The sequence below is a fragment of the Janthinobacterium foliorum genome, from assembly GCF_978021625.1.
Genome location: NZ_CDXDQE010000004.1, coordinates 224,968 through 339,602, shown reverse-complemented (window position 1 = coordinate 339,602; position 114,635 = coordinate 224,968). Strand labels below are relative to the sequence as shown.

The following is a 114,635-nucleotide window of genomic DNA, read 5'->3' as shown; positions in this document are numbered from 1 at the left end:
GGCCGTGCGCGCGATCATCGGCCACAGCAGTTGTCGCAGGTTGCGCACGCAGGCGCGCCACTTGCCCTGATACGTGATCATCAGCACGGCCATCAGGCCGCCAAGCACAAAGGTGGCAAAACAGATCTGCAGCACCGGCCATGGGCCGGCGAAGGCGCCCACCATGGCGATCAATTTGACGTCGCCGGCGGCCATGCCGCGCAGCACGTACAACGGCAGAAACAGGAAAAAACCCGTGGCCATGCCGCCCAGCCACAGCGGCGCCACCTGGTGCGGCCACAGCCAGACATGCAGGGCCAGCGCGGCGAGGATGCCGGACAGCACCAGCGCATTCGGGATCTTGCGGCGGATCAAATCACTGACGGCGGCGGCTGTCACAAAGCACAGCAGCAGCAAATCACACAAGGCATAGGCAGGCATGCGTCACCTCCTGAAAAAAACCCGCCACCGGACTCGGTCCTCCTCGATCAATTATTGTGATTGCTGACTTGCATGACCGGCGCCCTGCAAGGTGGCCGGCAAGGCCTGCCCGCTGCTGGCAGTGCCCGCACTGCGTCGCGGCAGGCGCCTTGCACAGCATCCGGTTCTGTTCGTCATAAATTCACAAAAATATCCCGAGGATGACTTCGCCCGGGGCGGGCACCCGCTTAGGGCGTCAACACCAGGTTCGCAGAAATGTCGGTGAGGACGGTCAGCAAGTTGGTCTTGATCAGCAAGAAACCGGCGGTGATGGCGGTGGCCATCAATGCCGCGATCAGGCCGTATTCGATTGCCGTAATGCCATCCTCATCCTTGACAAACTGCTGTACTGCCGACAGGAAGGTATGCATGACAAGCTCCCAAAAGTGAATCACAAGTCCCTGGCGCAATCGGGTGTGAAACATTGCCCATTCCTGCTAATATGTTTCCTGCCGTAAATTTCTGCGCCATTGCATTGACTATAAAGCGCCCACGTTTCGGCAAATTGACGCGTCACAAGTTTCCATATGGAAATTATCAAGCCTGGTTGAAATGACGGATAGCGCCAGCAAATGTTGCGATAAAGATTGAAAGCCTTCGTCAGGGCAAGGTTTTTGCAACGCCATGCAGGAATCTCATGTATTTACATGAAATATTGCATACGTTAATTGCCTATTAGGCAAAAAGACATTATCCTGCTTAGCTCTTCTTTGGAAAGGCCTCTCGCCCGGCGGTACAGAGCGTCATGCCACCAAATAAATCTTGGCTTCTTGTAGACGGACGCGAACATGCTCTTGCTTGATGCAATGCTGGTATGACGACACTTGTGTGACTACTTTCCAGAGAACGACAATGGATTCCCTACTGAAACACATGGTGGACATGACGGGGCACCGCGATCACACGATGCTCGACATTTCCGTGATCTCGGCGGTTCAGGAACTCGCTTCCGCGTCGCAGACCCGTGTGCTGGCACTGACCACCGTGCGTGGCCAGGTGTTCGTGCGTTCGCGGGCCATCATCGTGGCGGGCAGCGCGGCCCGCATGGAAGACAATGCCGACCCTGCGCTGCCGGGTGAACCGCTGTCGGACTACCCGGCGCTGGCCGCCTGCATCGCGCGCCATGAAGCGAGCGCCGACACGCTGTGCGCCGACGGCCGCCACCTGCTGTGGCTGCCCATCTGGATCGGCGACCAGGTCACCACCTGCCTGGAAATCACCAATCCCACGCCCTACACGGGTGCCACCATCCAGGTGATCGGCGGCATCGTCAGCGTGTACCGCAACTTCCAGAACCTGCTCGACTACAGCGAACGCGATTCGCTCACCGGTTTGCTGAACCGCAAGACCTTCGACGACCAGCTGGCAAAAATCCTGCAAAGCCGCGGCGAGCCGGAAACGGACAAGCCGCGCCCCGTCGATGAAGAGCGGCGCCACCATACGGATACGGAACGGCAATGGCTGGCCGTGATCGACGTCGACCATTTCAAGCTGGTCAACGATAAATTCGGCCACCTGTACGGCGATGAAGTACTCATCCTGATCGCCAACCAGCTGCAATCGTCGTTCCGCTCGCAAGACCGCATCTTCCGCTTCGGCGGCGAGGAATTCGTCGTGCTGCTGCGTTCGATCACCCTGGAAAATGCGCAGAAAATCATCGACCGCTTCCGCACCAACGTGGAAGCGCACGACTTCCCGCAAGTGGGCAGAGTGACCGTCAGCGTGGGCTACGTCAGCATCAACGCCTACGAGGCGCCCGTCATCATTCTCGGCCGCGCCGACCAGGCCCTGTACTACGCCAAGAGCCATGGCCGCAACCTGGCTTGCCACTACGATGAATTGGTGGCGAAAGGCATGCTCACCACCATCGCATCGAATGACACGGCAGAGTTCTTTTGAGTCTTGAACACCGGAGAAAGTTCAACTGAGCGCCCATGGCGGCATGGCTGGCGCGCCGTCCTCCTCCGCGCCTTGCCCTGAACGTTTTGCAGGCACACCCGGTCAAGCATCCAAAAGCTGATCAGGCATCCGCGAGGGAGAGGAAACGCATGGGATCGACCTGCCACTTGGCGGCCGACTCATGGCCGACGATCTTGTCGGCGCCGCCAAAGCCGAAGCCGCGCGACAGGTCGACCGTCTCGGGCTTGATGTAGGTCTTGCTTTTCGTACTGAAAAACACATTCACTTTCGGCGCCAGCAGATTGCTTTCGTGCGCCTCGATGACGACGGCCAGGCGGCCCGATTCCAGCATCACCATGGTGCCGACCGGATAAATCCCCACGCAGCGCATGAAGTCCTGGGCAAACACGGGATTGAAGTGGAATTTGCTCCATTCATAGATCTTGCGCAAGGCCTCGGCGGCGGGAATGCCCTTGTGATAGCTGCGGTCCGACGTCAGCGCGTCATACACGTCGACGATGGCGGCCATTTGCGCCAGCTCGCTGATGGCCTCGCCTGCCAGCCGGTCCGGATAGCCGCTGCCGTCGCGCCGTTCGTGGTGGTGCAGGGTGATGTCGAGCGGAATCGGCCCCACCTCGGGCGACTGGCGCAGGATCTCGTAGCCATCGCGCGGATGGCGCTTGATCTGCTCGAATTCTTCCGGACTCAGGGGACCAGGTTTGTTCAGCACGCTGTCGGGCACCAGCGCCTTGCCCGTATCATGCAGCAAGCCACCCAGGCCCGCCTGGTGGGTAATGGCCGCGTCGATCCCGCGCGAGCGGCAAAATGCCACCAGCAGCGCGCACACGCTGACGGAATGCAAAAAGGTGTAATCGTCCTTGTTCTTGATGCGCAGCAAACCGACGAGGGCACCAGGGTTGCGCAGGATCGATTCGGTGATATCTTGCACCGTGTGCTGCACGCGGTCGAGCTCGACCGCCTTGCCCAGGCGCACGTCGGCCATCACCGTGCGCACCAGGCTGGACGCCTGCCGGCGCACCTGCGTGGCGCGCGCCAGTTCCATGCCCAGCGACACGCGCGTGACCACTTGCGGCGCGCTGACGATCTGCACCAATTCGCGTTCCGTCTCGGCCTGGGCTTGCGCCACGGTGGGCGCATCCTGCACGTCGAGCCCCTTGCCGCTGTCGATCACCACGTCGTGGATGCCGGCCTGGATAATTTTGCGGATCTCGTCTTCGCTGCGCAACAGGAAACGGTTGCGCATGAACGGATGCGTCATCCAGTCGCAACTGAGATCATGGACGTACATGCCCACTTTTAATTGAGACGAATCAACTTTCTTGAGCATGCTGTCATCCCACAAATACGCGGCTGGAGCACCGGAGGCGCTAGAATGAGTATAACAAAATTGTTATTTTGCCGGCCGCGTTTGGCGCTGCGGCGCAACACCCTGTTTTTTCCGCTCACCGCACTGCTGCCGGCGCACTCGCCGCAGTGGCGCACGCACTGCTTCCGGGATCCATGGAACTACGCCAATTACGCTACTTTGTTGCCATCGTCGACCACGGCTCGCTGTCGCGCGCGGCCTTGATCCTGCACGTGGCGCAGCCGGCACTGACGCAGCAGCTGCGCCAGCTGGAAGAGGAACTGGGGGTGCAGCTGCTGCACCGCTCGGCGCAAGGCGTGCTCAGCACCGATGCGGGCAAGATCTTTTACGAACACGCGCAGGCGATCCTGAAGCAGGTGGCCGATGCCCGCTCGGCCGTCACGCAAAGCGCCGCGCGGCCATCCGGCAATGTCACCCTGGGCTTGCCGCACAGTATCTCCGGCGCGCTGGCCCTGCCCCTGCTGCTGGCCGCGCGCACGCGCTACCCCGAAATCACCCTGCAACTGACGGAAGAGATCACGGGCAACCTCAATGAACAGCTGAAATCGGGCCGCATCAACCTGGCCGTGCTGTTCGACGATGGCCAGCTGACGCCGTTTGCCTGCAGCCCGCTGGTGGAAGAAGAAATGTGTTTCATTTGCCGCAGCGACTCCCCTTTCGCGCCCGAGGGCGCTGGCGTTTCCTTCCAGCAGGCACTGGCCGCCACCCTGATCCTGCCGGGCCTGCAGCATGGCGTACGCCCGCGCATCGACAGCCGCGCCCGCGAACTGGGCCTGGCGGCGGCCAACATCATCGAAATCAACTCCATCGCCATCCTGAAGTCGGCCATCCTGGCCGGCATGGGCGCCACCATCCTGCCCGCCGCACCGCTGCTGGCCGAGCTGAAAAGCGGCGCCATGCGCAGCTATGCCATCCACAGTCCCACCCTGTCACGCACGGTGGCCCTGTGCGCCTCCAGGAACATTCCCCTGACGAACGCGGGCAACGCCGTGAAAAATCTCGTGCTGCAAGTGGCTGCCGAGCTGTGCCACAGCGGCCAGTGGGTGGGCGCCCACGTGCTCGCGCCTACGGCATAAGTATTTCTTATACCCCCATCGGCAAAGCGTATTTGCCCCTTCCTCTTCCCCGTTCTACACTGACCACGTTAACTATTTTAAATTTAAACTAGTTATGTGCCGCCTACACGCGGCCAGCCCGTCTGCACCGTGCGCGCCTTACCGGGCGCGCCCCTGGTACAGCCGCTATCTGAAACACCCTTTTGGAGACAGCCATGTCCGTGACCACGGAAAACGGCTCCGCAGCGTTCGCTAGAAACGCCGGTGCCGCGCCATCTACGCCCCCCGACACATCCCGTTTGACCAGCGTCAGCCTCGACGACAAATACACGGCCACCACGGGCGCCATCTTCCTGTCCGGCATCCAGGCCCTCGTGCGCCTGCCCATGATGCAGCGCCTGCGCGACCAGGCCGCCGGACTGAACACGGCCGGCTTCATTTCCGGCTACCGGGGCTCGCCCCTGGGCGGCCTCGACGAAAACCTGTGGAAAGCGAAAAAGCAGTTGGAAGCGCACCACGTGCAGTTCGTGCCCGGCGTGAATGAAGACTTGGCCGCCACGGCCGTCTGGGGCTCGCAGCAGGTCGACCTGATCGGCCCGGCCAAATACGATGGCGTGTTCGCCATGTGGTACGGCAAGGGCCCGGGCGTGGACCGCTGCGGCGATGTCTTCAAGCACATGAACCATGCGGGCACGGCAAAGCTGGGCGGCGTGCTGCTGGTGGCCGGCGACGACCATGGCGCGTATTCCTCGACCCTGCCGCACCAGTCGGATCACCTGTTCTCCGCCTCGATGATTCCCGTGCTGTATCCCTGCAATGTGCAGGAATACCTGGACCTGGGCATCCACGGCTGGGCCATGTCGCGCTTTTCCGGCTGCACGGTGGCCTTCAAGGCGCTGGCCGACACGGTCGAATCGTCCGCCTCCATCGATGCCGACCCGTTCCGCGTGGAAGTGAAAATTCCGCAGGATTTTCACATGCCCGAAGACGGCCTGAACGCGCGCCTGTCGAGCATCCCGCTGGGCCAGCAGGCGCGCAACCAGGAAGCGCTGATGCAGGACTACAAGATCTATGCGGCCCTGGCCTACGCGCGCGAAAACAAGCTCAACCACACCACCATCGACAGCCCGAACGCCAAGCTGGGCATCATCGCCTCCGGCAAGTCTTACCTGGACGTGCTGGAAGCGCTGGAAGAGCTGGGCATCGACGAGCAGATGGCGGCCGACGTCGGCATGCGCCTGTTCAAGGTGGCCATGCCGTGGCCGCTGGAACCGGACAGCGTGCGCGAATTCGCCCAGGGCCTCGATGAAATCCTCGTCGTCGAAGAAAAGCGCCAGATCGTCGAATACCAGTTGAAAGAGCAGCTGTACAACTGGCGCGACGACGTGCGCCCCCGCGTCATCGGCAAGTTCGATGAAAAGGGCGAATGGGTGGCGCCGCGCGGCGAATGGCTGCTGACGTCCAAGGCAGATTTTTCCGTCTCGCAAGTGGCCAGGGTCATCGCCAGCCGCATCGCGCGCCTGATTTCCGACCCCGTCACCTGCGACCTGATCAAGGCGCGCCTGAGCTTCCTCGACGCCAAGGATGCGGTCCTGAAAAAGGCCGTGAACACGCCGTTCCGTCCCGCCTTCTACTGCTCCGGCTGCCCGCACAATACCTCGACCAAGGTGCCCGATGGCAGCCTGGCCCTGGCCGGCATCGGCTGCCACGTGATGGCCACGTCGATCTACCCGGAAATGAACAAGCTGACCACGCACATGGGCGGCGAAGGCGCGCCATGGATCGGGCAAGCCGCATTTTCCGAACTGCCGCACGTGTTCCAGAACCTGGGCGACGGCACGTATTTCCATTCGGGCTACCTGGCCATCCGCGCCGCGCAGGCGGCCAAGGTGAACATCACCTACAAGATTCTCTACAACGACGCCGTCGCCATGACGGGCGGCCAGCCCGTGGACGGCTTGATCACCGTGCCCATGATGGCGCAGCAGGTGGCCGCCGAAGGCATTGCCCGCATCGCCCTGGTCACGGAAGATTTATCGCGCTACAGCGACCGCTCGAACTTGCCCGCGCACTTGACCTTGCACGACCGCAAGGACATGGATGCCGTGCAGCGCGAATTGCGCGAGGTGCAAGGCGTGTCCGTGCTGATCTACGACCAGACCTGCGCGGCGGAAAAACGCCGGAGAAGGAAAAAAGGCGAGTATCCGGACATTGCCAAACGCATGGTCATCAACGACGCCGTCTGCGAAGGCTGCGGCGACTGCGGCGTGCAGTCGAACTGCGTGTCGATCCTGCCGAAGGAAACGGAATTTGGCCGCAAGCGCACCATCGACCAATCCTCGTGCAACAAGGATTATTCATGCGCCAAGGGCTTTTGCCCCAGCTTCGTCACGGTCGAGGGCGGCAACCTGAAAAAGACGAAAACGGGGGCCAGTAAAGCGGGCGAGACGGACAACTTCGGCCCCCTGCCGGAACCCGTGCTGCCCGCTTGCGAGGCGCCGTACAACATCCTCATCAACGGCATCGGCGGCACGGGCGTCATCACCGTGGGCGCCCTGATGGGCATGGCGGCGCACCTGGAAGGCAAGGGCGCGTCCGTGCTGGACATGACGGGCATGTCGCAAAAGAACGGTTCCGTCACCTCGCACGTGAAGATCGCCCGCTCCCCGGCGCACATCCGCGCCCAGCGCATCGCCACGGGCGAAGCGGACCTGATCCTCGGCTGCGACATGCTGACGGCCGGCGCGCAGGATGCCGTATCGAAAATGCGTCCCGGCCGCAGCCTGGCCGTCGTCAACCTGCACGAGCAGCCGCCGGGCACGTTCGCGCAAAATGCCGACTGGCAATATCCAACGGCGGAAGTGCGCCAGCTGATCGAGGAATCCGTGGGCGGCGCGGACGCGGCCGACTTCATCGACGCGACAAAACTGGCCACGGCGCTGATGGGCGACTCCATCGCCGCCAACCTGTTCATGCTCGGCTACGCGTGGCAAAAGGGCCGCATCCCGCTGACGGAAGCGGCCCTGCTGCGCGCCATTGAATTGAATGGCGTGGGCATCGAGGCCAACAAGAAAAGTTTCCTGTGGGGCCGCCGCGCCGCCGTCGACGTGCGCAAGGTGACGCAAATCGCCACACCGGCGCAAGCCATCGTCGTGCAGATGCCGCAAAGCCTCGACAACGTCATCAAGAAGCGCGTGGAGTTCCTCACCGCGTATCAAAATGCCGCGTATGCGGACGGCTACCTGACGCTGGTGAAACAGGTGCGCGACCGCGAAAACACCCTGGGCCTGGGCCAGAAACTGTCGACGGCCGTGGCGAAAAGCTACTTCAAATTGCTGGCCTACAAGGATGAATACGAAGTGGCGCGCCTGTACACGGATGGGCGTTTCGTGGAACAGTTGCAGCAGCAGTTCGAGGGCAATTTTTCCGTCAAGTTCAACCTGGCGCCGCCGCTGTTCGCCAAGAAGGATGCGAAAGGCCACCTCGTGAAGGCGGAATTCGGTTCCTGGATGTGGCGCGCCTTCAAGCTGCTGGCGAAAGCCAAGGGCTTAAGGGGCGGCACCTTCGACGTCTTCGGCTATACGGCCGAGCGCAAGATGGAGCGCGCCCTGATCGTCGACTACCGCGAACTGCTGGCGGGCATGCTGGTCAACCTGACGGCGGAGAACCTGGGCACCTGCGTGGAACTGGCATCGCTGCCGGAGAAAATCCGCGGCTTCGGCCACGTCAAGGAAGCGGCCGTGACCACGTATCGCCAGGACAAGGCGAGATTGCTGGCCGTGCTGGCACAGGGCAGCAAGAGCGCGGCCTAAGTTGACAAGCTGGACTTGAAATGAAAACGCAGAGCCTCGGCTCTGCGTTTTTTTTATCACTCCGGGCAGCGCCCCACCGTCGCCCCCGGCAACAGCACGGGCTGCCAGATTTCCTGCAACCGTTCCGGCGGCGTGCCGGCCAGCAGCGCTTGCAGCATTTCCACCATCTTGGCGCCCGCGCGGCGCAGGTCGGGCTGGTCGATGGTGGTGACGTTGATGCCGATCAAGGTGTCTTCCACGTTGCCCCAGACGATGACGGAGATTTCCTTGCCGATCTCGATGCCCGCGTCCATCAGGGCGCGCACCACGCCCACGCCAGACAAGTGGTTGTCGACGATGACGGCCGTGGGACGGGGCGAGCAGGCCAGCAATTGCTGCATGGCCTGGTAGCCGCTGCGGCGGTCCAGCGAGTTGTCGACGAGGTAGCGGGGGTCGGCTTGCAAACCCGCTTGCGCCATGCAGCGGATAAAGCTTTCCTTGCGCTCCAGCGCAAAATGCAGGTCCAGCGGCGCGCTGAGCAGCGCGATGCGCTGGTGGCCGTGCACCGCCAGGAAGGACACGGCCAGGTCGATGCCCGTGTCGTTGTCGTAGTCAAAATACGCATAGGGCGCATCGATGCGCGTGCGGCCATTGGCGACAAAGGGGAAATCCACCTTCGTCAAATACGCGATGCGCTCGTCGACCACCTTGGTGCGCCCTACCACCAGGCCATCGACCTGGCGCCCGCGCACCATGTTTTCATACGAGGGCTGTTCGTTCTGCGGCGAGACGGGAGCGATGATCAGGCTCATCTTCGACGCCTCGACGGCATCGGACATGCCATTCACCACGGAAAGAAAGACGCTGTCGCCCAGATCGCTGGGCAGCAAGGGATAAATCATGCCCAGCACATTGGTGCGGCCGACGGCCAGGCTGCGCGCGAGCGGGTTGGGCCGGTAGCCTACCTTTTTGGCGGCGGCCAGGACAATTTCACGGGTGCGGGAATTGACTTCCGGATAGCCGTTCAACGCCCTGCTGACTGTCGTTTTCGACATGCCGAGGGCAATTGCGAGGCTCTTGAGATTCATTATTAACTACCTGTCTGTATGGCAAAAGAAACCAACTCTGACCGTCAATTATAGCTCAGAGCGCCAAACAGACCGCGCGATACCGGGCGGTGGCATGGTAAAAAAACAACAACGCATTTGCTGCTTAAAAAATAATATTTTGATTCCGGCCACAATGCGGCAGCTCCGCAAGGTGTGCCACGCATGGCAGACTGGCAAGCAATGGCAACGAAAGCAAGTACTTACTTTATCGACGACGCAGGCCGACGGCCCTGTTCGCTCAACGCCGCCTGCCGCGCACGATTAGCTTGTCAAGAAAGCATAATTTACTGGAACTGTGCGAGAATTTGTCCTACTCTTGATTCAGGTAAAGATTACCTGCTGACATGTTGCGCCGGCATCCGCTTTTGGCGCCTGCGCAATGGCCCGGCTTCTCCTCTTCCGCGCGCGCTTGGGCATACTTTCAAAGGTGAACAATGTGGTATCGCTAACGTCCGTCAACACCGTCAACAATTTGCAGGCGTCGCTGGCCACGGCGCAACGCCGGGTCGAGCAGGGGCAAAACCAGGTGCAGCGCGACAGCGAACAGCTGGCGCAAAGCCGTCAATTGCTGGCCCGGGAACAGGAAACCTTGAGCCAGACGCAGCGCAGCAGCCAGCAAGCCCAGGCCGAGGCGCCCGCCGCCGTCAAGGCACCGCAGCTGGACCAGGCCATCAAGGTGCCAGTACCGCAGCAAGCCGCTCCTGCCGCGCCAAAAAGCGCGCCACAGCTGAACAGCTATGGCCAGACCCTGGGCCGCCTGATCGACGTGACAGCGTAAGGCAAGCCTACCGCGCCATCTCCGCTTCCAGCATCGGCAGCCACCATTTTTCACCTTTCGCCGGCTGTGCCAGGTCGACCGCCTCGCCCATCCGCGGCGTCGCCATGTTCACGCCCTGTTTCGCCGCCAGCCCCGCGATGCGGTCGAACGGTTCATGCCAGGCGTGCAGACCCAGGTCAAAGGTGCCGTTATGCACGGGCATCAGCCACTTGCCGCGCAAGTCCAGGTGGGCTTGCAGGGTCTGTTCCGGCTGCATGTGCACGTCCGGCCACAGCTTGTCGTAGGCGCCCGTCTCGATCATGGTCACGTCGAAGGGACCGTACTTGTCGCCGATCTGCTTGAAGCCGTCGAAATAGCCGGAGTCGCCGCTGAAAAACACGCGCACCGCGGGCGCGTCGATGACCCAGGACGCCCACAGGGTTTTGTTGCCGTCAAACAGGCCGCGGCCGGAAAAATGCTGCGATGGCGTGGCGACGAGTTTCACGCCCGCGATCGTCGTGCCCTGCCACCAGTCGAACTGCTGCACCTTAACTGCCGGCACGCCCCATGCGACCAGGGTATCGCCCACGCCCAGCGGCGTCACAAAATGCTCGGTCTTGGCAGCCAGCTGCAGCACGGCGGCATGGTCGAGGTGATCGTAATGGTCGTGCGAGAGGATGACGGCCTTGATCGGCGGCAAGTCTTCGATGCTGATGGGCGGCTGGTGGAAGCGCTTCGGCCCGGCCCACTGCACGGGCGAGGCGCGCTGGGAAAACACGGGGTCCGTGAGGAAGAATTCGTTGTTGAGCTTGAGCAGCAGGGTCGAATGACCGAGGCGAAACAGGGTGTTGTCGGGGGCGGCCAGCAGCTGCGCCCGGCTTAACGCTTGCACGGGCACGGCGGCGGCAGGTACGGTGCTGTCAGGCTTGTCAAAGAAAAAAGTCCACATCAGCTTGAGCGTTGCCGCCGTGCCCAGCTTGTGCATCTGCACGGGATTGCGGAACTTGCCGTCGTGGCGTTGTAAAGATTCAACAGGCGCCGCAGGCTCGGCGCGCAAGGTGCAAGAACTCATGATGATCAGGACTCCCAAGAATAAGATGCGGTGCAGGTGCATATGCGCCCCGGTAGATAAAATGCAAGGATTAAATTACACTACACAGTGTAGTTCCGATTTCAAGCAAAGTAAACCAAGAGGTGTAAAATATTGTTTTCAAAGGAGATTTTCAGTCATGGCCTCACCGCAACGCCTCACCGACCGCAAGCGCGTAGCCATCGTCGATGCCGCCATCGCCGAGTTCCGCGAGCACGGTTTTGACGCGACCAGCATGGACAAGATCGCCGCCACGGCCGCCGTTTCCAAGCGCACCGTGTACAACCACTTCCCCAGCAAGGATGAGCTGTTTGCGGAAATCCTGCAGCGCATGTGGGAAAGCAGCATGGCCCAGCCTGCCGTACCCTATGTTGCCGACCAGCCGCTGCGGCCGCAGGTGCTGGCATTGGTCGAGCAGAAAATGGACTTGCTGTGCGACCCGGCCTTCATCGACCTGGCGCGCGTGATCTTTGGCGAAACCATCCATTCGCCAGAACGCGCACAAGCCATGGTGACGCGCCTGAATGAAAAGGAAACGGGCTTGAACATCTGGATCCGCGCGGCGCAGCAAGACGGACGCATCAAGGCGGGCGAGACACTGGAAGTGGCGCACCTGCTGATGTCGCCCCTGAAGACCTTTGCCTTCTGGCCGCAGATCACCCTGGGCGAGCCCCTGCTGGGGCCGGCACGCCGGCGCGAAGTGGCGGAACTGGCCGTCGATATTTTCCTGTGCTACTACAGCGTGGCAAAACAGACGGCATAAACGGGCGGCAAGTGGGCGGACACCGTCTGCCAGTGCTCGCCGCCATCGCCGGAATACCAGGCGCCGCCCGTGGTGGATGCCATCAGCAGGCTGCGCCCATCATCGGCCAGCGCCAGCCCGTGGCGGTACACGAGGTCATAGCAATGCTGCTGCGGCAAGCCGTCGCGCAAGACCTCGAAAGTGTTTCCCCCATCGCGCGTGCGCGTCACGGCCAGCGCGCCATCGCGCGGAATGCGCAGCACGTCCGCCTGCGCCGGCACGAACCAGGCCGTATCGCCATCGCGCGGATGCACGGCCACGGCGAAGCCGAAATGCGACAGCGGCGCCGTCGTCACTTCCTGCCAGTGCCAGCCGCCGTCCCGCGAGCGCCAGATGCCATTATGGTGCTGGCACCACAGCGCGTCCGGCATGCCGGCGCTGCGCACGATGCGGTGCGGGTCTTGCACGGCCTCGTTTTCATCGAGTTCGGGCGGCATGTAGTCGGCGCGCATGCCCGTCGCGCTCAAGGCCCAGCTGGCGCCGCCATCGACCGTTTGCCACACGCCGCCGCAGGACACGCCCACCAGCACGTGCTTGCTGTCGCGCGGATCGACGCAGATGCTGTGGATGCCGGGCACGTCGTAGCCGCCGCCAAACCACTGCGCCCGCTGCGGCACGTTCCACAGCGCCTCCACCAGTTGCCAGCTGTCGCCCCGGTCGCTTGAACGGAACAGGCCGCCAGGCAGGGTGCCCGCCCACAGCACGCCGGGCTGGTCCGCGCCGCCGGCCGCCAGCGACCACACTTGCCGCACCGTCCAGTCGATCGTGTCGCCGCTGTCCGCCGGCTTCGCCGGATAGGCGGGCACGGTGATCTCTTGCCAGTCCTTGCTGCCCGCATCGAGCCGGTGCAGCTTGGCGCCGAAGTGGCCCAGGTTCAGGGCCGCGTACAAGGCGCCGTCGCGGCGGTCATGCAGGAGCATGGACACGGGATCGCCCGCGAAGTGCGCCAGCGCCAGCTGCCAGGCACCGCCGTCGTTCACGTCGAGCTGGAACAGGCCCTTGCGGGTGCCGAGATACGCGCGCTGCCCCATGTCAACCTCCGGAAAGTGCCTGCAAAATATACACCTGGCTGTCCGGCCGCAGGACGTCATCGAGCACGCGCCGTTCGCGGCAACGGACACCGTCGATGAAGACCACCACGTTGGGGCGCAAGACGCCCTGCTCGTCGAACACATAGCCGCGCAGGCGCGGTTGCCGGGCGCAGGCGGCATCGAGCGCGGCGCGCAAGCGTGGCGCGTCCACGTCGATGGTGGGGACGTCCATGAAGCGTGCCAGTTGCCGGGTAAAATGCAGTTGCGCCATGCTGCCCTTCGACGTCGTCGGCCTGGACTCATTCTAGCCCGCTTTGCGGACTATGCAATGGCGCATGCCCTACAATGGACCCAAGCACACAAGGAGGCCAGGCATGACGATTACCCCGGAAGAATTAGCGGTGCTGATGCAGGAAGTGGAAGTGGCCGATCCCATCGATTTTGCCGACCTTCCCTTCAACGAGCAGGAATTGCGCGGGCTGATCGCCAACCACCTGTGCGAGATGGCCGACGCCATGGAAAGTTTCAGCCCGGAAGACCGTAACCTGGCGCTGCTGGCCGTGGCGGCCAAGCTGGTGCTGGAAAACCTGGTGCTGCACGTGCAGCTGCTGCGCCGCCACGGCTTGCCCGTGGGCGACAGCGTGGAGGCGCTGCTGCAGCGGCTGCGGGGCGGTGGCCAGGCCTAGCGGGCCACCGCGCGCCATCCTATTGCACGTTGATCGCCGTCAAATAGCCCAGATTGCCGGCATACGCGCCTTGCGCCGAACGGATATACAGCACGCCGTTGCGCGACAGCGACAGCGTGCCGCTCAAGCGATAAGACCAGACAGCCTGGTGGCTGGCCAGATCGAGCGCATGGGTGCTTTTGCCGCCCGCCACGAACAGCAAATTGTTGGTCACGATCAGGTCGCCATTGAGCACCTCTTCGCCCACGCTGGCCAGCGGCCAGGTCCACAGCACGGCGCCATCGCTGACGCTGCGCGCCTCGATCACCTTGCCGCTGTCGTTGCCCACATACAGCACGCCGCGCGCCACCACGGGCTGGGTGGTGAAGCGTCCGTTGACCGTCCAGCGCACGCTGCGAGTACCCGCATCGACCAGGCTCAAGCTGTTGTCGACCGACGTGCCCGGAAACGGCCGCTGGTTGAGCAATAGCACGGTGTTGTCATCGACCAGTACCGGCGCCTGGCGCAAGGCACTCTTGTTGCTGCCACCGACCACCTGGCCCGGCACGGCCACGCTGAAGCGCTTGCTGCCATCGGCAATATTGTAGGCCGTCAACGTGCCTGCCGCATTGCTGTAGACGGTAGTTGCACTGACGGCCGGCGTCCATTCATCCACATTGCCCAGCTTGGGCAAGTCCAGGCTCGTCGACCAGCCCGTCTGGCCCGTCGTGGCATCCAGGCGCATCACGTCATTATTGCCACCGAGATAGACATTCCCGCCAAACAAGGTCGGCGCCGTCAGCGGCGACGTGGCGACCAGCAAGCCGTTGGTGTTGGGCGGCTTGACCACGGCCAGCCGGGCGCCGGACAGCGCATCGACAGTATGGACATCGTTGACCCCCGCCATGACCAGCCGGTTGCCGGCCACGCCAGGCGCGCCCAGCACGTAGCCCAGCTTCAACTCCGTCTGCCAGGCGGGGACGCCGTCCGTTTCCGACAGGGCCGACAAGCGGTAGGTGTAGAGGTATTTGAATCGCTCGGCGGCATCGTCTATCGCCATTTCTTCGTTGAAATACACGTAGCCATTCGCCGTGACCAGCGGGCTGATACTGGTGCGGCTGCCGGCGGTGCTGCCCGTGTTCTTCCGAGACCAGCGGCGCGTGAATGTGCCGGCGTCGAGCGTGACAGGGACGTAGCCCGTGTGCGCCGCGTTGCCGTTATAGCCCTCCCAGTCGGCGGCACCGGCCAACTGGCGCAGCGGCGACAAGGTGCCCTTCATGCCCGCCACCGTGATGCTGTAGCTGGCCGTGCGGGGCTGGTAATTGGGCGTGCCGGGATAGGGATTGACGAGGACGGAAAAGTCCACCGTGCCCGTATACGTGCCTTCGGCCAGATCAGGGCGGACGCTGAAATCCATCAGCCACGAACCATCGGCCTGCTTGATTCGGTTCACCGTATCGAACACCTTGGTGCCGGCGGCCGGCTTTTCCTCCCACAGCGGACGTTGGTCCGTCACCTTGGAGTACAGCATCACCGTCGCCTGGACCTTATTGCAGGTCTCGCCGGGCTGCTGCACGCAATTCAGATTGGCCTGCGACAAAGTCATCGCCTGTTCCGGCGCTTCGCCCCCGACCCCGCCACCGCAGCCGGCCAGGGACAGGACGCCAAGCACGGTCAACGGGTAAGCGGCGGCCCGCAGCCGCCCTTGCAAGAAAGTAGTCATGCCATGTCCATGTTGACGTTTCATTTCCTCCACGATAGAGGTGAGCTTGAAACTTTGGCCATCTTTATAACATGGAAATTATTTCGAAAAACTAACAAATTCTCACTAGCAAAGTCACTTGCGCACGGCCCGCGCTTGCAAGCTGAGATCGCTTTCCGCCACGGCCACGCAGGGCAGGATATAGCCGTCGAGGCGTTCATCGGGGCTGATGCCGGGCCAGTCCACCGTGTAGCGCACCTTGCCCTCAGGCATGTGACACAGGCAGGTGCGGCAGGTGCCGTTGCGGCAGGAACTGAGCAGGCGGATGCCGGCCAGCTCGGCGGCGGCCAGCACCGTGGTGCCGGCCTCGGCCGTGAATTGCCAGCCTTGCGGAACGAGGGTGACGGTAAACGTGGTGATGGGTAAGGGCGCGCGCATGCGCCCAGTTTAACAGTCCGCCAGCGTGGTCCAGCTGGCACCGTCCGCATGGCTGCGCAGCACGGCCTCGGCGAAGGCCAGGCCCGCCACGCCGTCCGCCACGGTGGGCAGCCAGCGCGCCGCCTCGGGCACGGGCTGGCCCGTTTGCAGCGCGCGGATATGCAAGGCCGCATCCAGGTACAGCTGGGCGAACGCTTCCAGATACCCCTCCGGATGGCCGGCCGGCACGCGCGTGGCGTGGCGCGCCGCGGCGCTGTCCACCCGGCCCGGGCGCAGCAGCTGGCGGTTGCCGCCCTGCGGCGTGCACCACAGCGCGTTCGGCTGTTCCTGGTCGAAGTCCAGCTGCGCCTTGCTGCCGAACAGGCGCAGGCGCACCGTGTTTTCGCAGCCCGTCGCCACCTGGCTGGCCCATAGCGTGCCCCTGGCGCCGCTGGCATAGCGCAGCATCACCTGCACGTGGTCGTCCAAGGTGCGGTGCGGAACAAAGGTGGACAGTTCCGCCAGCACCTGCTGCGGCGTCTGGCCGCTGACGAACTGCGCCAGGTGATACGCGTGCAAGCCCACGTCGAGCAGCACGCCGCCGGGCCCCGCCTTGCGCGGGTCGTTATGCCAGTTGCCCTCGTTCATGCCGCCGGCAGCAATCGAATCGGCCAGCCAGTCCTGAGAATATTCCACCTGCACCAGGCGCAATTCGCCAAGCTCGCCCGCCTCGACCATGGCCCGCGCATGGCGCAGGAGCGGATAGCCGCTGTAAGTGTGCGTGAGGGCGAACAATACATTTTTCTGCCGCGCCAGCGCCGCCAGCGCCTGGCCTTCCGCCAGCGAGATGCCCAGCGGCTTGTCGCAGATCACGTGGATGCCCGCTTGCATGAAAGCCGTGGCGACGGGCGCATGCAAATGGTTCGGCGTGACGATGGCCACGGCTTCGATGCCGTCCGCGCGCGCGGCCTCCGCCTGCGCCATGGCGCGGTAATCGCTGTAGCAGCGCTCCGGCGCCAGATGCAGCGCGGCGCCGCTGTCGCGCGCACGCTGCGGATCGGACGACAGGGCGCCCGCCACCAGTTCGTACTGGTCGTCGATGCGCGCCGCGATGCGGTGCACGGCGCCGATGAACGCGCCCTGCCCGCCCCCTACCATGCCCAGCCGTAAACGTCGCTGCATGTGTGCTCCCTATTTCAAGCCTAGCAAGTGATGGATTTGCCCCTGGTCCACCGCGCTGCCCGCAAAATCGTCGAACGCGCGCTCGGCCACGTGGATGATGTGCTCGCGGATGAAGCGCGCTCCTTCGGCCGCGCCATCTTGCGGGTGCTTCAGGCAGCATTCCCATTCCAGCACGGCCCAGCCGGGGAAATCGTATTGCGCCATCTTCGAGAAAATCGCCTTGAAGTCGATCTGCCCGTCGCCCAGCGAACGGAAGCGCCCGGCCCGGTCCTGCCAGTCGCCATAGCCGCCATACACGCCCTGGCGCCCGTTCGGCCGGAATTCCGCATCCTTGACGTGGAAAGCCTTGATGCGCGCGTGATAGATGTCGATGAAGGCCAGGTAATCGAGCTGCTGCAGCACGAAGTGGCTGGGGTCGTACAAGATGGATGCGCGCGGGTGGTGGTTGACGGCGGCCAGGAAGCGCTCGAACGTCACGCCATCGTGCAAGTCCTCGCCCGGATGCAGTTCATAGCACAGGTCCACGCCGGCCGCGTCAAACGCGTCGAGGATGGGCAGCCAGCGTTTCGCCAGTTCCGCGAATGCCGTTTCCACCAGACCGGCGGGACGCTGCGGCCACGGGTACAGATACGGCCAGGCCAGCGCGCCGGAAAACGTCACGTGCGCCGTCAATCCCAGGCGCTGCGAGGCGGTGGCCGCCCACAGCAGCTGCTGCGTGGCCCAGGCCGTGCGAGCCGCGCTGTCGCCGCGCACATGCTCGGGCGAAAAGCCGTCGAACAGGGCGTCGTAGGCGGGATGTACGGCGATCAGCTGTCCTTGCAAGTGCGTCGACAATTCCGTCACCTGCAAGCCGTGGCGCGCCAGCAGGGAGTTGACCTCGTCGCAATACTGCTGGCTATTGGCCGCCTGTTCCAGGTCGAACAGGCGCGGCGCCGTGGGCAGTTGCAAACCCTTGTAGCCCAGGCCGGCCGCCCATTGCGCCAGGTGCTCGAGCGAGTCGAACGGCGGGTCGTCGCCGAGAAACTGGGCCAGGAAAATGGCCGGGCCCTGGATGGTTTTCATATCGATGTCCTGTTAGATAAAGCCGGGGTCAGACCCTCAATGCCGCTAACGCAAAGGTCATTGCCAGCGGACGAGGGGGTCTGACCCCAGATTTTAAAAAGGCGAGTTCGGAAAGTAGAACTGCTTGGCGTTCTCGCGCGTGATCAGCACCGAGGGGATGATCGTATTGGCCGGCAATTTATCACCTTTCAGGCGCGCTTCCGTCGTCAGCTTGATGGCGTCGTACATGAACTTGGGCGAGTACGACACGTCGGCCACGATCAGCGGGTCGGAGCCATCCATGATCTTCTTGACGGCGCCCTTCGCGCCCGCGCCGCCGAACACTTGCTTGATGTCCGTGCGCTTGGCTTGCGCGATGGCTTTTTGCACGCCGATGGCCATGTCGTCATCGGCGGCCCAGACGGCGTCGATGTGCTTGAAGCGGGTCAGGTAATCCTGCATGACCTTGAAGGCGTCGTCGCGGTTCCAGTTGCCGTACTTGGCGTCGAGCACCTTGATCTCGGGATGGCCTTTCATGACGGCACTGAAGGCGTCAAAGCGCTCGTTGTCCAAGGTCGTCGGCATGCCGCGCAGCACGACGATATTGCCCTTGCCATTTAAACTTTTCGCCAGGTATTCGGCCGGCAGCTTGCCGAACGCCGTGTTGTCGCCGGCGATATACGCATCCTGCGACTGCGTGTTCGTCAAGCCGCGGTCCACCACCGTCACGTACACGCCCTTGTTTTTCACTTGCGCCACGGGCTGCGTGAGGGAGGCGGACTCGATGGGGAAGATCACCAGGGTGTTGATCTTGTTCACCGTCAACATGTCCTGCAACTGGTTCGCCTGCTCGGGCGCCGTGGCGGCCGTCTTGACGATGATCTTCAGGCCAGGATGGGCTTTTTCCAGCTCCGCCTTGGCCTGGTTCGCCCACCAGACGATGCCCGAGGTAAAGCTGTGCGTAGCCGTGGGGATGGCCACGCCCACCACCAGTTTCTCGGCCGCTTGCGCCGGCCCCATCGGCAGCGCCCACGCCTGCATCACCAGCACTGCCATCCCTGCTACCCGTATAAAGCTCTTCATGCTGCTCTCCTCCAAGGTTGTGGGCGCCCGTTGGCTGCCCTTTCAGAACGCCGCTATGCTTTTATTTGCGGCCCCGCTGCAGGAAGGCGACGGCGATGATCACCACGCCTTGGACTGCGGCATTCAGGTAGACACTGATGATGCTGGTCAAATTCAGGATATTGCTGATCACGGACAGCAGGATGGCGCCGATGACGGTGCCGACGATGCGCCCCTCGCCGCCCTTCAGGGCCGTGCCGCCGACGACGACGGCGGCGATGGCTTCCAGTTCCCACAGCAGGCCTGTCGTCGGTGTGGCCGAGCCCAGGCGCGGCACGTACAGCACCGTGGCGATGCCCACGCACACGCCCAGGAGCATGTAGGTGGCGATCTTTACCCGGTCGACGTTGATGGCCGCATAGCGCGCCACTTGCTCGTTGGAACCAATCGCCTGCACGTGGCGGCCAAACGTCGTGCGGTTCAGGATGACGGCGCCGGCCGCCGCAACAAACAGGAAAATCCAGATGGGGATGGGCGCACCCAGCACGCTCGTGTAATACACGGGGCTGTACAGCTCGGACAGGGTGGCGTCCAGGGTCAGCGCGCCGCCGTCGGCCAGGTAAGTGAGCACCGCGCGGAAGATGCCGAGCGTGCCCAGCGTAACAATGAACGGTTCGATATTGCCCTTGCTGATGAGCAAGCCATGCATCAGGCCGAAGCCCGCGCCCAGGATCAATGCCATGGCGATGCCCAGCACCAGCATGGTGATGGGGGCAAGATTTCCCCCGGCCCCTTGCGCCAGCGCATTCATGAAATAGATCATGCAGCCGGCGATCAGGGCCGCCATCGAGCCGACGGACAGATCGATGCCGCCCGAGATGATGACGAAGGTCATGCCGACGGCGATGATGCCGATAAAAGCCGTGCGCGTGAGCACGTTCATCAGGTTGTCCACGGTGGCGAAGTCGCCGTTGAGCAAGGTGCCCGCGATGCACAGAGATAACAGGCCCAGCACGGGGCCGTAGCCCTTGATGCGCGCGCCTAGCTTGGCGATGCTGGCGCCGGTGGCGCCGGTGGTGTCAGTGCGTGCCGGTTGCATGGGCAATCAACTCCTCTTCGGTCAGGTGGTCAGCAGACAGGGTGGCTTGCAAAGTGCCGGCGCGCATCACCGCGACTCTGTGGCACAGGCCGATCAATTCGATCAATTCGGAGGAAATCACGATCACGGCGCGCCCTTCGGCGGCCAGGCGGTGGATCAAAAAATAAATGTCGCGCTTGGCGCCCACGTCCACGCCGCGGCTCGGTTCATCGAGCACGACGACGCGGGGGTCCGAATGCAGGTATTTCGCCAGCGCCAGCTTTTGCTGGTTGCCGCCCGACAGCATGCGCGCGCGGCTGTCGAGGTCGCCCGTGCGGATATTGAAATCAAGCACGGCCTTGGCCAGCGCCGCTTTCTCGCCGGCCACATCAAGCCACGGCCGCGCATAGCGCTCCATCGTCATCAGGGTGAGGTTTTCGCGCAAGCCCAGGTTCACGTGCAAGCCCTTGCCCTTGCGGTCTTCGCTCAGGTACGTCATGCCGTGCTGCATGGCTTGCCTGGGCGTGCGGATATCCACGGCTTGGCCATTAAGATGGATCAACCCCGCGCTGCGCGGGCGCAGCCCCAGCAGCGCCTCGAACGATTCCGTGCGCCCCGCGCCCACCAGGCCCGCAAAGCCCAGCACCTCGCCGGCGCGCACCTCGAAGGACAAGTCCCTGGACCAACCTGGCACCGCCAGCCCCTCGACTTTCAGCAACACAGGAGCTTCTTTCGCCAGCGCCACTTTCGCCGGGAACATGTCGGACAGTTCACGCCCCACCATCAGGTTCGCCATCTGCTGGCGCGTGAGGCTGGCCGTCGGCTCGCGCGTGACAAAGCGGCCGTCGCGCATGACGATGACCTCGTCCGTGTTGCGCTCCACTTCGTCGAGTTTATGCGAGATATACAGGATGGTGACGCCGTCCGCTTTCAGCTGCGCCATCACGGCAAACAAACGCCGGGTTTCCGACGACGTCAGGGTGGCCGTCGGTTCGTCCATGATGAGGAAGCGGGCGCGGCGCGACAGGGCCTTGGCGATTTCCACCAGCTGTTTTTCGGCGACGATGAGGTCGCGGATTTTCGTCTCGGGCGCCACCTCCAGCCCCACCTGTTTCAGGTAGCGCGACGCTTCCTCGCGCATGGCGGCCTCGTCGAGCAGCCAGCCCCGCGTCTTTTCGTGGCCGAGGAACATGTTTTGCGCCACCGTCAGGTGCTCGGCCAGGTTGAATTCCTGGTGGATCAGCACGATGCCGGCGCTTTCGGCCGCGCGCGAGCTGGCGAAACGCCGGGGCTGGCCATCGATCAGCAGCTGGCCCTCGCTCACGCCTTCATAGCCGGCGAGGATTTTCATCAGGGTGGACTTGCCGGCGCCGTTTTCCCCCAGCAAGCCATACACGCGCCCCGGCGCGAGGCTGAAACTGACGCCATGCAGGACGCGCACGGGGCCGAAATCCTTGCACACTCCCTCGAAACCGACGGCTACGCTCACTATGCACTCCCTCGCAAGACCAAGTCATGGTTCAGCAACACGCCCGGCACCTGCGCCGCCGGGTCCGCCAAGCGCTGCAGCAGCAAACGGGCCGCCGTCTCGCCCAGTTCGCGCATGGGCTGGGCGATGGTGGTCAGACCGGGATCGATCTGCGCGGCGATGGCGATATCGTCGAAGCCGATCACGGCCACGTCTTGCGGCACGCGTTTGCCGAGCTGGCGCAGCCCGCTCAAGACGCCGATGGCCAGCGTGTCGGAAACGGCAAAGATGGCCGTTGGCGCATCGGGCTGCGCCATCATGTCCAGCGCCGCCTGCGTACCGGCCGCATAGTCGAGGCTTTGCACCGTGTGCACCCACTGGGGCCGCACGGGCAGGCCGGCGGCGGCCAGGGTATCCAGATAGCCTTGCTGGCGTTGCCGCGCATACAGGTAGCGCTCGTCCGAATTGATCAGGCCGATGCGCGTGTGGCCGCGCGACAATAAATGCGCGACGGCGTCGGACGCGGCCCGGTGGTTGTCGATGCCGACATAGGGCACGGCCACGCCGGGGTCGAATTCGCAGCAGGCCACCCACGGCAAGCTGGCGGACTCATGCGACAAGGCATGCTGCACCGTGTCCGGGTCCAGGCAGATGGCGCCGTCGGCGCGGTGCATGCGCAGCAAGTCGAAATACGAACGCTCGCGGCCCGCGTCGGCGCCCGTGTCGCACAGCAGGACGAAATAGCCGTGCTCGCGCGCCACCGTATCGATGCCGCGCACGATCTGCGCGTAAAACGGGTTGCCCACGTCGGGCACCATGGTGAGCAGCATGCGGCTTTCGGCCGTGCGCAGGCTGCGCGCCAGGTGATTCATGCGGTAGCCCAGCGCGGCCACGGACGCCAGCACCTTGTCGCGCGTGGGCGCCCGCACCCCGCTCTGCTCGTTCATCACGCGCGAGACGGTGGCCACCGACACCCCCGCATGCGCGGCGACGGCGCTGATGGAGACGGTTTCTGTCGGTAAAGAAGATGGAACGGCTGCTGGCATGGCGCTTCTGCATAAAATGTAATCGATTACATTTATAAGCCAGGCGGGCATCCGATGCAAACATTATCGATGCTGCGATGCGCAAAAAAAAACGGCACGCCGCGTGCCGTCGGACCCGCTGATGCATGGGAGAACAAGACTTCTGCTGCACGGCAAAAACGCGTTTCATGCCGCCCGGCGCCGGAAGCGCATGCGCCAATTCACTTCCCAGTGAAGGCCGGCATCAGCCGACATGGATTGCTCCCAGCTTGGCGTGGCCGTGTCGACGTCGCGCCAGGTGTAGCGCACGCGGATGGGCCGCTCATCGAGCATGTCGCCGCCCTCGAAGATGCCAACGCCATCGGCGAACTGGCCCACCACGGGTGGCTGCAACAGGCCATCGGCCTGCAATCCACCGCTGCGATTATCGAGCCAGTAGATGCTCCAGAACTGTGTTTGCGGGTTGAACAGGCGCAGCGACAAGCCAACGAAGCCGGGGCGCCAGTCGGCGGCGATGAAGTCATCGTAATTGCCTATGCCTGCCGGCAGGGCCTGGTTGCTCTGGATGGCATTGAAGGTTTCCCAATCATCGCTGCCCTGCAGGCGCCGCGTCAAACGCTGGTTTTCCACATCCCACTGTCCCAGCAAAAAATCAAAATCGTGCATTTTTCCTCCTCCGTTGCAGTAATGGCTATGATAGGCAGCACGACCCGTTGGCACTAGGCAAGGTCGAAGGAAATTCCCCACGAACGGGAACAGGTTTGCAGTTTTTATGGAGTCTTTGCCTTGAATGTTGAACTCGATGCCCACGACCGGAAAATTCTCGCCTTGCTGCAAGAAAATGCCCGCTTCAGCTACTCGGAGATTGGCCGCCGCATCCACCTGACGTCGCCCGCCGTGACGGAGCGCGTCAAGCGCCTGGAAGAAGCGGGCATCATCCAGGCCTACTCTGTCCAGCTCAACCTGCGCGCCCTCGGCTACAGCTTTGAAGCCTTCGTGCAGATCACCGTGGAATCGCACGATGCGCTCGATACCTGGGCCGCCGCGCGGCCCGAAGTACTGGCACTGCATGCCACCACGGGCAACCATTGCGCCCTGCTGCGCCTCGCGCTGAGCAGCCCCGAACACTTGCAAGCCTGCCTGAAATCGCTGGGCAACATCGGCAAAACCAGCACGGCGATGGTGCTGTCGTCGCAATGCGAGCAGCGCAGCCGGCTGCCGGCCGACCAGCTCGGCTAAACAGCTGCCTGGCTTACTTCATCATCGAACAAAACGACTCCGGATTGCCGTCGAGAATCACGCCGCTGGGCCAGCGGTGGCTGCGTTGCTGGGCGCGCAGCAGCGAGGCGGCCAGGGCCGAGTCGCCATCGACCGCATACACGAAGACGGGCATGCTCAGGCTGGCCGCATCGGCCAGCAGGTTCGGGTTGGCATCCAGGCTGCGCGCATCCACGTGCACGCCGACGGGCATGCCGATCTGCTGCTGCACGCGCTGCAGCCAGGGCTTGTCGAGCTTGGGCGCGCGGGCATTTTTCGCGATGTAGCGGCTGACGCGGTTGGTGCCGGCCGCCTGTGCGTTGCGCGCGTCAAACACGAGCAAGCCCAGGTAGCCTTGCGGATCGGCGCGGCGCGCGCAGGCCAGGTTGTTCGGCACGCCCGACGTCAAGAACCAGTTGCCGTGCTTGATGCCGCCGCGCAGTTGCGCCACCAGAGCGCCGATGGGCGCGCACGAGGGTAGCACGTCCTTGATCTCCGCATTCAGGGTCTTGCCGGGAAAGGCCGTCGCCAGGTCGGCGATGTCGGTCACAAAAGGCGGCGTTTCCGGCGTGGCCACGCCGCGGTTTTTCATGCTGGCGGCGCGCCAGTCGTCGGCCGTCAGCTGCTTCACGGTGCGGGGCGAGCCCGTGTCGACCACCCTGCCCGTCAACAGGTCGTGGTGCACGACCCAGCTGCCGTCGCCCAGCAATTGCAAATCCGTCTCGACGCCATCCCAGGTGCCGAAATACGTGTTGCGCAAGGCGCTCAGCGAATTTTCCGGCGCATTGCCGGCGCCACGGTGGGCGTGCACCTTCATGCCCAGGCAATCGGCCTGGACGGCCGTGCTGGCCATGCACAGCAGCAAGGCCAGTGCGGCCGCCTTATTTTTGTTCCGGATGATAACCATAATGAATTCCCTGCAAAACATGGATGCGGATCGCTTCGTTGATGGGGTAGCTGTAGCCCTGGCCGACGGCCACCACGTGGGTGATATTGGCCAATAAACCCTTGCCGGCGATTTGCCAGCGCGTGCTGTCCTCGTCCGCCTGGCGATTCCAGTCCAGCATCTGACGGAACAGCTCGCTCTTCGTGACATTATTGTCCGACAGGGAAAAGATGCCCCAGGTACCCAGGAAGGCGCCGGCCAGCACGCCCGTGGCGATCCAGGCGGAACGACGGCTCAGCTGCCCATCGGCGCCGGCCTGTTCGCCACGGCGCGCGGCCAGCAACAATAATACGACGGTGGCGATCAGATACAGGAGTTTTGAAAAGTGGCCGATGGCGCCCAGGAGCGAGAAGAACAGGGCGACGGGCGGCACGATGGCGGCGCGCGCCGCTTCCTTGCCCTCTTCAAAATACTTGCCGCCCACTTCAAAATCGGCGCGGCTGGCGCGGTATTCCACCAGCCTTTCCGCCGTCTGGCGCGCGGCAAACTGGTCGAACAGACGGCTGAACTCGGCCGGACTCGCATATGTATCTTGTACCACGGCACCTTTAGGCAAGCGCAAACCCTTGCCCGCTTCGCTGCCATCGCCGCCATCCGGCCCATCGCGCAGCACAGCCTGGATGCCGGGACGCGCCACGAAGGCGGGGAAGGACAGACCGGGTGGAATGCGCTCGCCCTTGACGTTCAAGCCCTTGCCGGCCGCTTCCGACGCATAGCGGCGCTTGACGGCCAGACGGAACGATAACTGGTCGGCAGGATGCCAGTTGGCCGATACCGGCACTTTCTTGCGCACATTGTTGACCACGGCCGCCTTGCGCCGCGCCGGCACGGAATGCGGCTGCCAGCCGTGGCGCGACAGGCTTTGCCGGTAATCGCTCCAGGCGGATTCCTGCTGCTGGCGCAAGCCCGGATCATCGTCGGGAATTATGCCCGAATACAACTTCCACTTATCGTGCACTTCGCCGATCGCCTGCTGGTACTTTGCGTAGTACCCGCCCGGCCCGCCCGCGATCTTGCGCACATTAAAGTTGATCAGCTGTTCCTTGGCGGGCTCCATGCGCGCATCGAGATGACCGACCGAGACGGCCAGGAACGGAAACAGGGCCAGGAAGGCCTTGCCTTCCGGCTTGGCAAACAGGGTGGCATCATCGACCAGCCCCTGCAATTGCAGGCTGCCGCCGACCAGCGAGCGCTGCATCAGGGTGGTATTGAAGGCCAGGCGGCGAAATTGCGCATCGCGCGTTTCCACCAGCACCGTGACCGTGGTCTTCAAAATGCCGAACACGACCGCCGCCGTGGCGACGCAGCAAAAGATGATTTTTTTCCAGCTGGGGCCGCTGCCATTGTTCTTCAGCCGGCGGCGCCACATCAGCTGCAGCACCACCAGCGCGGCGGCGATGCCCGACAGGCTGCGGCCATAAAATTCCACGCCTTCCACGTCGTGCGGCTTGACGTCGCCGCCCACCACGTCGAGCAGGCGGGCATTGAAGCCCAGCTCGAAGCACAGGTACATGATCGTCAGGGCGATCAGGATCAAGGTCTGCCGGATCTGCAGACTGCGTAAGCTGGCGGCCATCTTATTTCCTCAAATCGATGACGACGGGCTTGATCTCTTCGGCCTGGAAGATCATCGGCGCCGCCGGGGCCGCCGCCGCGCTGCGCGGCGCGGGCAGGCTGATGGCGGCGGGCGCCGCCTTGGCCGGGCTGTCCTGGCGGCGCGGCTTGGCGCTGGCGCGGGTGCCCGCTTTCGGCGCGGCGGCAGGGGCAGGGGCGGATGCGGGCGGCGCCGGGATCACGCGGCCGCTGCCGTCGCCGGCCGGCAAGGTCGTCATGACGGGGCCGGTGGCGCGCAAGGCATCGTCGGCAAACGGCTGCGCGCGCGTGTCGACGCCGGGTGGCACGGCCACGCTGGCGTTGAGCAAACGGCTGTCCGTGTAGATCATGCGCGACAGGCGGTTGTAATTGGGGAAGTCGATATTGAGCGACTTGCCGTCGGCCGCCACCTCCACGCGGGGGCGGTCCTTGCAATTGCCCACCGTCCACTGCAGCACGTCCGTTCCCTTGAAGGCCAGCACTTCATAGCGGTAGGCGCAGCCGCGTTCCTGCGTTTCGACGATCACCACCGTGCGTTCGCCCACGTTTTCCACGCGCGCCACGCGGGCCGTGACGGCGTTGGCGAGCGGCACGACGCGGAACGCCTGCGACAGCTTGATGGAGTACTTGCCTTGCGGGTCCTTGCGCAAGGTACCTTCCGTGCCGTCGCGCAGCACGAAAGTCGAGATCGGCGTGCCGAACAGCTCTGCCGTATCCAGCCCGACCATCACGCCGCCACGGCCGTTCGGCGTCATGGCGCAGCCCGTCAACAGGACCCCGGCGGCCATGCCGGCGATCCACTGGCGCCAGTGCGCAGATACATAATTTTTATACGTTGCCATGCTTGATAACTCTCTCTTATTGAATTCAGGGATTGACGACGGCCAGCGGATTGCCCGGGCCTGGCGGCGGCAAGACTTTCCGGCGGTCGCGCGACAGCAGGGTGAAGGCGCCCAGGGTGTCCGGTCCGGCGACGATTTCCAGCTGCTCGCGCTGCAGCCAGGTGCGGATTTCCGCTTCCGTCGCGTCGGCACGGAACAGCACGCGCAGGCGCACGCCCGTCTCGACGCCGCTGCCGCCGCTGCGGAACTCGGCATTGCCCACCACGCCCTGCTCTTGCGGCAGGAACAGCCAGGCCGACTGCACCACCATCACGCTGGCGGCCACGGCCGTGATGACCTTCAGCCAGCGGTTGGCGTTGGCAGCTTGCCTGGACGGCTGCACTGGCTGTACTGGCTGGCTGGCCACGCCTGCAGGCGTGGCCAGGGGGATCTGCAGCTGTTGCAGCCCCTGGCGCAGCAATTGGCGGTACGCCACGCGGCCATCCTTGCCCAGCTCGCTAGACAGGGGCGTGCCCGTCAGCGCGTAGTCGTCGCCGGGCAAGGCCACGCGGGCGATCACGCCGGGCGCGGCAGCGGCGCCATTCGCCCGGCCGTGCCTCTCCAGCCAGCGCGCCGCCTGCAGGCGCTCCTGGCTGAACACGCCCAGGCAGGCGCCCAGGTCCATCACGGCCAGGGTCACGGGCATGTCGCACAACACCAGTCCCGCGCGCGGGTCGGCCGGCGCGTCGCGCTCCTCGACCACCAGGCCGCAGGCGTCCGCATACGCCGTGTCGGGCGTGACGAGCCAGCCGCGCCAGCGCTGCTGGGCGCCATCCCAGGCATCGAGCAGCACGGCGCCAAAGCCGGGGCGGCGCGCCAGCAGGTGGATCTGTCCGCCGGCAATCGGCCGCGCGGCCAGCGGCGCCGCATCGCTGCGGCGCGCAAAGCGTGCCATCACGTGGTCCGGCACGGCGATGCCGCGCCAGTCCGGGGTGTCGCCCGCCACCTCGCCGTCCAGCAAGTCGATGGCAGGCGGGGGAGACGGCAGGCGCGCGGCGACGATGGCCAGCGAGGGCGTCAATGCATTCATGCCGATGGCCTTTCATCCGGGTTCGAAGGGGTGGACGCGGGGTCCATGTGCAGGGATAACGCGGCCACGCACAAAATATCCAAAACTATTTGCGCCGCCTGCATGTCGCGCGCCGACAAGGCATCGCCCACGCGCAGCTTGAGCAGGGTCAAGACCCAGCTGCCCAGCAGGGTGGCGCGGTGGGCCGGCTCGACCACCTGGCGCCCCGCGCTGTTGGCGTCGCCCTTCTGCCGGTGCACCAGCCCCAGCTTGCCGCCGTGATAGTGCGCCGACGCGATCTGCTCGGCCAGTTCCTTGACGGGCATGCCGCCGCAGCCGCAATGGCGCAGCAGCAGGATCAAGTCACGCGGCAAGGTGGCGATGAATACGTCGGCCGCCGCGCGCACCGATGCCGGCGTCAGCTGGTAGTCGCGCAGCGGCGCGGCATAAGCGTCGGGCGCCTGCAAGTCGCAGCCCTCTTGCGCATCGGCATCGTCGTCATCGCGCTGCTTGCGCAGCTGGTCGATGATGAAGCGCTTGAAGTACAAAAACAGGGCACCCACGTGGTGGGGTGCCGCGTCGCTGTCGCCATGCAGGACTTTCTCGATGAAGAACTGGTGGCGCAGGTCGGCCAGGGAATCGCCCAGCGAGGCGGCCTCGCGCGGGCGGCACGGCGTCAGCGCGGCGATGACGCGCTGGTAAAACTCGCCCAGTTCGCCTTGCGTCAGCTGCTGGCGGCGCGTCCAGAAATCATGAATGCGTTCAAATTGTTCCGATTGCAAAGCCGGTCCGATCGTGTATTGGGGCGGCACGCGCCACTGGCCGGCGGCATGGCGCGCCGGCAAACAAGCAATGCGCTAGCCAGACAGGGGAAACTTGTCAGTAAGGTAAAATGCATTTAGGCAATTTTCTCATATCAAAGTGGAAATCGCTAACTTTTGTTACTTCCACGACAATTCCCGAGACCCCCATGCAGCGCCTGATTCCCCTGTTGTTCAGCCTACTCCTGGTCCTCTGCGCTCACGTCGCGCAAGCCGCCGTGCCCACGCCCATGCCAGCGGCGCCAGGCAAGCGCATGGCCCTGGTGATCGGCAATGCCGCGTATCCGCAGCCCCTGTTAAATCCCGTCAACGATGCGCGTGCCATGGCCGAGCGCTTGCGCCGCCTGGGCTTTGACGTGGTGTTGCGCACGGACATCACGGCGGCGCAATTGCAAAAAGCCTCGGCCGAGTTTTCCACGCAGGCGCGCGGCGCCGATATCGCCCTCGTGTTTTACGCGGGCCACGGCGCGCAGGCGGGCGAAGCGAACTATGTGCTGCCGCTAGGCGCGAACATGAACGCGCTGAGCGCTGCGGCGATTGCCGCGCAGGGCGTCGCCGTCTCCAGCCTGGCGGGCGACTTGCAGCGCACGGGCGCGCGCGGCGCCGTGCTGATCCTCGACGCTTGCCGCCAGGAATATACGCGCGGCGGCGCGGCCCTCCCCGTGACTGGCGGCAGCAACGCGGCCAGCCACGGCTTTGCCGACACGCAAGCGCCACGCGGCGTGGTGATCGCGTATTCGGCCGGCCCCGGCGCGCTGGCGCGCGATTTCTGGTCGCCCGAGTCGCGCAACAGTCCCTATACCAGCGCCCTGCTCGACGCGCTGGACGCCCCCGGCTTGCCGATGAGCGATGTGTTTTCGCAAGTGGCGGCGCGGGTGGCCAGCATGACGCACGACGTGCAAAAGCCCCGCGTCTCCTTCGGCGAAACCTCGGCCCGCCTGGTGCTGAACATGGGCAGCGGCAAGGGCGTCAGCCCGCCGGCACCGGGCGTGCTGGCCACCGGCAACGGCGGCATGCGCGCGCCAAGCCCGGCACCGGCGCCAGCGACGCCCGCCGCCCCGGGCGCGAAAGTGTGGCCGGGCAATGTCCTGCAAGACATCAACCATGAAATCCGCATGCAGATCGCGGCGCGGCCGTTTCCCCGCCAGCAGCTGGAAAAGCGCGCGCGCGGCGGAGATCTGGTGGCGCTGACGGCGCTCGGCTATGGCCTCGGCGGCGGTGATGCTGGAGTAAAACAGCCGAAGATCGGCATGCAGTGGCTGGAAAAGGCGGCCGCGAAAGACTTTCCCATCGCCCAGACCTACCTGGCGGAATTGCTGATGGTCAAGGGCGACCCCGCTTCCCTGAAACGGGCGGGCGTGCTGCTCGACGCCGCATCGCAAGCCGGCTACAGCCCCGCCCATGCCTACAAATTCGACCTGGCGCGGCGCACGGGCGCGCCGCCGCAGGAAGCGGCCCGGCATTTGCAGGACGCTTTCATGGGCTTGATGAAGGATTACCAGGGTGCCGCCAAAGACCTGATGCAGCCGCAAAAAAAATAATTCAAAATAATTTTAGATTTCCCTGAACTGCCCCCGTTATCCGTGGGTACATGCAATACAGCATGACAGTGACCAGGGAAATTCCATGCAAGCATCGAGCCAGGCAGCACCCACCACCACCGGCCAACGGGGCCGCATCCTCGCCTACCAACCCAGCGGACAAGGTTCCGTCAGCGTGGCCGGCATTCAACATGCCTTCGACGTGGCCACGCACTGGCGCTCGGACGTGGCGCCCGCCATCAACGCCGTCGTCGACGTGCGTTTCAACGAGGCAGGCGGCCTCGACACGCTCAGCGCCGTGGCAACACAGCAGCTGGCCCAGGAAGAAATGGCCGGCGCCGCGAAACTGGCGCGCGACAAGGGCCAGCAATTGTGGAGCCAGGCCGTGTCCGCCCTCGGCATCAAGGTGCTGGCCAGCCTTGGCGTGCTGATCGCTGGCGCCTTTGTCTTCAACACCATCGGCATCCGTTTGTTCGCCACCGTGTCGCGCACCTACTGGCAGTTGCTGGGCCTGTCCGCGGACAGCCTGGAAAGCTTTGCCCGCGACGGCGGCGGCGGTTTTACTTCCGCGCAATTTTTCTTCCTGCTGGCCATTGCCGCCTGCTGCGCCACCATGGCCAGCAGCCACCCGAAAGCGGCGCTGGGCAAGTGCGCGCCGCTGCTGTTTGTCGTCATCCACAGCAGCTTGCTGTTCATCAAGATCAAGGGCGCCGTCAGCGACGCCGGCAACGCCATGGGCGGCATCATGGGCAGCCGCGCGGCCCGCATGGCCGAGCAGATGGCCAGCGAAATGCTGGGGCAGGTGTGGCAGGGCCTGTCGTTCGGCATCGGCTTTTACCTGGTGCTGGCATCTTCCATCGTCCTGGCCGCGTACGGCGTCGGCGAATACAAACGCTTAGGAGGCAAGCACTGAAAACCTACTGCGCAGCCCAATGCCGGGTCGGCGTTGCTCACCGTACATAAAGTAAGGCTCCGCTACTCAACCCGGCATTGGGCTTGCTCGCTACGGTTTTCAGCGCTGCCGTGACTTTCGTCACTCTAAAAAAATTAAAACCGCCATTGCCGTTTAACTCATCTTTGAAGGAAATATCATGATCCGTACCCTGCCCGCCCTGTTCGCCATCGCCGTCCTGCTGTCCGCCTGCGGCAAGTCCGATACCGCCGCGCCTGCCGCTTCCGCCCCCGTCGCCGCGAATGTCGCCGACCTGGCCGCGAAAGCCCAGGTGAAAGCGGCCGCCGCCAGCCTGCCACAGGCGGACCCGGCCACCCCAAGCGCCAGCTATGTCGATATCACCAGCGGCAACCAGTTGATGTACAGCTACCTCGCCCTGTCCGGCGTGCCGCCCGACTACGCGGCCGTGGCGCAGCGCATCTCGCGCGAGTACGCCGGCAGCAACGACGCCTTCCGCAAGCAGGAAGTGCTGGACGCCTTGAAACCGCAGATCGACGCCAAGGTCAATGAAGCGAAGACGAAACGCTACCTGCGCTACCAGATCAATGGCCAGGGCGCGCTGTCGCCCTACTCCATGGACAAGGCCGCCTTCCCCGCCAAGTTCGCCGAAGCGGGCACGTATTACTACATGTATGACAACGGCGACTACAAGCTGGCATTTACCAACGGCGACGGTTATTCCTTGCTGAAGGTGGACCAGGAAGCGGCCCGCAAGATCGAGGCGGCGCGCAGCGGCTACAAGGACTTCGCCATCATCGTGTATGCCTACGCCCAGGAAGCGGACATGGCCAGCAACCAGGTCAAGGCGCAGATCGTCAAGGTGGCGGTGAAATTGAATGGGGAAGAAATTCCCGTCAGCCAGGCGCAGTAGAACGGCCTCGGTTACACTGTTCGCCACATTGCATCGGGATCGTGACATGGGCGAACAGACACTGGCGGAACAACAGCTGGCCAAGGGCCGGCAACTGCAGCAGCAAGGCAGGCTGATCGAGGCGATCAACGCCTACCAGGCTGCCTTTAAACAGGACCCGGCCCTGGCCGAAGCCCAGCATTTCCAGGGCCTGGCGATGCTGGAACTGGGCCAGGGCACCATCGGCCTGGGCCTGCTAAAGCTGTCGCTCAGGCAGCAGCCGGAGAACGCCCTGTTCCACTACAACCTGGGCAACGTGCTGCGCGGCACGGACAGCGAGGCGGCGCTGGCCAGCTACGCCACGGCGGCGCGGCTGGCGCCGCACGAGCACGACTTCGCCGTCAGCCATGCGGAATTGCTGCTGGGTAAACAGCGGCTGATGGAGACCATCGCCGAACTGGAACGTGCCCACGCCCTGCGGCCACAGCGCTGGCAAACCCTGCAAGGCCTGGCCGAGCTGTACTACCGCACGGGACAGCAGGAACGGGCTTTGGCCCGCTACGCGCAAGCGCTGGCGCTGCATCCGGCGCTGGCGCAGACGTGCCGCATCGGCTTTGCCAGCCCGCAAGCCGGGCACGCCGAAACGTTGACGCCGCTCAACGTCGAGCCAACGCTGCACGACTTTATCCGCGAAACGGATCTGCACATCCTCGACGACTTCCTGCCCGACCCGGCCGCCTGGAGGGCGCAGGCGCTGGCCTTGCCGTTCGAACAGCAGCGCTATGCGGGACAGAACTACCCGGGCAGCCAGACGGCGGGCCAGCCCTGCCAGGCCATCATGGAGCGCATCGCCACGGCGCTGGGCCGCCCCATCCGCTTCATCTCGCCCGACAACGGCTCCTGCCGCCTCAGCTATGCGGACGCCATGGCGCGCACGGATATCCACGTGGACAATGAGACGGGCAACAATTTCAATTTCTATGCGGGCGTGCTGTACTTGAACCCGCCCGAACAGTGCCAGGGCGGCACCACCTTCTGGCGCCACCTGCCCAGCGGCTGGTACCGGCGACTGCCGGAAGCGGACGTGAAGGCGGGCGGCTACGCCAGCTTCAAGGATTTCCAGAAACGCTGGCTGCCGAACAGCAAAGTGCAGAAATTCAACGACTTACAGGAACAGCGCGACAGTTGGCAAGCCCTGCTGGAAGTACCCATGCGCCACAACCGCCTGATCGTCTACAAGGGCCATTATTTCCACTCGATCAGCAATGTGTTTGGCGCAACGCCGGAGGATGGCCGGCTGGTGCAGCTGTTCTTTTTTGAAGTGCCCGATTAATTGGCAATAAAAATCGCCGAAGTTGGTGACGGCGCCGAAGAAAATGTTCAGGGCCAGGCGCCGTGCCGCAGGCAGTACGAATCTACGCCAAGCCGCGGCAACAATGCCCTGGACGGTTTATCGGGTGATCGTCAATACATGTCGGCGGCCGTGGCGCGGACTGCCTTGAGCAGCATGTCCGCCCCCGGCGACAGCAGATGATCCTGCTGGCGGATGATGCCGAACGCATCCATCTTGCACGGCAGTTCGATGGGCAAGATGCTCAGCACGTTCAGCGATTCGTAGTAATGGGCCACTTCCGTCGGCATCACGTGCAGGGAATCCGTTTGCTGCAGCAATGATGTGATCAACAGCAAGGCCGTCGTGTCGACCACGTCCACGGGCGGCTCCAGGCTGGCGCGGCGGAACATCATGTCGAAGCGGTGGCGCAGGATGCTGCCCTGCGGCGGCAGTATCCACGGCTGGCCCGCCAGGTCCTTCAATTGCAGATTCTTGCGCGACAGCAGCGGGTGGCCATTGCGCGCCACGGCGCTGGCTGGCTCTTCCGTCAATTCCTCGTAGATAAGGCCGGCGCTGCTTTCCTTTTCCAGGATGCGCCCGATCATGAAGTCCAGGGTGCCATGCTGCAGCATGTCCATCAGGGTATTACTGTGCTCCAGGTGCACGCCGATGCGCATCAAGGGCGCCTGCTGCTTGATGCGGGCGATGGCGCGCGGCAGCAGGGCCATGGCCGGCGTCATGATCACCCCCACTTCCACCTGGCCCGTCAAACCCGACTTCAGGGCCACGATGTCGTCATGCGCCAGCGACAGGCTCGTCAGCGCCATGCGGGCGTGGCGTATCATCGTCTCGCCGTAGATGGTCGGTTCCATGCCGCGTGGCAGCCTGTCGAACAGGCGCACGTCGAGCATCTCTTCCAGGTCCTTGATTTGCTTGGACGCGGCCGGCTGCGTCATGTGCAATTCTTCCGCCGCGCGGTGGATGTTGCGCTGCTCGTCAAGGGCGATCAGCAGCAGCAATTGCCGCGTCTTCAGGCGGGCTCGCAAGAACCAGTTGGGGTTGAGGGTATCCATGAATAAATCATATCATGATCGATATCAGTTTCTGGCTGATATCGATATTATAGATATCGCTGTGTCTCCTTTTTGTGTGTCGTCAAGCAGCGATCAGGATGCCTTGCAGTCGGCGCTCGGATTGGCGGCCGGGCCCTGCTGCGTCTGGTGGATGAACTCGATGGTGCCGTCCGGCTTGTACTTCAGCTCTTCCACGGCCACGGAACGGCGGTACTCGCCGCCGCCGGGCAATTTATCGTTGTGATAGAAGATGTAGGACTTGCCGTTGAACTCGATGATGGCCTGGTGGATGGTTTTCACGATGGCGTTCTTGTCCATGATGGTGCCGCGGAAATGCCACGGCCCCGTGGGCGTCGGTCCCGTCGAATACGCCGTTTCTTCCGGGAAGTTGCGCGAGTACGACAAGTAATACGTGCCGGCATGCTTGTGCATATAGGCCGCTTCCGTGAACGCATCCATGCCGAAGGTCAGGATCGGGCCGTCCAGCTCCGTCATGTTGGCTTTCAGCTTGGCGTACTTCAAGACCGTGTTGCCCCAGTAAATGTAGGCCTGGCCATCCGTGTCGATGAAGACGGCCGGGTCGATATCGTCCCACGGGATCGCCGTCTGCTTCGTCATGTCGTTCGTGATCAGGGCGCTGCCGCGCGCGTCGACGAAGGGCCCCGTCGGACTGTCGGACACGGCCACGCCGATAGCCTTGCCGGGGATGGTCTTGTGGTCGACGGTGGAGTAAAAATAATACTTGCTGCCGCGCTTGACGATGTCGCCGGCCCAGGCATCCTTGCCGGCCCACGCGAAGGTCGAGTAGCGCACGGGCGAGCCGTGATCCGTCCAGTTCGCCATGTCGCAGGAGGAATACACGCGCCACTCGTTCATGCGGTAATCCGTGTCCGTGGCGCTCGCTTCATCGTGGCCGACGTACAGGTAGACGCGGCCATTGTCGACCAGGGCGGCCGGATCGCCCGTGTAGATGTTTTTCACGATGGGGTTGGCTGCCTGCGCGCCAAATGGGGCACAGGCGAGCGCTGCCGCCATGCCGATGGCTGCGGCAAGTGTGTGTTGCTTCAACATAAGGTTAACTCCCGTTGGTATTTTTCTGGCCCATGGCCATCAGCCTTTGCACGACGCAAAAGACGAACAGCAGGCCGCCGATGACGATCTTGGTCCACCACGAACTGAGCGTGCCGTCGAAGGCGATCAGGGTCTGGATGGTGCCCAGCACCAGCACGCCGGACAAGGCGCCCGCCACGTAGCCGTAGCCGCCGCTGAGCAGGGTGCCGCCGATGACGACGGCGGCGATGGCGTCCAGTTCCGTGCCTTGCGCATGCAAGCCATAGCCGGACAGCATGTAGAACGAAAACAGCACGCCGCCCAGCGACGCGCAAAAGCCGCTGAAGGCGTAGATCAGCACCTTGGTGCGGCCCACTGGCAAACCCATCATCAAAGCCGACTGTTCATTGCCGCCGATCGCATACACGGCGCGGCCAAACGGCGTGACGTGCGCCAGCCAGATGGCCAGCAGCAAGGTTGCCACGGCGATGACAACGCCGGGCGAGACGAAGCCGCCCAGGAATTGCAATTGCGTCTGCGACATGGCGACGAACAGCGGATCGTCGATGGTGATGGAATTGATGCTGATCAAGTAGCACAGGCCCCGTGCCAGAAACATGCCGGCCAGGGTAACGATGAAGGGCTGCAACTTGAAATAATGGATCAGCGCGCCCATGCTGGCGCCAAACACGGCGCCCAGCGCCAGCACGGTGGCGATCACCAGGGTCGGCGGCCAGTGCGCCACGTTCAGCAGCCAGGCGGCGATCATGGTCGACAGCGCCAGCACGGAACCGACGGACAGGTCGATGCCGCCGGAAACGATGACGAAGGTCATGCCGACGGCGATCACCAGCAGGAAAGCGTTATCGATCAGCAGGTTGAAGATCACCTGCGTCGACAGCAGGCCCGGGTAGGCGGCGCCACCGAGCCCCAGCATCACCACCAGCAGCAGGACGGTGACGAGCGAGGTGAAATACGGGGTGTGCAGCAAGCCCTTCATGCTTTTCTCCGATGCAGCAATTGCTTGAATTCCGACGACTGCGACAGGCAGACGAGGAAGACGACGACCGACTTGACGACCATGTTCACTTCCGGCGGCACGCCCAGCGAATAGATGGTGTAGGTCAGGGTCTGGATGATGAGGGCGCCGATCATGCTGCCCACCAGGCTGAACTTGCCGCCGGCCAGCGAGGTGCCGCCCAGGGTCACGGCCAGGATGGCATCGAGTTCCAGCATCAGGCCCGCATTGTTCGCGTCCGCGCTCTTGATGTTCGAGCTGATCATCAACCCCGACAGGCCCGCGCAGGCGGCGCAAAAGACGTAGACGAAAAAGATCAGGGTCGCCGTCCTGATGCCCGCCAGGCGCGCGGCGACAGGGTTGATGCCGACGGCCTGGATGAACAGGCCCAGGGCCGTCTTGCGCATCAGCACGGCCGTGATGAGGAACACGGCCGCCACGAGGAACAGCGAGAACGGCAAGCCGAACAGATAGCCGCTGCCGATGAAGAAGAAAGGCTGGTAGTAGACGGTGACGATCTGGCCATCCGTCAGCAGCTGCGCCAGGCCGCGCCCGGCCACCATCAGGATCAGGGTGGCGACGATGGGCTGCAAACCCAGGCCCGCCACCAGCACGCCGTTCCAGGCGCCGCACAGCAGGGCCGCGCCCAGGGCCGCCGCCAGGGCCCAGCCCATGGGAATGTTGCTCACGTAGGTGGGCACGCCGTTGTCCATCACCATGGTGCCGCCGATCAGCATGGCGGCCACGGTGCCGGACAGGGCCACGACGGCGCCCACGGAAATATCGATGCCCCGCGTGGCGATGACGAGGGTCATGCCCAGGGCCGCCAGCATCAGCGGTGCGGCACGGTTGACGATGTCGATCACGCTGCCGTACAAATGGCCGTCACGCACTTCCAGATGGAAAAAGCCGGGGATGGCGAAGAAATCGACCAGCAGCAGCAAGAACAGCGCGGCCACGGGCCGGCTCAGGGGGTGATGCAAAACGGTATGCACTATGGAAGAATCCGTGGTGGAGGCCGCCCGCGGTGCCTTGATAGGCGCTGCGGGCGACGGTGTGGTCATGCTCATGCTGTCTCTCCGGCAATGACTTGCAGCACGGAGCTATCGTCCAGTTCGCCACGCGCATAGTCGCCGCACGCCTTGCGGTCGCGCATGACCAGAATGCGGTCGCTGCAGCGCAGCACTTCCGGCAGTTCGGACGAGATGAACAGGATGGCCATGCCCTTGCGGCACAGCTTGCTGACATAACTCATGATTTCCTGCTTGGCGCGCACGTCGATGCCGCGCGTGGGTTCGTCCAGGATCAGCATGGCGGGCGATGTCACCAGCCAGCGCGCCAGCAAGGCTTTCTGCTGGTTGCCGCCCGACAGGCTGCCGATGGGCGTCTCGATGCTGGCCGTCTTGATGCCCAGCGCTTTCACATACTCGTCGGCCAGCGCCTGCTGGCGTTTAAAGGGAATGGCGCGCAGCAAGCCCGTGCGGGCCTGCAAGGCCAAAATAATGTTTTCGCGCACGGACAGCGACAAAATCGCCCCTTCGTGCTTGCGGTCTTCCGAGCAAAAACCGATGTCGGCCGCGATGGCGTCGCGCGGCACGTGGAAGTGGCGCGGCTTGCCCTGCACGGTGATCGTGCCCGAGTCCGCCTTGTCGGCGCCGAACAGCAGGCGCGCCAGTTCCGTGCGACCCGAACCGAGCAAGCCTGCCAGGCCCAGCAATTCACCCTGGCGGATGTGGAAATCCATGGGCAGCAAGGCGCCCTTGCGACCCAGTCCCCGTGCTTCGAGCACGGTGGCACCGACGCTGGCGGCGCCCGCTTCCTGCGCCAGGTCCAGCGCTTGCTCCTGCGTATCGGCTGCCACGCCGATCATCTTGTTCACCAGCGCCAGGCGCGACAGTTCACTGCACGCGTATTCGCCTTCCCGCTCGCCATTGCGCATGACGGTGATGCGGTCGGAAATGGCGTAGGTCTGGTCGAGGAAGTGCGTCACGAAGAGGATCGCCATGCCCTGCTCGCGCAAACGGCGCAGCACGGAAAACAGCAGGTTGACTTCCGCCTCGTCCAGGCTGGACGTGGGTTCGTCGAGGATCAGCACGCGGGCCGAAATGTTCAGCGCGCGCGAGATGGCCACCATTTGCTGGATGGCCAGCGGAAAACTGGACAGCTGCGCCGTGACATCGATATCGATCTGCAATTGAAGCAGCAAGGCACGCGCCTGCTGCTGCATGGCGCGCCAGTCTATCGGGCCAAAGGGGGCGCCGAAACGGCGCGGATAGCGGCCGATAAAAATGTTTTCCGCCACCGACAGGTTCGGACACAGATTGACTTCCTGGTACACGGTGCTGATGCCGAGCGCCTGCGCATCCGACGTGGAGGCGGGTGCGATGGGCTGGCCGTCTAGCAGGATCTGGCCGCTGTCGGGCGTGTAGACGCCCGTCAGTACCTTGATCAAGGTCGATTTGCCGGCGCCATTTTGCCCCATCAGGGTATGCACTTCGCCCGGATACAGGCGCAGGGCGACATTGCTGAGGGCTTTGACGCCGGGAAAGGATTTACTGATGCCGCGCAACTCCAGCAAGGGAGCTGGCGCGGCGTCGTGATGCGCTTGCGTATTCATCATGCGGCAAGCTTAGTATTTACGGTTAGGAAATTCCTTGGCGGCCACCTCGGCAGGGAACACGCCTTCCACCGTCGTGATGCGCGCCGGCACGGGCTTGCCGGCCACCACATCGCGCGCCACCGACATCAGTTGCGGGCCCAGCAATGGACTGCATTCCACGGTGACATTCAGCTTGCCGGCGATCATCGCTTCGAACGCGCCTTTGACGCCATCGATGGAAATGATGATGATGTCCTTGCCCGGCTTCATGCCCGCTTCCTCGATGGCCTGGATGGCGCCGATGGCCATGTCGTCATTGTGGGCGTACAGCACGTTGATCTTCTTGCCTTCCGCCTTCAGGAACGCTTCCATCACTTCCTTGCCCTTGGCGCGCGTGAAGTCGCCCGTTTGCGAACGGATGATCTTCATCTTCGGGTTCTTGCCCACTACTTCCAGGAAGCCCGCCTTGCGGTCGATGGCGGGCGCGGAACCGACCGTGCCCTGCAGCTCGACGATGTTCAGGGTCGCATCCGGGGTTTTCTTGGCGTAATCGAGCAGCCACTGGCCGGCGCGGCGGCCCTCTTCCACGAAGTCGGAACCGATGAAGGTCACGTACAGCGATTTATCCGCCACGTTGACGGCGCGGTCCGTCAGGATGACGGGAATCTTGGCAGCCTTGGCTTCGCGCAGCACGGTATCCCAGCCCGACTCGACGACGGGCGAGAAGGCGATGACGTCGACTTTTTGCGCGATGAAGGAGCGCAGCGCCTTGACCTGGTTTTCCTGCTTTTGCTGCGCATCGGCAAATTTCAAGGTGACGCCATCTTTCTTGGCAGCATCTTTGATGGAGACGGTATTGGCAGTGCGCCACTCGCTCTCGGCGCCCACCTGCGAAAAGCCCATGACCAGGGGCTTGGCGGCAAACGCGGACGAGGTGGCGAAGGTGCTGGCGGAAGCGGCCAGCAGCATGGCGCTGGCGAGGAGGGTGCGGCGTGTCAATGTCATTCTTGTCTCCAGTTTTTATTGGAATACCATCACAGCCGGATGCCGGATGGGCGGTTTTTTATGAACCCATGGTAGGAGAAAGCCACATAGCCATCCAATCAATTCTTTTTCGCTTGCGATACCGATTTGCGTATCGCTTGACGGCTGCCGTGGCTTTCCCCCGGGCGTGCTTTCCTGTCAGCGCAGCAGGCGCAGCCCGTACAGGCCGCCGGCCACGCTATCCTTGCCGGCAACAAATTTCACGACGAGCTTGCCCTTGGCGGCCGCCACCAGGGCCGCGGGGATGGCAATGTCTACCGTATGCAGTTCCTGCGGTGCATCGGCCGCCACGGCCACCGTCTGCAGCGGCGTGCCATTCACCAGCACGTCGAAGACGCGCCCCGCGTCCAGCGTGGACAGGGTCAGGCGCAAGGTTGTCGCCTCGCCCTGCGGGTCGTTCAAGTCATAGCTGAACCAGCCTGTCGCATGGCGCCAGTGCATGCCCTTGTTGACGCCATTCTCTCCGCCCTCGGCCTTGAAGAAATGGTCCGATTCCGGCTGCTGCTGCCCGGGCGCCACCTGGTCGATGGTTTGCGCATCCAGAGCCAGGCGCTGCGCTTCCGCCTGGCGCGTGCTTTCCTGCAGCTGCGCCAGGTTGGCGGGCGTGGACACGGGCCAGTACAGCATGTAGCGCGCATCGTGCAGGCGGAAGAAGGGAATCAGCCGCAAGGTGGCCGCATCCTTGCCCTGGATCAAGCCGGGTGCCGTAAACGTCAGCGGCTGGCCCTTCACGGGCTTGATCTTGTGCATGAAATCCTTGGTGTCGCTGACGAACAGGGGCGACGATTCCAGCGGGCACACTTGGCCCTGGGCGATATGGCCCATGCGCGAGTCGTCGGCAAAATAATTCAGCGCTTCATTGGCGAACGGCTGCGTCTTGGCGGCCAGCACGATGGGGCCATGCAGCACGGCATAGTAATTCGACTGGTCCGGCATCTGCTCCAGGCGCGTGCTCATCGGCAAGATCACGTCGAGCGTATCGCCCTGCTTCCAGGCGCGCGTGATGGTCACGTACTCGCCCGGCACGCCCTGCACGCGCAGGGCCTTGCCATTGAGCTTCAGGCCCAGCTTGCCCTTCGCCACCCACTGCGGGTAGCGGATCTTCATGCTGAGCGTCTTCTTGCCCGCGAACTGGCTCAGCGTGATGCGCGTCGTGTCCCGGTCGGGGAACTGGGTCGACTGGACGATCCTGACGCCCTGCTCTTTCCACTCCAGGGTGGACGCCATGAACAGGTTCACGTACAGGGCCTCGCCCTCGTGCGCGTAGATGAACTCGCCATACTTGGCCTGGCTTTCGATGCCGGAACCCACGCAGCACCACATGCCCTTGTCCACTTCCGAATACACGCGGTAGTGATTCGGCCGCATGGGCGTGAAATACACGAAGCCGCCCGTGCCGGGGCGCTGCGACGACAGGATATGGTTGTACAGCGCGCGCTCGTAGTAATCCGCGTATTTCACCTGTTCGTCGCGCTGGAACAATTGCTCGGTGAGCTTGAGCATATTGTAGGTGTTGCACGTTTCCGGCCCTTCGACTTCCTCCACCATCGAGGAAAAGTCGTGTTCGTCGTGAAAATGTTCCTTGACACTGTTGCCGCCGATGGCCACCGTGCGCTTGTCGTGCACGGTTTGCCAAAAGAATTGCGCCGCCTGCTGCCAGTCGCGCCGGCCTGTCAGCGTACCGATGCGCTCGAAACCGATGACTTTCGGGATTTGCGTATTCGCATGCAGGCCCGTCAGCTTGTCCTGGCGGGCCGCCAGCGGCTGCAGAATCGCCTGGTGCGAGAAGCGCACGGCCAGGTCCATGTAGCGCTGCTCGCCCGTCATCGCGTAGACGTCCGCCAGCACTTCATTCATGCCGCCGTGCTCGGCGCGCAGCATGGCCTGCATCTGCGCGTCGGAAAGCGAGGCCGACAGTTTCACGGCCCAGTCCGACAAGGCGATCAGCATGCCCTTCGCCTCCTCGCTGCCCGCCTGCTGGTAGGCGTCGCGCAAGCCCGCGTACACCTTGTGCAGGTTGTACCACGGCACCCACTTGCCATTGACGGAAAAAGTGTCGGCCTGCATCTCGCCCCGGGCCACGGCTTGCCAGGCGGCGCTGCCGTCGGGAATGCCGCCCAGGTAGCCATTGCCGTTGGCGTCCTGGCATTTCTTCAGTTCCGCCAGCACGTAATCGAGGCGCGCGCGCACTTGCGCGTCGCCCGTGGACGCGACCATCAGGGCCAGCGCCGACAGGTAATGCCCGCCCATGTGGCCGTCGAGACCCGTCGCTTCCCAGTTGCCATAGCTGGGCTGCGGCTGCGGCAGTCCCGCCTCGCGGCGGAACGGCGCCAGCAATTTATCCGGGTCGAAGGCCATCAGGTAATGCAGGTCCGTCGTCTGTGCATCGAGAAACGGTCCCGCACCGAGGCGCACGGACGAAAGGGGAAACAGCTCGGCCGCCTGCAGCGGCGGCGTGGCCAGGCCGCCGGCGGCCAGCGCCAGCATCAACACGGTTTTTTTCACAATGCGTCCTTACGGTTTGGCGGCAGCGGCGGGCAACTGGCGGCTCTGGTAGCGGTTCAGGTCGCGCGGATCGACGTGCGGCCAGCCATCCTTGTCCCACGTCATGGGCATGATCTTGAGTTTCTGCAAGTAGTCATCCGCCGTTTCGTAGGCGTGCAGCACCAGGTAATCCTTGCCGTCGAAGGTATAGGCGCTGTTGTGGCCCAGGCCCTTCCAGTCCTTGTCGCCTTGCAGCACCACCGTGCCGCCGCCCTGCGCCATGTCGCGGCCATCCTTGTCCAGGTACGGCCCCGTCACGCTCTTGGCGCGCCCGACGGCCAGGTGATAGGTGCTGTCGGCTTTCTTGCAGCACAGGCCCCACGAAACGAAGAGGAAATAATCGTCGCCGCGCTGGAAGATGAACGGTGCTTCGATTTCCTCGGGCGCCGGCTTGAATTCGCCCGCGCGCGGCGGCAGCGGCATCCGGCGCGCCAGCGCATGCCATTCTTGCGGTTCGGCAATCGTTTTCCAGTCGGGATTCAGCTTCACCAGCTTGATGCCGTTCCAGAACGAACCGAACGACATCCACGGCGTGCCCTGCTTGTCCGTGACGATGTTCGAATCGATGGCGTTCCACTCGTCGCGCTCGGGCACCGATTGCAGCAGCATGCCCTGGTCGACCCAGCGGTAGTCGGGCGAGCGGGGATTCAGGGTGGCGTTGACGGTCACGCCAATACCGGAGGTGTTCTTGCCGAAGCCGGACACGGAGTAGTACAGGTAATATTTGCCGTTGTGGAACTGCACGTCGGGCGCCCAGATATGGTCGTCAAACGAGGGCGCGGCCGTCTTCGCCCACGTGGGCTGGCCGGCGAAGACGCGCCCTTCCGGCTGCCAGTCGACCATGTTCTTCGAGCTGTAGAAGGTGATGCCGGGCCCCGTGCTGTACAAATAATAGGTGTCGCCTTCCTTGGCCATCACGGGGTCGTGCACGCTCACTTGCGCGGCATGGCAGGACAGCGCCATCAGGGTGGCGGTAACGGCGGCCAGGCCGCGCTTGAGCGTTTGCATAATGATTCTCCTTGATTTTTACTTTATGTGCCCGTGCGGGCGCCCCACAGCGACACGCCGTCGGCCGACTGCGCCGTGAACGTGACGACGAAGGCTTGCGCATTGGCATTCCACTGGCGCGACAGCACGCCATTGAACAGGCCGCCGGACGCCAGGGTGATGGCGACCAGGTTGTTGCCCTGGTGCTGCCACGTGCCCGTCTGCGCCCCGCTGATCGTTCCATTGGCCTGCAGCGCGATACTTTGCGACAGCTTGAGCGCCGTGGAAATTTCCTTGCCATGGTTGATCAGTTGATAGCTGCCCGCCACCTCCGTGGCCGCCACCTGCGCCGCCAGCGGCGTGACGCTCTTGCTCAAGGGCACGTAACGGAACGGCGCCGCCACCAGCCAGCCATCGGCATTGATGAACAGCTCGTGCACGCGGATTTCGTGCAGCTCGCCCGTGTTCGGGAAGCGCGTATGAAAGATGAGGAAATACTGCTGCGTGGCGGCATCATAAAACGCTGAATTGTGTCCTGGCGACACATATCCCAGCGGCGTGCCCGTCTCACCTGTTGCCAGCGCGAATTGATGGTTGCCCATCAGCTTCTGGCCGTAAGGCGCGATGGACGCGTCGTCGAACAGGGGCAAGGCGGGATTCGACTTGACTTGCCGCATGTCCTTGCCCTTGGCGTCCACATACGGGCCGTCCGGATTGCGCGAGCGGGCCACGCGCATGTTGTAGGCGCCGTTCGCGTCCAGGCCGCCAAACGAGGTGAACAGGTAGTAATACTGCGTTTGCGGGCTGTACAGCACGTACGCGCCCTCGATGCGGCTATGGTTGCCGCCGATCACGTGCTTGCCATAGCCCTGCCCGGCGACGGGCAAGCCCGTGGCCGGGTCCATGGCCAGGATGAAGATGCCGCCCGAATACGAACCGTAGATCATCCACAGCTTGCCCGTGGCATCGCGGAAAGTGTTCGGGTCCACCACGTTCGGTTGCGTCAGGGCATCGTAGATGGTCACGCCATCTTCGCTGACCTGGCCCCACATGCCGGACTTCAGGAAAATCTTCTGGTTGACGTACGGGCCTGTGACCGCATCGGCCAGGGCCAGGCCCATGGCGGAACGGGGCGAATCGCCCTTGCAGCTGTTGTAATACATGGCGAACTTGCCATTGTCCAACTGGATCACGTCCGGCGCCCACAGTCCGGTCACTTGCGACCAGGCAAAGGTGTCGGCCAGGGCGCTGACGACATTGTTAAACAGGGGATTGCTGGCGTTGACGCCTTCGGCAATCTTGCTCCAGTTCATCAGGTCGGTGGACTTGGCGGCCGCCAGGTGCGAACCGAACACATAATAGGTATCGGCCACCTTGATGAGGGACGGGTCATGCACGGAGGCATTGATAAACGTGATGGCGCCTTGTACGGGGAGCACGACCTCGGGCGGCGTGACCACCGGCGGCACCACGGGCGGGACGACAGGGGGCACGACGGGCGGCGTGACGGACACGACGGGAACACTATCGGAACCGCCCCCGCCACAGGCGGCCAGGGCCATGGCGCTACCGAGCGCCAATACAGCTTCTCTTCTGTTCATGGAATACTTTCACTACAACGTGCAGCACGATGCGGCTGGCCGGCGCGGGAAGGCTCCCGCGCCGGCACAGAGTAGACAGCAGGAAGCCCGGCGCTTATTCGACGGCGACCACCACCACGGCCTTGGCCGGTACGGAGACGGTCAGCTTGCCGCCTTGCGCCTTGGCATTAAACGCCACCGGCTGCACGGCTTGCGGCTGCGCAAAGCTGTTGACGGAATCCATCTTGCCTGCGGTCAGCACCCGGCCATTCACGCTGGCCACTTTTTTGCCCGCCAGTGCCACGTTGACGTCGACGGCCTTGTGCGGGTTGGTGTTGACCAGGGACAGGTACACCTTGCCATCCTTGGCGCGCGCGGCCGAGGCGCTCACTTCAGGAATGCTGAACTTGCCCAGGCTGTACTTGCCATTGCCCTGGATAGCGACCGGTAACGAGGTGGCGTCCTGGAACGGCACGTACATCTGGAAGGCGTGATAGGTGGGCGTGAGGAAATACTTATCCTTGTCCGTGATGATCATGGCCTGCAGCACGTTGACCATTTGCGCAATATTCGTCATGCGCACCCTGTCCGCGTGCTCATGGAAAATATTGAAATTCAAGGCGGCGACGAGCGCATCGCGCAAGCTGTTTTGCTGGAACAAAAAGCCCGTGTTGGTGCCTGGCTCGACGTCGTACCAGGTGCCCCATTCATCGACGTACAAGCCGGTCTTTTTCGAGGGGTCGTTCTTGTCGATGGCGGCAAGATTGTTCTTGATCAAGCTATCGATGCGCAGGGCGCGGCTCAGGGTCGAGATCCATTCATCTTCGCCAAAGCCCGTGGCGGTGCCCTTCTTTTCCCACACGCCCGTCGGTACCGTGTAGTAGTGGAAACTGATGGCGTCCATCATGTTCGGCTTGATTTCGCGGCTCAGGGTGTCGGACCAGCTGATGTCGTCGTCATTGCCGCCGCTGGCGATGAATTTCGGCCGCGCGCTTTCCGGCGTCTTCATGAAGGTGTGGTAGTGCTTGTACAGGTCGGTGTAGTACTGCGGACGCATATTGCCGCCGCAACCCCAGGCTTCGTTGCCGATGCCAAAGTAATCGACTTTATACGGCTGCGCGCGGCCATTCTTGCGGCGCAGCTCGGCCAGGGTCGACTTGCTGTCCGAGGTCATGTATTCGAGCCATTCGGACATTTCCTGCGGCGTGCCGGAACCGAGGTTGCCATTGATGTAGGTCTGGGCGCCCAGCAGCTCGGCCAGGTCGAAGAATTCGTGCGTGCCGACGGCATTCGACTCTTCCACGCCGCCCCAGTTGGTGTTGACCTTGGTCGGGCGCTTGTCGCGCGCGCCAATGCCATCCTTCCAGTGGTATTCATCGGCAAAGCAGCCGCCCGGCCAGCGCACCAGCGGCACGTGCAGCTGCTTCAGCGCGCCCAGCACGTCGTTGCGCCAGCCCTTGGTGTTGGGAATCGGCGAATCCGGGCCCACCCACATGCCTTCGTAGATGCCCGTGCCCAGGTGCTCGGCGAACTGGCCGTACACGTTCTTGTTGATCACGGGACCCGGCTTGGCCACGTCGATGGTGACATTCACGGGGGCGGCGAAGGCGCTGCTGACGACCAGGCTCAAGGCCAGGATGCTGGTGTTGACGAGTTTCATGCTGTCTCCTGTTGTTTTAATTAAAGATTGCTACAAAGCCGCCATGCGGCTTGATCGTGATGACGGCCTTGCCAGCCGCAATTTCCTGCTGGCTGAATGCGCGCTCGCTGGCGCCGTCTGTGATGAGAGCGCCGCGCTTGCCTTCCAGGAAGGACAAGTCCACGGTGAAGGTCTGCGCGCTGGCCTGGGCATTGATGCCGGCCACGTACCAGCGCTCGCCTGCCTGGCGCGCCAGCATCAGGTACTGGCCGGGCATGCCATCGAGAAAGCGGCTGTCATCCCAGCTGCGCGGCAGTTCCTGCAGAAACGTTTTGACATAGGCAGGCACGCTGGCCATGCCGGCGGGCACTTCGGCAAAGTTCTGCACGCCCGACAGGAACAGCACGGACAGCGCCAGCTCAAAACCGTTGCGCGTGGCGCGGCGGATGTTGGGCACGTCGCCAAACACCATGGGCGTGAAATCCATGGGATCGAACAGGTTGCGCGCGAAGGGCAGCATGGCCGCATGGGCGGGCATGGCGTCCTGGTCGCGCTGTTCAAAAGTGGTAAATTCCAGTCCCTTGACGCCTTCGGCCGTCATCAGGTTCGGGTAAGTACGGGCCCAGCCGCGTGGCAAGGTGGCGCCATGGAAATTGACCAGCAAGCCATGTCGCGCCGCATCGTTCAAGATGCCCAAATAATAGGCAATCATCGACTGGCCATCGCCGGCAAAGAAATCCACCTTGATGCCCTTGATGCCCATGCCGGCCAGGCGCGCAAATTCCTGTTCACGCTGCGCATGGGTCAGCAGCTTGCCTTTCGGCGAATACGTCGTCTTGTTCCAGCTGCCCGAGGAGTTGTACCAGAGGAACAGCCCGACATTCTTGCTCGCCGCATACGCGGCCAGCTCGGCGATTTTGGCGTAGCCGATCTGGCGGTCCCAGTCCGCATCAACGAGCACGTAGTCCCAGTGCATGTCCGCCGCGTAATCGATGAACTGTTTCTGCACCGCATACACTGTGGCGTCATCCTTCAGCAAACCCCAGCTCCAGGCCGCATGGCCGGGCAGCACCTTGGCCGCATCGAAGGCGATGGCGGGCGCGGCCAGGTCGGTGCCCAGGGTGCTGTCCATGACGGTGGCCAGGCTGCCGATGGCCAGCACGCGCCACGGCGAGCGCAAGCCCGTGGCCGCCTGCGCCAGCAAGGCGCCGCCGGGCGCCACTTCGGCCGCCATCGGCGTGCCGATGCGGTAGACGCCGCCCCTCGATTGCGCCTGCAGGCGCGAGGCGTGGAAGCTGCCGTCCATGTCCGCTTCCGTCAGCGCCACCCAGGTGTCGCCCGACTTGAACAGGGCCGGGAAGACCCAGCCGGCCGCCAGCGGCGACGGCGTGCCCACGGGGATATCCATGCGGTAATGTTCTTCGTAGGCGGGATTGGTGTTCATCCAGCCCGTCTGCGCCACCTGCATCGGCTGCAGCCAGGCCCGCGTGGCGGGTGCAAAACTGAAGGCCGTGCTTTCCTGCAGCATGGCTCCGGCCGTGCCCGGCACCTGGCCCAGCACGTAGCGCAAGGCCACGCCATCGTTGGAGACGCGGAATACCACGTCCATGGCGTGCCCCTGCGCATTGTTCACCGTGAAGCGCTGCTCGTTGGCCGCGTAATCGATGACCCGGCGCTTGCCCGTGGCCATGGCATAGCGCTCGGCCACGGGCGTGACGGGCGAGGCGGCGCCCAGCGTCAGGCGGCGCGACAGGTCCAGGCCGGCAAACTGCAGGCCCAGGGTCGATGGCAGGATGACGGGCGTGCCCGCGCGCTGCACGGCATAGGTGACGGTGCCGGCAGGACCGGGCGCGACCTGGACGTGCAAGGTGCCGTCGGGACTTTTTAATGCCTGCGTGCCCTGCGCATTGGCGGCGCCGGTGCAAACGAGGGCGATGCTGCAAACGAGAAATTTCATGTTCAGCTTCCGGATGTGGCGATGCCTCTCCTGCCGCGGGGTTGGGGCGGCATGAGCGGTGCTGCAAAGGAGGTAGCGATTGGGCTGCGGAAAGGCCCGCAGCCGACAAAACGCCCAGGGCTAGGCGCAGAGGTCGAAGACAGTACGCAAGTACATCAGTACGATAACTTCTGACCCTGCAACAACGCCCTGGACGTTTTGTCAGACCCAGCCGGCGTCGACGATGAATTCCTGGGACGAGCACATGGCGCCGTCATCGGAAGCCAGGAACAGCACCATGGCGGCGATGTCCTGCGGCATCAATTTGCTCGGCAGGCACTGGCTTTTCTTGATTTCCACTTCCGCCGCGTCGTCGACCCACAGGTCGATCTGGCGCTGCGTCATGACCCAGCCCGGCGTGACGGTATTGACGCGGATGTTGTGCGCGCCGAAGTCGCGCGCCAGGCCCCGCGTCAGGCCGACGACGGCCGCCTTGGTGGTGGCGTACACGGGGTAGCCGCCCGACTTCATGTGCCAGGAAATCGAACTGACGTTGATGATGGAACCGCCGCCCCGGCGCTTCATGCCTTCAAAGACGGCCTGGCAAGTGAAGAACATCGGGCGCTGATTGATCGCAATGCGCTCGTTCCAGTATTCCAGGGTGACGTCCTGCGCCTGGTGGCGCTGGTCGTTGGCGGCATTGTTGACGAGGATATCAAAGTCGCCCAGCTTGCCTGCCAGGTCGGCCATGACGGCTTGCAGCGCCGGGATATCCGTGATGTCGCAATGGCGGAACAGGGGCGCAGCCAGGCCCGCTTCGGCCAGGCGGCGGCACAGGGCCTCGCTCGCTTCCACGGCGATATCGACAAACGCCACCAGCGCGCCCTGGGCGGCAAACTCCGCCACCAGGGATTCGCCGATGCCGCTGCCGCCGCCCGTGATGAACACGCGCTTGCCCTGCAAGCTGCCATATTTCGCCAATTGCTTCATTCTCGTCTCCACCTGTTTATTTTTTTATGCCTACCAATAAAAACCGTAGCGAGCGGCAGCGAGTTGTGGCCGAGACGCGGAACTGTGCGAATGCACAGTGAGCATCACAGGCCGCAAATCGCGACGCGCAGCAGGTTTTTACTCCTTGCCCAGCACGCCGTCCTTGCGGCGCCAGATACCCAGCGGATTATCGTCGCGCAAGGCTTCCGGCAGCAAGTCCTGCGGCAGGTTCTGGTACGACACGGGACGCAGGAAGCGGTTGATGGCCGCCGTGCCCACCGACGTGCTGCGGCCATCGGACGTGGCCGGGAACGGGCCGCCGTGCACCATGGCCGTCGACACTTCCACGCCCGTCGGGAAACCGTTGGCCAGGATGCGGCCCACGCGGCGTTCCAGCACGGGCAGCAAGCGGCGCGCGTCTGCCACGTCGCCCGCATCCATCTGCAGGGTGGCCGTCAGCTGGCCTTCCAGGCTTTCCGTGATCGCCAGCAACTGTTCCATGTCGCGGCACGCCACCAGCAGGGAGGCCGGACCGAAGACTTCGTCGCGCAGGTCGTGCTTGGCCAGGAAGGCCTCGCCCGAGGTGACAAACAAGGCCGCGGCGCCCTTGCCTTCTTCGCCCGTATTCTGCACCAGCGGCGTCACGTCCGCGTGCTGCGCCAGGGCGGCGACGCCCTTGGCATAGCTGCTGGCGATACCGGCCGTCAGCATGGTGGCGGCCGGCGCCGGCGCCAGCGCTTCGGCGGCGGCGGCGGCGAAAGCCGTGAAGTCGGCACCTTCCAGGCCCAGCACCAGGCCGGGATTGGTGCAGAACTGGCCCACGCCCATCGTCAGCGAGGCGGCAAAGCCGCTGGCGATGGCGGCGCCACGGGCGGCCAGCGCTTGCGGCAGCACGAAGACGGGATTGATGCTGCTCATTTCCGCATACACGGGGATAGGCTGCGGACGCTCGGACGCCACCTTCATCAGCGCGATGCCGCCCGAACGCGAGCCCGTAAAGCCCACGGCCTGGATGGCCGGATGGGCCACCAGGCCCTGGCCGATGCCGTTGCCCGTGCCGGTCAGCAAGGCGAACACGCCGGCCGGCAGCTTGCACAGGGCGATGGCCTTGACGATGGCGCGCGCCACCAGTTCCGACGTGCCCGGATGGGCCGAGTGGGCCTTCAGGACGACGGGGCAGCCGGCCGCCAGGGCCGAGGCCGTATCGCCACCGGCCACCGAGAAGGCCAGCGGGAAGTTACTTGCCGCGAAGACGGCGACGGGGCCCAGGCCAATCATGCGCAAGCGCAAGTCGGGGCGTGGCGGCGCGCGGTCCGGCAGCGGGCTGTCGATGCGCGCATCCGTCCACGAACCTTCGCGCAGCAAGCCGGCGAACAGTTTTAACTGACCCACCGTGCGGCCACGTTCGCCTTCCAGGCGCGCGCGCGGCAAGCCGCTTTCCGTCATGGCGCGCACGATCAGCTCGTCGCCCAGCTCGATGATTTGCGCGGCGATGGTGTCCAGGAAGTCGGCGCGCTCAAAGTCGCTGGTGGCGCGGAACGGGTCGAACGCGGCCTGCGCCAGGCGGCAGGCTTCGTCGATTTGGCTGGCGTCCACCATGTGGAAGGCTGGCGCGATGTGCGCGCGCGCGGCCGGGTCCCAGGCCTGGAAGGAACCGCCATTACCCTTGACGGCAACGCCGCCGATCAGTGCATCACCGGTGATAGGGAAACTCATAATGTGCTCACTTTCGCAAATTCGGTTGGGAAGATTTCGAGGCGGTTGCGCAAGGCAGGGCCAAAGGCCGGCGCTTCGATTTCAAAGGTTTCGCCCGGCGCCACGCTGACGCCATCGGCAAAGCTCAGGGTGGCCGTGCCAAAGAAATGCACGTGCACGTCGCCGGGGCGCTTGAACAGCGGATACTTGAAGTGATGGTGTTCCAGGTTGGCGATCGTGTGCGACATATTGTTTTCGCCGCTGACGAAAGCTTTTTCCCAGCGCACCTTGCCATCCAAATCGAGCACGCGCGAGGCGCCGTCTATATGCGCCGGCAAGTCGCCCACCAGCAGGGCCGGGCCCACGCTGCACACGCGCAGCTTCGAGTGGGCCAGGTACAGGTAATTCTGGCGTTCCGTCACGTGGTCCGAGAATTCATTGCCGATGGCGTAGCCGACGCGGTAGGGCTGGCCGTCGTCGCCGATCACGTACAGGCCGGCGATTTCCGGCTCTTCGCCGCCATCGAGGGCAAAGTCCGGCATGCGCAGCGGCTGGCCGCTGGCGCGCACGATGGAGCCGTCGCCCTTGTAGAACCATTCCGGCTGGGCGCCGGCCGTGCCGGCGGCAGGCTTGCCGCCTTCCACGCCCAGGCGGAACATCTTCATGGAGTCGCTCAGGGATTCGGCGTCGCCGCCGATCTTCTTGTGCATGGCGTCGCGCGCGCCGGCACTGCCCAGGTGGGTCAGGCCCGTGCCCGTCACGTAGCAGTGCGCCTCGTCCGCGTGGTCCAGCGGCGCCAGCAAACGGCCGCCGGCGGCCACGTCCGCATAGGAATGCGTCGTGTTGCCGACCGTGGCGTTGACCAGTTCGGCCAGGCTGACCTTCTTGCGGATGGCGTCTTGCGCCAGCGCATACGTCGTGTTGTAGCCGTCGATGACGCGGATCACGTCGTCTTGCAGCAGGCCAACGAGGCGGCCGCCGTGTTCATTCGTAAATTGCAGCAACAGCATGGAATTCTCCGCTTAGTGTGAGTGGCGCGGCACGGCGGAACCGCGATTGCCGACCAGGAAGTCGAAATCGCAGCCTTCGTCGGCCTGCAACACGTGTTCGATGTACAGCTGCTGGTAGCCGCTCTTCGGCCCCGGCGCGCTGCCCAGTTCACGGGCCGCCAGGCGCTCGGCGATTTCCGCGTCGCTGATGTCGATATTTAAACTGCCGTTGTGGCAATCGAGGGCGATCATGTCGCCGTCGCGGACGATGCCCAGCGGGCCGCCGGCCATGGCTTCCGGCGCCACGTGCAGCACGACGGTGCCGTAGGCGGTGCCGCTCATGCGCGCATCCGAGATGCGCACCATGTCGGTGATGCCCTGCGCCAGCAGCTTCGGCGGCAAGCCCATGTTGCCCACCTCGGCCATGCCCGGATAGCCTTTCGGGCCGCAGTTCTTCATCACCAGCACGGAGTTCGCGTCCACGTCCAGCTCCGGATCGACGATGCGCGCCTTGTAATGCTCGAAATCTTCGAAGACGACGGCCTTGCCGCGGTGCTGCATCAGGTGCGGCGAGGCGGCAGACGGCTTCAGCACGGCGCCGCGCGGCGCCAGGTTGCCGCGCAGGACGCAGATGCCGCCATCGGCCAGCAGCGGGTTGTCCAAGGTGCGCACCACTTCATCGTTGTAGATGGGGGCTTCGACGCAGTTGTCCCACAGCGACTTGCCGTTGACGGTCAAGGCATTCTTGTGCGGCAGCAAGTCGCCTTCGCCCAGGCGGCGGATCACGGCCGGCAAGCCGCCCGCATAGTAAAACTCTTCCATCAGGAAACGTCCCGACGGCAGCAGGTCGACGATGGTCGGCGTGCCGCGGCCTACCTTGGTCCAGTCTTCCAGTTCCAGCGGGACGCCGATGCGGCCGGCAATGGCCTTCAAATGGATCACGGCATTGGTCGAGCCGCCGATGGCGGCGTTGACCTTGATGGCGTTTTCAAATGCTTCGCGCGTCAGCACTTTCGACAGACGCAGGTCTTCGTGCACCATCTCGACGATGCGGATGCCCGACATGTGCGCCAGCACGTAGCGGCGCGAATCGACGGCAGGGATGGCCGCGTTGTGCGGCAAGGACGTGCCCAGCGCTTCGGCCATGCTTGCCATGGTCGAGGCCGTGCCCATGGTGTTGCAGGTACCGGCCGAGCGCGACATGCCCGATTCGGCCGACATGAACTGGTGCAGGGTGATGGAGCCGGCCTTCATCTGCTCGTGCAGCTGCCACACGGCGGTGCCGGAACCGATGTCTTTGCCGTTCAGCTTGCCGTTCAGCATGGGGCCGCCGCTGACGACGATGGTGGGAATATCGACGCTGGCCGCGCCCATCAGCAGCGCCGGCGTGGTCTTGTCGCAGCCGACCAGCAGCACGACGGCGTCCATCGGATTGCCGCGGATCGACTCTTCCACGTCCATCGAGGCCAGGTTGCGCGTCAGCATGGCTGTCGGGCGCAGGTTCGACTCGCCATTCGAGAAGACGGGGAATTCAACGGGGAAACCGCCAGCTTCCAGGATGCCGCGCTTGACGTGTTCGGCCAGCTGGCGGAAATGCGCGTTGCAGGGGGTCAGTTCGGACCAGGTATTGCAGATGCCGATGATGGGCTTGCCGTGAAACTCGTGGTCAGGTATGCCCTGGTTTTTCATCCAGCTGCGGTACATGAAGCCGTTCTTGTCCTGCGAGCCGAACCACTCGGCGGAGCGCAGGGCAACTTTCTTTTTTGTCTCAGACATGCAATTCTCCTGGTTGTGCCATGCCGGATCTAATGTCGTCAGCCCGGGCAGCGATGTTGGGATACTAAAGAATCCTGCCATGCCTTTCCAATCAATTTTTAATGCGTTCCGATATCGAAAACGATATCGGCATGCACCAATATAAACGCCCTGGGCGCGCGTGGCGGCAGGGCGTTAAAGGTATTCGGGGGCGGACCCTGAGGGCGAAGACGCCCGGTGGGCGGATGCCGATCCCGCGGGGACCGTCCCCGGCGTTCATTGGGTGTCAGGCAACTATTCTGCAGAAAAGCGGTACACCGTTTCTGTCCGGTATTCCTCGCCCGGCCGCAGGATGGTGCTGGGGAAATGCGCCTGGTTCGGCGCATCCGGGAAATGTTGGGTTTCCAGGCACAGCGCGCTGCGGTAGCTGATGGCGCGCAGCTTGCCGTACTGGCTGCTGTCGAGGAAATTGCCCGTGTACAGCTGCACGCCAGGTTCCTGCGTGTACACCTGCATGCTCCGGCCCGACGCGGGATCGCGCACGGTGGCAGCCAGGTTCAGCAATTGATCTGCCTTTTTATTCAGCACGAAGTTGTGGTCGTAGCCCCGGCCGATGCGGATCTGCTCATGCGGCAAGTCGATGCTGTCGCCGATGACGGTGGGGTGGCGCAAGTCGAACGGCGTGCCGGCCACGTCCGCCAGCTCCCCCGTCGGGATGGAACCGGCGTCGACGGGCAAGTAACGGTCCGCGTTGATCGACAGCTCGTGGCCCAGGATATGCCCCTGCCCCGCCAGGTTGAAATAGCTGTGGTTGGTCAGGTTGACGGGCGTGGCCTGGTCCGTCACGGCGTGGTAGCGCAGGCTCAGCGCGTTGTCGTCGTCCAGTTCGTAGACGACAGTCACGTCCAGCTGGCCAGGATAACCATCCTCGCCGTCCGGGCTGCTGCGCGTAAACGTCACGCCCACGGCGTCTTCCTTGGTGAACGGCTCGGCCTGCCACATGACCTGGTGAAAACCCTGGTTCCCGCCATGCAAATGATTCGGCGCGTTATTCACGGCCAGCTGATAGGCCTTGCCGTCGAGGCTGAAGCGTCCCTCGGCGATGCGGTTGCCGAAGCGCCCGATGACGGCCCCCAGGTAAGCGCCATTGTGCAGATACGGCTCGATGCGCTCGAAACCGAGCACGACATCGGCAAAGGTGCCATCGCGGTCCGGCACGTGGATTTCACTGATGATGGCGCCAAAGTCGAGCACCTTGACTTGCATGCCCTGGCGGTTCGTCAGGGTAAACACGGTGACGTGGGCGCCGTCGGGCAAGACGCCGAACGGTGCTTGCGTCACTGAAACAGTAGCGGAATCAACTGAGGTCATGGCGTGGGTCCAGGTTTACAGGGTCGATGAACGGCCAAACACGGGCATGCCTTGCGCATCCCAGCGCAGCGGCTTCACAAAGGTATGGCGGTCCGGATTCCACAAGGGGTCGCCGACGATTTCCGTGTAGGTGCGGGCATGGTACACCAGCAACACACCCTCGCCGTCGGCCGCCGTCGTGAAACTGTTGTGGCCGGGGCCGTAGACGCCGTGCTCGTAGCAGGTGGCAAACACGGGATCGGGCGACTTCGTCCAGGAGGAGGGATCGAGCAAGTCGGCGGAGGCATCCGCCCACAGCAAGCCCATGGCGTAGTTTTCATCCGTGGCACTGGCCGAATAGCTGATGAAAATCTTCCCGTTGCGCTTCAATACGGACGGTCCCTCGTTGACCCAGAAGCCACGGATTTCCCAGTCGAATTCCGGTTTGCTCAGCATCACTGGCGGGCCGCCCAGCTGCCATGGCGTGGCCATCGGCGCGATGTACAGATTGGAATTGCCTTCGATGGCGATATCTTTCTGCGCCCACAGGTAATACAGCACGCCATCGTGCTCGAACGTGGTGGCGTCCAGGCAGAAGGTGTCGATGCCCGTGTCGATCTGGCCCATGAACTCCCACTCGCCTTCGAGCGGATTGGCGTTCGTATTGCGGATCGCATACATGCGGTGCTGGAACAGTTTATGTTTGATTTCGCGGCTCGGCGCGGCGGCAAAATACACATACCAGGCGCCCTGGTTGAAGTGCAGCTCCGGCGCCCACACCAGTTCGCTGTGCGGGCCCGTCAGCGGCTTGTGCCAGACGTCGACGGTCGGCGCATCGGCCAGGCCGGCAATGCTGTCGGCGCGGCGCAGTTCGATGCGGTCGTACTGCGGCACGGACGCCGTAAAGTAGTAATAGCCGTCGCTGTGGCGGTAAATGTGCGGATCGGCACGTTGTTCGATCAGCGGTTTCAGGACGTCAGCCATATGCACTCCAAATCAGTTCATTAAATTAAATTATTTTGCTTTACAACACCTGAGAAAACCGTAGCGCGCGGAAGCGAGAGGTGGCCAAGAAGCGCAAGCGTACGCTTGTACGGGGGCGCCGAGCCGGTGAGCATCGCAGGCCGCCTATACCGACGCGCAGCAGCTTAGCTCAGGTGTCCTCATGCGGCGACGTAGCCACGCTTGTGCATTTCCACCTTGACGCCCGTGTAGTAGCTGTCGCTGATGCGGTACTTGAACATCAGCAGGCCCATCAGCAAATGGAAGAAGCCGGGGATGACCGACAGCATCAGCGCGATGCCATTCAGGGCGAATTGCGTTTGCTCATGGTTGGGCTGGTAGTCGAAATACGACAGCAGCATGCCGACCAAAAAACCCGCCACGGCCATGCCCGCCTTCTGGCAGACGGAGATGCCGCCGAAGGCAAAGCCGGAAACGCGCTTGCCCGTCTTGACTTGACCGTAATCAATGGTTTCGGCGATGGCCGACCAGAACACGGGCGCATGCAAGTCCACCACGAAGGAGAGCAGGAAATACAGGGCGAAGGCCAGCACGGTGTCGCTCGGCTGGACGAAGAAATAGATCGCCAGGCTGATCAGCGCCACGCCGATTTGCGAGTAGCGGAACAATTTCACCTTGCAATAGAACTTGGTGATCCACGTCGAGGCGACCATGGCCAGGATGGCGGCCACCACGCCCGTCGTCAGGAAGGCGGCCACGGTTTCCGTGTCGCCGCCCAGATAATATTTCGCGTAATAGATGGCGACGGAACCGCGCACCACATAACCCACCGTGCCCGTGACGCATACGCCGCACAGCACCAGCCACTGGTCATTCTTCAGCAGCACTTGCAGCTGCTCCATCAGCGATTGTTTTTCCACCACGTGGACGACCCGCTCGGTGGTGGTGAAATAGCAGAACAGGAACAGGGCCACGCCCATCACGGCCATGACGGCCATGGCCGCCTGGTAGCCGACGGCCGGGTTGCCGCCGCCCCAGCGCTGCGACAAGACAGGCACGACGATGGTCACCATAAAGGCGCCGATCTTGGCGAAGAACAAACGGTAGCCATTGGCCGACAGGCGCTCGTGCGGGTCGCTGGTGAGGCCGCTGATCAGCGAGATGTAGGGAATACCCACGCCGGCCGTCATGATGGTCATCAGGATATACGTGGAATATGCCCAGACGAGCTTGGCGTCATAGCCCCATTCCGGCGTCGTGAAGACGAAAAATACGCTGACGCCGAACGGCACTGCCAGCCACAGCAGGTATGGACGGTAGCGGCCCGAGGCAAAGCTGTAGCGGTCGGTGATCTGCCCCATGACCAGGTCGGCGATGGCGCCCACGACCTTGACGGCCACGAACAGCAGGGCCAGGTCGGTGGTTTTCAAGCCATAGATATCGGTATAGAAAAAGGTAATGATCAGCATCATCGACGAGATGACGACATTGAGCGCCATGTCGCCGGCGCCGAAGCCGACCTTTTCAACGGTAGATAATTTTTGCGTCTCCATGCTTTCCGTCCATTCTTTTTATGATGAATCGTGCCTGACTGCCCAATTGACAGGGGCGCTGCCGGCCGAAACCATGGCAACGCCCTTGGATACTGCTTTTTTCACTCATGTATAACGTTCAGGGCAAGGCGCGTTGCCGAAGACAGTACGAGGAGTACGGCGAGGCAATGCAACGCAGCCATGGACGTTTTACATTTTCCAGCGCAACGAGAGGCCAACGGTGCGGTCATAGCGGCGCGTATCGCGCGCATATACGCCCGGCTCGTTCCAGTAATCCTTGAACTTGGTATCGAGCAAGTTATTCCCATCCAGAGTTACCGTGAACTGGTCGTTGATCTTGTACGACAGCGAGCCGTCGAGCTGGGCCGTGGCCGCCACCTTCAAGTCCAGGCCGGGGCCGCCCTGGTTGTAGCTGTCGATGAATTTCGAGCGCCAGTTGTAGGCCAGGCGGCCCGACCACGCGTCTTTCTCGTACAGCACGACCAGGTTATAGGCGTAGCGCGACACGCCCGTGATGGCATGGCTGCCCGTTTCGTCGTTGGTCTTGCCGCTCATGTAGGTGCCGTTCGCCTGCAAGCCCAGGCCGTTCAAGATGCCGGGCAAGCCGTCATAAAACTGCTGGTAGCCAATTTCCAGGCCTTGCAGCTTGCCGGCGGCCGTGTTGTACGGGCGGTCCACGTCATACACCTTGCCGCCGATGGTTTCGCTGGAGATGCGCTGCTGGATGTAGCCGTCGAATTTGTGGTGGAACACGGTGGCGTTGACGGAGCCGGCTGGCGCAAAATACCATTCCAGCGCAGCGTCGAAATTGTCGCCCGTCACCGGTTTCAGATCCGGATTGCCGCCCGCGCCCGTGGCTTTCACCGTTTCCGTCGAATTGACCAGGGCCACGCCCGGGTTGAGCTGGGCAAAGCCGGGACGGCTGATGGTGCGGCCCGCCGCGAAACGGCCGATCAGGTCGGAGCGCAGCTTGATTTTTAAAGCCACGCTGGGCAGCACGTCGGTGCTGGCCGTGTCGCTGATGACGGGCGTGTACACGCCATCCTGCGAACTGTTGCCCTGCAGGCTTTGCTCGGTGCGCACCACGCGCACGCCCACGGTGCCGTCCACCGGGTAGGCGCCCAGCTTGAAGGCGATCTTCGCCTTGCCGTAGATGGAATAGGTTTTTTCCGTATCCTTGAAGAAGGAGCCAGGATCGAGGGCGCGCGCCGCGCTGCTGCCCGTGATGGCTTCGCGCAGGGCGCCCGTGTTATTGATCAGGAAGCTGGCGCACGGCGTGTACCACTGCGTCAAGCCATAGTTGGGGCCGCCGCTGGACATCGGTTCCGACAGGCAATTCAGGCCGGGAATCGACGTCACGCTCTGGCGGTTGAAAGGAAATGCGGCGCCGGACACGTCCGGTGCTTCCGCATTGCCTTCAAAGCTCTTGATCGATTGCGCTTCGCGTTTCACGCCGCGCACGCCGACGCTGATTTCCTTGAAGAAGCCGCCGGCGCCTGGCGTGTAGGCCAGGTCGGCGCCCAAGTCATTCGAGCTGCCTTCATCCCGGCCGTAGCGGTCGAAAAAGCCCTTCAGATAATAATTCGACGGGTCTTTCAGGTCGATGCCGCTGTAATCGACGTTCAGGGTGCCGTTCAGATTGGTATTGATGGTGGCGTTCGGCACCTGCGTGATGGCGTCGAGGATGGGGTTGCGCCAATTGAACGTGCTCTTGGTGCTGGCCAGTTCCGACGTGAAACGCCACTCCGGATTGATTTCCCACAAGCCGCCCACGGCGAACTGGTGCGTCTTCGACTCGCTCTTGTTCGCCTGCGTCGACATGATGGTGTTGACGTTGGTGGAGGTCAGGGTTTGCAGCTGGTCGGTGCCGGGAATCCTGGTGGCGGACACGGGCGTGCCCCACCATGGCAAGCCGACGAAATAATCGGATTCGGAGTCGAGCAGGAAGCGCGTGGCCATGCCTTCCGCGTACAGTTCCACGTCGGCGTTCGGACGCCATTGCAGCACGGCATTGGCGGTGGTGCGGCGGCGGTCGCCCTTGATCGGCAGCAAGCCCACCTGGTCGGGTGCCGTCAGGCCCGGCGAAAAGTAGCTCTTGTCCACGGGCGCCGTATTGAACGCGCGTTCCTCATGGTAGCGGTGCTGCTGCTGCGACAGGCCGAACAGCGCGCCCACGTCGCCGATGCCCGTCTTCCAGCGGTTCGACACCATGCCGCTGACGTTCGGGTCGGTGGCCTTCGATTTGTCGCTGTACATGGCCCGCGTGTTGACGCTGGCCGTGAAGTCCTTGAAGTCGAACGGACGGTTGGTGCGCACGTCGATGATGCCGGCCACGCCCCCTTCCACCTGGTCGGCGCCCTGCGATTTGTACACGTCCACGCGCTGCAGCATGGTGGCGGGAATGTCGGCCAGGTTGACGTAGCGCCCGGTGGTGGTAAACAGTTCGCGGCCGTTGAGCAGGGTCGTGACATCGCGCAAGCCGCGGATCATGACGGCGCTGGCCTCGCCCGAATCGCGGCGGATCTGGATGCCGGACACGCGCGCCAGGGTCTCGGCCACATTATTGTCGGGGAATTTGCCGATATCGTCGGCCACGATGGAATCGATGACCTGGTCCGAACGCATCTTGATCTGCTGCGAATTTTGCGCCGAGCGGCGCACGCCGCTGACCGTCACGACCGACACTTCCGCCGCCGCGCCGGCAGTGGCATCGGCCACCACCGCTTCCTGTGCCCGGACCGATGCAGTGCTCAGCAAGCCGATACCGGCCAGTGCCGCAACAGCTGCCTTCAAGGTGAATGGACGAGGGGACATGGCCGCGAGCGGGCCGGTGGCGTTCGACATCATGAATCTCCAGATATTGTATTGATATTTTTTCTGCTGCTTGCATGTCGGACGCATGCTCGGCGTTTATCTTAGGGGCTGGACGATAATCTCTCCAATCAATTTTTCCACTGTTTCGATATCAATTTCGATATCGGCGCAGGGAGGGCTGAGAAGGTTGTAAACCGACAACGGCAGGGGCGTGGCGGGCATTTCTTAGATGGCAATGCTTAAAAAAGTGGCAGCGCTGGCGTGCAGCATGAAAACGCGAACAGGACTAAGCTCGGGATTCGGCAAATGTCATCCCCCCACCACTTGCACAGGAGTTCGCATGAACGTATTGATGGTATTGACCTCGCACGACCAGCTGGGCGACACGGGCCAGAAGACCGGCTTCTGGCTGGAAGAATTCGCCGCGCCGTATTACGTGCTGAAGGATGCCGGCGCGCGCCTGACCCTGGCCTCGCCCAAGGGCGGCCAGCCGCCGCTGGACCCGAAGAGCGATGCGCCGGAATCGCAGACGGCCGCCACGGACCGCTTCAAGGCCGACCCGGCCGCACAAGCCGCGCTGGCCGCCACGGTCCCCCTCGCCACGGTGAAGGCGGCCGATTACGACGCCGTGTTCTACCCGGGCGGCCACGGTCCCCTGTGGGACCTGGCCGAAGACAAGGACTCGATCGCCCTCATCGAAGCACTGCACGCGGCCGGCAAGCCCGTCGTCGCCGTCTGCCATGCGCCCGGCGTGCTGCGCCACGTCAGGGGCAGCGACGGCCAGCCCTTGGTAAAAGGCAAGAAAGTGACGGGCTTCACGAATACGGAAGAAGAGGCCGTGGGCCTGACGAAAGTCGTGCCCTTCCTGGTGGAAGACATGCTCAAGGAAAACGGCGGGGTCTACTCGAAAGGCGCCGACTGGGCCTCATATGTGCTGACGGATGGCATCTTGATCACGGGCCAGAATCCGGCCTCGTCGGAGGCGGCGGCGCAGGCCTTGCTGAACTTGCTGAAATAAGCATCAAAACGGGACAGGTGGCTGCGCAGCGACAAGCGCAGCCAACGCCTCGCGCGTTGCAGGCGTACTGGCGCTGGAAGAAACGGCAAGTCGTGATTTATCTTGGTGCGGCTGGCGGGGATCGAACCCACGACCCTTGGCTTCGGAGGCCAATACTCTATCCACTGAGCTACAGCCGCGTAGGGGGAATTTCTGAAGTGATGCGAAGGATACCGTTTTTCTTTACCTACGTCTACGGAAACTGTCGTATCGCCGGCAATTGCATGTCACTGCTCAATTTTTGTGCCTATAATTGTGGGTTTCATAAAGGTTTACATCCAGGCATGTAAAAATGCTACCTTACACGGCCATCAGTTTCGAATCTGGACTAAGGACATCATGAGCGACGCACATAACGAACAACAATCAGCGATCAAAACGCCTAAACAATTGCTTGCCGCCGTAGCTGGCTTCTTCCTCATCACCGTCATCGGCATCATCTTGCTGGTGCAATTTGTCACCACCCAAAAACTGACGGGGGCCGGCTCGGACAGCCAGTCGCCGGAGGCCATTGCCGAACGCCTGAGTCCGGTGGCCAATGCTGGCTATACCTTCAAGGATGCCAGCGGTCCGAAAGTGCTGCAAAGCGGCGAAGCCGTCTACACGGCCACCTGCGTGGCCTGCCATGGCGCCGGCGTGGCCGGCGCGCCGAAGTTTGGCGATGCGGGCAGCTGGTCGGCCCGCCTGGCCCAGGGCTACGATACGGTCCTGAAACACGCCATCGAAGGCTTGCGCGCCATGCCGGCCAAGGGCGGCAATCCCGACCTCGACGATGTGGAAGTGGCGCGCGCCGTGGTCTACATCGCCAACGCATCGGGCGGCAAGTTCAAGGAACCGGAAGTGCCGGCCCCCGCCGCGGCCGCTGACGGCGCCTCCGCTCCTGCGGCAGAGCCGGCCAAATAATTCAGCCCATGCGCTGTACAAGGAACCGCCTCGATGGGCGGTTTTTTTTCGCCTGGCGCGGATGCTGACGCCGGGGCATGCCTTGCAGCACGACGCCGCCCGCCACGCCGGTGCGGGCGACTGCCGCTTGCGCCAGATCAAACGGCGTAAAAAAGCCGCCCGGCTTGCACGGGGCGGCTGCAACTTACACTATCAACCCACGTCTTACCACATGATGACGCGGTCTTTTGGCGGCAGGTACATCTTGTCGCCCGGCTTTACGTCGAAGGCCTGATAGAAGCCTGGCTGGTTGCGCATGGTGCCGTTGGCGCGGAACTGGCCTGGCGAGTGCGGGTCCGTTTTCAACAGCACGAGTTGCTGCGCTTCACGCATCTTCATGCGCCATACCTGGGCAAAGCCCGCGTAGAAGCGCTGTTCGCCCGTGAAGCCGTCGATGACGGGAGCTTTCTTGCCATTCAGCGACAATTTGTACGCCTTATAAGCGATGGCCACGCCGGAGTTGTCGGCGATATTTTCGCCCAGGGTCAGCTCGCCATTCACATAGTGGCCCGGCACGGGGCTGAAGCTGTTGTACTGCGCCACGAGCTGCTTGGTTTTCTTGGCGAAGTTCTTGTGGTCGGCCTTGGTCCACCAGTCGCGCAGATTGCCGTCGCCGTCGTACTGGGCGCCCTGGTCGTCGAAGCCGTGGCTGATTTCATGGCCGATCACGCCGCCGATGGCGCCGTAATTGACGGCGTCATCCGCCTTGGCATCGAAGAACGGCGCTTGCAGGATGGCGGCCGGGAAGACGATTTCGTTCAGCTCAGGGTTGTAATAAGCGTTCACGGTCTGCGGCGTCATGCCCCACTCGTCGCGGTCGATCGGCTGGCCCAGCTTGTTGAGTTCACGGTTGTAGTTGAGCAAATGCGAACGCTGGATGTTGCCCACCAGGTCGTCCGGCGTGACGTCCAGGGCCGAATAATCGCGCCATTTGTTCGGATAGCCGATCTTGGTGGTGAACTTGGCCAGCTTGATCTGCGCCTGCTTCTTGGTGACAGGGCTCATCCAGTCGAGTTTGTCGATGCTTTGCTTGTAGGCCGTCATCAGGTTTTTCACCAGCGCTTCCATGCGCACCTTGCGCTCGGCCGGGAAATACTGTTCCACATACAGCTGGCCCACGGCTTCGCCCAGCGCGCCTTCGACGGCGCCCACGCCACGTTTCCAGCGCGGACGCATTTCCGTCACGCCCGTCAGGGTGGTGCCATAGAAGGCGAAGTTTTCATCCACATACGCTTTCGGCAGGTAGCCGGCGTTCGCGTGCAGCAAATGCCACTGGAAATACGCTTTCCATGTTTCCAGCGGCGTCTTGCCGGCGATCTCGGCGAAGCCTTTCAGGTAGCTGGGCTGGCTGACGATCACATAATTGACCTTGCCGGCGATGCCCGTGTCCTTCAGGTAGCGGGCCCAGTCGTAGCCGGGCGCCACGTCGGCCAGTTTCGCCAGCTCCACCTTGTTGTAGGTCTTGACGGGGTCGCGGTTCTGCACATTGCTCCATTGCGCCTTGGCCAGTTCCGTTTCCAGCGCGAGGATGGCTTTCGCATTCGCGGCCGCATTCGCGTCGCCGGCCAGGCTCAGCATTTTTTCCACGTGGGCCAGGTACTTGGCACGCGTGTCGGCCTTGCCTTCTTCCAGGTAGTAGTCGCGGTCAGGCAAGCCCAGGCCGCTTTGCACGATGTCGGCCACGTACTTGGTGGAATCCTTGGCGTCCTGGTGGATGCCGAAGTCGTACGGCGAGGTCACGCCCAGCTTGCTGAAGTGCGCGATCACGGCCGGCAATTCCGCCTTGTCCTGCAGGGCGGCGATTTTCGCCAGCTCCGCATTCAAGGGCGTCAGGCCCAGGCTTTCCAGCTTGGCTTCGTCCATGAAGCTGTGATAGAAGTCACCGATCTTCTGGGCATTCGAGCCGGCCGCGCGGGCCTTGTCGGCGGCAGCGCCTTCGACGATGCCGCGCAGCTGCGTTTGCGTATCGTCGGCCAGCTTGGCAAAGCTGCCCCAGCTCGACTTGTCGGCAGGAATCACGGTTTCCGCCAGCCATTTGCCGTTCAGGTGCTGGAACAGGTCGTCCTGGGCGCGCACGGCCGGGTCGATGTATTCGATGGCGATGCCGGACGTCAGCCCCGCAGGCGCGGCAGCCGTGGTGGCGACGGCTTTCTTGGCGGTATCAGCGGCGCCGGCCATGCCGGACACGCCAGCCAGCAAGCTCAGAGTCAATGCACTTAACAAATAACGATTCACGGTAATCCTCAGTATTGTATTGTGTGGAATAGACGGGTCAGAACGCCCAAGGCTTCTGGCCCGGTTTTTGACTGTAGCATACCGGCCGAAACGACAGAAAAAACTTTTGCCGGAATGTAAAAAAGACCACGCAAGGTGGTCTTTTTTGTTGCTACAGTCGTACGTTTTTCAACACCACGCGCACGCGCTTACCAGATGATGACGCGGTTTTCCGGGGCAACATACATCTTGTCGCCCGGTTTCACGCCAAATGCCTCATAGAAGCCAGGCTGGTTGACCATGGTGCCATTGGCGCGGTACTGGCCCGGCGAATGGGGGTCAGTCTTGATCTGCACGATTTGCTGCGCTTCGCGCATCTTGCTGCGCCACACCTGGCCAAAGCCCATGTAGAAACGCTGGTCGCCCGTCAAGCCGTCCAGCACGGGCGCCGGCTTGCCGCCCAGCGAAATCTTGTACGCCTTGTAGGCGATCGCCACGCCCGAGTTGTCGGCAATGTTTTCGCCCAGGGTCAACGCGCCATTGACGTTATAGCCCGGCAATGGGCTGTAGCCATCGTATTGCTTGGTCAGCGCGTCGGCCTTGGCGGCGAAATTCTTGCGGTCGGCCGGCGTCCACCAGTCGCGCAAGTTGCCGTCGCCATCGGACTGGCTGCCCTTGTCGTCGAAGCCGTGGCTGATTTCATGGCCGATGACGGCGCCGATGGCGCCATAGTTGACGGCATCGTCCGCATTGGCGTCGAAGAATGGCGGCTGCAGGATCGAGGCCGGGAAGACGATCTCATTCATCGTCGAGCTGTAATAGGCGTTCACCGTTTGCGGCGTCATGCCCCACTCCTCGCGGTCGATCGGCTTGCCCAGCTTGGCTACCTGGCGCGCGGAGCCGAAATTGGCGGCGCGCATCATGTTGCCTACCAGGTCACCCTGGACGATCTGCAGCTTCGAATAATCGCGCCACACGTTCGGATAGGCGATCTTCGGCGTGAACTTGGCCAGCTTGGCTTGCGCTTCCTTCTTGGTTTCCGGGCTCATCCAGTCCAGGGTATCGATGCTTTCCTTGTAGGCGGCCAGCACGTTCTTCACCAGTTCCTGCATGTGCGCCTTGCGCTCTGCCGGGAAATATTGCGCCACGTACAATTTGCCCACCGCTTCGCCCAGCACGCCGTCGACGGCGCCCACGCCACGCTTCCAGCGCGGCTGATTCTGCGTCACGCCGCTCAGCACGGTGCCGTAGAAGGCAAAGCTTTCATCGACAAAGTTCTTCGACAGATAGCTGGCATAGCTGCGCAGCAACTGCCATTCAAAATACGCTTTCAGCGTGTCCAGATCGGTTGCCGCCAGTACCTTGTTGTAGCCAGCCAGATAGCTCGGCTGATTGACGATGACGTAATCGACCTTGTTGGCGATGCCCAGAGCGGCCAGGCCCGACTTCAGGTCATAGCCCGGGGTCAGGTCGTTCAGCTTGGTGATGTCGGTCTTGTTGTAGCGTTTTACCGGGTCGCGGTTCTCGACCTTGGTCCATTGCACTTCGGCCAGCGCCGTTTCCAGGGCCACCACGGCCTTGGCGTGGGCGGCAGCGTTCTTGTCGCCCGCCATGCCCAGCATTTTTTCCACGTGCGCCTGGTATTTTTCTTTTACTCCAGCCTGCTTGGCTTCCAGGTAGTAGTCGCGGTCGGGCATGCCCAGGCCGCTTTGACTCACGTAGGCGGCATATTTGGTCGAGGCGCGCGCATCTTGCCCCACATACACGGCGTACGGCGTGGACACGCCCGTCTGGCTCAGGTGGGCGATCAGGGCGGGCACGCCCTTCTTGTCGCGCAGCGAGCGGATGCGGTTCAGTTCGCCGGCCAGCGGTTTCACGCCCAGCGACTCCAGCTTGGCTTCATCCATGTAGCTGGCGTACAAGTCGCCAATCTTTTGCGCTTCGGAACCGGCTTTCTTGTGCTTGTCCTGTTGCGTGGCTTCGATAATGCCGCGCAACTGTGGCGTGGTGTCATCGCGCAGCTTGGCGAACGAACCCCAGCTCGATTTATCGGCCGGGATCTCGGTCGTGGCCAGCCACTTGCCGTTCAAATGGGTAAAGAAATCGTCTTGCACGCGCACGGCAGGGTCGATGTATTGCACGTCGATGCCGGAGACGACGCCAGCGGCGGCAGGCGCGGCGCTCGGTGCGACGGTCGGCGCGGCAACGGCGGATGCGGGCTCGGCGGCGTTAGCAAACGCAGCCAACAGGGACAGGGTCAGACTGCTTAAGAGATATCGGTTCACGAGTGTCCTTATGGGGCATGTCAAAAAGATCGGGCGGGTAGCCTCTGGCGGACTGTCTCCTACGAAGAGCCCGCCGCGCCAGGCGCTTCAGGAATGTAGCACGGCAACATAAGGCTTGACCATCCCTGCCCCCGGCGCTGGCGGGGCAAACGGGCCGGGCAGCCCGCATGCACACTTGGTCGACCAGGGAATGTGCCAAACAGTACTCCCCCCTGTGGCGGCCCCCAAGGCACGCCATGTCTCCGCGTGGCGCGCCAGCAAGGGCGGCCGTGCATGCGCGCAAGGCGGGCCGGCTGGGGCCCTCAACGTCGCGGGCGACAATAGGCGGGACGCCACGGCGGCGCGCCATTTTTTACTTTACGATACATTTGCCCGACAATTAAGCAACAAAAGTCGTGGCGAAATTGGCAATTTCGGCCGGCATCAGCGCCGTCGCGTCCCATGGTCATGGCACTGCATTGCCTGGAATGCAGTGTCATGCACTCAGTTGCCGGTAAATCGGTTGCCAGTCAATCAGTTACCAGGCAGATTCATGCTGGCGCCGCCGCTGCCCACGTTCATGCCCATGCCGGCCTTGCCACCGCCCTTGCGTCCGCCATGTTCGCCCGGCGGCGCGCCGCGCGACTCGCCGTGCGGCGCCGCCGCATCCATCACGCGCGCCATCTGGCCGGCGATGAACTGGGCCACCATCTGGCGCTGCTGCTCGTCGAGGGCGTCGTTGACGCTGAGCCACCATTCGCGCACCTGCTTTTCTTCCGCCACGCTCACGCTGCTTTCAGTGTCCAGCCCGCCCACCAGGTCGCGCAATTCCAGCCGCGGCGCTTGCAAGCCCTGCGTCACCGCCGCTTGCAGGCGTTCGCGGCGCGCCTTGCGCTCGCGCAAAAGCTGGCGCGTTTTCCCTTCCACCTGCTGCCACAGGATGGTCTGATTCGCGTTGAGTTTCAATTCCGTCTTGAAATCGGGCGCCATCGGCAGCAAGTCTTCCAGCCGCATGTCGGCGATCGGCACGGCCGAGGCTGTCAATACGGTAGTACCCAGCAGGAAAGCCAGGCCGAGGCGGCGCAAGGCGGGGGGAAAGGTCAGCGATGTCATGGGGGGCTCCGGATAAAAAAAAGCCTGCGTCCGAAGACGCAGGCAAAACCACTTCGGGTCGAGAATGCGAATCCACTATAGGGCCGCCGCTCACGCTTTTTTTCGACTCTTACAAATGCTTACTCCCCTCAAGACTAACTATACATCGCATACAAAGCCGCAACACTTGGCAAGCTGGCCGCCGCCATTTACCCCCTAGACTGTGCCAAGGCACGCTTTTTCCACGCCCGGCCCACGCCGGCAGAGATTCAGGTCTATACTTTCAACCAAGCGCCGCTCCACGGGGACTGGCGCTTGTGCAAGACACTACCGCTGTAAAGGTGCAATGATGGGCAAACTCAAAAATACCGGCTTGATCGGCCTGGGCGTGGTGGCCGGCGTCGCCGTGTCCCTGCAGTTTTCGGCGATGGCGCAAAAAACCGTCGAGCCGCCCCTTCCGCTGGAAGAGCTGCGCCAGCTGGCCGATGTGTTTGGCCTGATCAAGTCCGATTACGTCGAGCCGGTGCAAGACAAGAAACTGCTGGAAGACGCCATTGCCGGCATGGTGGCCTCGCTCGACCCCCACTCCGCCTACCTGGACAAGAAGGCCTACGCCGAGCTGCGCGAAGGGTCCGAGGGCAAATTCGTCGGCCTGGGCATCGAAATCGGCCTCAGCGAAGACGGCTACATCAAGATTGTTTCGCCCATCGAGGATTCGCCCGCCTACCGCGCCGGCATCAAGGCCGGTGACCTGATTACCCGCCTCGACGGCCAGCCCGTCAAGGGCGTCAATCTCGACGACAACGTCAAGCGCATGCGCGGCGAACCGGGCACCAAGGTGTCGCTGACCATCGCCCGCAAGGATGAACCGCAACCATTGTCGTTCGTCATCACGCGCGAAGAGATCCATCAAAAGAGCGTGAAGTCGAAAATGGTCGAGCCCGGCTATGCCTGGCTGCGCGTGTCGCAATTCCAGGAACCGACCGTCGACGACATGGCCGCGCAAATCAAGGCGCTGTACCAGCAGGACCCGCATATCAAGGGCATGGTGCTGGACCTGCGCAACGATCCGGGCGGCGTGCTGCAAGGCGCCATCGGCGTCTCGGCCGCGTTCCTGCCGAAAGACTCGGCCATCGTCTCGACGAATGGCCAGCTGCCGGACTCGAAACAGGTGTTTTACGGCCGCGCCGAATACTATACCTTCCGCTCGGAAGGCGACGCGCTGGCGAAATTGCCGGCCGCCATCAAGAACGTGCCGCTCGTGGTGCTCGTCAATACAGGCTCGGCCTCGGCCTCGGAAATCGTCGCCGGCGCGCTGCAGGACTACAAGCGCGCCACCATCATCGGCACGCAAACCTTCGGCAAGGGTTCCGTGCAAACCATCCGCCAGCTGACGGCCGACACGGCCGTCAAGCTGACGACGGCGCGCTACTACACGCCGAATGGCCGCTCGATCCAGGCCAAGGGCATCGTGCCGGACCTGCTGGTCGATGAAAATGCGGACGGCGACGGCTTGAACGGCTTGCGCATCCGCGAAGCGGACCTGACCAAGCACCTGAGCAACGACCGCGACCCGGACAGCGCCAAGGCCGCCGCGCCCGTCAATGACGAGATGGAAGAGCAGCTGCGCATCATCGCCCTGGAAAAAACCCGCAAGCCGCTGGAATTCGGCAGCAAGGACGATTTCCAGCTGCACCAGGCGCTGAACCACCTGAAGGGCTTGCCCGTGCAACTGGCCAAGGCGGAACCCGTGGTGGTGCAGGCCGACGTCAAGAAAGAACAGAAAAAGTAGGCCGTCAGGCAGTCCTGGGGGATCGGCAGACGCCGCCACTGGCGCGCATGCCTGCGCCGTCACCCGGCGTCCCCGTCTGCCCCGTCACACGCCATCCGCCCGGCAACCGTCCACGCGACAAAAATCAATCTTCCGCAACACATCGCCTTCCCCGCAACACGAAACTCTCTACAGTCGAGCCCGTTTGTGTAAAATTTGCTTCACTTATCGGCGCCATGTCGATTGCCAAATTTGAAAGTTTAACCATGAAACAAGTCGTCATCAGCGGTACCGGACTGTATACGCCGCCATTTTCGATCTCCAACGAAGAACTGGTCACCTGCTTCAATGCCTACGCGGAAAAGTTCAACGCCGATCACGCCGACGCGATTGCCGCCGGCGACGTGACGGCACTGGAACTGTCGAGCGTGGCCTTCATTGAAAAGGCCTCCGGCATCAAGTCGCGTTTCGTGATGGAAAAGGACGGCATCCTCGATCCGGCGCGCATGGTGTCGCGCATTCCCGAGCGCGGCGATGATGAATTGTCGCTGCAGGCGGAAATGGCCGTGGCCGCCGCCCGCGATGCGCTGGCCCGCGCCGGCCGCACGCCGGCCGATATCGACATGGTGCTGGTGGCCTGCAGCAACATGCAGCGCGCCTACCCGGCCATGGCCGTGGAAGTGCAAGACGCGCTGGGCATCGACGGCTATGGTTTCGACATGAACGTGGCGTGCTCGTCGGCCACCTTCGGCATCCAGCAAGCCGTGGCCGCCGTGCAAAGCGGCCAGGCGCGCGCCGTGCTGGTATTGAATCCCGAGATCACCAGCGGCCACCTGAACTGGCGCGACCGCGACAGCCACTTCATCTTTGGCGACGCCTGCACGGCCATCATCGTCGAAGCGAAAGACACGGCCGTGTCCCAGCACCAATTCGAGATCATCGGCACAGAACTCAAAACGCGCTTCTCTAACGCCATCCGCAACAATTTCGGCTTCCTCAACCGTTTTGACGAATCCGGCGTCGGCAAGGCCGACAAACTGTTCCGCCAGCAAGGCCGCAAGGTCTTCAAGGAAGTGTGCCCGATGGCCGCCGAGATGATCAAGGCAACCCTGGCCAAGGCCGGCGTGGAAGTGGCGCAAGTGAGCCGCTACTGGCTGCACCAGGCCAACCTGAACATGAACCTGCTGATCGCGCGCCTGATCCTGGGCCGCGATGCGGAAGCGAACGAAGCGCCGGTGATCCTCGATACCTATGCCAACACCTCGTCGGCCGGTTCCATCATTGCCTTTCACAAATATCAGGATGACATGGCGGCGGGCAGCACCGGCGTCATCTGCTCGTTCGGCGCCGGCTATTCCATCGGCTGCGTGATCGTGCGCAAGGTCTGAACGCCACGGCGTAGCAGCGCCTGATTCCTTGAATTAGGCGCTGTTCATGGTGGATTGGCCTCAGTTCACGGCCACCTGCACGAAGATGGTGTGCAAGTTTTTTACAAAAAAAGCGGCAGGAAAATTCCAGCCGCAGCTTTGTTGCGTTTATACTTAGCCCCTGAGCAACATCTCTTCCATCCGCACGCCGCCATAAGGAACCCACCCCGCATGCCCCATGACATCAGTCTGATCACCACCATCGCCGCCGCCCTCGGGTTCGGCCTCATCTTCGGCTTTATCGCCGCGCGCCTGAAATTGCCGGCATTGGTCGGCTATCTGGCTGCCGGCATCATCATCGGACCGGCCACGCCCGGTTTTGTAGCGGATGCGGAAATAGCCGGGCAATTGGCGGAAATCGGGGTGATGCTGATGATGTTCGGCGTCGGTCTGCACTTTTCCATCGAGGATTTATGGGATGTCCGCAAGATCGCGCTGCCTGGTGCCATCTTGCAGATCGCCGTCGCCACGGCGATGGGCATGGGCCTGGCCCATTGGTGGGGCTGGAGCCTCGGTGGCGGGCTGATCTTCGGCCTGGCCCTGTCCGTGGCCAGCACCGTGGTGCTGCTGCGCGCGCTGGAAGAACGGGGCATCCTCGACTCGCTCAACGGGCGCATCGCCGTCGGCTGGCTGGTGGTGGAAGACCTCGTCACCGTGCTGGTGCTCGTGCTGTTGCCGGCGTTTGCCGGCGCGCTGGGCGGCAAGGTCGCCGCGGGCGGCGAAGAAGTCAGCCTGTGGCATACCCTGGCCATTACTCTGGGACAAGTGGCCGGCTTCATCGTCTTCATGCTGGTCGTGGGCCGCAAGCTGTTCCCGTGGATCCTGTGGCAAGTGGCGCGCACCGGGTCGCGCGAACTGTTCACCCTGTGCGTGATCGCCGCCGCCGTCGGCATCGCCTACGCGTCAACCAAGCTGTTCGGCGTGTCCTTCGCGCTGGGCGCCTTCTTCGCCGGCATGGTGCTGCGCGAATCCGAACTGAGCCACCGGGCCGCGGAAGAGTCGCTGCCCCTGCGCGACGCCTTCGCCGTGCTGTTCTTTGTTTCCGTCGGCATGCTGTTCGAGCCGAATATCCTCATCGAGAAGCCCCTGCAAGTGCTGGCCGTGTGCGCCATCATTATCTTCGGCAAGTCGATCGCCGCCTTTTTGCTGGTGATGGCCCTGCGCTACCCGCCCAAGACGGCCATCATCGTCTCGGCCAGCCTGGCGCAGATCGGTGAATTCTCGTTTATTCTGGCCGCCCTGGGCCTGTCGCTGGGCCTGATGCCGCAGGAAGGCCAGAGCCTGATCCTGGCCGGCGCCATCCTCTCCATCGCCCTGAACCCCGTCGTCTTCAGCATGGCCAAGCCGCTGCTGCGCGTGATCGGCAACAGCGATTTCGCCCGCAAGTTCGAACGCACCACCGACCCGTTGGCCGAACTGCCGATGACGGTGCCGCAGGAAAAACTCTCGGGCCAGATCGTGCTGGTGGGCTATGGCCGCGTGGGCCGGCGCATCGCCGCCGCGCTGATGGAACGGGGCATCCACTTCGTCGTGGCCGAGGAAAACCGCGAAATCGTCGACCAGCTGCGCAAGCAGGGCATTCCCGCCGTGGCCGGCAACGCGGGCGAACCGGCCGTGCTGATCCAGGCGCACATCACGCATGCCACCATGCTCGTCATCGCCACGCCCGATACCTTCCACGTGCGCGCCATGATCGAGACGGCGCGCGCGCTGAATCCGAACATCATGACGGTGGTGCGCACGCACAGCGAGGAAGAAGCGGAATTGCTGCGCGCGGAAAACGCGGGCAAGGTCTTTATTGGCGAACACGAGCTGGCCAATGGCATGGCCGAGCATGTGCTGCAGAGCTTTGATGCGGCCAAGAAGGGGCATGGCCATTAAGGTTCCTTGATGCCGAACCTCTAGCCCATGCAAATGCCGGGGTCGGTCCCTGCGGGATCGGGATGTGCCTCACTGGGGCGCATCCCCCGTCGGGTCTGACCCCAGCCCTCAATTTACAAACTGGCGGCCAGCTCCGCCCCTTCCCGTATCGCCCGCTTGGCGTCGAGTTCCGCCGCCAGGGCGGCGCCGCCGATTTTATGGAAGCGCGGGCCACCCGGCAGCAACGGCTTGCCATCCTTGCCCAGGTCCGGCATCAGTTCCGTCAGGCTGTCCTGTCCCGCGCAGATGACGACGTTGTCCACGGCCAGCAGGCGCTGCTCGCCGCCCACCGTGATGTGCAAGCCCTGTCCGTCGATCTTGTCGTACGTCACGCCAGCCAGCATGGCCACGCCGTTGCGCGCCAACGCCGCGCGGTGCACCCAGCCCGAGGTCTTGCCCAGGCCAGCGCCCACCTTCGAGGTCTTGCGCTGCAGCAGGAAGATCTGCCGCACGGGATGTGGCACCACGGGCGGCACCAGGCCGCCGCCCGTGGCCGCGTTCAAGTCCACGCCCCACTCGCCCGCCCACGTGGCCACGGGTTGCGGCAACGGATGCGCCGGGTCGTGCAGCAGGTATTCCCCCACGTCGAAGCCGATGCCGCCCGCGCCGATGATGGCCACGCGCGCGCCCACGGGTTTCTTCTCCTGCAGCACGTCCAGGTAGGACAGCACTGTCGGATGGTCGATGCCGGGGATGGCCGGCAGGCGCACCTTGATGCCCGTGGCGACGATGACGTCGTCATAGCCGCCGGCCAGCAATTGCTCGCGCGTCACGCGCTGCCCCAGGCGAAGCTTGACGTCCAGCAGCGCCAGCCGGCGCGCAAAGTAGCGGATGGTTTCCGTGAACTCTTCCTTGCCCGGTATCTGCATGGCCACCTTGAACTGGCCGCCCACGCTGTCACTGCTGTCGAACAGGGTCACGTGGTGCCCGCATTCGGCCGCCACGCAGGCGGCGGACAGCCCGGCCGGCCCGGCGCCGACGACGGCCACCCGGCGCGGCACGGCTTTTTTCGCGTACACGAGTTCCGTTTCGTGGCAGGCGCGCGGGTTGACCAGGCAGCTGGCGCGCTTGTTGGCGAACGTGTGGTCCAGGCAAGCCTGGTTGCAGCCGATACAGGTGTTGATTTCATCCGTGCGCCCGGAGGCGGCCTTGGCGACAAAGAACGGGTCGGCCAGGAAGGGCCGCGCCATCGACACCAGGTCGCAGTCGCCCTGTTCCAGGATGGCGTTGGCTTCCTGCGGCATGTTGATGCGGTTCGAGGCCACCACGGGTATGCCTACTTCGCGGCGCAGCCGGCCCGCCACGGAGGCAAAGGCGGCGCGCGGCACGGAAGTGACGATGGTGGGCACGCGCGCCTCGTGCCAGCCGAAGCCCGTGTTCAGGATCGTCACGCCCGCCTGCTCCAGCGCCTTGGCCACCGTCACCACGTCATCCCAGGTATTGCCGCCTTCGACCAGGTCGAGCAGGGAATGGCGGTACATGATGATGAAGTTCGGACCGACGGCGGCGCGGATGCGGCGCACGATCTCCACCGGCAGGCGCATGCGGTTTGCGATGCTGCCGCCCCAGCGGTCCTGGCGCAGGTTGGTGCGCGCGCACAGGAACTGGTTCAACAAGTATCCTTCGCTGCCCATCACTTCGATGCCGTCATAGCCCGCTTTTTGCGCCAGGCGCGCGCAGCGCACGTAGTCGCAGATGGTGCGCTCGATGCCCCGCTCGCTCAGGGGACGGGGACGGAATGGCGAAATCGGCGATTTCTTCGCCGACGCCGAGACGACGAAAGGCTGATACCCATAGCGGCCCGCGTGCAGGATCTGCATGACGATCTTGCCGCCTTCCTCGTGCACGGCGCGCGTCACCTTGCGGTGGTTCGGCACGTCGCCGAGGAAGTTCAAGGTGCCGCCGAAGGGCAGCAGCCAGCCCTGGCGGTTCGGCGAGATGCCGCCCGTGACGATCAGTCCCACGCCGCCCCGCGCCCGCTCGCGGTAGAACGCGGCAAGCTTGCCATAATGATAAAAACGGTCTTCCAGCCCCGTATGCATGGACCCCATGATGACTCTGTTGCGCAAAGTGGTAAAGCCCAGGTCGAGCGGGGCCAGCAAGTGGGGATAGGCAGTCATGGTCGGTCCGATAGAAGATGGTATGCAGGCCGTACGGTAACAAGCATTGCCGGCCGCCGCAGCGACTTTCTCTAGACCGGGAGTTCTAATTCGGCCCTTGCGCGGGACTGCTGGCGCGCGCAGCTTGTGCCGGGCGCAACTTTCCCGTAGGCTAGGTGGCATGACGCGACTCTTTCTCTGCCTGCTGATGCTGTGCGCCGTCGCCATCCCGGTGGCCGCCTCGGCGCAGCCACAGGCACAGGCGATCCGCCTGGACAAGCTGAAGGTGGATGTCAAGCGCATCGAAGTCGATGGCCAGCGCATGTATGAAGTCGATGCCAGCGGCAGCGTGCTGGCGCCGCCCGCGTCCGTGTGGAAGACCCTGACCACTTACGAGCGCATGAGTGAATTCGTGCCCGACCTCAGTTCCTGCCGCGTGTTGTCGCGCAACGGCAATGAAGTCATCATCGAACAGCAGGGCATGGCGCGCTTCCTGTTCATGAACCACCCGATCCACCTGGTGGTGCGGGCCCTGGAATCGCCGCCGACGGCGATCGACATCGCCCTCATTTCCGGCGACATGCGCCATTATGAATCACGCTGGAACCTGTACCCCGTGCCCGAGACGGGCGGCACGCGCATCGTCTTTTCCAGCCGGCTGATGCCGGGCTTTTACGTGCCCGGCATGCTGGGCACGACCATGATACGCGGCGATATCGAGCGCATGATGGCGGCCGTGCTGGCCCGCATCGACAGCCAGTACACGGACAAATCCAGCTGAATTACGCCAGATAGGTATCGCGGTCGCGGATCTCGGCGAAGTTTTCCAGGTTGCCCAATTTCACGGTGACGGGATTGAGGCTCGCCTGCGGCTGCATCGAGCGCCAGGCGAACAGCCATTCCTGCTCCGCAGCCTCGGCGCGCGTCTTGGTGAAGGCGGCGCCCAGGGCGGCGCGCTGGCCATACTCCACAAGGCCGTCGATGCCGGCCCAGCTGGGCAAGGTGCGCTGCACGGCGCGGTGCAGACGCTCGCCGAATTCTTCCGTATTGTGAATGATCAGGCAGGCGTCGGCCGGGGCGAACAGGTCAAACAGTTTCTTGTCCCACACCTGGGAAAAGCTGAGGGTCAGGCAATTGCCCGCTGGCGTCAGGCGGAACTGGCCCAGGCTCAGCGCCAGTTCGAGTTCGCTGCGCTGGCCGTAGCGGTGCAGGGTGGGGGGGCGTTGGTAATCGTGCATGCGGGACTCGTTCTTCAATAGTGGGGTAAAACGGCGCAACTGCCGCCTAGCGTGGCGGGCGGATATGGCGCCGGATGCGCTGGGCCGTCGCGGCCAGGTAAATTTCGCGCAATAAATAAATAAAACAACCGATCAGGCACAGCACGGCCAGCACAAAGAAGGCGGCGATGTATTTGTCCAGGGTCAGGTTCAAAATATCGCCCAAAAACAGCATGGCGATGATGACGCAGACGAAGAAACCGCATGCCGTGCTGAGCGAAATCGAATAATTGATCAGATGGGTACGCCGATACAGGGTATCTAGCTCATCCATATAGAAATCGTTGTAGCCGATGTCGAGCCGGTCTTCCAGCACGCGCGTGCGGTCGATGATGCGGCCCAGGCGGTTGGTCAGCACCACCAGCATGGTACCGATACCCGTCAACAGGAAAACCGGCGCGATCGCCAGCTGGATGATATGGCCGATGTCGCCGATCTGTATGTTCATGGATAAAAAGTCGTGGGTTCACACCGGCGCCCGACCGTGGCGCCAGCACAGGCCATAGTGTAGCAGGTGGCGCCTGCCGGCTGGCCACTTTGCGGCCAGGCAGGTTTCACCGTCATGCGAAGCCGCGCCCCGGCACGAAGCGCTCGGTGGCGCGCACCAGCGCCGAGGCGATGCCGTGCTCCAGCGCGCCATGGCCCGCGTCGGGAATCATTTCCAGCTGCGCGCCCGGCCAGGCTTGCTGCAGGCGATAGGCCGACAGCGGCGGGCAGATGGCGTCATAGCGGCCTTGCACGATGACGGCCGGCAAATGCGCGATGCGCCCCATGTCGCGGATCAGCTGGTCTTCATCCATGAAGCCCAGGTTGGCCATGTAGTGCGATTCGAGCCGGCCCACGCCCAGGTCCAGCGCGTCGTTCGGCGCATCTTCCGGCTGCGGCATCAGGTACACGCGGCGGCCCTCGAAGCGGCTCCAGGCGCGCGCCGCCGGCCAGTACACAGCGGGATCGCTGCTGAGGATGCGTTTTACATAGGCGGCCAGCAAGTCGCCCCGCTCCTCCGGCGGAATCGGCGCGGCGAATTCCTCGTACAACTCAGGATAGAACCAGCGCACGCCCTCGATGAACCAGTCGATTTCCGCCTGCGTGCACAGGAAAATGCCGCGCAGCACGAAGCCCAGGCAAGCCTCGGGATGGGCCTGGCCATACGCCAGCGCCAGGGTCGAGCCCCACGAGCCGCCAAACACCAGCCATTGGGCGATGCCGAACTGGGCCCGCAATTGCTCGATATCGGCGATCAGCAGCTGCGTCGTGTTTTGGCGCCATTCCCCCAGCGGCGTGGACTTGCCGGCGCCGCGCTGGTCGAACAGGATCACGCGGTAGCGCTGCGGGTCGAAAAAGCGCCGGTGCTGCGGCGACAGGCCCGCGCCGGGGCCGCCATGCAGGAACAGCACGGGGATGCCGTCGGGATTGCCGCATTCTTCCCAGTAAATGGTGTGCAGCTCATCGACCGCCAGCATGCCGTGCCGGTTCGGCGACAGGGCGGGAAACAGGGGCGACAGGGTATCGGGCATGGCGGTCCTCTAAGTACGCCGGTCAAAACCTGCTGCGCGTCGGTTTTGTCAGGCGTTGTCAACAGTCAGGGGGCCGGGCACCGCGTGCCAGGCAATTGTGTCAATTATAGTGCGGCCCCGATGCCTCAGGCCAGCAGCAAGGGCAGGCGGTTCGACGACTTGATTTCGCGCATCGACAGGCTGGACTGGATTTCCGCCACGCCAGGCAGGCGGCGCAGGACCGTCGAGACGAATTCGCCATACGCCTCCAGGTCGCGCGCCACCACTTGCAGGAAATAGTCGGCTTCGCCCGCCACGTTGTGGCACGACAGAATTTCGGGAATCGTGGCGATCGCCTGCTCGAACTGCGATGGCTGCTCGTTGCCGTGATTGGCAAACACGACGCGCACGAAGGCGACGAGGCCGATGCCCAGCTTCTTGCGATTGAGCAAAGCCTGGTAGCCGGTAATAAAACCCTCCTCCTCCAGGCGGCGCAGACGGCGCCAGACGGGAGTTTCGCTGAGCTTCAAGCGCTCGGCCAGGCGCGCATTGGACAGCCGTCCTTCATCCTGCAACAGCCGGAGAATCTGCAAATCGGTGGCGTCGAGGCTAACTTCTGGAAGTTTCATCTATTTTTTATTCTTATACGAGTGGAATCTACCCGAATACTAGGGCATGACAGGCAGAAAAAGCAAGCACATTTCATCTGGGCAAGAAGATAATGGGGTTCGGCGAGCACGCTGCACAGTGCGGTTGCTCCCGCTTTCTTTGGCGACTGGCGCATGTCCGATTCTACCTTCCTGATGTACTTGCTGGCACTGGCTGGCGCCTTTTTATTGCCCGGCCCCGACATGGCCCTGGTGTTGGCAACGGGTGCCGCGCGCGGCGTCGCCACGGCGCTGGTGACGGCGCTGGGCATCGCCGGCGCGCGCGCCGTGCATGTGGCCCTGTCCGGTGCCGGCCTGGCCGCGCTGATGGTGACGCACCCGGAAGCCTTGCGCTGGGTCAAATGGGCGGGTGCCGCCTATCTGCTGTACCTGGCAGCGCGGCTGCTGCAGTCGGCGCTGTCGAAACACGCCGTAGCCGAGGCGCAGGCGCCGGCCACGGCGCACAGCGCGCGCGCCAGCCTGGTGCGAGGCTTCCTGACGAATCTGCTCAATCCGAAGGCACTGCTGTTTTGCAGCATGTTCCTGCCGCAATTTGTTGTCGGCACGGAAAGTGTCGGCATGCAATACCTGCGCCTGGGCGCCGCCCTGGTGCTGGTGGGCCTGCTGTTCGACGCCGTGTACGCCATCGCCGCCGCGCGCCTGGCGCGCCGCCTGCGCGGCAAGCCTTCGCCTTACGGCAAGTTCGTGCTGCCCACCGTCTTCGTCCTGCTGGCGGGACGGCTGGTGCTGGGCTGACCGGCCAGCACATCCGTAAAGAAGGCCGGGTAATCGGCCAGCAAGCTGCGCTCCAGCTCATTGACCTTGCGAAATTGCCGCAGGCTTGGCGCCATGGCCCGGCCCGCATCCCAGCTGCGCCAGGCATGCGGGCCATCGAATTGCGCGTATAGCGCGTCACCCAGGTCCTGGTACACGGCCGCCATCTGCGGCTTGGCCTGCAGCACTTGCAGATACAGCGCCGTGGCGGCGGGCCACTGTCCCAGCTTGGCGCGCAGATTCCCTTCGAACAAGGCCAGTACAGGCTGCGCCAGCCCCGCTTGCTGCCGTAATTCCTGCACCGTCACCAGCGCGGCCGCGATGCCTTCCTGGTCCTTGGCCAGCAGTCCCCGCGTCAGGTCGTGGATGGGCTGACATTGCTGCATGGCCATCTGCTGCTGGAGTGACAGATTCTCCACCAGCGCCCCCGTGGAAAAATGGTCTTCCAGCATCGTCAGGAACGCCTCGAAGGGTTGGTTTGCAGCAAACAGGCGCTCCGCCTCGGCGCGCAGCGAAGGGTGCGCCTGGGGACTCGGCGGCGGCAACAGCGCCGCCTGCGCCAGCACGCGTTCCAGGGGCGTCGCACCGGCCGACAACGGCCGTGGCCGGTAGGCGCCCAGCGCATACGTAGCGGGCGCATACGTAGCGGGCGCATCCAGCGCCAGCCGGCTGATATGAAACTGCCGCGTCACCGTGCCGCCCGCCTCCTGGTAATGCAGGGTGAAGTCGGCGGGAATGCGCTTGCCGCCGGCCAGCAGGTCCAGCACCAGCGGATGCGCGCCCCAGGCGTAGCGCAGCCACTGGGCAAACGCGCGCGCCTCGGCGTCGCTGGCCGGGCTGCCGCCAATGGAGAGCTTGAGCAACGGTTGCCGGTCCAGCGACCACAGCACGGCGCCATCGTGCACGTTCGGCAGCAAGGGGCCGCGCCGCTTGCTGGCCAGCAGCGACAAAGCCTGCTCCTCGTACACAAGCGGCGTCGCATGCGGGTCCAGGCCGCCCGCCTTCAACGCCCCGGCCATCACCTGCCGGTGGCGCAGCTCGGCGGTGCGCAAGCCCACGCCATCAAACAGCGAATAACTGTCGTACACGGCTGCCGCCGTATCGATGACGTGGCGCCGGCGGGCGGCAAAGTCCAGCACGGACAGCATCGTGCCGTCGCGGATGCTGATGAAATGCGGGCCCAGCACGACATCGCTGTCGCCGCTTTCGCGCGCGGCCACGCCGGTGTTCAGGTCCGGCTTGCTGATGCGCTCGGTCGTGACCGTGACGTGGAAGGCGACGCCGGCCTGTGCGGCAAAGGCGCCCAGGAAAAGAACGACGGCCACGCTGGCGCGGCGCAAGGCGGGAACAAGAGTCATGGAGCAGGCGCATAGGGAAAACGCCGATTCTAAGGCATGGCGCGGGCTTTTCCCGTTTTGTTCGCCGGCATAAAAAAAGACAGCCGCAGCTGTCTTTTTGTGTGATCTCAAGAACGCCTCAACAGCACTTACGACATGTGCTGGCCGCCGTTGATCGAGATGTTGGCACCGGTGACGAAGGCCGCTTCATCGGAGGCCAGGTAAGCTACCAGGCCGGCCACTTCTTCCGGCTTGCCCAGGCGCGCCATCGGAATTTGCGGGATGATTTTGCTGTCGAGCACTTCCTGCGGAATCGCCATGACCATCTTGGTGCCGATGTAGCCGGGCGAGATGGTGTTGACGGTGACGTTCTTGCGTGCCACTTCCAGCGCCAGCGACTTGGTGAAGCCGTGCATGCCCGCCTTCGCCGCCGAATAGTTGGTCTGGCCGAAAGCGCCCTTCTGGCCGTTCACGGACGAGATATTGATGATGCGGCCCCAGCCGCGTTCCACCATGCCGTCGCAGACAGGCTTGGTCATGTTGAAAACGGAATCGAGGTTGGTGCCCATCACGGCGTCCCAGTTCGGCTTGTCCATCTTCTTGAACGTCATGTCGCGCGTGATGCCGGCGTTATTCACCAGCACGTCGACAGGACCGATTTCCGCTTCCACGGCCGCCACGCAGGCAGCCGCCGAATCGTAGTCGGCCACGTCGCACGGATACGCCTTGAAGTCGTAGCCCATGTCCTTCGTCGTCGCCAGCCATTCCGCGACCTTCGGATTGCCCGGGGAATATGTGGTCACCACGCGATAGCCCAACGCCGCCAGCTTGAAACACACCGCTTCGCCCAGACCACCCATGCCACCAGTTACCAATGCAACTCTTGCCATTTTCATCCCCTCAGTGTCGTTCTATTGCCAAAAAGTTAATAATTTAGTGAAAGCAATCCAAAACCGCCGCGTGACGGCGGCGTACTGCATCGCACTCAAGCGTAGCGAGCGGCGATGATTTGTGGCCAAGAAGCGCAACCGTGCTGGAGCACGGTGAGCATCGCAGGCCGCAAAGCGCGCCGCGCAGTAGCTTGGGTGCGGTGCCAGCTACTTAGTCGCGCTCGATGGCCAGAGCCACGCCCATGCCGCCGCCGATGCACAGTGCGGCCAGGCCTTTCTTGGCGTCGCGGCGTATCATTTCGTGGATCAGGGTGACCAGGATGCGCGCGCCCGAGGCGCCGATCGGGTGGCCGATGGCGATGGCGCCGCCGTTCACGTTGATCTTGCTGGTATCCCAGCCCATTTCCTTGTTGACGGCAATCGCTTGCGCGGCAAACGCTTCGTTGATTTCCATCAGGTCCAGCTCTTCATGCGTCCAGCCGGCCTTTTTCAGGCACAGGCGCGATGCGGAGACGGGGCCCATGCCCATGACGGCCGGGTCCAGGCCCGACGAGGCATAGGCCTTGATGCGTGCCAGCGGTTTCAGGCCCAGTTCCTTCGCTTGCGAGGCGGACATCATGATGACGGCGGCGGCGCCGTCGTTCAGGCCGGAGGCATTGCCGGCCGTGACGGTGCCATCCTTGGCGAACGCGGGGCGCAGGCCTGCCAGCGATTCCAGGGTCGAGCCGGGCTTGATGTATTCATCGCTGTCGAAGACGACCGTGCCTTTCTTGCTGGTGATTTCCAGCGGCAGGATTTCATCCTTGAACTTGCCCGCCTTGTGCGCCGCTTCCGCCTTCAGCTGCGACTGCAGGGCGAATTCGTCCTGTTCGGCGCGCGTCACTTCGTATTTCTTGGCGACGTTTTCCGCCGTGATGCCCATGTGGTACTGGTTGTACACGTCCCACAGGCCGTCGACGATCATGGTGTCGATCATCTTGAAGTCGCCCATGCGGAAACCGTCGCGCGAACCGTTCATGGCGTGCGGCGAGGCGCTCATGTTTTCCTGGCCGCCGGCGATGATGATGTTGGCGTCGCCGCACTTGATCGCCTGCGCCGCCAGGTGCGTGGCCTTCAGGCCGCTGCCGCAGACTTTATTGATGGTGAATGCGGGAATGCTGCTCGGCAGGCCGGCCTTGATGACGGCCTGGCGCGCGGCGTTCTGGCCGACGGCGGCCGTCAGTACCTGGCCCAGGATCGCTTCGCCGATCAGGTTCGGGTCGATGCCGGTCTGTGCCAGCAAGCCCTTGATTACATGTGCGCCCAGTTCGGACGCAGGAATCTTGGCCAGACTGCCACCGAATTTGCCGACTGCGGTACGGCCGGCGGCCACGATTACGACATCATCCATTTATTTCTCCGATATGCAGGCCACGAGGGCCAAGGTCAAGGTGTTAATACAAGCGAATAGAACCAATGAATCCGCGAAGACACAGCAGGCTGTGTTTCATTCTAGCGTGGCATGCGCCACAGTTCCAGCGCCGCACCGCAGGCGGCAACGATGTCTGCCTGCCCTGCGGTAGCATCGGGCGGCCTGGCGCGGCGGATAGCCGCTGCCCGGGCCGCGACGCGCTTACGTCCGGCTTGCAGGACGCGTGTTTTTATTTTTATCATACCCTTCATCGGCAGCCCCGAAAGGGGTTTTTAGAAAATTATTGAAGGGAATAATCAGTGGCACGGGGGTTTGCTTTACCACCTGCAACAGCTCGCCAAATTTTTGACGCGATGCAGCAAACTCACCCTTTGTCACGGTATCGAATTTCTCCTGCGTTTCCTGAGCAACATCCTTTGCCTGGCGACCATAGGCACCGATGCGCTCGATGGCTAGCTGCGACTGCGCACGCGACAGTTGCAGCAGCGCTTGCGGATCTTTCGCCGACAGCAGCTGATTGCCCGCCACCGTAGCGGCGGCCAGCGCCGTGCGGGCCGCATCGAGCTGCAGGTCGAGCACGCTGGCGCCGCTGTCGAAGGCGGCCTGCGCATATGCCTGCGCGCTGATCAATTGCGCTTCCACCACGGCCTTGCCGGCCAGTGTCCATTGCTCGGAAAATGAAAACATAGTGTTCCTCTCCAATGTGAAGGCGGTGCCATGTTGCGCCGCACAGTGCTCAACTGTAAGCGGTGGTTCATTGCTGAACCTTGATATAGCTCAAGGTTTTCTGTTGGTTTGTTTCCAATTCAACGTTGATCAAGACAACAACTTGATACCATCGAGCGACGCTGCGCACTGTTCCCGTATCACGCTGACGAAATCGCGCACGTACGCCTTGTCCTGCAGAGGGTCCGGCACGGACACATACAGGTCGCTCCACAGGCCATGCTCGCCCACGGGGCGCGCCACCACGTAATCGTAATCGACATAATTCTTGATGGCCCAGTTCGGCAAGGCGGCGATGCCGCGGCGGCTGGCCACCAGTTGCAGCACGGCCACCGTCAATTCGGCCGTGCGGCGTTCAAACTGGATGCCCGCCGGCCGCAGCACTTCGCGGATCAAATCGATGCGCTCTTCCGGCACGGGATAGGTGATCAGGGTTTCGCCCGTAAAATCGGCCGCCGCGAGCCGGCGCTGCGCCTGCAGCCGGTGCTTCTGCGCCATCACCACCAGCATTTCAAAGCGGAACAGGGGAAACACGGTGAAATCGGGGCCATACGGCGAGCCGATCACCAGGTCCGCCTCGCCCGAACGCAGCAAGTCGGCCGGCTCGCTGTGAAAGCCGGAGACCAGATCGATCTCCACTTCCGGCCAGCGCTGGCGGAACGCATCCATGACGGGCATCAGCCAGTCGAAACAGGTATGGCATTCCAGCGCCACGCGCAGCTGCCCCTTGTCGCCCTGCGACAGGCGCGCCACGTCGCGCTCGGCCAGTTCGATCTCGGGCAGCAGCTTGTCGGCCAGCTCCAGCAGGCGGCTGCCCGTGGCCGTGAAGGCGATCGGCATCGACTTGCGTTCGAACAAGGGCGCGTTGTAGCGCTCTTCCAGCAGGCGGATCTGGTGCGACAGCGCCGACTGGGTCAGGTTGAGCAGCTGCGCGGCGCGCACCAGGCTGCCGGACGAACGCAGGGCACTCAGGGTGCGCAGGTGGCGGATTTCTAGCATCGGGGAAATGAGTGATATGCGTGAATTATTTTCATGTTATTCGGCAAAATGTTTCGTTTTGATTATAGACCAGATTGCCGCACACTCTAGCGCATCCACATTAAATCTCGATGACATCATGACCGTGCACACCCACATTCTTGGCTTTCCCCGCATCGGCGCCGCGCGCGAATTGAAAGCGGCGCTGGAAAGCCACTGGCGCGGCGAGCTGTCCGAGGCGGCACTGGAAGCCACGGGGCAACAATTGCGCGCGCGCCACTGGGCGCTGCAGCGCGACGCCGGCCTGGAGCACGTCACCGTGGGCGACTTCGCCTTCTATGACCAGGTGGCCAACCATATCCAGCTGCTGGGCTGCGAGCCGGCCCGTTTCCACTTTGATGCGCAGCAATCGCCCCTGTCGCGCTACTTCAGCATGGCGCGCGGCGACGCCTGCCAGGCCGAACACGCCGGCTGCGGCCACGCGCACCATCAGCACGCCGGCGGCAGTCCGGCGCTGGAAATGACCAAGTGGTTTGACACGAACTACCATTATCTGGTGCCCGAATTTTCACCGCTGACGCGCTTTTCGCTGGCTTGCGAGCGCCTGTTCGATGAAGTGGCCGAGGCGCAGGCGCTGGGCCACCAGGTCAAGGCGGCCCTCATCGGCCCCCTCACCTTCCTGTGGCTGGGCAAGGAAAAGACGCCTGGTTTCGACCGCCTGGCCCTGCTGGAACAATTGCTGCCGGTCTACGGCGCCCTGCTCGACCGCCTCAAGCAGCAGGGCGTAGCCTGGGTGCAGGTCGACGAGCCCATCCTGGGCCTGGACTTGCCCCACGCGTGGCGCAGCGCCTTTGAAAGCACCTACTGGCAGCTGAACCAGGTGGGCGTGAATATCCTGCTGGCGACGTATTTTTCGCCGCTGGAAGAAAACCTCAGCCTGGCTTGCCGCCTGCCCGTGGCCGGCCTGCACGTGGACGGCATCCGCGCGCCGCAGGAACTGGTCAGCGTCACGGACTGGCTGCCCGCGCACAAAGTGCTGTCGATCGGCATCGTCGACGGGCGCAATATCTGGCGCACCGACCTCGACGCCGCCCTGGCCGTGCTGCAGCCGCTGGCGGCCAGGCGCAACGGCCACCTGTGGCTGGCACCGTCATGCTCGCTGCTGCACGTGCCGTTCAGCCTGGCAGCGGAAACGGAACTCGACGGGGAAATTCGGACCTGGCTGGCGTTCGCCACGGAAAAACTCACGGAATTGTCCCTGCTCAAGGGCGCGCTGCAAGGCCAGCCTGATATCGCCGCGCTGGCCGCTGCTCGCCTGGCCATCGCCAGCCGCCGCGCCAGCGCCCGCGTGCACCGGGCGCCCGTGGCGCAGCGCCTGCAGGCCCTGGCGCACGGCATCGACCGCCGCGCGTCCCGTTTCCCCCAGCGCCAGGGGGCGCAGCGCGCGCGCCTGCAGCTGCCCGATTTCCCCACGACCACCATCGGCTCCTTCCCGCAGACGGCAGCCATCCGCGCCGCCCGCGCCAGCCACAAGCGGGGTGAACTCAGCACCGCCGACTACGCACGGCAGATGCGCGCCGAGATCGCCCACGCCGTGGGCCGCCAGGAAGCCCTGGGCCTGGACGTGCTCGTGCATGGCGAAGCGGAGCGCAACGACATGGTGGAATATTTCGGCGAACAGCTCGATGGCTTCGTGTTTACCCGCCTGGGCTGGGTGCAGTCGTACGGCTCGCGCTGCGTCAAGCCGCCCATCCTCTACGGCGACGTGCAGCGCCCGGCCGCCATGACGGTCGAATGGACGGTGCACGCGCAAAGCCTGACGCGCAAACCCGTGAAAGGCATGCTGACGGGCCCCGTCACGATATTGCAATGGTCGTTCGTGCGCGACGACCAGCCCCGTGCCACCACGGCGCTGCAGCTGGCCCTGGCCATCCGCGACGAGGTAGCCGACCTGGAAACGGCCGGCATCGGCATCATCCAGATCGACGAACCGGCCCTGCGCGAAGGCTTGCCGCTGCGCCGCGGCCGACGGGACGCCTATCTGGACTGGGCCACGCGCGCTTTCCGCATCGCCGCCTCGGTGGTGCAGGACGCGACGCAGATCCACACGCACATGTGCTACGCGCAGTTCAACGACATCCTGCCGCAGATCGCCGCCATGGATGCGGACGTGATCACCCTCGAGACGAGCCGCTCGGACATGGAACTGCTGGCGGGCTTTGGCCAATTCCGGTACCCGAACGAGATCGGCCCCGGCGTGTACGACATCCACTCGCCGCGCATCCCCGCGACCGCCGACATGGTGCGCTTGCTGCAAAAGGCCGGCGCCGTCATCCCGCCGGCCAATGTTTGGGTCAACCCGGACTGCGGCCTGAAGACGCGGGGCTGGGCGGAAACGGAGGCGGCCTTGCGCAATATGGTGGCGGCGGCACGGCAGATGCGCGCGGCGTAGTCAAAAGACAAGGCCAGCAGACAAGGCCACCGCGCGCCTGGCGTCCCCATGGCGGGCGGCGGCGGAGCCCGGCAGCGCCACTGTATGCAAGTACAGTGGGCATCGTCGGCAGGCAATCGCGCTGCGCGGCCGCTTTTATCAGGCGCGCTCAAGCCGCATTCTTGGCTGCTTTCAGGGCGGCGCGGCGGTTTTCCGCTATGCCGCCCTGGTTTTTTGAAGGGAAGTGCTTGTTGCCCTGCGGAATAGCGCACGCCAGGCCCCTGACGGCGATTTTTTTGCAGTAGAATGCAAGAAATTTACTGCTCCCTATTGTTGCCGTACGGAACAGTCGGCCTGCCGCAGTTTCACCTTGATAAATGTTTATGTCCAAAAGCCCGTCGCAGAAGCCTATCGAAATCAAGATTTCCACCGTCGTCGCTGTCTCCGCCATCCTGCATAGCGCCGATACGCAGGCACTCGATGCCGCCTTGCATGACATGACGGGAGGCGTGGCGGACTTTTTCGAGGACGACCTGGCCGTGCTGGACGTGGCCGCCCTGCCATCCGGCGCCGCGCCCGTCGACTGGGCCGCCCTGGTGGCGCTGCTGAAAAAATACCGCTTGAATGCCGTGGCCGTGCGCAATGCGCCGGCCGAAATGCACGAGGCCATCCTGGCGCAAGGCCTGAGCCTGGACAGCGGCAAGACGCGCGACGATGCGCCGCCCAAGGATGGCCCGACGGCCGCCGCCCTGGCCGGCGCCGACGCGCAGGTGATGGTGGTCGACACGCCCGTGCGGGCCGGCCAGCGCATCTATGCGCGCGGCTGCGACCTGATCATCACGGCCGTCGTCAACAATGGCGCCGAAATCATCGCCGACGGCAGCATCCACGTGTATTCCTCGCTGTACGGCCGCGCGCTGGCGGGCGCCTCGGGCAATGCCCAGGCGCGCATCTTCGCGCTGGCCATGGAACCGGAACTGGTCTCGATCGCCGGCGTGTACCGCACGTTCGAGGATGGTTTCCCCCCGGAAATGGCGCGCGGCCCCGCGCAAATTCGTTTGGCTGGAGACAGAATCGATATACACTCTGTCAATCCGGTCACTCCCGTGAACCGCTCTTAAGCTGCACAATTCAAGAGATATCTGAAAAGGATTATTTGTGGCAAGAATTATTGTTGTGACGTCCGGCAAGGGCGGTGTCGGCAAGACGACCTCTAGCGCCAGTTTTTCCACTGGCCTGGCCATGCGCGGCCACAAGACAGCCGTGCTCGACTTCGACGTGGGCCTGCGCAACCTCGACCTGATCATGGGTTGCGAGCGCCGCGTCGTCTACGACCTGATCAATGTGATCAACAAGGAAGCAACCTTGAACCAGGCCTTGATCAAGGACAAGCACTGCGACAACCTGTTCATCCTGCCCGCCTCGCAGACGCGCGACAAGGATGCCCTGTCGGAAGAAGGCGTGGAACGCGTGTTGAACGACCTGATCAACATGGGTTTCGAGTTCATCATCTGCGATTCGCCGGCCGGCATCGAGCATGGCGCGCTGATGGCGCTGACGTTTGCCGACGAAGCCATCATCGTCACCAACCCGGAAGTGTCGTCGGTGCGCGATTCGGACCGCATCCTCGGCATCCTGCAAGCCAAGTCGCGCCGCGCGCAGACGGGCGGCGAGCCCGTCAAGGAACATCTGCTGATTACCCGTTACTCGCCGAAACGCGTGGAATCGGATGAAATGCTGTCCTACCAGGACGTGCAGGAAATCCTGCGCATCCCGCTGGTGGGCATCATCCCGGAATCGGAACAAGTGCTGGCCGCCTCGAACCAGGGCAATCCGGCCATCCATTTCAAGGGCACGGACGTGGCGCAAGCCTATGAAGACGTGGTCTCGCGTTTCCTCGGCGAAGATGTCGAGTTGCGCTTTACCAACTATGAAAAGCCTGGATTACTCCAGCGCATTTTTGGGGCGAAGTGATATGGCCTTGCTTTCTTTCCTGTTCCCCCCCAAGCCGAAGACGGCCACCGCGGCCAAGGAACGCCTGCAGATCATCATCGCCCGCGAACGCAGCGGACGCGATGGTCCGGACTTCCTGCCCGCCCTGCACAAGGAACTGATTGCCGTCATTTCCAAATACACCAAGGTCAATGCCGACGATATCAAGATCTCGCTGGACCGCCAGGGCAACCTGGAAGTACTCGACGTCAACGTGGTCTTGCCTGACGCCTGATGTCTTTCGCCCCTCCTGGCCACGCCCGGGACGGGCGCTCCAGGCTAATCCGGCCGCACCGTGAGCAACTCCTGCGCCACCGCGGCGCAGGCATTCACATGCTGGTTGCCGATCTGGCGGAACACGGCATAGCCGATCGCCGCCGCCACCGCCTGGCCGGCAAACGGCACGAAGCGCGCCACCTGCTTGGTGGCGATCTTGACGCCACTGCGCTTGAGCAGCTGGAGTATCAGTTCGCGCGACACCAGCTTTCCCACCAGCATGCCGCCCATGCCCACCGCCGCCCGGTAGGCCATCAGCTTGAACTGCGGGTTGAGACGCTCGATCTGTTCGGGCGTCAGGCCGAATTCGTGGTTGATATCGTTGATCAGCATGGAAAACAGGCCCACGTCCGACATCAGGTCGATGCCGGGAATGGGGATGGCCGAGGCGCCGGCCGACATCATGGCACGCCGCTGCACCAGGCGCCGGCAGCGCTCGCGCACTTGCTCGATTTCGGCACGACTGGCCGGTATCAGGGTCCAATCGGTGGTGCTTTTGTCGGACATGGCCGTTTCTCCGCAATGAGGTCGATGAACAAGTGTAGCGTAAAGGGCCTGCCCGCCGATTTCACTGGACACAGTTGCAATCTCTGTTATATTTCACTAGAGCATTCCTTAACATTACGATAAGCAGAGCGGACCGTCTGTTTGTTGCTACACATTCCAGCCAATTATGCGAATTGCCGTACTCGATAGCGACCATACTCAGGCAGAACTGATCTGCCAGGTGCTCACCGCCGCCGGCCACGCTTGCCACGAGTTTCAGAGTGGCAAGGAAATGCTGGGCCAGCTGCGCAAGGACAGCTGCGACATGCTCATCCTCGACTGGCATGTCAGCGACCTGGACGCCGCCGAAGTGCTGCGCCGCGCACGCGAGAAACTGGCGCCCAAGGCGCCGGTGTTGTTTATGACCAACAGCTCCGGCGAAGACGACGTGGTGGCGGGCATGACGGCGGGCGCCGACGACTACATGATCAAGCCCTTGCGCCGCAGCGAACTGACCCTGCGCACGCAGGCGCTGCTGCGCGTGGCGTATCCGGCCCAGAACGGCGCCGAGCAATTGCAATTCGGTCATTACACCTTTGAAACCCGTCCCGGCCGCCTGCTGATGGATGGCGAAGTACTGGACGTGACGCACAAGGAATTCGCCCTGGCGCTGCTGTTCTTCCGCAACCTGGGCCGGCCCCTGTCGCGCGCCTACATCCACGAAGCCGTGTGGCAGCGCGATACGGCCTTGCCTTCGCGCACCATGGATACCCACGTCTCGCGCGTGCGCAACAAACTGCAGCTGAAACCGGAACACGGCTACCGCCTCGTGCCCGTCTACAGTTATGGCTACCGCCTGGAAAAACTCGGGGGGTGACGGCGGCGCATCAGGGCGAAAACAGGCGGGCTGCTCAAAGAGCGGGCACAAAGCGCTATAATGTCGGCATAAGAATTCCCAACAGCCCTGAAATGCAACTGCTCGCCGTCGGCCTCAATCACACCACCGCACCAGTGTCGCTCCGCGAACAGCTGGCGTTTGCGCCTGAGCATCTGGGCCAGGCGGTGATGGCGGCGCGCACCTGGTTCCAGCGCATCGACTTGCGCGACAACGACGAAGCGGCCATCCTGTCGACCTGCAACCGCACGGAATTGTATGCGGCCAGCCACGTGCCCAATCCGCTCGACGCGGGCGCGCATTTCCTGGCCGACTACCACCAGTTGAACTACAGCGAGCTGCGGCCCCACTTGTATATGCTGCCGCAGCATGATGCCGTGCGCCACACCTTCCGCGTCGCCTCCGGGCTCGACTCGATGGTGCTGGGCGAAACGCAGATCCTGGGCCAGATCAAGGACGCCATCCGCACGGCCGACGAGGCGGGCGGCCTGGGCACGTATCTGCACCAGTTGTTCCAGCGCAGCTTCTCCGTCGCCAAGGAAGTGCGCAGCAGCACGGAAATCGGCGCCCACAGCGTGTCCATGGCGGCCGCCGCCGTGCGCCTGTCGCAGCGCATCTTCGACAAGATCGCCGAGCAGAACGTGCTGTTCATCGGCGCCGGCGAAATGATCGAGCTGTGCGCCACGCACTTCGCGGCGCAAAATCCGAAAAGCATCACCATTGCCAACCGCACCATGGAGCGGGGCGAGGAACTGGCGCACCGCTTCAGCGGCACGGCCATCCGCCTGGCGGACCTGCCGGAGCAGCTGCACCGCTTCGACATCGTCATCTCGTGCACGGCGTCATCCTTGCCGCTGCTGGGCCTGGGCCTGGTCGAGCGCGCCATCAAGGCACGCCGCCACAAGCCCATGTTCATGGTCGACCTGGCCGTGCCGCGCGACATCGAAGCGGAAGTGGGCCGCCTGAACGACGTCTTCCTGTACACGGTCGACGACCTGGGCAAGGTCGTGCAGACGGGCCTGGAAAGCCGGCAGGCGGCCGTGGCGCAAGCCGAATCGATCATCGAGACACGCGTGCAATCCTTCATGAGCTGGGTCGATGACCGCGCCATGGTACCCGTCATCCAGAATTTGCATGAAAGCAGCGAAGCACTGCGCCTGATGGAAGTCGAACGGGCGCGCAAGATGCTGGCCAAGGGCGCCGACGTCGACGCCGTGCTGGAAGCCCTGTCGAAAGGCTTGACGGCCAAGTTCCTGCACGGTCCGCAGCAGGCGCTGCATCACGCGCAAGGCGACGAACGCAAGCAGCTGGCCACCCTGCTGCCGAAACTGTTCCGCCCGCGCCGTTAGCGCTGCCCCGCTGGCCGCCCGCGCGCGGCCGCCCCTGCCCGCCTGCCGGGCTTGCCTGACCCGCCCTCTCCCTACACTCTTTACCGCGAATCGCTATGAAACCATCCATGCTGGCCAAACTCGATCAACTGGCGAACCGCCTGGTTGAACTCGACGAACTGTTGATGCACCCGGACGCCACGTCCAACATGGACAGCTACCGCAAGATGACGCGCGAGCATGCCGAACTGGGCCCATTGGTGGCCCTGTACCGCTCCTATCAGGAAGCGGGCAACGACATTGCCACAGCGCAGGACATGCTGGCCGACCCGGACATGAAGGAATTCGCCCAGGAAGAGATCGAAACGGCGAAAGCCACCATGGCGCAGCTGGAGCGCGAGCTGCAGACCATGCTGCTGCCGAAGGACGTCAACGACGAGCGCAACATCTTCCTGGAAATTCGCGCCGGCACGGGCGGCGACGAATCCGCCCTGTTCGCCGGCGACCTGCTGCGCATGTACACGCGCTTTGCCGAACGCAACCGCTGGCAGGTGGAACTGGTGTCCTCGTCAGATTCCGACCTGGGCGGCTACCGCGAAGTAATCGTGCGCATCGTCGGCAATGGCGCGTATTCCAAGCTGAAGTTCGAATCGGGCGGCCACCGCGTGCAGCGCGTGCCGGCCACGGAAACCCAGGGCCGCATCCATACGTCGGCCTGCACGGTGGCCGTGATGCCGGAAGCGGATGAAGTGGAAGACGTCAACATCAACCCGGCCGACCTGCGCATCGACACCTACCGCGCCTCGGGCGCCGGCGGGCAGCACATCAACAAGACGGACTCGGCCGTGCGCATCACCCACTTGCCGACCGGCATCGTGGTGGAGTGCCAGGATGACCGCAGCCAGCACAAGAACAAGGCGCAAGCCATGAAGGTACTGGCCGCGCGCATCAAGGACGTGCAGCTGCGCGAACAGCAGTCGAAGGAAGCGGCCACCCGCAAGAGCCTGATCGGCTCGGGCGACCGCAGCGAACGCATCCGCACGTATAACTTCCCGCAGGGGCGCCTGACGGACCACCGCATCAACCTGACGTTGTACAAGCTGGACTTCATCATGGATGGCGATTTGACGGAGCTGACGAATGCCTTGGCGGCAGAGCACCAGGCGGAGCTCTTAGCAGCGCTGGGCGATTAAAAAGCGTCCATGGCGGCGTTGCAGCGCCTGGCCGTACCTTCGTACTGCCTGCGGCGCTGCGCCTCGCCCTGAACACTTTTTAAAGCGCCCAGCCAGATCAAGGGTTTAAGTAGCGGCTAAGCAACAAAAATCGGCCCTTGTGCGAGAATGCGTAGCTCGATTCCATCCACCTCACCGTGTCGCCCATGAAAAATTCACGCACCGTCCTCCTGTTGATCGCCGCCCTGTGTTTCCTGATGCTGGGCGTGGCCATGTATTTGCAGCATGCCATGAACATGGCACCCTGCCCGCTGTGCGTGATCCAGCGCTACCTGTTCCTCGCCATCGCCATCGCCTGCCTGGCGGGCGCGGCGGCCAACCGTCCGAAGATCGGCGCCAGTGTCGGCCTGCTGGCGGCTTTGGGCGGCCTGGGCGTGGGCGCCAAGCACCTGTACGTGCTGGCCAACCCCGGCTTCTCGTGCGGCATCGACCCCGTGGAAACGGCGCTGAACAAGGTCTTCACGGCCGAACTCATGCCTTTCATGTTTGAATCGTATGGCGCCTGCGAAAGCGCGGGCGAGCCATTTTTCGGCCTGTCGATCCCGCAGTGGGCATTTGCCTGGTTTGCCATTTTTGCCATCGGCCTGCTGTGGACCTTGTTGCGCCGTAAGAAATAATTGAAAGCACCATGCCAGAAACCTTGATTCCCGCCGGCAGCACTGTCGGCGCCTTGCAAATCCGCCCCCTGCTCGACCCGCTCGACAACCGCATCCTGCTGGGCCACGCGCTGGGCCTGTCGCGCGTGAGCCTGATCACGCAATCGGAGCGAGTCCTTACTCATGACGAAGCCGAGCGTTTGTCAGGCCTGCTGGCGCGCCGCCTGCAGGGCGAGCCGATCGCCTACATCGTCGGCCAGCGCGAATTCTTCGGCTTGCCGTTTGCCGTCAGCGACGCCGTGCTGATCCCCCGCCCCGACACGGAAGTGCTGGTGGAACTGGCGCTCGAGCGCCTGCCACCGGGCGGTCGGGTGCTCGACATGGGCACGGGCAGCGGCGCCATCGCCGTCGCCCTCGCGCATACGCGGCCCGACGCCGTCGTCACGGCCCTCGACGTGAGCAGCGCGGCGCTGGCCGTGGCGCGCCGCAACGCCAGCGCCAACGGCGTCAACATCACCTTCATGGCCAGCGACTGGTTCGAAGCGCTGGGCACGGAAAAATTCGACCTGATCGTCTCGAATCCTCCCTACATCGCCAGCGGCGACCGCCACCTGGCCGAAGGCGACTTGCGCTTCGAGCCGGCCGGCGCGCTGACGGACCATGCGGACGGCCTGTCGGCCCTGCGCACCATCGTCGCCGGCGCCGCGCGCCACCTGGCGTCGGGCGCCTGGCTGCTGATGGAACACGGCTATGACCAGGCGGCACAGGTGCGCGGCTTGCTGGCCGAAGCCGGCTACGGCAAAGTGCAGAGCTGGCAAGACCTGGCCGGCATCGAACGGGTCAGCGGCGCCCGCCTGGGCTGACCGCATTGCTGTGCGCGTCGCTTGATCCAGCGACGCGCCAGATCCCCCTCAGTTTGTTAAAATATCAAGCGAATTCCTGACCGAAGCGTCGTCCCCGTGCCATGGGGCGGACGCTGGCGATGCGGCGTTTTTTGGGCCGGCGCCGACGCCTTTGCCAATTTTCGGTTAATCTCAGCACAAATTATTTATATGCTGCACAAGAAAGGAAGCTCAAATTGCCCAACCTGTTGACTCGCCGCCTGGCATTGCTGACTGAAGATGCCAACCGCGCGCTGCTGGGCGGCTTGCGCGGCATCGAGCGTGAAACCCTGCGCGTCGACGCCGCCGGCCATCTGGCTTCCACGCCCCATCCCGTCGCCCTGGGCTCGGCGCTGACGCATCCCGAGATCACCACCGACTACGCCGAAGCGCTGCTTGAATTCATCACGCCGGCCGAAGCCGATATCGCCACCACGCTGGACAAGCTGGACACCGTGCACCGCCATGCCTACAGCCGCCTCGGCGACGAACTGCTGTGGAGCCAGTCGATGCCCTGCCAGCTGCCGCCCGAGGCGGACATCGCGATCGCCAATTACGGCACCTCGAACATGGGCATGCTCAAGCATGTCTACCGGCGCGGCCTGGCCTTGCGTTATGGCAAAGCCATGCAATGCATCGCCGGCATCCATTACAACTATTCGCTCGATGAACAACTGTGGCAAGTGCTGGCCAGCCAGCCGGACACCAGCGCCAGCCCCGCGCATGCGACGGCCTCGGCCAAGGACGTGCAATCGGAAAGCTACCTGGCGACGATCCGCAACTTCCGCCGCTACAGCTGGCTGCTGATGTACCTGTTCGGCGCCTCGCCGGCCCTGTCGGCCGGTTTCCTGCGCGGTCGCGCGCACAAGCTCGACAGCCTGTCCGACGACACCCTGTTCCTGCCGTACGCCACCAGCCTGCGCATGAGCGACCTGGGCTACCAGAACGATGCCCAGTCGGGCCTGCGTCCGCACGAAAACAGCCTGGACGACTACGTCAACGCCCTCACGCACGCCGTCAACGACCCGTATCCGCCATATGAAGCGCTGGGCACGAAAAAGGATGGCGAGTGGATACAATTGTCCACCAACGTGCTGCAGATCGAAAATGAATACTATTCGACCATCCGCCCGAAACGCGTGATCCGCACGGGCGAGCGCCCCATCCAGGCCCTGTGCCTGCGCGGCGTGCAATACATCGAAGTGCGCTGCATGGATGTCGACCCGTTCGAGCCGGTGGGCATCAGCCTGGAGACGGGCCGCTTTCTCGACGCCTTTTTGCTGTTCTGCGCCCTCGACGACAGCGGCCCCATCTCGGCCGAGCAAAGCGCCTGCTATACCAACAATTTCGCCCGCACGGTGAAGGAAGGCCGCACGCCGGGCCTGACCCTGCGCCGCGACGGCAAGGAAATCACCCTGCAGGCGTGGGGCGAGGAACTGCTGGCGCGCATCGCGCCCGTGGCCGCCTTGCTCGACGCGCGCCAGGGCGGCACGCAGCATGCGGACAGCCTGGCGGCGCAAGCGCGCAAACTGGCCGACCCCGATGCCACGCCATCGGCCAAGGTGCTGGCCGAGCTGCGCGCCAACGGCGGCTCGTTTGCCGCCTTCGGCTTGCGCCAGAGCGAGCGCCACGCCGCCTACTTCCGCACGCATCCGCCCACACCCGAGCAAAGCGCGTATTTCGACCAGCTGGCCGAAAGCTCGCTGGCCGAGCAGCGCGCCATGGAAGCGGCACCCGCCGGCAGCTTCGACGACTTCGTCGCCGCCTACCGCGCCAGCACTTTGTGCTCGCACACCTGATCCTGCCCAGGCCCCGCCACGCGCCCCATGCTGACCTTCTACAATGAATTGCACGGCCAGCACCGGGGCCGCTTCGAATGGTTTCGCGGCGAGATGGTGCCCTGCTTCGAGACGCCGGAGCGGGTCGACATGGTGGTGGCCGAACTGGGACGGCGCAACCTGGGCCGCATCGTCACGCCGCACGGCGTGCCGCTGACGTCGCTGGAACGCATCCACACGCCCCGCTACCTGCACTTTTTGCGCCATGCGTGGCACGACTGGCTGGCGCTCGATCCCGACAACGCCAACAAGGACGCGCTGCCATCCGTGTGGCCCGTGCGCACCCTGCGCCACGATATCGAGCCGGAGAACTTCGCGGCCCGGCTGGGCCTGTATTCGATGGACAATGGCACGCCGCTCACGGCCGGCACGTGGACGGCGGCCAAGACGGGCGCCGACTGCGCCGTCAACGCGGCGCACGCGCTGCGCCTGGGCGAGCGGGCCACCTTTGCCCTGACGCGGCCACCGGGCCACCACGCGGGCAGCGATTTCTTTGGCGGCTACTGCTACCTGAACAATGCGGCCCTGGCCGCGCAGCACCTGCTCGACGACGGCGCGCGCAAGGTCGCCATCCTGGATATCGACTACCACCACGGCAACGGCACGCAGAGCATTTTCTATGCGCGCGACGACGTGCTGTTCGCCTCCATCCACGCCGACCCGCGCAACGAATATCCGTTCTACCTGGGCCACGCCGACGAGACGGGCAGCGGCGCCGGCGCCGGCTACAACGTCAACCTGCCGCTGCCGGCCGGCAGCAGCACGCCCAGCTGGTTCGCCGCGCTGGAGACGGCCTGCCTGCGCATCAACATGTACGCGCCCGACGCGCTGGTGGTCTCGCTCGGCGTGGACACCTTCGTCGGCGACCCGCTCTCGCACTTCGCCCTGCAAAGTGGCGACTACCTGCGCGTGGGCGAACGCCTGGCCCATCTGAACCTGCCCACCGCCTTCATCCTCGAAGGCGGCTATGCCGTGAAGGAAATCGGCATCAATGTCGTCAATGTGCTTGAGGGTTTTGAAACTGCGGAGTAATTCTGGGGTCAGACCCCCGTCCACGTTGACGGTGAGCCTGGCGTTAGCGGTATTGAGGGTCTGACCCCGGCTTGAGCAGCTCTACATATTCCTGAACAGCGCCATGAACGGCTGGCTCACGGCCAGGGTTTCCGGCCGCGTCTTCAGGCGCAGGACTCCCCGCCCCACTTCGTCGCGGGTGACGGACGCCACCGCCTTCATGTTGACGATGGTCGAGCGGTGGATCTGCTTGAAGATGGCGGGATCGAGCACGTCGAGCAGTTCGCGGATCGGCTTGCGCAGCAGCGCCTCGCCCTCGGCCGTCATGACGGCCGTGTATTTGGTATCGGACTGAAAATAAGCGATGTCGTCCACCATGATCAGCCGCGTATCCTTGCCGCTGCTGGCCGTCAGCCACACCAGCGGCGGCGACTTGGCGGCCGCCGGCAAGGCGCTCGTCAGCTGCTGCAGCAGGCCGGCCAGGGCGCTGTCGCTGGCCGCCCCCTTGGCGGCGCGCGCCTGCACGCGCTGCAGGGTCGCCTGCAGGCGCGCGCGGGAAATCGGCTTCAGCAGATAGTCGACGGCGCCCTTGTCGAAGGCATCGATCGCATACTGGTCATACGCCGTGACGAACACCACTTGCGTGGCGGGGCTGGCCTGCAAGGCGCCGGCCGCCACTTCCAGGCCCGTCAGGCCCGGCATGCGGATATCCAGGAAAGCGATATCGGGTCGCAGCGTGGCGATGGCCTCGAGCGCCGTGCCGCCGTCATCGCAGGCGGCGACGATGCGCAGGGCCGGCCACAGTTCACCCAGCATCGCCACCAGCGCATCGCGCAGCAGGGACTCGTCTTCGGCGATGACGCAAGTCAGGTCAAGCGGATCCATACGAGACTCCTTGCGCCGTGCTGTCGGGCACCGTGATGGTGGCCGTCACGCCATCGGGGAAATTGGCGAGGATGGAAAACGCGGCGGCGTTGCCGTAGGTCAGGCGCAGCCGTTCGCGCACATTGCGCAAGCCGATGCCCGTGCCGGCGCCATCGTCGCTGAAGCCCTTGCCATCGTCCGCCACCGTGACGATCACCGTGCCGTTGCCGCTGCGCGCCATGATCCAGATGGTGCCGCCGCCGCTTTTCGGCTCCAGGCCATGCTTGATGGCGTTTTCCACCAGGGTTTGCAGCATCATCGGCGGCAGCTCCGCCTGGCGCAGGTATTGCGGCACCTCGATCTGCAGGTTCAGCCGCGCGCCCATGCGGATTTTCAGGATATCGAGATAGGCGCGCGCCCGCTCCAGTTCCGTGCCCAGGGTCGACATAGCCTGCTCCGTGCGCGGCAGCGAGTGGCGCAGGTACAAAATCAGGTTGCCCAGCATTTCATCGGCCCGCGCCGGGTCGCTGCGCGTGAGCAGCTGCGCGCTGGCCAGGGTGTTGTACAGGAAGTGCGGCTCCACCTGCGCATGCAGCAGGCTCAGTTTCGCGACCGTGAGTTCCTTTTCCGTCACCGTCTGGCGCGCCTCGGCCTGTTCGCCGCGGCGGCGCTGCGCCACGCGGCGCGTGATGGCCCGCGTCACCGCTTCCGCGTTTTCCAGATTGCTGCCATGGTCGACGAGGAACCAGTCCGTCCAGGCATTGCGCGCCGGTTCGCAGATCAGGGTCACGCTGCCCGCTTCGCCGTTCGGCGTGACGGTGGCGAGGATCTGGTTCGGCCGCGGTTCCAGGAAACCCAGCACGCGCATGCGCGGCAAGCCCGTGTCCGTATAGGGCGCCGCGCGGCGCACGCGGGCCTGCACCTGCAGGCTGTCGCGCGCGCTTTCGACCACTTCGCTGCCCGGCAATTCGCGGATGGCCGCATCGATCATATCGAACGCTTCGCCCGCCTCGAAGGGGATCTCGATCTGGCGCCGCTGGCGGCTCGACAGGGTGCTGGCGTTGACACTGCCTGCGATCAGGCGCACGCGGCGCACGTGCGAAAACGCGTTCGTGACAACGGCGCTGGCCAGCAGCGCGCCGACGATGACAAAAAAGCCTTCCGTCTGCCCGAAGACATGGCGCAGAAAATTCTCGACCAGGATGGCGGTGGCGAGGATGTACGTGATCATCGTCGCCAGGGTGATGCGCAGGATAAAGAAGAAGCTGGTCATGATTTTTTCCTAGGCTATTGAAGTGGGGCCAGCATAACCACCGGCCCCGGCGACGGTGGCCATTATGCGACGGAAGGCGATTAATGGCGACAAAGGCAAGAAAAAAAGACTTGGGCGATGGAGGGCGAAATAAAATCGCTTGCAATTAAATAGCGCACGATATATATTGCGTACATGGACGCCGGAATGACTTCTTCAGACGGACATCCTGGGGCGACAGCCCGTGAAAAAAGTAGCACACTATTTAGTCGTCAACTATTTAACTAACGCAAGGAAACCATCATGTCGATCAAACAAGTCCTGTACCGCGCTCAAGCTACCGCCACCGGAGGCCGTGAAGGCCGTGCCGTCTCGTCCGACAATGTGCTGGACGTCAAGCTGACCACGCCAAAAGAACTGGGCGGCAATGGCGCCGTCGGCACCAATCCGGAACAACTGTTCGCCGCCGGTTACTCGGCCTGCTTCATCGGCGCCATGAAATTCGTCGGCGGCCGCGACAAGATCGCCCTGCCAGCGGACCTGTCCATCGAAGGCAATGTCGGCATCGGCGCCATCGAAACGGGCTTCGGCATCGAAGTGGAATTGAAAATCTCGCTGCCCGGCATGGAGCGCGCCGCCGCCGAAGCGCTGGTCGCCGCCGCCCACATCGTTTGCCCGTACTCGAACGCCACGCGCGGCAACATCGACGTCACCCTGACGATCGTGTAATCGAAGGAAACGCGCCCCTGCGCGTTGCACATCCCCGGCCACGCCACCCGGCGCCGCCGGGGATTTTTGCTTTGGCGCAGCGCCATCCCACGCCGGCGGCGTGAAGCCGGTAAAATCACGGCCACTCTCAATCAAGGATGACCCATGATCAGCTGGCAATGGAACACGTTCGACGCACTCGGCCCCCACGATCTGTACCAGGTGCTGGCCCTGCGCCAGCGCGTGTTCGTGCTGGAACAGCAGTGCCTGTACCCGGACCTCGATGGATATGACCAGCCAGCCATGCATCTGCTGGGCTGGCAAACGGTCGACGGCCAGCGCCGGCTGGCCGCCTACCTGCGCGTGCTGGCGCCCGGCGCCAAGTATGTGGAAATGTCGCTGGGCCGCGTGCTGACGGCGCCCGAGGCGCGCAGCACGGGCGCCGGCAGGCAGCTGTTAAGCGAAGGCATCGCGCGCGCCGAGCAGCAGCATCCGGGCCACGCCATCCGCATCGGCGCCCAGCTGTACCTGGAACGCTTTTATCAGTCGTTCGGCTTCGTCACCGTCAGCGCGCCCTACGATGAAGACGGCATACAGCACATCGACATGCTGCGTGCCGTTTCGGCGGGTACAGCGGCATGACGACGGCCCTGATTTCCTGGAGCGGCGGCAAGGATTCCTGCCTGGCGCTATGGCGCGCGCGCCACGCCGGCATGGCCGTGCCGCTGCTGATCACGGCCATGGATGAAGATGGCCGCAAGTCGCGCTCGCACGGCGTGCCGCCGGAACTGCTCGAGGCGCAGGCGGCCAGCCTGGGTGCGCGCCTGCAGCGCTATCACGCCAGCTGGGCCAGCTACGAGGAGCAATTCATCGCCATGCTGCGCGCCGCGAAGGACGAGGGCATCGCGCACGCCATCTTTGGCGACATCGACCTGCAGCCGCACCGCGACTGGGAAGAAAAGGTCTGCGCCAGCGCCGGCCTGACGGCGCACCTGCCCCTGTGGGGCGAAGCGCGGCGCGCGCTGGTCGATGAATTTCTCGCCGCCGGCTTCAAGGCCATCGTCGTGTGCATCAATGGCCAGCATCTGCCACGCGAATTTTGCGGGCGCGAGTTCGATGCCGCCTTTTTGACCGACCTGCCGCCCGGCGTCGACGCCTGCGGCGAAAATGGCGAATTCCACACCTTCGTCTACGATGGTCCCGCCTTCAGCGCGCCGTCGCGCTGCGCCGCACGCAAGTGCTGCAATATGATGCGCCAGCCAATCTGGGGGGCGCCACGTATTACTTCCAGGAGCTGGCGCCGGCCTGAGCGCCGTGAAAACAAAAAGGGCGATTCCGTGGAATCGCCCTTCTGTCTGTCACCGTGCGCGTGCTTACTTTTTCGTCACGGCCACCAGCTTGACTTCAAACAGCAAGCCCGCATAGCCAGGAATCTTCGGCGGGCTGCCCGCCTTGCCGTAGCCCAGGTCATACGGAATGGACAGGATGCGCGTGCCGCCCTCTTTCATGCCGACCAGGCCACGGTCCCAGCCCAGGATGACCTGGCCGATGCCCAGGGTGAGCTTGAAACCGGCAGCCGTCGGGGTCGCATCGAACTGCGCGCCCTTGTTGTCCGGCTTGCTCGCGTCATACAGCCAGCCGGTGTAGGTCACCAACAAATTATCGCCCGCTGCCGCCGTCGCGCCGGTGCCGACCACCGGGTCGGTGAAACTGAGTTCCTTCACTTGCGTATTCGGGTCGAGCACCACCGGCTTCTCGGTGTTTGCGGCGGCGCCGCAGGCAGTCAGAGCCACTGCGCAAGCGAGCGTGGCGATCATTTGAAATACCGATTTCATGGTTTCCCTTTAAATATTGGAGTGTGACTGAGGCCCGTACGGTGCGGACCGGTACGGGCTGGAGTGTAACAGGACTCGTGTACCCCGTTTGTAAGCAGACGTAAGCACGGCGGCAATTGGTGCGTCAATACAACGTTGATACAACGACCACGCCGCCGCTCCGTCCCGGCTAGATTTCCACCTGCGTGCCCAGTTCGATGACCCGGTTGCTGGGGATCTGGTAGTAATCGGCCGCCGTGCGCGCGTTGCGCGACATGGTGACGAACAAATGCTCGCGCCACGGCATCATGCCGGCGCCCGGCGTCGAAATGATGGTCTGGCGGGCGATGAAGAACGAGGTTTCCATCATCTCGAAATCGAGTCCCTGTTGCGCGCATTGCGCCAGCGCATCGGGAATGTCCGGCTCGTCCTTGAAACCGTAATGCACGTTGACCTGGTAGCACTGGTGGCCCAGGTCCACCACGCGCACGCGCTCGGACGGCGCCACCCACGGCTCTTCATGCATGAAGACGGTGAGGAAGATGACTCTTTCATGCAACACTTTGTTGTGCAGCAAGTTATGCAGCAGCGCATGCGGCACGCCGTCCGTTTCGCCGCGCAGGAAGATGGCCGTGCCGGGCACGCGCAGGGGCGGCGCGATGAACAACGACGAGAGGAAATCGTCGAGCGGGATCGCATGTTTTTCCAGATTCTGGAACACCAGCTGGCGGCCCCGCTTCCAGGTCAGCATGACGATGAAGAGGATCGAGCCCAGGAGCAGGGGGAACCAGCCGCCGTGGAACAGTTTCAGCGCGGTGGCCGACACCAGGTTGACGTCGATGATCAGGAAGAAACCCGTGGCGGCCCAGCACAGGGCCAGGTTCATCTTCCAGCGGTAGCGGATGACGAAGAAGGTCAGGATGGTGGTGCACAGCATGGTGGCCGTGACGGCGATGCCATAGGCGGCGGCCAGGTTTTCCGACGAGCCGAAGCCGACCACGGCCAGCAGCACCACGCACAGCTGCAGCCAGTTCACTGCAGGAATGTAGATCTGGCCGATTTCGCTTTCCGACGTATGACGCACGCGCATGCGCGGCAGGAAGCCCAGCGCGATGGCTTGCTTGGTCATCGAGAAGGTGCCGGAAATGGTGGCCTGCGAGGCGATCACGGTGGCCATGGTCGACAGGATCACCAGCGGATACACGCTCCACGCGCCCAGCTGCTGGTAAAACGGATTCGACACGGCTTCCGGATGGGCCAGCAACAAGCCGCCCTGTCCCAGGTAATTCAGCGCCAGCGCGGGAAAGGCGATCAGGAACCACGCCATGCGGATCGGCTTCTTGCCGAAGTGGCCCATGTCGGCATACAGCGCCTCGGCGCCCGTCAGCGCCAGCACCACGGCACCGAGTGCCACGAAGGCAACAAAGCCGTTATGCATCAGGAAAGTGGCCGCGTGGATGGGATTGAGCGCGGCCAGGATATGCGGCGACTTGATGATGTTGACCACGCCCATGGCGGCCAGCGAGGCAAACCACAGCACCATGATGGGCGCAAAATAGCGGCCGATGCCGGCCGTGCCGTGCGCCTGCACGGAGTACAGGGCCACCAGCACCACCATCGTCAGCGGCACCACGTATGCGCTCAGGGCGGGCGTGGCCACTTCCAGGCCTTCGATCGCCGACAGCACGGAAATGGCCGGCGTGATCACGCTGTCGCCATAGAACAGCGTGGCGCCGAAGACGCCGATGACCATCAGCGGGAAATGCCAGCGCGACAGGCGGCTGACGGACGACAGCACCAGCGCCATCAGGGCCATGATGCCGCCCTCGCCGCGGTTGTCGGCGCGCAGCACCAGGGTCACGTACTTGAGCGAGACGATCAGGGTCAGGCCCCAGAAGATCAGCGAAACGATGCCCAGCAGATTTTCGTGCGACAGCGCCAGGCCGTGGGCAGGATCAAAGACCGTCTTCAGGGTGTACAGCGGGCTGGTGCCGATATCGCCGTAAACGATGCCGACGGCCGCCAGCGTCATGCCGGCCAGGCCGCTTTTTTTGTGTTCCGACGTCAAGGTTGCACCCGTTTTTGTTTTGTTGCATCGCACAATATGATAGGTATTAGCAAATAGCAAGAGTATTTTTGCATGGTTCCGGGCTGCCCCAAAGGTCGTTGTTTTCTGCCGCTGCGGCGCCGTCAGGCGGGCTGGCGGCCGTTGATTTGCTGCCATTCTACGCCTCGCCAGCGGCGCCGGGCAGTCCCCGGTGTTTTCAGCGATAATGACAGACTGACCACTCTCCGGCGCCCCCATCATGAATCCAGGCATGCTGTACGCTTCCCTCGCCTTCCTCTGCTGGGGCCTGTTCCCACTCTACTTCCATGCAATAGACGAGGTCGCACCGCAGGAAATCCTTGCGCACCGCATGGTCTGGTCGCTGCTGTTCCTGGGCATCGTGCTGACCATCCGCCGCCAGTGGAGCTGGCTGGGCAGCTTGCGCGGCCAGCCGAAAGTGGTGGCCAGCTTCGTTGCCAGCGCGTTTTTATTGTCCGCCAACTGGTTCATCTATATCTGGGCCGTCAACAACGGCCACGTGGTCGATGCCAGCCTCGGCTATTTCATCACGCCGCTGGTGAATGTCATGCTGGGCTTTTTGCTGCTGCACGAGCGTTTGCGCCGCGCGCAATGGCTGGCCATCGGCCTGGCCGCCTGCGGCGTGGCCTGGCTCACCTGGCAGGCGGGGCAGGTGCCGTGGATCGCCCTGCTGCTGGCGGCCACCTTCGGCGGCTATGGCTTGCTGCGCAAGACGGCCGCGCTGGGCGCGCTGGAAGGCCTGTCGTTTGAAACCCTGATCCTGTTCCCGCTGGCGCTGGCCTACATGCTGTGGCTGGGCTGGCAGGGCCAGAGCGGCTTCGTCAATACGGAGTCGTCCGCCACGCGCGCGCTGCTGCTGGCGTCCGGCCCCATCACGGCGATTCCCCTGCTGCTGTTCGCCGCCGGCGCGCGGCGCCTGCCGCTGGCCGTGCTGGGCTTGCTGCAATACATCGCCCCCACGGGCCAGCTGCTGATCGGCGTGTGGGTCTTCCACGAATCGTTTACGCCCGAGCGCATGCTGGGCTTCCTCGTCATCTGGACGGCGCTGGCCCTGTATGCGGCCGAAGGGCTGTGGAACAGCCGCCGCGCGCGCCTGGCGGCGTAATCGCGTCTTTGCCCGCCCCGGCAGCGCGCAGCGCTGGCCGGAAGCGGGCGTTTACCGTATCCTGTCCGTCTTTGTATATCACCCGAGATTTCTAATGGCAAATTACGTCTACACCATGAATCGCGTGGGCAAAATCGTTCCGCCCAAGCGCCAGATTCTGAAAGATATTTCCCTCTCCTTCTTCCCAGGCGCGAAGATCGGCGTGCTGGGCCTGAACGGCTCCGGCAAATCGACCCTGTTGAAAATCATGGCCGGGATCGACACCGACATCCAGGGCGAAGCCGTGCCGATGCCGGGCCTGAACATCGGCTACCTGCCGCAGGAACCGCAGCTCGATCCGGAAAAAACCGTGCGCCAGGAAGTGGAATCGGGCCTGGGCGAAGTGTTTGAAGCGCAAGCCAAGCTGGAAGCCGTGTACGCCGCGTATGCCGAGGAAGACGCCGATTTCGACGCCCTGGCCACGGAACAGGCGCGCCTGGAAGCGATCATCTCGACCTCCGACGGCGGCAATTTGAACCTGCAGCTGGAAATGGCCGCCGACGCGCTGCGCCTGCCGCCATGGGACGCCAAGATCGGCGTGCTGTCCGGCGGTGAAAAGCGCCGCGTGGCGCTGTGCAAGCTGCTGCTGTCGAAACCGGACATGCTGCTGCTCGACGAACCGACCAACCATCTGGATGCGGAATCGGTCGACTGGCTGGAACAATTCCTGCTGCGCTTCCCCGGCACCGTCGTGGCCATCACCCATGACCGCTACTTCCTCGACAACGCGGCAGAGTGGATCCTGGAGCTGGACCGCGGCCACGGCATTCCATGGAAGGGTAACTACTCGACCTGGTTGGACCAGAAGCAAGCCCGCCTGAAGCAGGAAGAAGCGACGGAATCGGCACGCCAGAAGGCGCTGCAGAAGGAATTGGAATGGTCGCGCCAGAATCCGAAAGCGCGCCAGGCCAAGTCGAAAGCCCGTCTGGCCCGCTTCAACGAGCTGTCCGAGCACGAATACCAGAAGCGCAACGAAACGCAGGAGATCTTCATTCCCGTGGCCGAGCGCCTGGGCAATGAAGTCATCGAGTTCAAGAACGTGTCGAAAGCGTTTGGCGACCGCTTGCTGATCGATAACCTGAGCTTCACGGTGCCGCCAGGCGCCATCGTCGGCATCATCGGCCCCAACGGCGCCGGTAAATCGACCCTGTTCAAGATGATCACCGGCAAGGAAACCCCGGATAGCGGCGAAGTGGCCATCGGCCAGACGGCGCGCGTCTCCATCGTCGACCAGAACCGCGATAGCCTGGCTGACAACAAGTCCGTGTTCGAAGACGTGTCCGGCGGCGCCGACATGCTGACGGTGGGCCGTTTTGAAATGCCGTCGCGCGCCTACCTGGGCCGCTTCAACTTCAAGGGTTCGGACCAGCAGAAGCAAGTGGGCAACCTGTCCGGCGGTGAACGCGGCCGTCTGCACCTGGCGAAAACCCTGCTGATGGGCGGCAACGTCCTGCTGCTCGATGAACCGTCGAACGATCTGGACGTGGAAACCCTGCGCGCGCTGGAAGACGCCCTGCTGGAATTTGCCGGCAGCGTCATGGTCATTTCGCATGATCGCTGGTTCCTCGACCGTATCGCCACGCATATCCTGGCCTTCGAAGGCAACTCGCAGGTCACCTTCTTTGACGGCAACTATCAGGAATACGAAGCCGACAAGAAGAAACGCCTGGGTGAAGAAGGCGCGAAACCAAAACGCATCCGCTACAAGCCGCTGACCACCTAAGTTTAGGTCTGGCCATGCAAAAAGGCAGTTACCTCGCGGTAACTGCCTTTTTTTTCAGCATACTTCCAGTTTTTAACCGTAGCGAGCGGCAACGCGGCTCGGCGCCCCCATTTGCCCGAGAAGCGGAGCTGTGCTATGGCACAGTGAGCATCGGAGGCCGCAAAGCGCGCCGCGCAGTAGGTTTTTAGAAGTTGTAGCGCGCGCCCAGCGCGATGCCGGTCGCCTTGTGGCCCTGGTCGGCGCTCTTGCCGAAGTGTTCCACTTCTGCCGTCAGCGAGACTTTCTCGTTGATGGCGTACTGGGCGCCGACGGAGGCGTACACGCCCGTCTTGTTCTCGCCCGTCACGCCGGTCGACAGGCCGCTGCCGCTCAGGCTATTGTCGACGCGGGCCACGCCCAGCTTGCCGAACACGCCGACCTTGTCGCTCACGGGCATGGTGGCCTTCCCGGCCAGATAGTAGCCGTGCGAATCGCTTTTCACGGCACCGTTGCCGGCGCCAGTGACGTAGCTGTAGTCCTTGCTGCCGAAATCGGCGTAGCCGCCCTCGACCGCCCAGGTCTTATCAAAATCGTAACCGGCGAAAATCTTGCCGCCAGCCTTGTAGCCGCTGTGATTATCAGCGCTGGTGGCGCCAGGAATATCGAAGTTATAACGGTTGCCCGTGATGCCGGCACCCACATAGGCGCCTTCGGCGTGCGCGGCGCTCATGCCGGTCAGTGCGGTAACGGAAGCGATCATTGCAAACAGGATTTTCTTCTTCATCATGTTCTCTCTTTCAATTAGTGAATGTTCCTGGATTCGTGCCTGGATTCGCAGTTCAGCGAAGTGCGATGACTACACAATAACAGCCGAAAAAAGCTACGTCTTTCTCCATTCCGTAAGAACTGTGACAAGATGTAAGCCAAAATTGCAAACTGACAATAAGCGCAAAATGCGAACTGTTGAACGAACTTAAGATAGACTTAAGCACATTCCGGATTTTCAACGAAGAGGAGAGGGACATGCACAAACGCCAGTTTCTCGCCGCCGCCCTGGCCGCCGGCACGCTGTCCACCCGCGTGCGGGCCGCGCCGGCCGCCGCGCGCGGCCCGGCCCTGCTGACCGTCACGGGCAGCATCGACAAGCCCAACCGGGGCCCGTTCGACGCCGTGCGCGACCAGATGATGCACAAGCAAAAGATCAGCTTTGAGCGGGCGCGGGCGTTCGACTTCGCGGCCTTGATGAACTTGCCTGCGCGCACCATCCACCCGACTCTGGAATACGACGGCAAGGTGCATGCCCTGCGCGGGCCGCTGCTGGAAGAGGTGCTGAAGGCGGCCGGCGCGCCGGAGGATGGCGCGACGCGCCTGCTGCTGCGCGCCGTCGATGGCTATGCGGCGGCATTGACGCTGGCGCAGGCGCGCGCGCAGCCCATGCTGGTCGCCACCCACCTGGACGGGCAGCCGATGGCGCTCGGTGGCCTGGGGCCATTATGGGCGATCCACGATGCGGACCGCATCGCGGCCCTGGCGGCCTTGCCCCTGGCCGAGCGTTTTGCCAGCTGCCCGTGGGCGCTGTATCACATCGGCGTGGAGGCAGGTTGAAGCTACTTAAAACGCCAAACAACACCGTAGCGAGCGGAAGGGAGAGGTGGCTGAGAAGCGGAGCTGTGCGAATGCACGGGGCCGCCGAGGCAGTGAGCATCGCAGGCCGCCTATACCGACGCGCAGTAGGTTTTGATAGGCGTTTAGGCGTAGGCTTCCGCCATCGACATCACGCGCGGCGCGATGGCAATGCCGTGTTCCTGGAACAGGGCCGTGACGGCCGCCAGGTTATGCGTGCATTCATCCGTCTTCCAGCCCTTGAAGATGTCGGTGCCGTCTTTCTGGAAATGCAGGTCCAGCACCTTGCCCTGGTCCTTGTGCAGATAGGGCGAACTGTAGGTATTCTCGAAACCAAGCGCCTTCAGCTGGCCCAGCAAGGCATGCGGCGGGTTGTCGGGATCCGTGGCGAGAAACACGCCGAAAGTCTTGCCGGGTGGCTTGGCGGCGATATCGACCTCATAAATGCCGGGGGCCTTGCTGACGGACGTACTCTTTAAAAATAACATGCAACACTCCTTGCGCGTGGCGCCCTGCGCCGGAAACGGGCGGCAAGACAGGGTGATGCGCGATGCTTCCCCTCGTTAAATCTTATTGCTTATTTGCATCTTTGTCGACAAATCGACACTTTTATTTGGTAAGTCGTGGTTATCTTGTCGCGTTCGCCAGCATAAATTGCCAATAAAGCTAGTTATCATTGCATCAATACGGGGCCTGCTGCATACTTTTGGCTTGCGTAAAGATGGCCGCCAGCCGGTCTCCCTCGTCTCCATGCGTCTCCTGTCGATCAAATACCGCCTGCTCATCCTCCTGACCCTGATCCTTGGTGCGGGCTTCCTGGCCACCACCCTGGCCAGCTACCTGGCGTCGCGCACGGCCATCGAGCACGGCATCGCCGACCAGACCCTGCCTTTGACGGGCGACAACATCTATTCCGAGATCCAGAAGGACATGCTGCGTCCCGTCTTCATCTCCTCGCTGATGGCGCACGACACCTTCGTGCGCGACTGGATACTCGCCGGCGAGCGCGATCCGGCGCAGATCGTGCGCTACCTGGCCGAGGTCAAGAAGAAATACGGCGCCATCACCAGCTTTCTCGTCTCGGACAAGAGCAGCAAATATTATTATGCGGAAGGCACGCTGAAATCCGTCAGCCCGGAAGCCACGCGCGATATCTGGTACTACCGCGTGCGCGCCATGGAGAACAGCGACTACGAAACGAATGTCGACGTGGACATGGCCAACCGCGACAGCATGACCATCTTCATCAACCATCGGGTGTATGACTATGACGGCCAGTTCATCGGCGCCACGGGCATCGGCCTGACCCTGGCCACCATGAGCCACATCATCGACCGCTACCAGGCGCGCTTCCACCGCAACATTTATTTTGTCGATGGCGCCGGCACCCTGGTGCTGTCGGGCAAGAGCATGCGTGACGGCCATGGCAATATCCGCAGCCTGCCCGGTGTGCGCAGCATCGCCGCGCGCATCATCAACCAGCAGAGCGAGCCGACGCACCTGTCCTACCAGCTGGGGCACGCGCAAATCCTCGTCAACTCGCGCTTCATTCCGGAACTGGGCTGGTACCTGGTGGTCGAGCAGAACGTCAGCGACGAGGTCAAGTCGCTGCAGGGCGTGTTCATCCTGAACCTGGCCATCAGCTTTGGCGTGACCCTGCTGGTGTTGGGATTGACCTTGCTGACGGTGAACCGCTACCAGCGCCGCATCGAGCGCATCGCTTCGACGGACGCGCTGACAGGCCTGTTGAACCGCCAGTCGCTGGAGCTGCTGTTCCAGCGCGCCATGCTGCTGTCGCGGCGCACGGCGCAACCGATGTCGGCGATTTTGTTCGACATCGATTTCTTCAAGCGCGTCAACGACACGCACGGCCACCTGTGGGGCGACAAGGTGATCCGCGGCGTGGCCGAGGTGGCGCGCGCCAGCGTGCGCGAGAGCGACGTCGTCACGCGCTGGGGCGGCGAGGAGTACCTGGTGCTGCTGAATGACTGCAGCCTGGCGCAGGCGATGGAGGTGGCGGAAAACCTGCGCGCCGCCGTCGAGCGGCACGACTTCGGCATGCCCGAGCCGCGCGTGCCCGTGACGATCAGCCTGGGCGTGGCCGAATACCGGCCGGAAGAGAGCGAGTCTGGCTTCTTTTCCCGCGCCGACAGCGCGCTGTACCAGGCCAAGCATCGCGGCCGCAACCGCGTGCACGCCGCCTGACGTTCAGACCTGCGACTTGCGCCTGGCCAGCTCCTGCGTGGGCGCCACCAGGGCCCGGTACAACTCGCCCGTGCCGGCATCCCACTGCTGCACCGCCTGCTGCTGGCGTTGCACGGTAGCCGAGTCGCCGCGCGCGATGGGGCCGGACAGCGCCGGCGCCGCGCCCAGGCGGAAGACGTTCGCCACCGCTTCCGTCACCAGCGGCTGCGCCAGTTCGAGCGCCACGGGTTCGGGAATGCCGGCCGCCTGGTAGGCGCGCAGGGCCGCATCGAGCACCGTCACCAGGTAATTGCTGGCGAAGACGGCGGCGGCGTGGTACAGGGTCTTGGCGGCCGGATCGATGGGCACGGGGCGCGCGCCGATGGCGATCAAGGCCGGTGTCAGGAAGGACAGCGCCAGCGCATCGCCCTCGACACCGCAGAAAGTACCGTCAAAGGTGGCCGCCACCTGCTGCGGATCAGCGAAGCTGCGGATCGGGTGCGCGCTGGCCACCGAGGCGCCCGCCTGCGTGGCCGCCAGCAGCACGTTCGACGCCAGCGCCCCGCTGCAGTGGAAGACGATGGCGCCCGCCTGCCGCCCCTCGGCCACCAGCGCCGCGCAGGCGGGACCGATCTGGTCGTCGGACACGGCCAGCATGGTGACGTCGGCGTGGCGCAAGGCCGCATAGCGCTCGACAGGCGTGCCGGCGCCGATGAAGGCCACGGCGGCCTGCGCCGAGGCCATCGAGCGGGTCAGCACGTCCTGCACCGCAATGCCCTCTGCCTGTGCAAACAGCCGGCCCAGCACGCGGCCCACGTGGCCGGCGCCGATGATATTCAGGGTAACGTTCATGCGAATGGCCTAGAAACCCGATCCCGGCTGGCGCAGGAATTCCACCTCTTGCGGCGTCGAGGCGCGTCCGAGGATGGCGTTACGGTGCGGGAAGCGGCCGAAACGGGCGATGACTTCCTGGTGGCGCTGGGCATAATCGAGCATGCTCTCGAAACCCGGCTGCGCCTGCGACAGCAGCTGGAACAATTCAACGGCGCGTGCCTGCATGGCCAGGTCTTCCGCATGCTCGAACGGCAGGTACGCAAAGGCGCGCAGCATCGGCGGCAGCTGCTGGTCGAGACCCTGCTCGGTCAAAGACAGCGCCAGCGCCAGTGCCTGCTCATCGCCGGCAAACGCGCGCGGCGTGCCGCGGTGGACATTGCGCGTAAACTGGTCGAGCACGATGATGCGCGCCAGCGCGCCGTGCGGCGTCGCTTCCCAGTCGCGCAAGCCGCCATCGATGGCGGCATCGATCACGGTGCCGAAGCGCTCGGCGATGCGCGCATCGAAGGCGTCGTCCTTGCGGAACCATTCCACGCGCGACTGGCCATAGCCTGGGTTATCCGGCGGCAGAAACCAGAAATCGAGTACTGCCTGCGCCTGTGCGTCCATGTTTATCCTTGTCAGCGTGCTGCCTGGTGTCCAGGCTAGTTGCGGGCATGCGACAGCTGGAAGCCGGCGATGCCGTCGAAAGCGGCCAGTTCGGCCGACATGGCCGACAGGCTGGCGCCCGTGTTCTTGCCATGCGCAATGGCGACGAACCGCCATTCCTGCATGCCGTCCGTGCTGCCGATGGTCAGCGAGCCGCCGGCGATGTCATAGCCGCGCTTGGCCGCCATGCGCCGCAGCGCATCTTCGCGGGGAATGAAACCCTGCCGGAAGCGCATGGTGATGGCCACCGCGTGGCGCGACGGCAGCCAGTTCTCCAATTTTGACAGAAAAATCATCGCCATCGCGCACAGGAAGGCCAGGCCCATGGCCGACAGGTAAAAGCCGATGCCCACCATGATGCCGATCACCGACGAGGCCCAGATCGAGGCGGCCGTCGTCAGGCCGCTGATATTGAAACCTTCGCGCATGATGACCCCGGCGCCGAGGAAACCCACGCCCGTGACGATGCCCTGGATGACGCGCGTGGGGTCGCTGCCGATGATGCCGCCATGGCCGCCGTACCAGAATTCGGGATAGCCGCCCAGTACCGTCAGCGCGGCCGAGGCCATGCACACCAGGCTGTAGGTGCGCATGCCCGCCGCGCGCCCGTGATACGAACGCTCGTAGCCCACCAGTAGCCCCAGCAGCAGCGCGCCCAGCATGTTGAGCAGGATCACGCCATTCGTCGCCAGCTCGGCCGGTGACC

General features: G+C 63.5%; 98 protein-coding genes, 1 tRNA gene and 1 pseudogene (2 of these 100 only partly in view). 36 read left to right on the top strand and 64 right to left on the bottom strand.

Annotated elements, in window-relative coordinates; genetic code table 11:
- Together ACZ92H_RS11780 and ACZ92H_RS11775 are read right to left on the bottom strand one after the other, a co-directional pair.
- Positions 1-420 carry the 5' portion of an A24 family peptidase gene (locus ACZ92H_RS11780; protein WP_131374569.1) on the bottom strand. Its footprint begins 114 nt before the window's first position, so the window shows 420 of its 534 coding nt (coding positions 1-420); its start codon is at positions 418-420; its stop codon lies off the left edge, out of view.
- Positions 421-647: 227 nt separating this feature from the next.
- On the bottom strand, positions 648-830 hold the full coding sequence (locus tag ACZ92H_RS11775; protein ID WP_092798663.1) for a Flp family type IVb pilin: 183 nt from the start codon (positions 828-830) through the stop codon (positions 648-650).
- A 481-nt stretch (positions 831-1,311) separates the two neighbouring features.
- Between ACZ92H_RS11775 and ACZ92H_RS11770 the strand changes: the two genes are divergently transcribed.
- Entirely contained in the window at positions 1,312-2,358 is a 1,047-nt protein-coding gene (locus ACZ92H_RS11770) for a GGDEF domain-containing protein (RefSeq protein WP_131374570.1), read from the top strand.
- A 121-nt stretch (positions 2,359-2,479) separates the two neighbouring features.
- On the opposite strand, the gene ACZ92H_RS11765 is transcribed toward ACZ92H_RS11770, so the two are convergent.
- Positions 2,480-3,706: an HD-GYP domain-containing protein gene (locus ACZ92H_RS11765; RefSeq protein ID WP_131374572.1), complete on the bottom strand. Its 1,227-nt coding sequence runs from the start codon at positions 3,704-3,706 to the stop codon at positions 2,480-2,482.
- A 173-nt stretch (positions 3,707-3,879) separates the two neighbouring features.
- Between ACZ92H_RS11765 and ACZ92H_RS11760 the strand changes: the two genes are divergently transcribed.
- Together ACZ92H_RS11760 and ACZ92H_RS11755 are read left to right on the top strand one after the other, a co-directional pair.
- Positions 3,880-4,821: a LysR substrate-binding domain-containing protein gene (locus ACZ92H_RS11760; RefSeq protein WP_465049460.1), complete on the top strand. Its 942-nt coding sequence runs from the start codon at positions 3,880-3,882 to the stop codon at positions 4,819-4,821.
- Positions 4,822-5,015: 194 nt separating this feature from the next.
- Complete coding sequence (locus ACZ92H_RS11755) at positions 5,016-8,612, top strand: indolepyruvate ferredoxin oxidoreductase family protein (protein WP_465049459.1); 3,597 nt, start codon at positions 5,016-5,018, stop codon at positions 8,610-8,612.
- A gap of 56 nt (positions 8,613-8,668) precedes the next feature.
- Here ACZ92H_RS11755 and ACZ92H_RS11750 read toward each other — a convergent pair whose 3' ends face one another.
- Positions 8,669-9,679 (bottom strand): substrate-binding domain-containing protein, encoded by a 1,011-nt coding sequence (locus ACZ92H_RS11750; RefSeq protein WP_131374577.1) that lies wholly within the window; start codon positions 9,677-9,679, stop codon positions 8,669-8,671.
- Between the two features lie 457 nt (positions 9,680-10,136).
- Between ACZ92H_RS11750 and ACZ92H_RS11745 the strand changes: the two genes are divergently transcribed.
- Complete coding sequence (locus ACZ92H_RS11745) at positions 10,137-10,478, top strand: hypothetical protein (protein WP_131374579.1); 342 nt, start codon at positions 10,137-10,139, stop codon at positions 10,476-10,478.
- A 7-nt stretch (positions 10,479-10,485) separates the two neighbouring features.
- Here the strand turns inward: ACZ92H_RS11745 and ACZ92H_RS11740 are convergent, their stop codons facing one another.
- The gene (locus tag ACZ92H_RS11740; RefSeq protein WP_465049458.1) at positions 10,486-11,529 is read right to left on the bottom strand and encodes an MBL fold metallo-hydrolase; all 1,044 of its coding nucleotides are present in this window, start codon (positions 11,527-11,529) and stop codon (positions 10,486-10,488) included.
- Positions 11,530-11,686: 157 nt separating this feature from the next.
- On the opposite strand from ACZ92H_RS11740, the gene ACZ92H_RS11735 reads away from it, so the two are divergent.
- The gene (locus ACZ92H_RS11735; RefSeq protein WP_465049457.1) at positions 11,687-12,310 is read left to right on the top strand and encodes a TetR/AcrR family transcriptional regulator; all 624 of its coding nucleotides are present in this window, start codon (positions 11,687-11,689) and stop codon (positions 12,308-12,310) included.
- Here ACZ92H_RS11735 and ACZ92H_RS11730 read toward each other — a convergent pair.
- Both ACZ92H_RS11730 and ACZ92H_RS11725 read right to left on the bottom strand, forming a co-directional pair.
- Positions 12,283-13,380: a WD40/YVTN/BNR-like repeat-containing protein gene (locus ACZ92H_RS11730; RefSeq protein WP_465049456.1), complete on the bottom strand. Its 1,098-nt coding sequence runs from the start codon at positions 13,378-13,380 to the stop codon at positions 12,283-12,285. The genes ACZ92H_RS11735 and ACZ92H_RS11730 overlap by 28 nt on opposite strands.
- 1 nt (position 13,381) lies before the next feature.
- Positions 13,382-13,651 carry a MoaD/ThiS family protein gene (locus tag ACZ92H_RS11725; RefSeq protein WP_131374587.1) on the bottom strand — a complete coding sequence of 90 codons (270 nt, stop codon included), beginning with the start codon at positions 13,649-13,651 and terminating at the stop codon, positions 13,382-13,384.
- Between the two features lie 103 nt (positions 13,652-13,754).
- Here ACZ92H_RS11725 and ACZ92H_RS11720 point away from each other — a divergent pair, with 103 nt between their 5' ends.
- Entirely contained in the window at positions 13,755-14,066 is a 312-nt protein-coding gene (locus ACZ92H_RS11720; protein ID WP_131374589.1) for a hypothetical protein, read from the top strand.
- A gap of 19 nt (positions 14,067-14,085) precedes the next feature.
- Here the strand turns inward: ACZ92H_RS11720 and ACZ92H_RS11715 are convergent, their stop codons facing one another.
- The 9 genes from ACZ92H_RS11715 to ACZ92H_RS11675 form a co-directional block, all read right to left on the bottom strand.
- Positions 14,086-15,768, bottom strand: coding sequence for an outer membrane protein assembly factor BamB family protein (locus ACZ92H_RS11715; RefSeq protein ID WP_465049455.1), 1,683 nt, complete (start codon positions 15,766-15,768; stop codon positions 14,086-14,088).
- 114 nt (positions 15,769-15,882) lie between these two features.
- Entirely contained in the window at positions 15,883-16,185 is a 303-nt protein-coding gene (locus ACZ92H_RS11710) for a 2Fe-2S iron-sulfur cluster-binding protein (RefSeq protein ID WP_465049454.1), read from the bottom strand.
- A gap of 9 nt (positions 16,186-16,194) precedes the next feature.
- Entirely contained in the window at positions 16,195-17,346 is a 1,152-nt protein-coding gene (locus ACZ92H_RS11705) for a Gfo/Idh/MocA family protein (protein ID WP_465049453.1), read from the bottom strand.
- Positions 17,347-17,355: 9 nt separating this feature from the next.
- The gene (locus ACZ92H_RS11700) at positions 17,356-18,408 is read right to left on the bottom strand and encodes a sugar phosphate isomerase/epimerase family protein (RefSeq protein ID WP_465049452.1); all 1,053 of its coding nucleotides are present in this window, start codon (positions 18,406-18,408) and stop codon (positions 17,356-17,358) included.
- Positions 18,409-18,501: 93 nt separating this feature from the next.
- Complete coding sequence (locus ACZ92H_RS11695) at positions 18,502-19,428, bottom strand: substrate-binding domain-containing protein (RefSeq protein ID WP_465049553.1); 927 nt, start codon at positions 19,426-19,428, stop codon at positions 18,502-18,504.
- Positions 19,429-19,531: 103 nt separating this feature from the next.
- Positions 19,532-20,548, bottom strand: coding sequence for an ABC transporter permease (locus ACZ92H_RS11690; protein ID WP_131374600.1), 1,017 nt, complete (start codon positions 20,546-20,548; stop codon positions 19,532-19,534).
- Positions 20,529-22,016: a sugar ABC transporter ATP-binding protein gene (locus tag ACZ92H_RS11685; protein WP_465049451.1), complete on the bottom strand. Its 1,488-nt coding sequence runs from the start codon at positions 22,014-22,016 to the stop codon at positions 20,529-20,531. Before ACZ92H_RS11685 ends, ACZ92H_RS11690 begins: the two co-directional genes overlap by 20 nt.
- On the bottom strand, positions 22,016-23,041 hold the full coding sequence (locus tag ACZ92H_RS11680; protein WP_465049450.1) for a LacI family DNA-binding transcriptional regulator: 1,026 nt from the start codon (positions 23,039-23,041) through the stop codon (positions 22,016-22,018). The genes ACZ92H_RS11685 and ACZ92H_RS11680 overlap by 1 nt, the downstream gene beginning before the upstream one ends.
- Positions 23,042-23,206: 165 nt before the next feature.
- Positions 23,207-23,686 (bottom strand): hypothetical protein, encoded by a 480-nt coding sequence (locus ACZ92H_RS11675; protein WP_465049449.1) that lies wholly within the window; start codon positions 23,684-23,686, stop codon positions 23,207-23,209.
- 120 nt (positions 23,687-23,806) lie between these two features.
- Here ACZ92H_RS11675 and ACZ92H_RS11670 point away from each other — a divergent pair, with 120 nt between their 5' ends.
- On the top strand, positions 23,807-24,259 hold the full coding sequence (locus ACZ92H_RS11670) for an Lrp/AsnC family transcriptional regulator (RefSeq protein ID WP_465049448.1): 453 nt from the start codon (positions 23,807-23,809) through the stop codon (positions 24,257-24,259).
- Positions 24,260-24,272: 13 nt separating this feature from the next.
- Here ACZ92H_RS11670 and ACZ92H_RS11665 read toward each other — a convergent pair whose 3' ends face one another.
- From ACZ92H_RS11665 to ACZ92H_RS11645, 5 genes are read right to left on the bottom strand one after another with little or no spacing between them, the layout of a single operon-like run.
- Entirely contained in the window at positions 24,273-25,184 is a 912-nt protein-coding gene (locus ACZ92H_RS11665; RefSeq protein ID WP_131374605.1) for a glycerophosphodiester phosphodiesterase, read from the bottom strand.
- On the bottom strand, positions 25,159-26,799 hold the full coding sequence (locus ACZ92H_RS11660) for a hypothetical protein (RefSeq protein ID WP_465049447.1): 1,641 nt from the start codon (positions 26,797-26,799) through the stop codon (positions 25,159-25,161). Before ACZ92H_RS11660 ends, ACZ92H_RS11665 begins: the two co-directional genes overlap by 26 nt.
- Before the next feature lies 1 nt (position 26,800).
- On the bottom strand, positions 26,801-27,658 hold the full coding sequence (locus tag ACZ92H_RS11655; RefSeq protein ID WP_465049446.1) for a hypothetical protein: 858 nt from the start codon (positions 27,656-27,658) through the stop codon (positions 26,801-26,803).
- Between the two features lie 25 nt (positions 27,659-27,683).
- Complete coding sequence (locus ACZ92H_RS11650) at positions 27,684-28,727, bottom strand: hypothetical protein (RefSeq protein ID WP_465049445.1); 1,044 nt, start codon at positions 28,725-28,727, stop codon at positions 27,684-27,686.
- The gene (locus ACZ92H_RS11645; protein ID WP_465049443.1) at positions 28,724-29,488 is read right to left on the bottom strand and encodes a hypothetical protein; all 765 of its coding nucleotides are present in this window, start codon (positions 29,486-29,488) and stop codon (positions 28,724-28,726) included. The genes ACZ92H_RS11650 and ACZ92H_RS11645 overlap by 4 nt, the downstream gene beginning before the upstream one ends.
- A gap of 188 nt (positions 29,489-29,676) precedes the next feature.
- On the opposite strand from ACZ92H_RS11645, the gene ACZ92H_RS11640 reads away from it, so the two are divergent.
- The 4 genes from ACZ92H_RS11640 to ACZ92H_RS11625 all read left to right on the top strand — a co-directional run bounded on the left by ACZ92H_RS11640 (position 29,677) and on the right by ACZ92H_RS11625 (position 34,203).
- Positions 29,677-31,068 (top strand): caspase family protein, encoded by a 1,392-nt coding sequence (locus ACZ92H_RS11640; RefSeq protein ID WP_465049442.1) that lies wholly within the window; start codon positions 29,677-29,679, stop codon positions 31,066-31,068.
- An 85-nt stretch (positions 31,069-31,153) separates the two neighbouring features.
- The gene (locus tag ACZ92H_RS11635; RefSeq protein ID WP_465049441.1) at positions 31,154-31,981 is read left to right on the top strand and encodes a hypothetical protein; all 828 of its coding nucleotides are present in this window, start codon (positions 31,154-31,156) and stop codon (positions 31,979-31,981) included.
- Positions 31,982-32,159: 178 nt separating this feature from the next.
- Positions 32,160-32,891: a hypothetical protein gene (locus ACZ92H_RS11630; protein WP_465049440.1), complete on the top strand. Its 732-nt coding sequence runs from the start codon at positions 32,160-32,162 to the stop codon at positions 32,889-32,891.
- 46 nt (positions 32,892-32,937) lie between these two features.
- Complete coding sequence (locus tag ACZ92H_RS11625) at positions 32,938-34,203, top strand: DUF6445 family protein (RefSeq protein WP_465049438.1); 1,266 nt, start codon at positions 32,938-32,940, stop codon at positions 34,201-34,203.
- A 131-nt stretch (positions 34,204-34,334) separates the two neighbouring features.
- Here ACZ92H_RS11625 and ACZ92H_RS11620 read toward each other — a convergent pair whose 3' ends face one another.
- The 19 genes from ACZ92H_RS11620 to ACZ92H_RS11530 all read right to left on the bottom strand — a co-directional run bounded on the left by ACZ92H_RS11620 (position 34,335) and on the right by ACZ92H_RS11530 (position 61,815).
- A complete protein-coding gene (locus ACZ92H_RS11620; RefSeq protein ID WP_035823672.1) occupies positions 34,335-35,276 on the bottom strand; it encodes a LysR family transcriptional regulator in 942 nt (313 codons plus the stop codon).
- 93 nt (positions 35,277-35,369) lie between these two features.
- Positions 35,370-36,347 carry a glycoside hydrolase family 43 protein gene (locus ACZ92H_RS11615; RefSeq protein WP_465049436.1) on the bottom strand — a complete coding sequence of 326 codons (978 nt, stop codon included), beginning with the start codon at positions 36,345-36,347 and terminating at the stop codon, positions 35,370-35,372.
- A gap of 4 nt (positions 36,348-36,351) precedes the next feature.
- The gene (gene yjfF / locus ACZ92H_RS11610; protein WP_465049435.1) at positions 36,352-37,326 is read right to left on the bottom strand and encodes a galactofuranose ABC transporter, permease protein YjfF; all 975 of its coding nucleotides are present in this window, start codon (positions 37,324-37,326) and stop codon (positions 36,352-36,354) included.
- Positions 37,323-38,414 carry an ABC transporter permease gene (locus tag ACZ92H_RS11605; RefSeq protein ID WP_465049434.1) on the bottom strand — a complete coding sequence of 364 codons (1,092 nt, stop codon included), beginning with the start codon at positions 38,412-38,414 and terminating at the stop codon, positions 37,323-37,325. Before ACZ92H_RS11605 ends, yjfF begins: the two co-directional genes overlap by 4 nt.
- Positions 38,411-39,964, bottom strand: coding sequence for a sugar ABC transporter ATP-binding protein (locus ACZ92H_RS11600; RefSeq protein WP_465049433.1), 1,554 nt, complete (start codon positions 39,962-39,964; stop codon positions 38,411-38,413). Before ACZ92H_RS11600 ends, ACZ92H_RS11605 begins: the two co-directional genes overlap by 4 nt.
- 9 nt (positions 39,965-39,973) lie before the next feature.
- A complete protein-coding gene (locus ACZ92H_RS11595; RefSeq protein ID WP_131374628.1) occupies positions 39,974-40,948 on the bottom strand; it encodes an ABC transporter substrate-binding protein in 975 nt (324 codons plus the stop codon).
- A gap of 177 nt (positions 40,949-41,125) precedes the next feature.
- Complete coding sequence (locus ACZ92H_RS11590) at positions 41,126-43,492, bottom strand: beta-L-arabinofuranosidase domain-containing protein (protein ID WP_465049432.1); 2,367 nt, start codon at positions 43,490-43,492, stop codon at positions 41,126-41,128.
- A 9-nt stretch (positions 43,493-43,501) separates the two neighbouring features.
- On the bottom strand, positions 43,502-44,539 hold the full coding sequence (locus ACZ92H_RS11585; protein ID WP_465049431.1) for an arabinan endo-1,5-alpha-L-arabinosidase: 1,038 nt from the start codon (positions 44,537-44,539) through the stop codon (positions 43,502-43,504).
- 23 nt (positions 44,540-44,562) lie between these two features.
- Complete coding sequence (locus ACZ92H_RS11580; RefSeq protein WP_465049430.1) at positions 44,563-46,119, bottom strand: glycoside hydrolase family 43 protein; 1,557 nt, start codon at positions 46,117-46,119, stop codon at positions 44,563-44,565.
- Between the two features lie 94 nt (positions 46,120-46,213).
- The gene (locus ACZ92H_RS11575) at positions 46,214-47,758 is read right to left on the bottom strand and encodes an alpha-N-arabinofuranosidase (RefSeq protein ID WP_465049429.1); all 1,545 of its coding nucleotides are present in this window, start codon (positions 47,756-47,758) and stop codon (positions 46,214-46,216) included.
- Positions 47,759-47,774: 16 nt separating this feature from the next.
- A complete protein-coding gene (locus ACZ92H_RS11570; RefSeq protein ID WP_465049428.1) occupies positions 47,775-49,694 on the bottom strand; it encodes a glycoside hydrolase family 97 protein in 1,920 nt (639 codons plus the stop codon).
- 201 nt (positions 49,695-49,895) lie between these two features.
- The gene (locus ACZ92H_RS11565; RefSeq protein WP_131374636.1) at positions 49,896-50,663 is read right to left on the bottom strand and encodes an SDR family NAD(P)-dependent oxidoreductase; all 768 of its coding nucleotides are present in this window, start codon (positions 50,661-50,663) and stop codon (positions 49,896-49,898) included.
- A 138-nt stretch (positions 50,664-50,801) separates the two neighbouring features.
- Positions 50,802-52,379, bottom strand: a complete 1,578-nt coding sequence (locus ACZ92H_RS11560) for an aldehyde dehydrogenase (NADP(+)) (RefSeq protein ID WP_465049427.1) — start codon at positions 52,377-52,379, stop codon at positions 50,802-50,804.
- Positions 52,376-53,368 (bottom strand): AraD1 family protein, encoded by a 993-nt coding sequence (gene araD1 / locus ACZ92H_RS11555; RefSeq protein WP_465049425.1) that lies wholly within the window; start codon positions 53,366-53,368, stop codon positions 52,376-52,378. The genes ACZ92H_RS11560 and araD1 overlap by 4 nt, the downstream gene beginning before the upstream one ends.
- A gap of 12 nt (positions 53,369-53,380) precedes the next feature.
- Complete coding sequence (locus tag ACZ92H_RS11550) at positions 53,381-55,123, bottom strand: IlvD/Edd family dehydratase (protein ID WP_131374642.1); 1,743 nt, start codon at positions 55,121-55,123, stop codon at positions 53,381-53,383.
- 273 nt (positions 55,124-55,396) lie between these two features.
- On the bottom strand, positions 55,397-56,473 hold the full coding sequence (locus ACZ92H_RS11545; RefSeq protein ID WP_465049424.1) for an aldose epimerase family protein: 1,077 nt from the start codon (positions 56,471-56,473) through the stop codon (positions 55,397-55,399).
- A 15-nt stretch (positions 56,474-56,488) separates the two neighbouring features.
- Positions 56,489-57,436, bottom strand: coding sequence for a glycoside hydrolase family 43 protein (locus tag ACZ92H_RS11540; RefSeq protein ID WP_131374646.1), 948 nt, complete (start codon positions 57,434-57,436; stop codon positions 56,489-56,491).
- Positions 57,437-57,615: 179 nt separating this feature from the next.
- Positions 57,616-58,968, bottom strand: coding sequence for an MFS transporter (locus ACZ92H_RS11535; RefSeq protein ID WP_465049423.1), 1,353 nt, complete (start codon positions 58,966-58,968; stop codon positions 57,616-57,618).
- 189 nt (positions 58,969-59,157) lie between these two features.
- The gene (locus tag ACZ92H_RS11530; RefSeq protein ID WP_465049422.1) at positions 59,158-61,815 is read right to left on the bottom strand and encodes a TonB-dependent receptor; all 2,658 of its coding nucleotides are present in this window, start codon (positions 61,813-61,815) and stop codon (positions 59,158-59,160) included.
- Between the two features lie 307 nt (positions 61,816-62,122).
- On the opposite strand from ACZ92H_RS11530, the gene ACZ92H_RS11525 reads away from it, so the two are divergent.
- Positions 62,123-62,800 carry a type 1 glutamine amidotransferase domain-containing protein gene (locus ACZ92H_RS11525; protein ID WP_465049420.1) on the top strand — a complete coding sequence of 226 codons (678 nt, stop codon included), beginning with the start codon at positions 62,123-62,125 and terminating at the stop codon, positions 62,798-62,800.
- Positions 62,801-62,903: 103 nt separating this feature from the next.
- Here the strand turns inward: ACZ92H_RS11525 and ACZ92H_RS11520 are convergent.
- Positions 62,904-62,979, bottom strand: a tRNA-Arg gene (locus ACZ92H_RS11520).
- 199 nt (positions 62,980-63,178) lie between these two features.
- Between ACZ92H_RS11520 and ACZ92H_RS11515 the strand changes: the two genes are divergently transcribed.
- Positions 63,179-63,742, top strand: a complete 564-nt coding sequence (locus tag ACZ92H_RS11515) for a c-type cytochrome (protein WP_465049418.1) — start codon at positions 63,179-63,181, stop codon at positions 63,740-63,742.
- A 204-nt stretch (positions 63,743-63,946) separates the two neighbouring features.
- Here ACZ92H_RS11515 and ACZ92H_RS11510 read toward each other — a convergent pair whose 3' ends face one another.
- From ACZ92H_RS11510 to ACZ92H_RS11500, 3 genes are all read right to left on the bottom strand, one after another.
- Positions 63,947-66,016: a M13 family metallopeptidase gene (locus ACZ92H_RS11510; protein ID WP_465049415.1), complete on the bottom strand. Its 2,070-nt coding sequence runs from the start codon at positions 66,014-66,016 to the stop codon at positions 63,947-63,949.
- Between the two features lie 188 nt (positions 66,017-66,204).
- On the bottom strand, positions 66,205-68,280 hold the full coding sequence (locus tag ACZ92H_RS11505) for a M13 family metallopeptidase (RefSeq protein WP_131374658.1): 2,076 nt from the start codon (positions 68,278-68,280) through the stop codon (positions 66,205-66,207).
- 513 nt (positions 68,281-68,793) lie between these two features.
- Positions 68,794-69,372, bottom strand: coding sequence for a hypothetical protein (locus ACZ92H_RS11500; RefSeq protein ID WP_465049414.1), 579 nt, complete (start codon positions 69,370-69,372; stop codon positions 68,794-68,796).
- A gap of 325 nt (positions 69,373-69,697) precedes the next feature.
- Here ACZ92H_RS11500 and ACZ92H_RS11495 point away from each other — a divergent pair, with 325 nt between their 5' ends.
- The 3 genes from ACZ92H_RS11495 to ACZ92H_RS11485 all read left to right on the top strand — a co-directional run bounded on the left by ACZ92H_RS11495 (position 69,698) and on the right by ACZ92H_RS11485 (position 74,430).
- On the top strand, positions 69,698-71,143 hold the full coding sequence (locus ACZ92H_RS11495) for a S41 family peptidase (protein WP_465049413.1): 1,446 nt from the start codon (positions 69,698-69,700) through the stop codon (positions 71,141-71,143).
- A 245-nt stretch (positions 71,144-71,388) separates the two neighbouring features.
- Complete coding sequence (locus tag ACZ92H_RS11490; RefSeq protein ID WP_465049412.1) at positions 71,389-72,510, top strand: beta-ketoacyl-ACP synthase III; 1,122 nt, start codon at positions 71,389-71,391, stop codon at positions 72,508-72,510.
- 210 nt (positions 72,511-72,720) lie between these two features.
- Positions 72,721-74,430, top strand: coding sequence for a cation:proton antiporter domain-containing protein (locus ACZ92H_RS11485; protein WP_465049411.1), 1,710 nt, complete (start codon positions 72,721-72,723; stop codon positions 74,428-74,430).
- A gap of 113 nt (positions 74,431-74,543) precedes the next feature.
- Here the strand turns inward: ACZ92H_RS11485 and ACZ92H_RS11480 are convergent, their stop codons facing one another.
- The gene (locus tag ACZ92H_RS11480; RefSeq protein ID WP_465049410.1) at positions 74,544-76,589 is read right to left on the bottom strand and encodes an oxidoreductase; all 2,046 of its coding nucleotides are present in this window, start codon (positions 76,587-76,589) and stop codon (positions 74,544-74,546) included.
- A 160-nt stretch (positions 76,590-76,749) separates the two neighbouring features.
- Between ACZ92H_RS11480 and ACZ92H_RS11475 the strand changes: the two genes are divergently transcribed.
- A complete protein-coding gene (locus tag ACZ92H_RS11475; protein ID WP_465049409.1) occupies positions 76,750-77,349 on the top strand; it encodes an SRPBCC family protein in 600 nt (199 codons plus the stop codon).
- Position 77,350: 1 nt separating this feature from the next.
- On the opposite strand, the gene ACZ92H_RS11470 is transcribed toward ACZ92H_RS11475, so the two are convergent.
- The 4 genes from ACZ92H_RS11470 to ACZ92H_RS11455 form a co-directional block, all read right to left on the bottom strand.
- The gene (locus ACZ92H_RS11470) at positions 77,351-77,806 is read right to left on the bottom strand and encodes a hypothetical protein (protein ID WP_131374670.1); all 456 of its coding nucleotides are present in this window, start codon (positions 77,804-77,806) and stop codon (positions 77,351-77,353) included.
- A 46-nt stretch (positions 77,807-77,852) separates the two neighbouring features.
- Positions 77,853-78,293: a DUF2721 domain-containing protein gene (locus ACZ92H_RS11465; RefSeq protein ID WP_092713338.1), complete on the bottom strand. Its 441-nt coding sequence runs from the start codon at positions 78,291-78,293 to the stop codon at positions 77,853-77,855.
- Between the two features lie 112 nt (positions 78,294-78,405).
- Positions 78,406-79,362, bottom strand: a complete 957-nt coding sequence (gene pip, locus ACZ92H_RS11460) for a prolyl aminopeptidase (protein ID WP_131374672.1) — start codon at positions 79,360-79,362, stop codon at positions 78,406-78,408.
- 125 nt (positions 79,363-79,487) lie between these two features.
- Positions 79,488-79,970, bottom strand: a complete 483-nt coding sequence (locus ACZ92H_RS11455; RefSeq protein ID WP_465049408.1) for an Lrp/AsnC family transcriptional regulator — start codon at positions 79,968-79,970, stop codon at positions 79,488-79,490.
- 153 nt (positions 79,971-80,123) lie between these two features.
- On the opposite strand from ACZ92H_RS11455, the gene ACZ92H_RS11450 reads away from it, so the two are divergent.
- On the top strand, positions 80,124-80,744 hold the full coding sequence (locus ACZ92H_RS11450; protein WP_465049407.1) for a LysE family translocator: 621 nt from the start codon (positions 80,124-80,126) through the stop codon (positions 80,742-80,744).
- Here the strand turns inward: ACZ92H_RS11450 and ACZ92H_RS11445 are convergent.
- The 5 genes from ACZ92H_RS11445 to ACZ92H_RS11425 all read right to left on the bottom strand — a co-directional run bounded on the left by ACZ92H_RS11445 (position 80,681) and on the right by ACZ92H_RS11425 (position 86,125).
- Complete coding sequence (locus ACZ92H_RS11445; RefSeq protein WP_465049406.1) at positions 80,681-82,120, bottom strand: tetratricopeptide repeat protein; 1,440 nt, start codon at positions 82,118-82,120, stop codon at positions 80,681-80,683. The two genes, ACZ92H_RS11450 and ACZ92H_RS11445, sit on opposite strands and share 64 nt — an antisense overlap.
- Positions 82,121-82,248: 128 nt before the next feature.
- A complete protein-coding gene (gene phbB / locus ACZ92H_RS11440; RefSeq protein WP_035823615.1) occupies positions 82,249-82,989 on the bottom strand; it encodes an acetoacetyl-CoA reductase in 741 nt (246 codons plus the stop codon).
- A gap of 211 nt (positions 82,990-83,200) precedes the next feature.
- Positions 83,201-84,379: an acetyl-CoA C-acetyltransferase gene (locus ACZ92H_RS11435; protein ID WP_131374678.1), complete on the bottom strand. Its 1,179-nt coding sequence runs from the start codon at positions 84,377-84,379 to the stop codon at positions 83,201-83,203.
- A gap of 222 nt (positions 84,380-84,601) precedes the next feature.
- Entirely contained in the window at positions 84,602-85,087 is a 486-nt protein-coding gene (locus ACZ92H_RS11430) for a phasin family protein (RefSeq protein ID WP_131374681.1), read from the bottom strand.
- 129 nt (positions 85,088-85,216) lie between these two features.
- Positions 85,217-86,125: a LysR family transcriptional regulator gene (locus tag ACZ92H_RS11425; RefSeq protein WP_465049405.1), complete on the bottom strand. Its 909-nt coding sequence runs from the start codon at positions 86,123-86,125 to the stop codon at positions 85,217-85,219.
- Positions 86,126-86,243: 118 nt separating this feature from the next.
- Here ACZ92H_RS11425 and metE point away from each other — a divergent pair, with 118 nt between their 5' ends.
- From metE to minE, 4 genes are all read left to right on the top strand, one after another.
- A complete protein-coding gene (gene metE, locus ACZ92H_RS11420) occupies positions 86,244-88,556 on the top strand; it encodes a 5-methyltetrahydropteroyltriglutamate--homocysteine S-methyltransferase (RefSeq protein ID WP_465049404.1) in 2,313 nt (770 codons plus the stop codon).
- A gap of 362 nt (positions 88,557-88,918) precedes the next feature.
- Positions 88,919-89,656, top strand: coding sequence for a septum site-determining protein MinC (minC, locus tag ACZ92H_RS11415; protein WP_465049403.1), 738 nt, complete (start codon positions 88,919-88,921; stop codon positions 89,654-89,656).
- A gap of 37 nt (positions 89,657-89,693) precedes the next feature.
- Positions 89,694-90,509, top strand: coding sequence for a septum site-determining protein MinD (minD, locus tag ACZ92H_RS11410; protein WP_071325832.1), 816 nt, complete (start codon positions 89,694-89,696; stop codon positions 90,507-90,509).
- Position 90,510: 1 nt separating this feature from the next.
- Complete coding sequence (gene minE, locus ACZ92H_RS11405; protein ID WP_034752886.1) at positions 90,511-90,762, top strand: cell division topological specificity factor MinE; 252 nt, start codon at positions 90,511-90,513, stop codon at positions 90,760-90,762.
- A 44-nt stretch (positions 90,763-90,806) separates the two neighbouring features.
- Here minE and ACZ92H_RS11400 read toward each other — a convergent pair whose 3' ends face one another.
- The gene (locus ACZ92H_RS11400; protein ID WP_131374689.1) at positions 90,807-91,310 is read right to left on the bottom strand and encodes a hypothetical protein; all 504 of its coding nucleotides are present in this window, start codon (positions 91,308-91,310) and stop codon (positions 90,807-90,809) included.
- A gap of 166 nt (positions 91,311-91,476) precedes the next feature.
- Between ACZ92H_RS11400 and ACZ92H_RS11395 the strand changes: the two genes are divergently transcribed.
- From ACZ92H_RS11395 to ACZ92H_RS11365, 7 genes are all read left to right on the top strand, one after another.
- Entirely contained in the window at positions 91,477-92,166 is a 690-nt protein-coding gene (locus ACZ92H_RS11395; protein WP_092798761.1) for a response regulator transcription factor, read from the top strand.
- Between the two features lie 92 nt (positions 92,167-92,258).
- Complete coding sequence (hemA, locus tag ACZ92H_RS11390; protein WP_131374691.1) at positions 92,259-93,533, top strand: glutamyl-tRNA reductase; 1,275 nt, start codon at positions 92,259-92,261, stop codon at positions 93,531-93,533.
- A 95-nt stretch (positions 93,534-93,628) separates the two neighbouring features.
- Complete coding sequence (prfA, locus tag ACZ92H_RS11385) at positions 93,629-94,705, top strand: peptide chain release factor 1 (protein WP_131374693.1); 1,077 nt, start codon at positions 93,629-93,631, stop codon at positions 94,703-94,705.
- 185 nt (positions 94,706-94,890) lie between these two features.
- Entirely contained in the window at positions 94,891-95,361 is a 471-nt protein-coding gene (locus tag ACZ92H_RS11380; protein ID WP_131374695.1) for a disulfide bond formation protein B, read from the top strand.
- Positions 95,362-95,372: 11 nt separating this feature from the next.
- The gene (prmC, locus tag ACZ92H_RS11375) at positions 95,373-96,203 is read left to right on the top strand and encodes a peptide chain release factor N(5)-glutamine methyltransferase (RefSeq protein ID WP_465049401.1); all 831 of its coding nucleotides are present in this window, start codon (positions 95,373-95,375) and stop codon (positions 96,201-96,203) included.
- Positions 96,204-96,418: 215 nt separating this feature from the next.
- On the top strand, positions 96,419-98,020 hold the full coding sequence (gene gshA / locus ACZ92H_RS11370) for a glutamate--cysteine ligase (protein ID WP_465049400.1): 1,602 nt from the start codon (positions 96,419-96,421) through the stop codon (positions 98,018-98,020).
- A 27-nt stretch (positions 98,021-98,047) separates the two neighbouring features.
- Positions 98,048-99,091 (top strand): histone deacetylase family protein, encoded by a 1,044-nt coding sequence (locus tag ACZ92H_RS11365; RefSeq protein WP_465049399.1) that lies wholly within the window; start codon positions 98,048-98,050, stop codon positions 99,089-99,091.
- Between the two features lie 81 nt (positions 99,092-99,172).
- Here ACZ92H_RS11365 and ACZ92H_RS11360 read toward each other — a convergent pair whose 3' ends face one another.
- Positions 99,173-99,955 carry a LytR/AlgR family response regulator transcription factor gene (locus ACZ92H_RS11360; protein WP_131374703.1) on the bottom strand — a complete coding sequence of 261 codons (783 nt, stop codon included), beginning with the start codon at positions 99,953-99,955 and terminating at the stop codon, positions 99,173-99,175.
- The gene (locus ACZ92H_RS11355; protein ID WP_465049398.1) at positions 99,942-101,207 is read right to left on the bottom strand and encodes a histidine kinase; all 1,266 of its coding nucleotides are present in this window, start codon (positions 101,205-101,207) and stop codon (positions 99,942-99,944) included. The genes ACZ92H_RS11360 and ACZ92H_RS11355 overlap by 14 nt, the downstream gene beginning before the upstream one ends.
- Before the next feature lie 282 nt (positions 101,208-101,489).
- Between ACZ92H_RS11355 and ACZ92H_RS11350 the strand changes: the two genes are divergently transcribed.
- From ACZ92H_RS11350 to ACZ92H_RS11340, 3 genes and pseudogenes are all read left to right on the top strand, one after another.
- Positions 101,490-101,915: an organic hydroperoxide resistance protein gene (locus tag ACZ92H_RS11350; protein ID WP_034783746.1), complete on the top strand. Its 426-nt coding sequence runs from the start codon at positions 101,490-101,492 to the stop codon at positions 101,913-101,915.
- 144 nt (positions 101,916-102,059) lie between these two features.
- Positions 102,060-102,536 (top strand): GNAT family N-acetyltransferase, encoded by a 477-nt coding sequence (locus tag ACZ92H_RS11345; RefSeq protein ID WP_465049397.1) that lies wholly within the window; start codon positions 102,060-102,062, stop codon positions 102,534-102,536.
- Positions 102,533-103,045 (top strand): annotated as a pseudogene (locus tag ACZ92H_RS11340) (Dph6-related ATP pyrophosphatase); the annotation flags it as partial. The gene ACZ92H_RS11345 and the pseudogene ACZ92H_RS11340, both read left to right, overlap by 4 nt.
- 222 nt (positions 103,046-103,267) lie before the next feature.
- Here the strand turns inward: ACZ92H_RS11340 and ACZ92H_RS11335 are convergent.
- Both ACZ92H_RS11335 and ACZ92H_RS11330 read right to left on the bottom strand, forming a co-directional pair.
- On the bottom strand, positions 103,268-103,729 hold the full coding sequence (locus ACZ92H_RS11335; protein ID WP_465049395.1) for an FKBP-type peptidyl-prolyl cis-trans isomerase: 462 nt from the start codon (positions 103,727-103,729) through the stop codon (positions 103,268-103,270).
- Between the two features lie 169 nt (positions 103,730-103,898).
- Positions 103,899-105,776, bottom strand: a complete 1,878-nt coding sequence (locus tag ACZ92H_RS11330) for a potassium transporter Kup (RefSeq protein ID WP_092798785.1) — start codon at positions 105,774-105,776, stop codon at positions 103,899-103,901.
- A 238-nt stretch (positions 105,777-106,014) separates the two neighbouring features.
- On the opposite strand from ACZ92H_RS11330, the gene rarD reads away from it, so the two are divergent.
- Positions 106,015-106,899, top strand: a complete 885-nt coding sequence (rarD, locus tag ACZ92H_RS11325) for an EamA family transporter RarD (protein ID WP_131374715.1) — start codon at positions 106,015-106,017, stop codon at positions 106,897-106,899.
- A 94-nt stretch (positions 106,900-106,993) separates the two neighbouring features.
- A complete protein-coding gene (ettA, locus tag ACZ92H_RS11320; protein WP_086144373.1) occupies positions 106,994-108,661 on the top strand; it encodes an energy-dependent translational throttle protein EttA in 1,668 nt (555 codons plus the stop codon).
- Between the two features lie 184 nt (positions 108,662-108,845).
- Here ettA and ACZ92H_RS11315 read toward each other — a convergent pair whose 3' ends face one another.
- Positions 108,846-109,427 carry a porin family protein gene (locus tag ACZ92H_RS11315; RefSeq protein WP_131374719.1) on the bottom strand — a complete coding sequence of 194 codons (582 nt, stop codon included), beginning with the start codon at positions 109,425-109,427 and terminating at the stop codon, positions 108,846-108,848.
- Positions 109,428-109,663: 236 nt separating this feature from the next.
- Between ACZ92H_RS11315 and ACZ92H_RS11310 the strand changes: the two genes are divergently transcribed.
- Positions 109,664-110,245: a molybdopterin-dependent oxidoreductase gene (locus ACZ92H_RS11310; protein WP_131374721.1), complete on the top strand. Its 582-nt coding sequence runs from the start codon at positions 109,664-109,666 to the stop codon at positions 110,243-110,245.
- Between the two features lie 143 nt (positions 110,246-110,388).
- Here the strand turns inward: ACZ92H_RS11310 and ACZ92H_RS11305 are convergent, their stop codons facing one another.
- Entirely contained in the window at positions 110,389-110,751 is a 363-nt protein-coding gene (locus tag ACZ92H_RS11305) for a hypothetical protein (RefSeq protein WP_131374723.1), read from the bottom strand.
- A 223-nt stretch (positions 110,752-110,974) separates the two neighbouring features.
- On the opposite strand from ACZ92H_RS11305, the gene ACZ92H_RS11300 reads away from it, so the two are divergent.
- Positions 110,975-112,468, top strand: coding sequence for a sensor domain-containing diguanylate cyclase (locus tag ACZ92H_RS11300; protein ID WP_465049394.1), 1,494 nt, complete (start codon positions 110,975-110,977; stop codon positions 112,466-112,468).
- A gap of 3 nt (positions 112,469-112,471) precedes the next feature.
- Here ACZ92H_RS11300 and ACZ92H_RS11295 read toward each other — a convergent pair whose 3' ends face one another.
- The 3 genes in view from ACZ92H_RS11295 to ACZ92H_RS11285 are tightly spaced (at most 35 nt apart) and all read right to left on the bottom strand, a layout consistent with a single transcriptional unit that may run on beyond the window.
- Entirely contained in the window at positions 112,472-113,299 is an 828-nt protein-coding gene (locus tag ACZ92H_RS11295) for a Rossmann-like and DUF2520 domain-containing protein (RefSeq protein WP_465049393.1), read from the bottom strand.
- 9 nt (positions 113,300-113,308) lie between these two features.
- On the bottom strand, positions 113,309-113,890 hold the full coding sequence (locus tag ACZ92H_RS11290) for a DUF924 family protein (protein ID WP_465049392.1): 582 nt from the start codon (positions 113,888-113,890) through the stop codon (positions 113,309-113,311).
- Positions 113,891-113,925: 35 nt separating this feature from the next.
- Positions 113,926-114,635, bottom strand: the 3' portion of a protein-coding gene (locus ACZ92H_RS11285) for an MgtC/SapB family protein (RefSeq protein ID WP_131374727.1). Its footprint extends 31 nt past the window's final position; 710 of the gene's 741 nt are visible here — the last part of the coding sequence; its start codon lies off the right edge, out of view; the stop codon is at positions 113,926-113,928.

Coding starts and splice junctions, on each gene's coding strand:
- ACZ92H_RS11775 (WP_092798663.1), bottom strand. CDS start 830: ATGCATACCTTCCTGTCGGCAGTACAGCAGTTTGTCAAGGATGAGGAT.
- ACZ92H_RS11770 (WP_131374570.1), top strand. CDS start 1,312: ATGGATTCCCTACTGAAACACATGGTGGACATGACGGGGCACCGCGAT.
- ACZ92H_RS11765 (WP_131374572.1), bottom strand. CDS start 3,706: ATGCTCAAGAAAGTTGATTCGTCTCAATTAAAAGTGGGCATGTACGTC.
- ACZ92H_RS11760 (WP_465049460.1), top strand. CDS start 3,880: ATGGAACTACGCCAATTACGCTACTTTGTTGCCATCGTCGACCACGGC.
- ACZ92H_RS11755 (WP_465049459.1), top strand. CDS start 5,016: ATGTCCGTGACCACGGAAAACGGCTCCGCAGCGTTCGCTAGAAACGCC.
- ACZ92H_RS11750 (WP_131374577.1), bottom strand. CDS start 9,679: ATGAATCTCAAGAGCCTCGCAATTGCCCTCGGCATGTCGAAAACGACA.
- ACZ92H_RS11740 (WP_465049458.1), bottom strand. CDS start 11,529: ATGAGTTCTTGCACCTTGCGCGCCGAGCCTGCGGCGCCTGTTGAATCT.
- ACZ92H_RS11735 (WP_465049457.1), top strand. CDS start 11,687: ATGGCCTCACCGCAACGCCTCACCGACCGCAAGCGCGTAGCCATCGTC.
- ACZ92H_RS11730 (WP_465049456.1), bottom strand. CDS start 13,380: ATGGGGCAGCGCGCGTATCTCGGCACCCGCAAGGGCCTGTTCCAGCTC.
- ACZ92H_RS11725 (WP_131374587.1), bottom strand. CDS start 13,651: ATGGCGCAACTGCATTTTACCCGGCAACTGGCACGCTTCATGGACGTC.
- ACZ92H_RS11720 (WP_131374589.1), top strand. CDS start 13,755: ATGACGATTACCCCGGAAGAATTAGCGGTGCTGATGCAGGAAGTGGAA.
- ACZ92H_RS11715 (WP_465049455.1), bottom strand. CDS start 15,768: ATGACTACTTTCTTGCAAGGGCGGCTGCGGGCCGCCGCTTACCCGTTG.
- ACZ92H_RS11710 (WP_465049454.1), bottom strand. CDS start 16,185: ATGCGCGCGCCCTTACCCATCACCACGTTTACCGTCACCCTCGTTCCG.
- ACZ92H_RS11705 (WP_465049453.1), bottom strand. CDS start 17,346: ATGCAGCGACGTTTACGGCTGGGCATGGTAGGGGGCGGGCAGGGCGCG.
- ACZ92H_RS11700 (WP_465049452.1), bottom strand. CDS start 18,408: ATGAAAACCATCCAGGGCCCGGCCATTTTCCTGGCCCAGTTTCTCGGC.
- ACZ92H_RS11695 (WP_465049553.1), bottom strand. CDS start 19,428: ATGCAGGCGTGGGCGCTGCCGATGGGGCCGGCGCAAGCGGCCGAGAAA.
- ACZ92H_RS11690 (WP_131374600.1), bottom strand. CDS start 20,548: ATGCAACCGGCACGCACTGACACCACCGGCGCCACCGGCGCCAGCATC.
- ACZ92H_RS11680 (WP_465049450.1), bottom strand. CDS start 23,041: ATGCCAGCAGCCGTTCCATCTTCTTTACCGACAGAAACCGTCTCCATC.
- ACZ92H_RS11675 (WP_465049449.1), bottom strand. CDS start 23,686: ATGCACGATTTTGATTTTTTGCTGGGACAGTGGGATGTGGAAAACCAG.
- ACZ92H_RS11665 (WP_131374605.1), bottom strand. CDS start 25,184: ATGGTTATCATCCGGAACAAAAATAAGGCGGCCGCACTGGCCTTGCTG.
- ACZ92H_RS11660 (WP_465049447.1), bottom strand. CDS start 26,799: ATGGCCGCCAGCTTACGCAGTCTGCAGATCCGGCAGACCTTGATCCTG.
- ACZ92H_RS11655 (WP_465049446.1), bottom strand. CDS start 27,658: ATGGCAACGTATAAAAATTATGTATCTGCGCACTGGCGCCAGTGGATC.
- ACZ92H_RS11650 (WP_465049445.1), bottom strand. CDS start 28,727: ATGAATGCATTGACGCCCTCGCTGGCCATCGTCGCCGCGCGCCTGCCG.
- ACZ92H_RS11640 (WP_465049442.1), top strand. CDS start 29,677: ATGCAGCGCCTGATTCCCCTGTTGTTCAGCCTACTCCTGGTCCTCTGC.
- ACZ92H_RS11635 (WP_465049441.1), top strand. CDS start 31,154: ATGCAAGCATCGAGCCAGGCAGCACCCACCACCACCGGCCAACGGGGC.
- ACZ92H_RS11630 (WP_465049440.1), top strand. CDS start 32,160: ATGATCCGTACCCTGCCCGCCCTGTTCGCCATCGCCGTCCTGCTGTCC.
- ACZ92H_RS11625 (WP_465049438.1), top strand. CDS start 32,938: ATGGGCGAACAGACACTGGCGGAACAACAGCTGGCCAAGGGCCGGCAA.
- ACZ92H_RS11620 (WP_035823672.1), bottom strand. CDS start 35,276: ATGGATACCCTCAACCCCAACTGGTTCTTGCGAGCCCGCCTGAAGACG.
- ACZ92H_RS11615 (WP_465049436.1), bottom strand. CDS start 36,347: ATGTTGAAGCAACACACACTTGCCGCAGCCATCGGCATGGCGGCAGCG.
- yjfF (WP_465049435.1), bottom strand. CDS start 37,326: ATGAAGGGCTTGCTGCACACCCCGTATTTCACCTCGCTCGTCACCGTC.
- ACZ92H_RS11605 (WP_465049434.1), bottom strand. CDS start 38,414: ATGAGCATGACCACACCGTCGCCCGCAGCGCCTATCAAGGCACCGCGG.
- ACZ92H_RS11600 (WP_465049433.1), bottom strand. CDS start 39,964: ATGATGAATACGCAAGCGCATCACGACGCCGCGCCAGCTCCCTTGCTG.
- ACZ92H_RS11595 (WP_131374628.1), bottom strand. CDS start 40,948: ATGACATTGACACGCCGCACCCTCCTCGCCAGCGCCATGCTGCTGGCC.
- ACZ92H_RS11585 (WP_465049431.1), bottom strand. CDS start 44,539: ATGCAAACGCTCAAGCGCGGCCTGGCCGCCGTTACCGCCACCCTGATG.
- ACZ92H_RS11580 (WP_465049430.1), bottom strand. CDS start 46,119: ATGAACAGAAGAGAAGCTGTATTGGCGCTCGGTAGCGCCATGGCCCTG.
- ACZ92H_RS11575 (WP_465049429.1), bottom strand. CDS start 47,758: ATGAAACTCGTCAACACCAGCATCCTGGCCTTGAGCCTGGTCGTCAGC.
- ACZ92H_RS11570 (WP_465049428.1), bottom strand. CDS start 49,694: ATGAAATTTCTCGTTTGCAGCATCGCCCTCGTTTGCACCGGCGCCGCC.
- ACZ92H_RS11565 (WP_131374636.1), bottom strand. CDS start 50,663: ATGAAGCAATTGGCGAAATATGGCAGCTTGCAGGGCAAGCGCGTGTTC.
- ACZ92H_RS11560 (WP_465049427.1), bottom strand. CDS start 52,379: ATGAGTTTCCCTATCACCGGTGATGCACTGATCGGCGGCGTTGCCGTC.
- araD1 (WP_465049425.1), bottom strand. CDS start 53,368: ATGCTGTTGCTGCAATTTACGAATGAACACGGCGGCCGCCTCGTTGGC.
- ACZ92H_RS11550 (WP_131374642.1), bottom strand. CDS start 55,123: ATGTCTGAGACAAAAAAGAAAGTTGCCCTGCGCTCCGCCGAGTGGTTC.
- ACZ92H_RS11545 (WP_465049424.1), bottom strand. CDS start 56,473: ATGACCTCAGTTGATTCCGCTACTGTTTCAGTGACGCAAGCACCGTTC.
- ACZ92H_RS11540 (WP_131374646.1), bottom strand. CDS start 57,436: ATGGCTGACGTCCTGAAACCGCTGATCGAACAACGTGCCGATCCGCAC.
- ACZ92H_RS11535 (WP_465049423.1), bottom strand. CDS start 58,968: ATGGAGACGCAAAAATTATCTACCGTTGAAAAGGTCGGCTTCGGCGCC.
- ACZ92H_RS11530 (WP_465049422.1), bottom strand. CDS start 61,815: ATGATGTCGAACGCCACCGGCCCGCTCGCGGCCATGTCCCCTCGTCCA.
- ACZ92H_RS11525 (WP_465049420.1), top strand. CDS start 62,123: ATGAACGTATTGATGGTATTGACCTCGCACGACCAGCTGGGCGACACG.
- ACZ92H_RS11515 (WP_465049418.1), top strand. CDS start 63,179: ATGAGCGACGCACATAACGAACAACAATCAGCGATCAAAACGCCTAAA.
- ACZ92H_RS11500 (WP_465049414.1), bottom strand. CDS start 69,372: ATGACATCGCTGACCTTTCCCCCCGCCTTGCGCCGCCTCGGCCTGGCT.
- ACZ92H_RS11495 (WP_465049413.1), top strand. CDS start 69,698: ATGATGGGCAAACTCAAAAATACCGGCTTGATCGGCCTGGGCGTGGTG.
- ACZ92H_RS11490 (WP_465049412.1), top strand. CDS start 71,389: ATGAAACAAGTCGTCATCAGCGGTACCGGACTGTATACGCCGCCATTT.
- ACZ92H_RS11485 (WP_465049411.1), top strand. CDS start 72,721: ATGCCCCATGACATCAGTCTGATCACCACCATCGCCGCCGCCCTCGGG.
- ACZ92H_RS11480 (WP_465049410.1), bottom strand. CDS start 76,589: ATGACTGCCTATCCCCACTTGCTGGCCCCGCTCGACCTGGGCTTTACC.
- ACZ92H_RS11475 (WP_465049409.1), top strand. CDS start 76,750: ATGACGCGACTCTTTCTCTGCCTGCTGATGCTGTGCGCCGTCGCCATC.
- ACZ92H_RS11470 (WP_131374670.1), bottom strand. CDS start 77,806: ATGCACGATTACCAACGCCCCCCCACCCTGCACCGCTACGGCCAGCGC.
- ACZ92H_RS11465 (WP_092713338.1), bottom strand. CDS start 78,293: ATGAACATACAGATCGGCGACATCGGCCATATCATCCAGCTGGCGATC.
- pip (WP_131374672.1), bottom strand. CDS start 79,362: ATGCCCGATACCCTGTCGCCCCTGTTTCCCGCCCTGTCGCCGAACCGG.
- ACZ92H_RS11455 (WP_465049408.1), bottom strand. CDS start 79,970: ATGAAACTTCCAGAAGTTAGCCTCGACGCCACCGATTTGCAGATTCTC.
- ACZ92H_RS11450 (WP_465049407.1), top strand. CDS start 80,124: ATGTCCGATTCTACCTTCCTGATGTACTTGCTGGCACTGGCTGGCGCC.
- ACZ92H_RS11445 (WP_465049406.1), bottom strand. CDS start 82,120: ATGACTCTTGTTCCCGCCTTGCGCCGCGCCAGCGTGGCCGTCGTTCTT.
- phbB (WP_035823615.1), bottom strand. CDS start 82,989: ATGGCAAGAGTTGCATTGGTAACTGGTGGCATGGGTGGTCTGGGCGAA.
- ACZ92H_RS11435 (WP_131374678.1), bottom strand. CDS start 84,379: ATGGATGATGTCGTAATCGTGGCCGCCGGCCGTACCGCAGTCGGCAAA.
- ACZ92H_RS11430 (WP_131374681.1), bottom strand. CDS start 85,087: ATGTTTTCATTTTCCGAGCAATGGACACTGGCCGGCAAGGCCGTGGTG.
- ACZ92H_RS11425 (WP_465049405.1), bottom strand. CDS start 86,125: ATGCTAGAAATCCGCCACCTGCGCACCCTGAGTGCCCTGCGTTCGTCC.
- metE (WP_465049404.1), top strand. CDS start 86,244: ATGACCGTGCACACCCACATTCTTGGCTTTCCCCGCATCGGCGCCGCG.
- minC (WP_465049403.1), top strand. CDS start 88,919: ATGTCCAAAAGCCCGTCGCAGAAGCCTATCGAAATCAAGATTTCCACC.
- minE (WP_034752886.1), top strand. CDS start 90,511: ATGGCCTTGCTTTCTTTCCTGTTCCCCCCCAAGCCGAAGACGGCCACC.
- ACZ92H_RS11400 (WP_131374689.1), bottom strand. CDS start 91,310: ATGTCCGACAAAAGCACCACCGATTGGACCCTGATACCGGCCAGTCGT.
- ACZ92H_RS11395 (WP_092798761.1), top strand. CDS start 91,477: ATGCGAATTGCCGTACTCGATAGCGACCATACTCAGGCAGAACTGATC.
- hemA (WP_131374691.1), top strand. CDS start 92,259: ATGCAACTGCTCGCCGTCGGCCTCAATCACACCACCGCACCAGTGTCG.
- prfA (WP_131374693.1), top strand. CDS start 93,629: ATGAAACCATCCATGCTGGCCAAACTCGATCAACTGGCGAACCGCCTG.
- ACZ92H_RS11380 (WP_131374695.1), top strand. CDS start 94,891: ATGAAAAATTCACGCACCGTCCTCCTGTTGATCGCCGCCCTGTGTTTC.
- prmC (WP_465049401.1), top strand. CDS start 95,373: ATGCCAGAAACCTTGATTCCCGCCGGCAGCACTGTCGGCGCCTTGCAA.
- ACZ92H_RS11365 (WP_465049399.1), top strand. CDS start 98,048: ATGCTGACCTTCTACAATGAATTGCACGGCCAGCACCGGGGCCGCTTC.
- ACZ92H_RS11360 (WP_131374703.1), bottom strand. CDS start 99,955: ATGGATCCGCTTGACCTGACTTGCGTCATCGCCGAAGACGAGTCCCTG.
- ACZ92H_RS11355 (WP_465049398.1), bottom strand. CDS start 101,207: ATGACCAGCTTCTTCTTTATCCTGCGCATCACCCTGGCGACGATGATC.
- ACZ92H_RS11350 (WP_034783746.1), top strand. CDS start 101,490: ATGTCGATCAAACAAGTCCTGTACCGCGCTCAAGCTACCGCCACCGGA.
- ACZ92H_RS11345 (WP_465049397.1), top strand. CDS start 102,060: ATGATCAGCTGGCAATGGAACACGTTCGACGCACTCGGCCCCCACGAT.
- ACZ92H_RS11335 (WP_465049395.1), bottom strand. CDS start 103,729: ATGAAATCGGTATTTCAAATGATCGCCACGCTCGCTTGCGCAGTGGCT.
- rarD (WP_131374715.1), top strand. CDS start 106,015: ATGAATCCAGGCATGCTGTACGCTTCCCTCGCCTTCCTCTGCTGGGGC.
- ettA (WP_086144373.1), top strand. CDS start 106,994: ATGGCAAATTACGTCTACACCATGAATCGCGTGGGCAAAATCGTTCCG.
- ACZ92H_RS11315 (WP_131374719.1), bottom strand. CDS start 109,427: ATGATGAAGAAGAAAATCCTGTTTGCAATGATCGCTTCCGTTACCGCA.
- ACZ92H_RS11310 (WP_131374721.1), top strand. CDS start 109,664: ATGCACAAACGCCAGTTTCTCGCCGCCGCCCTGGCCGCCGGCACGCTG.
- ACZ92H_RS11305 (WP_131374723.1), bottom strand. CDS start 110,751: ATGTTATTTTTAAAGAGTACGTCCGTCAGCAAGGCCCCCGGCATTTAT.
- ACZ92H_RS11295 (WP_465049393.1), bottom strand. CDS start 113,299: ATGAACGTTACCCTGAATATCATCGGCGCCGGCCACGTGGGCCGCGTG.
- ACZ92H_RS11290 (WP_465049392.1), bottom strand. CDS start 113,890: ATGGACGCACAGGCGCAGGCAGTACTCGATTTCTGGTTTCTGCCGCCG.